General features: G+C 40.4%; 67 protein-coding genes and 4 pseudogenes (1 of these 71 cut by a window edge). 41 read left to right on the forward strand and 30 right to left on the reverse strand.

All coding sequences use genetic code 11. The features are described from left to right. Together I8751_RS24880 and petH are read right to left on the reverse strand one after the other, a co-directional pair. Nucleotides 1-876, reverse strand: partial view of a homoserine dehydrogenase gene (locus tag I8751_RS24880; protein WP_214441867.1) — the 5' portion only. 414 nt of this gene lie to the left of the window's left edge; the window shows 876 of its 1,290 coding nt (coding positions 1-876); the start codon lies at nucleotides 874-876; the stop codon falls past the left edge of the window. 141 nt (nucleotides 877-1,017) lie between these two features. Then, nucleotides 1,018-2,316: a ferredoxin--NADP reductase gene (gene petH / locus I8751_RS24885; protein WP_214441868.1), complete on the reverse strand. Its 1,299-nt coding sequence runs from the start codon at nucleotides 2,314-2,316 to the stop codon at nucleotides 1,018-1,020. Nucleotides 2,317-3,518: 1,202 nt separating this feature from the next. Between petH and I8751_RS24890 the strand changes: the two genes are divergently transcribed. The 7 genes and pseudogenes from I8751_RS24890 to I8751_RS24920 form a co-directional block, all read left to right on the forward strand. Next, nucleotides 3,519-4,523 (forward strand): phosphoribulokinase, encoded by a 1,005-nt coding sequence (locus I8751_RS24890; RefSeq protein WP_214441768.1) that lies wholly within the window; start codon nucleotides 3,519-3,521, stop codon nucleotides 4,521-4,523. Nucleotides 4,524-4,964: 441 nt separating this feature from the next. Then, nucleotides 4,965-6,227: a methionine adenosyltransferase gene (gene metK, locus I8751_RS24895; protein ID WP_214441769.1), complete on the forward strand. Its 1,263-nt coding sequence runs from the start codon at nucleotides 4,965-4,967 to the stop codon at nucleotides 6,225-6,227. A gap of 927 nt (nucleotides 6,228-7,154) precedes the next feature. Continuing rightward, a complete protein-coding gene (locus I8751_RS24900; protein ID WP_214441770.1) occupies nucleotides 7,155-8,882 on the forward strand; it encodes a sensor histidine kinase in 1,728 nt (575 codons plus the stop codon). 111 nt (nucleotides 8,883-8,993) lie between these two features. Continuing rightward, nucleotides 8,994-9,569, forward strand: coding sequence for a Uma2 family endonuclease (locus I8751_RS24905; RefSeq protein ID WP_214441771.1), 576 nt, complete (start codon nucleotides 8,994-8,996; stop codon nucleotides 9,567-9,569). 26 nt (nucleotides 9,570-9,595) lie between these two features. Continuing rightward, nucleotides 9,596-9,808, forward strand: a complete 213-nt coding sequence (locus tag I8751_RS24910) for a DUF433 domain-containing protein (protein WP_214441772.1) — start codon at nucleotides 9,596-9,598, stop codon at nucleotides 9,806-9,808. A gap of 39 nt (nucleotides 9,809-9,847) precedes the next feature. Then, nucleotides 9,848-12,172 (forward strand): DNA helicase PcrA, encoded by a 2,325-nt coding sequence (pcrA, locus tag I8751_RS24915; RefSeq protein ID WP_214441773.1) that lies wholly within the window; start codon nucleotides 9,848-9,850, stop codon nucleotides 12,170-12,172. A 487-nt stretch (nucleotides 12,173-12,659) separates the two neighbouring features. Next, nucleotides 12,660-12,812: pseudogene (locus I8751_RS24920) on the forward strand (ATP-binding protein); the annotation flags it as partial. 59 nt (nucleotides 12,813-12,871) lie between these two features. Here I8751_RS24920 and I8751_RS24925 read toward each other — a convergent pair. The 7 genes and pseudogenes from I8751_RS24925 to I8751_RS24950 all read right to left on the reverse strand — a co-directional run bounded on the left by I8751_RS24925 (nucleotide 12,872) and on the right by I8751_RS24950 (nucleotide 18,000). Continuing rightward, complete coding sequence (locus tag I8751_RS24925; RefSeq protein WP_214441774.1) at nucleotides 12,872-13,255, reverse strand: type II toxin-antitoxin system VapC family toxin; 384 nt, start codon at nucleotides 13,253-13,255, stop codon at nucleotides 12,872-12,874. After that, a complete protein-coding gene (locus tag I8751_RS24930; RefSeq protein ID WP_214441775.1) occupies nucleotides 13,255-13,650 on the reverse strand; it encodes a hypothetical protein in 396 nt (131 codons plus the stop codon). The genes I8751_RS24925 and I8751_RS24930 overlap by 1 nt, the downstream gene beginning before the upstream one ends. Before the next feature lie 139 nt (nucleotides 13,651-13,789). Next, nucleotides 13,790-15,352, reverse strand: coding sequence for an NAD(P)H-quinone oxidoreductase subunit N (locus tag I8751_RS24935; RefSeq protein ID WP_214441776.1), 1,563 nt, complete (start codon nucleotides 15,350-15,352; stop codon nucleotides 13,790-13,792). A 326-nt stretch (nucleotides 15,353-15,678) separates the two neighbouring features. Beyond that, entirely contained in the window at nucleotides 15,679-15,990 is a 312-nt protein-coding gene (locus tag I8751_RS24940) for an RNA recognition motif domain-containing protein (RefSeq protein ID WP_214441777.1), read from the reverse strand. A gap of 223 nt (nucleotides 15,991-16,213) precedes the next feature. After that, nucleotides 16,214-16,504 (reverse strand): annotated as a pseudogene (locus I8751_RS29880) (DUF6745 domain-containing protein); the annotation flags it as partial. Nucleotides 16,505-16,685: 181 nt separating this feature from the next. Further along, nucleotides 16,686-17,741 carry a DUF6745 domain-containing protein gene (locus I8751_RS24945; RefSeq protein WP_225894395.1) on the reverse strand — a complete coding sequence of 352 codons (1,056 nt, stop codon included), beginning with the start codon at nucleotides 17,739-17,741 and terminating at the stop codon, nucleotides 16,686-16,688. Continuing rightward, the gene (locus tag I8751_RS24950; RefSeq protein ID WP_214441778.1) at nucleotides 17,707-18,000 is read right to left on the reverse strand and encodes a hypothetical protein; all 294 of its coding nucleotides are present in this window, start codon (nucleotides 17,998-18,000) and stop codon (nucleotides 17,707-17,709) included. Before I8751_RS24950 ends, I8751_RS24945 begins: the two co-directional genes overlap by 35 nt. A 571-nt stretch (nucleotides 18,001-18,571) precedes the next feature. Here I8751_RS24950 and topA point away from each other — a divergent pair. The 5 genes from topA (at nucleotide 18,572) to I8751_RS24975 (ending at nucleotide 25,943) form a co-directional block, all read left to right on the forward strand. Further along, nucleotides 18,572-21,220 (forward strand): type I DNA topoisomerase, encoded by a 2,649-nt coding sequence (topA, locus tag I8751_RS24955; RefSeq protein ID WP_214441779.1) that lies wholly within the window; start codon nucleotides 18,572-18,574, stop codon nucleotides 21,218-21,220. A gap of 268 nt (nucleotides 21,221-21,488) precedes the next feature. Next, entirely contained in the window at nucleotides 21,489-21,626 is a 138-nt protein-coding gene (locus I8751_RS24960) for a hypothetical protein (RefSeq protein ID WP_193198416.1), read from the forward strand. Continuing rightward, the gene (aroQ, locus tag I8751_RS24965) at nucleotides 21,604-22,104 is read left to right on the forward strand and encodes a type II 3-dehydroquinate dehydratase (RefSeq protein ID WP_214441780.1); all 501 of its coding nucleotides are present in this window, start codon (nucleotides 21,604-21,606) and stop codon (nucleotides 22,102-22,104) included. Before I8751_RS24960 ends, aroQ begins: the two co-directional genes overlap by 23 nt. A gap of 62 nt (nucleotides 22,105-22,166) precedes the next feature. Beyond that, nucleotides 22,167-23,111 carry an ADP-ribosylglycohydrolase family protein gene (locus I8751_RS24970; RefSeq protein ID WP_214441781.1) on the forward strand — a complete coding sequence of 315 codons (945 nt, stop codon included), beginning with the start codon at nucleotides 22,167-22,169 and terminating at the stop codon, nucleotides 23,109-23,111. 207 nt (nucleotides 23,112-23,318) lie between these two features. After that, entirely contained in the window at nucleotides 23,319-25,943 is a 2,625-nt protein-coding gene (locus tag I8751_RS24975) for an HD family phosphohydrolase (protein WP_214441782.1), read from the forward strand. 131 nt (nucleotides 25,944-26,074) lie between these two features. Here I8751_RS24975 and I8751_RS24980 read toward each other — a convergent pair whose 3' ends face one another. After that, nucleotides 26,075-27,643 carry an alpha-amylase family glycosyl hydrolase gene (locus tag I8751_RS24980; RefSeq protein WP_214441783.1) on the reverse strand — a complete coding sequence of 523 codons (1,569 nt, stop codon included), beginning with the start codon at nucleotides 27,641-27,643 and terminating at the stop codon, nucleotides 26,075-26,077. A 174-nt stretch (nucleotides 27,644-27,817) separates the two neighbouring features. Here I8751_RS24980 and I8751_RS24985 point away from each other — a divergent pair, with 174 nt between their 5' ends. Beyond that, a complete protein-coding gene (locus tag I8751_RS24985) occupies nucleotides 27,818-27,940 on the forward strand; it encodes a WecB/TagA/CpsF family glycosyltransferase (RefSeq protein ID WP_318780370.1) in 123 nt (40 codons plus the stop codon). A gap of 68 nt (nucleotides 27,941-28,008) precedes the next feature. On the opposite strand, the gene I8751_RS24990 is transcribed toward I8751_RS24985, so the two are convergent. Next, nucleotides 28,009-28,380: a DUF2237 family protein gene (locus I8751_RS24990; RefSeq protein WP_214441784.1), complete on the reverse strand. Its 372-nt coding sequence runs from the start codon at nucleotides 28,378-28,380 to the stop codon at nucleotides 28,009-28,011. Between the two features lie 169 nt (nucleotides 28,381-28,549). On the opposite strand from I8751_RS24990, the gene I8751_RS24995 reads away from it, so the two are divergent. Next, nucleotides 28,550-29,248 (forward strand): class I SAM-dependent methyltransferase, encoded by a 699-nt coding sequence (locus tag I8751_RS24995; RefSeq protein WP_214441785.1) that lies wholly within the window; start codon nucleotides 28,550-28,552, stop codon nucleotides 29,246-29,248. Nucleotides 29,249-29,500: 252 nt separating this feature from the next. Here I8751_RS24995 and infC (I8751_RS25000) read toward each other — a convergent pair whose 3' ends face one another. After that, nucleotides 29,501-29,989, reverse strand: coding sequence for a translation initiation factor IF-3 (gene infC / locus I8751_RS25000; protein WP_214441872.1), 489 nt, complete (start codon nucleotides 29,987-29,989; stop codon nucleotides 29,501-29,503). Nucleotides 29,990-30,200: 211 nt separating this feature from the next. Here infC (I8751_RS25000) and I8751_RS25005 point away from each other — a divergent pair, with 211 nt between their 5' ends. Further along, the gene (locus I8751_RS25005; RefSeq protein ID WP_214441786.1) at nucleotides 30,201-30,410 is read left to right on the forward strand and encodes a hypothetical protein; all 210 of its coding nucleotides are present in this window, start codon (nucleotides 30,201-30,203) and stop codon (nucleotides 30,408-30,410) included. A 167-nt stretch (nucleotides 30,411-30,577) separates the two neighbouring features. Here I8751_RS25005 and I8751_RS25010 read toward each other — a convergent pair whose 3' ends face one another. The 3 genes from I8751_RS25010 to I8751_RS25020 all read right to left on the reverse strand — a co-directional run bounded on the left by I8751_RS25010 (nucleotide 30,578) and on the right by I8751_RS25020 (nucleotide 34,902). Next, a complete protein-coding gene (locus I8751_RS25010) occupies nucleotides 30,578-30,841 on the reverse strand; it encodes a hypothetical protein (RefSeq protein WP_214441787.1) in 264 nt (87 codons plus the stop codon). Nucleotides 30,842-31,250: 409 nt separating this feature from the next. Then, on the reverse strand, nucleotides 31,251-33,047 hold the full coding sequence (locus I8751_RS25015) for an ABC transporter ATP-binding protein (protein WP_214441788.1): 1,797 nt from the start codon (nucleotides 33,045-33,047) through the stop codon (nucleotides 31,251-31,253). An 82-nt stretch (nucleotides 33,048-33,129) separates the two neighbouring features. Next, nucleotides 33,130-34,902 (reverse strand): ABC transporter ATP-binding protein, encoded by a 1,773-nt coding sequence (locus I8751_RS25020; RefSeq protein WP_225894396.1) that lies wholly within the window; start codon nucleotides 34,900-34,902, stop codon nucleotides 33,130-33,132. Between the two features lie 641 nt (nucleotides 34,903-35,543). Between I8751_RS25020 and I8751_RS25025 the strand changes: the two genes are divergently transcribed. Both I8751_RS25025 and crtO read left to right on the forward strand, forming a co-directional pair. Further along, entirely contained in the window at nucleotides 35,544-36,287 is a 744-nt protein-coding gene (locus tag I8751_RS25025) for an LmeA family phospholipid-binding protein (RefSeq protein ID WP_318780368.1), read from the forward strand. A 77-nt stretch (nucleotides 36,288-36,364) separates the two neighbouring features. Continuing rightward, nucleotides 36,365-38,080: a beta-carotene ketolase CrtO gene (gene crtO / locus I8751_RS25030; protein WP_318780371.1), complete on the forward strand. Its 1,716-nt coding sequence runs from the start codon at nucleotides 36,365-36,367 to the stop codon at nucleotides 38,078-38,080. 1,318 nt (nucleotides 38,081-39,398) lie between these two features. On the opposite strand, the gene I8751_RS25035 is transcribed toward crtO, so the two are convergent. The 8 genes and pseudogenes from I8751_RS25035 to I8751_RS25070 all read right to left on the reverse strand — a co-directional run bounded on the left by I8751_RS25035 (nucleotide 39,399) and on the right by I8751_RS25070 (nucleotide 47,776). Continuing rightward, nucleotides 39,399-40,151, reverse strand: a complete 753-nt coding sequence (locus tag I8751_RS25035; protein WP_225894398.1) for a PEP-CTERM sorting domain-containing protein — start codon at nucleotides 40,149-40,151, stop codon at nucleotides 39,399-39,401. Between the two features lie 293 nt (nucleotides 40,152-40,444). Continuing rightward, complete coding sequence (locus tag I8751_RS25040; RefSeq protein ID WP_214441791.1) at nucleotides 40,445-41,269, reverse strand: M90 family metallopeptidase; 825 nt, start codon at nucleotides 41,267-41,269, stop codon at nucleotides 40,445-40,447. Nucleotides 41,270-41,444: 175 nt separating this feature from the next. Beyond that, a pseudogene (locus tag I8751_RS25045) lies at nucleotides 41,445-41,900 on the reverse strand (M24 family metallopeptidase); the annotation flags it as partial. Then, nucleotides 41,900-43,084 (reverse strand): annotated as a pseudogene (locus tag I8751_RS25050) (aminopeptidase P N-terminal domain-containing protein); the annotation flags it as partial. The pseudogenes I8751_RS25045 and I8751_RS25050, both read right to left, overlap by 1 nt. Nucleotides 43,085-43,566: 482 nt before the next feature. Next, nucleotides 43,567-44,820 (reverse strand): glycosyltransferase family 4 protein, encoded by a 1,254-nt coding sequence (locus tag I8751_RS25055; RefSeq protein ID WP_214441794.1) that lies wholly within the window; start codon nucleotides 44,818-44,820, stop codon nucleotides 43,567-43,569. A gap of 72 nt (nucleotides 44,821-44,892) precedes the next feature. Next, nucleotides 44,893-45,627 (reverse strand): hypothetical protein, encoded by a 735-nt coding sequence (locus tag I8751_RS25060; protein ID WP_214441795.1) that lies wholly within the window; start codon nucleotides 45,625-45,627, stop codon nucleotides 44,893-44,895. Nucleotides 45,628-45,665: 38 nt separating this feature from the next. Beyond that, the gene (locus tag I8751_RS25065) at nucleotides 45,666-46,409 is read right to left on the reverse strand and encodes a ParB N-terminal domain-containing protein (protein ID WP_214441796.1); all 744 of its coding nucleotides are present in this window, start codon (nucleotides 46,407-46,409) and stop codon (nucleotides 45,666-45,668) included. Continuing rightward, nucleotides 46,409-47,776: an AAA family ATPase gene (locus I8751_RS25070; protein ID WP_214441797.1), complete on the reverse strand. Its 1,368-nt coding sequence runs from the start codon at nucleotides 47,774-47,776 to the stop codon at nucleotides 46,409-46,411. The genes I8751_RS25065 and I8751_RS25070 overlap by 1 nt, the downstream gene beginning before the upstream one ends. A 406-nt stretch (nucleotides 47,777-48,182) precedes the next feature. On the opposite strand from I8751_RS25070, the gene I8751_RS25075 reads away from it, so the two are divergent. The 6 genes from I8751_RS25075 to I8751_RS25100 all read left to right on the forward strand — a co-directional run bounded on the left by I8751_RS25075 (nucleotide 48,183) and on the right by I8751_RS25100 (nucleotide 55,750). Then, nucleotides 48,183-49,067, forward strand: coding sequence for a ParA family protein (locus I8751_RS25075; RefSeq protein WP_214441798.1), 885 nt, complete (start codon nucleotides 48,183-48,185; stop codon nucleotides 49,065-49,067). Between the two features lie 711 nt (nucleotides 49,068-49,778). After that, entirely contained in the window at nucleotides 49,779-50,312 is a 534-nt protein-coding gene (infC, locus tag I8751_RS25080; protein ID WP_214441799.1) for a translation initiation factor IF-3, read from the forward strand. A 320-nt stretch (nucleotides 50,313-50,632) separates the two neighbouring features. Then, entirely contained in the window at nucleotides 50,633-53,641 is a 3,009-nt protein-coding gene (locus I8751_RS25085; RefSeq protein WP_214441800.1) for an MFS transporter, read from the forward strand. A gap of 103 nt (nucleotides 53,642-53,744) precedes the next feature. Beyond that, on the forward strand, nucleotides 53,745-54,275 hold the full coding sequence (locus I8751_RS25090; RefSeq protein WP_214441801.1) for a general stress protein: 531 nt from the start codon (nucleotides 53,745-53,747) through the stop codon (nucleotides 54,273-54,275). Nucleotides 54,276-54,451: 176 nt separating this feature from the next. Beyond that, on the forward strand, nucleotides 54,452-55,129 hold the full coding sequence (locus I8751_RS25095) for a potassium channel family protein (RefSeq protein ID WP_214441802.1): 678 nt from the start codon (nucleotides 54,452-54,454) through the stop codon (nucleotides 55,127-55,129). A 75-nt stretch (nucleotides 55,130-55,204) separates the two neighbouring features. Beyond that, nucleotides 55,205-55,750 (forward strand): DUF3124 domain-containing protein, encoded by a 546-nt coding sequence (locus I8751_RS25100; protein WP_214441803.1) that lies wholly within the window; start codon nucleotides 55,205-55,207, stop codon nucleotides 55,748-55,750. A 26-nt stretch (nucleotides 55,751-55,776) separates the two neighbouring features. Here the strand turns inward: I8751_RS25100 and I8751_RS25105 are convergent, their stop codons facing one another. Further along, on the reverse strand, nucleotides 55,777-57,330 hold the full coding sequence (locus tag I8751_RS25105; RefSeq protein ID WP_214441875.1) for a cation:proton antiporter: 1,554 nt from the start codon (nucleotides 57,328-57,330) through the stop codon (nucleotides 55,777-55,779). Between the two features lie 203 nt (nucleotides 57,331-57,533). Between I8751_RS25105 and I8751_RS25110 the strand changes: the two genes are divergently transcribed. Beyond that, complete coding sequence (locus I8751_RS25110) at nucleotides 57,534-59,114, forward strand: cation:proton antiporter (protein WP_214441804.1); 1,581 nt, start codon at nucleotides 57,534-57,536, stop codon at nucleotides 59,112-59,114. Between the two features lie 62 nt (nucleotides 59,115-59,176). On the opposite strand, the gene I8751_RS25115 is transcribed toward I8751_RS25110, so the two are convergent. Next, on the reverse strand, nucleotides 59,177-60,766 hold the full coding sequence (locus I8751_RS25115; RefSeq protein ID WP_214441805.1) for a helix-turn-helix domain-containing protein: 1,590 nt from the start codon (nucleotides 60,764-60,766) through the stop codon (nucleotides 59,177-59,179). A gap of 993 nt (nucleotides 60,767-61,759) precedes the next feature. On the opposite strand from I8751_RS25115, the gene fdxB reads away from it, so the two are divergent. The 8 genes from fdxB to I8751_RS25155 all read left to right on the forward strand — a co-directional run bounded on the left by fdxB (nucleotide 61,760) and on the right by I8751_RS25155 (nucleotide 69,767). Then, on the forward strand, nucleotides 61,760-62,053 hold the full coding sequence (gene fdxB / locus I8751_RS25120; protein ID WP_214441806.1) for a ferredoxin III, nif-specific: 294 nt from the start codon (nucleotides 61,760-61,762) through the stop codon (nucleotides 62,051-62,053). A gap of 702 nt (nucleotides 62,054-62,755) precedes the next feature. Beyond that, on the forward strand, nucleotides 62,756-63,733 hold the full coding sequence (locus I8751_RS25125) for a cytochrome c oxidase subunit II (RefSeq protein ID WP_214441807.1): 978 nt from the start codon (nucleotides 62,756-62,758) through the stop codon (nucleotides 63,731-63,733). A 184-nt stretch (nucleotides 63,734-63,917) separates the two neighbouring features. Then, nucleotides 63,918-65,609 (forward strand): cytochrome c oxidase subunit I, encoded by a 1,692-nt coding sequence (gene ctaD / locus I8751_RS25130; RefSeq protein ID WP_214441808.1) that lies wholly within the window; start codon nucleotides 63,918-63,920, stop codon nucleotides 65,607-65,609. 459 nt (nucleotides 65,610-66,068) lie between these two features. Next, nucleotides 66,069-66,662: a cytochrome c oxidase subunit 3 gene (locus I8751_RS25135; protein ID WP_214441809.1), complete on the forward strand. Its 594-nt coding sequence runs from the start codon at nucleotides 66,069-66,071 to the stop codon at nucleotides 66,660-66,662. A gap of 108 nt (nucleotides 66,663-66,770) precedes the next feature. Next, nucleotides 66,771-67,259 carry a hypothetical protein gene (locus tag I8751_RS25140; RefSeq protein ID WP_214441810.1) on the forward strand — a complete coding sequence of 163 codons (489 nt, stop codon included), beginning with the start codon at nucleotides 66,771-66,773 and terminating at the stop codon, nucleotides 67,257-67,259. 201 nt (nucleotides 67,260-67,460) lie between these two features. Further along, the gene (locus I8751_RS25145; protein ID WP_214441811.1) at nucleotides 67,461-68,072 is read left to right on the forward strand and encodes a cysteine dioxygenase family protein; all 612 of its coding nucleotides are present in this window, start codon (nucleotides 67,461-67,463) and stop codon (nucleotides 68,070-68,072) included. A gap of 87 nt (nucleotides 68,073-68,159) precedes the next feature. Continuing rightward, a complete protein-coding gene (locus I8751_RS25150; RefSeq protein WP_214441812.1) occupies nucleotides 68,160-68,639 on the forward strand; it encodes an ArsC/Spx/MgsR family protein in 480 nt (159 codons plus the stop codon). Between the two features lie 759 nt (nucleotides 68,640-69,398). Continuing rightward, nucleotides 69,399-69,767 (forward strand): four-helix bundle copper-binding protein, encoded by a 369-nt coding sequence (locus I8751_RS25155; protein ID WP_214441813.1) that lies wholly within the window; start codon nucleotides 69,399-69,401, stop codon nucleotides 69,765-69,767. Nucleotides 69,768-69,842: 75 nt separating this feature from the next. On the opposite strand, the gene cysK is transcribed toward I8751_RS25155, so the two are convergent. Further along, complete coding sequence (gene cysK, locus I8751_RS25160) at nucleotides 69,843-70,802, reverse strand: cysteine synthase A (protein ID WP_214441814.1); 960 nt, start codon at nucleotides 70,800-70,802, stop codon at nucleotides 69,843-69,845. A 999-nt stretch (nucleotides 70,803-71,801) separates the two neighbouring features. Here cysK and I8751_RS25165 point away from each other — a divergent pair. The 6 genes from I8751_RS25165 (at nucleotide 71,802) to I8751_RS25190 (ending at nucleotide 74,874) form a co-directional block, all read left to right on the forward strand. Then, on the forward strand, nucleotides 71,802-72,230 hold the full coding sequence (locus I8751_RS25165) for a hypothetical protein (protein WP_214441815.1): 429 nt from the start codon (nucleotides 71,802-71,804) through the stop codon (nucleotides 72,228-72,230). A 40-nt stretch (nucleotides 72,231-72,270) separates the two neighbouring features. After that, on the forward strand, nucleotides 72,271-72,552 hold the full coding sequence (locus tag I8751_RS25170; protein ID WP_214441816.1) for a hypothetical protein: 282 nt from the start codon (nucleotides 72,271-72,273) through the stop codon (nucleotides 72,550-72,552). 2 nt (nucleotides 72,553-72,554) lie between these two features. Beyond that, a complete protein-coding gene (locus I8751_RS25175) occupies nucleotides 72,555-72,866 on the forward strand; it encodes a hypothetical protein (RefSeq protein ID WP_214441817.1) in 312 nt (103 codons plus the stop codon). 228 nt (nucleotides 72,867-73,094) lie between these two features. Further along, entirely contained in the window at nucleotides 73,095-73,457 is a 363-nt protein-coding gene (locus tag I8751_RS25180) for a hypothetical protein (protein ID WP_214441818.1), read from the forward strand. A 48-nt stretch (nucleotides 73,458-73,505) separates the two neighbouring features. Continuing rightward, complete coding sequence (locus tag I8751_RS25185) at nucleotides 73,506-74,534, forward strand: LLM class flavin-dependent oxidoreductase (protein ID WP_214441819.1); 1,029 nt, start codon at nucleotides 73,506-73,508, stop codon at nucleotides 74,532-74,534. Beyond that, the gene (locus I8751_RS25190; RefSeq protein ID WP_214441820.1) at nucleotides 74,503-74,874 is read left to right on the forward strand and encodes a hypothetical protein; all 372 of its coding nucleotides are present in this window, start codon (nucleotides 74,503-74,505) and stop codon (nucleotides 74,872-74,874) included. Before I8751_RS25185 ends, I8751_RS25190 begins: the two co-directional genes overlap by 32 nt. A 106-nt stretch (nucleotides 74,875-74,980) precedes the next feature. Here the strand turns inward: I8751_RS25190 and I8751_RS25195 are convergent, their stop codons facing one another. From I8751_RS25195 to I8751_RS25210, 4 genes are all read right to left on the reverse strand, one after another. Beyond that, complete coding sequence (locus I8751_RS25195) at nucleotides 74,981-77,434, reverse strand: C1 family peptidase (protein WP_214441821.1); 2,454 nt, start codon at nucleotides 77,432-77,434, stop codon at nucleotides 74,981-74,983. 68 nt (nucleotides 77,435-77,502) lie between these two features. Beyond that, on the reverse strand, nucleotides 77,503-81,045 hold the full coding sequence (locus I8751_RS25200) for a WD40 domain-containing protein (RefSeq protein WP_214441822.1): 3,543 nt from the start codon (nucleotides 81,043-81,045) through the stop codon (nucleotides 77,503-77,505). Beyond that, the gene (locus I8751_RS25205) at nucleotides 81,045-82,694 is read right to left on the reverse strand and encodes an AAA-like domain-containing protein (protein ID WP_214441823.1); all 1,650 of its coding nucleotides are present in this window, start codon (nucleotides 82,692-82,694) and stop codon (nucleotides 81,045-81,047) included. The genes I8751_RS25200 and I8751_RS25205 overlap by 1 nt, the downstream gene beginning before the upstream one ends. 348 nt (nucleotides 82,695-83,042) lie before the next feature. Then, the gene (locus tag I8751_RS25210; protein WP_214441824.1) at nucleotides 83,043-83,852 is read right to left on the reverse strand and encodes a protein kinase family protein; all 810 of its coding nucleotides are present in this window, start codon (nucleotides 83,850-83,852) and stop codon (nucleotides 83,043-83,045) included. Nucleotides 83,853-83,937: 85 nt separating this feature from the next. Between I8751_RS25210 and murG the strand changes: the two genes are divergently transcribed. From murG to I8751_RS25225, 3 genes are all read left to right on the forward strand, one after another. Next, nucleotides 83,938-85,011: an undecaprenyldiphospho-muramoylpentapeptide beta-N-acetylglucosaminyltransferase gene (gene murG / locus I8751_RS25215; protein ID WP_214441825.1), complete on the forward strand. Its 1,074-nt coding sequence runs from the start codon at nucleotides 83,938-83,940 to the stop codon at nucleotides 85,009-85,011. A gap of 1 nt (nucleotide 85,012) precedes the next feature. Next, complete coding sequence (locus I8751_RS25220; RefSeq protein WP_214441826.1) at nucleotides 85,013-86,218, forward strand: glycosyltransferase family 4 protein; 1,206 nt, start codon at nucleotides 85,013-85,015, stop codon at nucleotides 86,216-86,218. Nucleotides 86,219-86,290: 72 nt separating this feature from the next. Then, a partial coding sequence (locus tag I8751_RS25225; RefSeq protein ID WP_318780369.1) for a tetratricopeptide repeat protein occupies nucleotides 86,291-87,684 on the forward strand: 1,394 nt, incomplete at its 3' end.

Raw genomic sequence — 87,684 nt, forward strand, 5'->3', positions numbered from 1 at the left:
TCCAATAGGTTCCCCTTCTACAAGAATGGCGTTATAAACACCGTTAATGCTAGCTAATGGGTGCGCTTTGGACACTAAAGTGGGATGGACTCTAACAGAAAGCTGAGAGTTATCACTGGTATGGCGTTTGGCGATCGCTAATAATTTAATTACAAATCCTAATTTTTCAGCGTAGGCAATATCTGTCTTGCTAACTTGCCGAATCCCCTCACAATAAACGTCTTCTAAGTGAATGCGCCCACCAAAACCCAGTGACGCAAGGATGGCAATTTTATCTGCTGCGTCTAAGCCATCTACATCAGCTGTAGGGTCAGCTTCCGCGTAACCTAAGCGTTGGGCATCAGCTAAGACATCGCTGAAGTTGCTACCTTCTGTTTGCATCCGTGTCAGGATGTAATTAGTAGTACCGTTAACAATGCCAGTTACTGTATGAATGCGGTTAACACTTAATGACTGCTTCAGGGGTTGAATTACGGGGATACCACCACCAACAGCAGCTTCTAACATGACGTATACTCCGGCTTGATTGGCAGCGGTGAAAATTTCTGCTCCAAAACGGGCGATCGCAGCTTTATTGGCAGTGACAACGTGTTTCCCATTTTTCAGGGCTTGGAGAATCAGCGATCGCGCTGGTTCTAATCCACCCATTACTTCAACAACGATATCTACTGCCGGATCGTTGACAATTGCTTCTAAATCTGTAGTTAATATTTCTGTTGATAATTCTACTGCACGGGGTTTATCGAGCGATCGTACTCCCACCCGATATATTTCTATTTTCTGTAACAACGGATGACGGCCAACTACATCTTGCAGTAACTGTACTGTCCCCGTTCCTACCGTACCTAATCCCAATATTCCTAGCTTTACACCCACAAACTTTGCACCCAATTTTACCAACAATAATAGTAGGGTAGGCACATAGCCCACCCTACTGATTATCCTTCCTTAGTTGTCAGTTGTCAGTTGTTAGTTGTTAGTTGTTTTTTTACCACTGACTACTAACGACTGACTGACTTAGTAGGTTTCTACGTGCCAGCGTCCAGCTTTTTTGAGTTCTTTCTGGTAATCACTCCAAGTTATGCCTTCTTTAGCAGCAGCATTAGTTAGCGCTTCATCAATGCCACCTTCCATGCCTCGTAAACCGCAGATGTAGGTGTGAGTTTTTTCTTCTTTAATCAACTTCCACAGTTCATCTGCATGTTCTGCTACGCGGTCTTGAATGTACATTCTGCCGCCTTGGGGATTTTTTTGTTCCCGGCTGATGGCACAAGTGAGGCGGAAGTTATCAGGATATTTTTGTTGAATTTCTTCCAATTCTTCCTTGTAAAGGAGGTTTGGAGTTGTAGGAACACCAAATATCAGCCAAGAAAATCCTTTAAATTGGTATTCTGGGTTAGCTGCTCTTTCTGCATCTTTAAACATCCGCCACAGATAAGCCCGCATTGGCGCAATACCTGTTCCTGTCGCCATCATGATGACTTTAGCATCGGGGTCGTCGGGTAACAACATTTCCTTACCCACTGGCCCGGTAATTTTTACTTCATCTCCTGGTTTGAGGAAACACAAGTGAGTCGAGCAAACACCGTAGACTGTTTCATTCGTTTCTGGGTGCTTGTACTCTAACTGACGGACACATAGTGATACTGTTTTATCATCTACATCATCGCCATGACGAGTTGAGGCGATCGAATACAGTCTCAGTTTTTCAGGTTTACCGTTTTTATCCAACCCTGGTGGGATAATACCGATACTTTGACCTTCTATATATTTCAAATCACCACCAGAAAGGTCAAACTTGAGGTGCTGAACAATACCAATCCCACCTTCTTTGACTAGCGGTTCATTAGATATACATTTACCAACAAATGGAGCATTAGGACGGTAAATGTTTACAGGAACATCAGCGTGAGCGCCTTTTTTGGCTTTCGCTTGAGTCATGGTGTTGCCTTTTTTATCCTTATTCTTGAGCTGTTCTTCAGCTGAGGACTCAGCTTTAGTATTCGCAGGTGTGGCTTTACCATTCCCCTCATTATTAGCAATCCCCCCATTGTTATATGAGGCTCTACCATTAAGTTGCTCTAAGGCACTGGCAGGTTGGATGCTAACAATTTTGCCGCCTAGGCGAGTGATACGTCGCATTTCTTGATTCATGCGGTTGTAAGGCACTCTGATGAACACACTGCCACTTTTACGAATTGGGTAGTTCGTTTTATCAGTTTCTTCGTTCTGACGCAAACCCACCACTTCGTAAACGAAGATGCGGCTACCTAATTCTGTGTTGGCAGCACCCTCAACAGCACCTTGATTGTACATTCGTTCTACCACTCCGATATTTACTTAACCGTTTCTCAAAAAAAAAACTATTCTCATCATGCGCCAGCTTTAGTTTATCGGATTTTCGTTTACCAAAACTAGCGCTCTGGGAAAGCGGCATAGTAAACTAATGCCTTGCTAGGTACACTCGCCAAAGACATGCAGGCAGCAAAAAAACACACCTGTTCACCTTCTAACTTAGAGGATAAGTCTTGTGGAGAATGTTAATAATGAGTCAATTTAATCTTTTTTTCGTGAACTACAACCCCCATTTAGGAGTTAGCATTCAACTACCCAAAGGGCAAGATACAATAAATGATGACATCAAAAGGCAAGTTTGATTGGCAGAAACCGCTGCTCATTTTGCCCCCAAAAGTTGCCACTGTGCTTACCTTTTTTGGGATTTACACTAGATAACACCAATCAAGAAAGATCTTTCCAATTGGTTCTACTTCAAAAGTAGAATTATCTCATAGTAATGCTTTTAGCCACTCTTAATTTTCGATGATGGTTGATTCCATAACGAGTATAGGTATAGCTATAAAACATTAATCCATAGAGAAAGATGTAATATAAGCAACTATAATAAGTTTTACTTGATGTGAAACATCTGTCAACCTCTATATCCTGAAACATAAAGCTCACGCAGGATATTTGATGATTCTCAAAAAATTACTGTATAGAGATTTTGTCATACAACTTGATAACTCACTCTTTAGATAGATTCTAGCCTTGAAGGAAGGTCTAGAGTTTTGCGATCGCTCAAATCAAAATTCAGGAATTGAGAGAAATTTACTACAAAAAAAGATACCTTACAGACTTAGATGAATAGAGTCTCAAAGATGACTAAGATATTGCTACACTGACTTTGGGTAGTGATGAGGCTGTATTTAAAATCTCCAACTAAATCATTAGGAGTAAGAGTAAATCACCGGATTCTTCCTGACAGCAAATCTTGTTATAGAATACCGCCTTCTGTTAAAATCAAATATATCACTAGGATTAAATACTCACCAATAGCGAATTAAAGCTAGCTCAGACGAGTAGCAACTATGACTTTGTTGTAAATTCGTCTTAATATGTCTTAGCGCTACTGGGTAGCAAGAACGCAGGATAAAACCGATGGGCTAAACTCCTGGCTTCAAAATCTGCTGTGTGAAAAATTATTGATTGACACATTTTAGTATCGTTAGAGGAAATTTATGACAAATAAGCCGGAACGGGTGGTACTAATTGGAGTAGCCGGAGACTCCGGGTGCGGTAAATCTACGTTTTTGCGTCGTTTAATAGATTTGTTTGGTGAAGAACTAATGACGGTTATCTGCTTGGATGACTATCATTGCCTAGATCGGAAACAACGCAAAGAAACTGGGATAACTGCACTAGACCCCAGGGCTAACAATTTTGACTTGATGTATGAGCAAATTAAAGCGCTCAAAAATGGTCAAGCAATTGATAAACCGATTTATAACCACGAAACCGGCAACATTGACCCACCAGAACGGGTGGAGCCAAATCATATTGTAGTTGTCGAAGGGTTGCATCCTTTATATGATGAGCGAGTGCGATCGCTGATTGACTTTAGCGTTTATTTTGACATCAGCGATGAAGTTAAAATTGCCTGGAAAATTCAGCGCGATATGGCAGAACGAGGCCATCGCTACGAAGATGTAGTAGCTCAAATCAATTCTCGTAAACCTGATTTTGATAAATTTATTGAACCACAAAGAGAATTTGCCGATATAGTTCTCCAGGTCTTACCCACAAACTTGATCAAAAACGATACTGAGCGTAAAGTTTTACGGGTACGTATGCTCCAGCGAGAAGGTAAAGAAGGCTTTGAGCCAACCTACCTCTTTGATGAAGGGTCAACAATTAACTGGACTCCTTGTGGACGTAAGCTTACCTGTTCATATCCTGGAATGCAAATGTACTATGGTTCAGATGTCTACTATGGTCGTTACGTCTCTGTATTAGAAGTAGACGGTCAATTTGACAATCTAGAAGAAATAATTTACATCGAAACCCATCTGAGTAAAACATCCACTAAATATGAAGGTGAGATGACTCACTTGTTACTCCAACACCGTGAGTATCCAGGTTCTAACAATGGTACTGGTTTGTTCCAAGTGCTTACAGGTTTGAAAATGCGTGATGCTTATGAGCGTTTAACAGCAAAGGAAGCAAAGCTAGCGGTTCAAGTTTAAAACAGCAGTGTTTGTGTCAAAGCTTTTGGGATACTTCCGGGTATCCCATTTTTTATTTGCGCTACGCGGGTCAGTTGTCAATTATTTTTGATAAGGAAGCAAGCTACGCCGCAGGTTTTACGCTTTACTATCGCCTAGCATCCTCCTTCTTTGAAAGTAAGAGGCTAGCGCGCATCCTACGGCGGGGTAGAAACGCCAGATCCTCTACTTGGGTAAACCCCAAGACCACACTTTTTGCTTTACTACTGACAACTGACCACTGACCACCGACTCAATACCACATATTTAATCTAATTTAGTATTTTTTAAAAGAAAACTAGGATACTAACTGCCGAATGTGTCAAGATTGTTATGACTTTAGAAATTAGTAACTGGAATAAATACCGACTATTTTAGTCGGGTATTTAAACAGTGAAAATACTATTAAAGGAGGAATCCTCTTTGTCTAGTCGCTATTTATTTACCTCTGAGTCAGTTACCGAAGGTCATCCAGATAAAATCTGCGATCAGATTTCTGATACGATTTTAGATGCCTTATTAACACAAGATTCCAGTAGTCGTGTTGCAGCTGAAGTTGTAGTTAATACTGGTTTAGTGCTAATTACTGGTGAAATTACCAGCAAAGCCAATGTGAATTATGTTAACCTTGCCCGCAAAAAAATAGCAGAAATCGGCTATAACGATGCGGATAATGGTTTTTCAGCCAACAGCGCTAGTATTCTGTTAGCTTTAGACGAACAATCACCTGATATTGCTCAAGGCGTTAATATCGCCCAAGAAACCCGCCAGCAAGATAGTGATGAACTATTTGACAAAATTGGCGCAGGTGATCAAGGTATCATGTTCGGCTTTGCTTGTAACGAAACATCAGAAATGATGCCTTTGCCCATCTGTCTTGCTCATCGCATTGCTCGTCGATTAGCAGCAGTCCGTAAAACAGGGGAACTATCCTACCTGCGCCCTGATGGCAAAACCCAAGTAACTATAGTCTACGAAGATGGTCGTCCCGTAGGCATTGATACTATCCTGATTTCCACTCAACATACAGCTAATATTGGGGAAATCACTGATGAAGCGGCAGTCCAAGCCAAGATTAAAGAAGACCTCTGGTCAGCAGTAGTTGAGCCTGTTTTTGGTGATATTGACATTAAGCCTGATCAACAGACACGTTTTTTAGTCAACCCCACCGGTAAATTTGTTGTTGGTGGCCCCCAAGGAGACTCTGGTCTTACAGGACGGAAAATAATCATTGATACCTACGGTGGTTATTCCCGGCATGGTGGCGGTGCTTTCTCCGGCAAAGACCCCACCAAAGTAGACCGTTCTGCTGCCTATGCTGCTCGTTATGTAGCCAAAAATATTGTTGCCGCAGGATTAGCAGAAAAATGTGAAGTTCAGTTAAGTTATGCCATTGGTGTAGCCCGACCAGTAAGCATTTTTCTGGATACATTCGGTACAGGCACAGTAGACGATGAGATCTTGCTGACATTAGTCAAAAAGAACTTTGAACTACGTCCTGCGGGAATTATCCATGCTTTCAACTTACGTAACCTACCAAGTGAACGAGGCGGACGTTTTTATCAGGACATCGCGGCTTACGGTCATTTTGGACGGAACGATTTAGATTTGCCGTGGGAACGTACCGACAAGGCGGAATTATTGAAACAGGAAGTTAACCTGTTACTTGCAGCAGCGATCGCCTAATAAGTAATTTAACTGTAATACTACTGGAACAACTTAAACTTTATAAATTCCAGTTGGGAAAAGGGCAACTCTTTGAGTTGTCCTTTTTGTTAATCGTAATGCCTACATCAACCAAGAATTGTTAAAGCAGTTTGTCATCAAATATCAGCTTTTTACATTTAGTTTAAGTACATTTGGCTACTTAATAAAGTAAAACTTACAGATCTAATTTTGCATAATTAATTAACACCTTGGTAACACTAAGAACATAGCTTTAGGAAACTACACAGCAATTTTATTGAGAAAATAAATAAATATTAGATACTGTATTCAAGCTTTTAGCTTTAAATTTGTGCAATCATATTTAGGAATGCGGTGTTATATCATACGTTTAACTTGTGAGCGTTTGTTGAAGTTACAAAATTTTTCTATCTACGTATATAGCTGATTTGTAGATACAATATAGTTTTTCAAAAGTTGCAAATTTTGAAAAAGTCTGACAAATTAGTGATAAAATCTGACAAGTTTAGTCTGTCTACCAGGAGTAGCTACTTAAATGTCCTTAGCAGTGGAGAATAGAAACACATTACTATAGATGTTCTATTGGATCCCTCATCGAAGGGTAGATCAAGATTAAAAGAGCAGTTTCACCGATATCTGAAATACTGCCTTGATGAATTCAGTATCAACACAGTAGCAAAAAAAGTATCTTTTTACTGTCCAAACGTATTTGCTGCTAAAAGAAGTAATTAGTGTTTGTCGACTACCTAAGGATTATGTAAACATTCATATCAAAGCTGCTCAAATTTCATGAATTCATGCAAATTATTTGACGAACAATTATTTGACATAAAAGAAAGACAGTTTCGGTGTGATTTATTAGTATAAATGATTCTACAAACGAGACTAGTGTGTTGATTTTTGCGGGAGGGCAAGGAGATTTGAGGGATGCAAACTCAAAAAAAGCCAATCCCTGTTGACAGCAGTTCAAACAGCAAAAAAGTGTCAGCCAAAGAGCCTTTGATAGACGAACTCCCGACCATAGAATTTCCCTCGCGAGGGAAACTCAAAGCTAGTTCCTGGCGCATACATCAAAAAATTGGCTATGGATACTTTGTGGCAATTGGAATTGGCTTTTTTGGCTCACTTACCGGTTTAGTAATCGCCAACTACTACCGGGGGCGAGAAATTAGGCAATTTAATCAAGCCCAAGAGCAAAGACAACTACTGAATAATTATAAAGATGCGGTAGTAGGGGCACAATTGTATAGCTCAAACTTAGTTGCTGTCTTAGGAGATGCACAGCAATTGCCACTTAAAAAAGCTCAATTTCTCAATAGTGTTGAAAAAGCCAAAAATTTAGAGCCAGAAATTGCTAGTTTTGTAAACAGTAAACCGAAAACATTAGCAGCAACAAGTGCTAATTTACAGGCTTTATTACAGGATTATGGAAATAACTTAAAATCTTACGTTGATCAAATAGAAGCTGTATTGCAAAAAATTGATTCTCAGCAATTGCAATCACAGGAAGTTTCATTAGTACGAGAGCAATTATTGCAAACAATGCGTGGTGAAACAGCCAAGCGATTAGATCAACTCTCACAAGATTTGACCAGAGTTTTGCAAACTGCGGAAAATCAAGAACAGAAAAGACAAAAAGATGTAGAGCAAGCCAAGGGAGTTGAGAGATTAATTGTGATGGTGAGTATGCTGGTGTCAGTAGCGATCGCTGCTGTCATAGCGTGGCGTACTAGTCGAGCGATCGCAGAACCAGTAATCACTGTAACTCAAGTAGCTGAACAAGTAGCTAGAAAATCTAATTTCGATTTGCGTGCGCCAGTTACTACTGAAGATGAAATTGGATTATTAGCTAAATCTCTCAATCGTCTGATTGAGCGCGTATCGGAACGCACTAAAGAACTAGAACAAGCTAAAGAATTAGCAGAAGCTGCTAGCAAAGCCAAAAGCGAATTTTTAGCCAACGTTAGCCATGAATTACGCACACCGCTGAACGCCGTAATTGGTTTAAGCCAACTTCTGCAAGACGACGCTACCGATTTAAGTTTATCGGGAGACTTTATTACTGACCTAGAAACAATTAATTCTGCTGGTAGACATTTACTGCAACTGATTAACGACATCCTCGACTTGTCGAAAATCGAAGCCGGAAAAATGACCCTCTATCCAGAGACATTTGAGATTGCGACGTTGATTAATAACCTTGTCCTCACAATTAAGCCAACCATAGAAAAAAATGGCAATGTTTTAGAAATAGATTGTGATGAGCAGTTGGGAACAATGTACGCAGATCAAACTAGAATGCAACAAGTCTTATTAAACCTACTGAGTAATGCCGCCAAATTTACCAACAACGGCAAGGTAACGTTGATAGTCAAGAGCGAAAAAGACAACTTTTTAGAAGATGCTCCTTTTGGTATCATCACTTTCACTGTCGGCGATACAGGTATTGGGATGTCTCCCAACCAACAGCAACAGTTGTTTCAACCCTTCACCCAAGGGGATACCTCGACTACGAAAAAGTATGGTGGTACTGGACTGGGATTAGCAATTAGCCGCCACTTTTGCCAGATGATGGGAGGTGAGATTTTTGTCGAAAGTCAGTTAGGAGTTGGGTCTACTTTTACTGTTCACCTACCACTAACTGTACAAGAATAAGCTGTTTTAAAGTGCGATCGCCGAAGGCTTAAGCTTCGCTTATCGCCAGATATATTCCCCCAGTTATGACACCATAGATTTAAGCTGCCAAACTTTCACAGGCTGTATATTATGGCCAATACTACGCTCACTATTCCCCAAAGCTTCAAAGTTAGTCAAGAGCAGTTTCAAGAACTCGCCCAAGTTAACCGTGATTTGAGGCTAGAAAGAACTGCTTCAGGAGAGTTAATTGTTATGCCTCCTACTGGTAGTGATACAGGTAATCGCAACTTAGATATTGAAGGGCAAATCTGGTTATGGAATCGTCAAACCAAGCTAGGTAAGGCATTTAACTCATCTACAGGGTTTCATTTACCTAATGGAGCCAATCGCTCACCTGATGCTGCTTGGATAAAATTAGAGCGATGGGAAATTTTGACACCCCAAGAGCAAGAAGGCTTTGCTCCTATTTGTCCTGACTTGGTTGTAGAACTGAAATCACCCTCAGACAACATCGAGACATTGCGGGCAAAAATGCGGGAATATATGGAAAATGGGGCTAAGTTGGGATGGTTAATTGACCGAAAAAACCGGAAGGTTGAGGTATACAGACCAGATCAAGATGTAGAAATATTAGATCATCCCACTACTTTGTCAGGAGAAAATGTATTGCCGGGATTTGTTTTAGACTTAACAGAGGTTTGGTGATTTTCGCAACGAATTAGAGCTACCTCATGAAATTAAACCGCATTACCAGCAATCCTCAGCGAATGAATGGACAGCCCTGCATTCGTAATCTTCGCCTTACTGTTCGTCGGGTAATTGAGTTACTAGCCACATATCCTAATCGAGAAGAACTCTATCAAGAGTTCCCAGAACTCGAAGATGAAGATATTCAGCAAGCCTTAATTTTTGAGATGCAAAAAGGTTATAGAAGACACTGCTAAAATACCAATTGACTAGCAGCGATCGCACTCCTCACACCCATGACCACAACCATTGACTTTCTCAGTCACCTTAACCCCAGCCAACGTCAAGCCGTTGAACATTACTGCGGCCCGTTGCTAGTTGTTGCTGGCGCAGGTTCTGGCAAAACACGAGCTTTGACTTATCGCATTGCTAACTTGATTCTCAAACACCGTGTTGACCCTGAAAATATCCTAGCGGTTACATTTACCAATAAAGCCGCACGGGAAATGAAAGAACGGATTCAGAAGCTATTTGCCGAACAATTGGCTATGAAAGAATACGGTCAACGTTTGGATTTGTTGACAGAATACCAACAAATGCAACTGCGATCGCAAGTTTATAAAACTACCATCAAAAACTTGTGGTGTGGAACTTTCCACAGTCTTTTTTCTCGCATCCTTCGTTTTGATATCGAAAAATATGCAGACGAAAAAGGGCGCAAATGGAATCGTAATTTTTCAATCTTTGACGAATCAGATGTCCAAACCGTAATTAAAGATATCGTCAACAAACAATTAAATTTAGACGATAAAAAATTTGATGCCCGTTCTGTACGCTACGCCATCAGCAACGCTAAAAACCAAGGCTTCTCACCCCAAGACTTAGAGCGCGAACAACCTAATTATCGCGGACGAGTGATTTCCCAAGTCTACAGTTGCTATCAGGATAGGTTAGCAGAAAACAATGCTCTAGATTTTGATGATCTCATTCTTATTCCTACTCGACTTTTCCAGCAAAACGAACAGGTACTAGGCTACTGGCATCGTAAATTTTGCCATATTCTTGTAGATGAATACCAAGATACTAACCGCACTCAGTACGACCTAATTCGTTTGTTAGTCACAAATGGCGAAGACAGAAAAAGCGAATGGGAATGGCGCAATCGCTCAGTTTTTGTCGTCGGTGACGCGGATCAATCTATTTACAGCTTTCGGATGGCAGACTTTACCATCTTGCTGGAATTTCAGAATGATTTTGGTGATGGTTTGCCAGATGAAGACACCCGTTCGATGGTGAAGCTAGAAGAAAATTATCGTTCCTGTGAAAACATTCTCCAAGCAGCCAACGAACTCATCGAAAATAACACCCAAAGAATTGATAAAGTCCTGAAACCTACACGAGGAGCAGGTGAACAAATTTATTGTCACAAAGCTGATAATGAACTAGAAGAAGCTGATTTTGTCATCAATCAAATTCAGACTTTAAAACACCAAAATCCAGAGTTAGATTGGGGCAGTTTTGCCATACTTTATCGTACCAACGCCCAATCTCGACCTTTTGAAGAATTGTTAGTGAGGAATCAAATTCCTTACACAGTTGTAGGAGGAATGAAGTTTTACGATCGCAAAGAAATTAAAGATGTTATTGCTTATTTAAGAGCGATCGCTAACCCATCTGATACCGTCAGTTTATTACGAGTGATCAACACTCCCCGGCGCGGTATTGGCAGAACCACCATTGATGCTTTGGTTAATGCTTCTCAACAACTAGGTACAACACTGTGGGAAATACTCAGTGATGAAACCTCAGTTAATACATTAGCTGGACGGGCAACAAAAGGCGTAAATAACTTTGCTGCCATGATTAATCGTTGGCAAGAACAAATCGCCACAATTCCAGTTACTGAGATGCTGCAAGGAATATTAGAAGACTCTGGTTACGTCCAAGATTTGATGAATCAAGGCACAGATGAAGCTACAGATAGGGTACAAAACGTTCAGGAACTTTATAACGCCGCTTTGCAATTTCAAGAAGAAAACGAAGATGTTACCTTGCAAGCCTTTCTACAAAGTACCGCCCTCAGTTCTGATTTAGATAACTTGAAAGAAGGACAAACCGCAGTCTCTTTAATGACTTTGCACTCTTCCAAGGGTTTGGAATTTCCCGTGGTCTTTTTAGTGGGTTTAGAACAAGGGCTATTTCCTGGCTACCGTTCGCTGAGTGATCCTGCATCTTTAGAAGAAGAACGCCGCCTATGTTATGTAGGAATTACTCGCGCCCAAGAACGGTTATATTTGTCCTTTGCTCGCGAACGCCGTTTGTATGGTTCTCGTGAACCCGCCATGCGATCGCAATTTTTAGATGAATTACCCGAAGAATTATTAGCTCAACAACGCAAGAGCTATCAAACTTATACAAAAAGCGCTTCAGCAACTCGTGGACAGCAACAGACAAAACAAAATTGGCATGTGGGCGATCGGGTATTACATAAAACATTTGGTATTGGTGAAATAACCCATGTTTTTGGAGAAGGTAATAAAGTTTCTGTGGCGATTAAGTTCTCTAGCCTGGGGCAGAAAATCGTTGACCCTAGAGTAGCGCAGTTACAAAAAGTGGATTAAGAGACCTAACTCTACACAATGATTGATCTATGATGAAAGTTAGACTGGCTCAATATCAAGTTGGATTGGATATTACGTTTATTCATTAGTATTTTAGTTTTTTATAAGCGGTTCTAAAAACTGCATTCTCGCCATGCAATCCTTGCTATTTAAAAACTTGAAACTCACGATTCCAACAGCTTTAATATTCACAGTTTTTGGATACACTGTTAGTCTACCGATGAGTTTTTATGTCGATGCCTATGCAGTAAAATGAGGTAATTGATTAAAAATAGATTGCCATCACAATTTCTGATAACGGTCTAGGAATGAATGAACAAGTACGCTCAAAATTATTTGATCCCTTGTTCACAACAAAACCAGGGCAAACGCATCTAAAGTATAAGAATCCTTTAATAACAAGGGTTTCGGCGTTTTAAATTTAGCCTAATTTTTAGTCAAGATCCTTATCCAGCAAGGATTTCAGAAATCCCGTGCATTCGCCCTGACAACAAAACCTGTAGGTAAAGGTACTGAATTAGGACTATTTGTCAGCTATCAAATTATAGTTGAAAAACATAAAGGAAAAATTAGCTGTTTTTCTACACCGGGGAAAGGTACAGAATTTATAGTTAAAATGCCTCTGAGTTTAGTTGATTGAAAACATGATCACACTTCCGCGTTAGTGTTGATGGTGGTGCGATAAAATTTTATTATTTATTACTTAGTAATAAATAAAACTGATACTCCATATTTTATAAATGCAGTATCAGAAGTAATTATAACCATCTTTTCTAACATAGCTTGTGCTATTAAAAGTCTATCAAAAGGGTCTTTATGATATTCAGGTAGCGATGCTGCTTTAACAGCATGGTATTCTGTAATTGATAAAAAACTCAACTGAGTATTGATAATAGCCTGTAATAAATTTTCTGGAGTCTTAAGTTGTCCTTTTTTTCTTTTTATTTCTATTTCCCAAACGCTAGCAGCACTAACAAACACATTATTTGAAGAATCAGAAATTTGCTGACGAGCTTCAGGCGAAAGATAAGGGTTATCTTCAAGTGACCATATTAAAGCACAACTATCAAGCAATAATTCCATTACTCTTCTATACCAAACTCAGAATAAATATCGCTTGATGTTTTATAAAAATCTTCTGATATTTCTATTTGTCCTTTCCAAATACCTAAAGGCCTAGAAGGCTTTTTAGCAGGTTCAGTGATTTTCATTTCCTCATCTAGAGTTCCAGTAGTTACAGGTGAACTAAGTGTATGAGCGAACTCTATTCCTCCTAAGGATTGAGCAAAAGTTTTTTTATAAACTTTACTAGAAGTTACTTCCGAAGTCTTCACATCGGTTGTCGGTTCAAGTGCAATCCACTTTATATTTTTTGTTCTAATAATAGATTCAATTTCTGCTTTTAATAATTGTAAATCCGCAAGGTTTAAAGAAGGTAGTGTAGACGATATTGAACGTACTTTTTCGCTAGTATACATAATGTTATTAGTTATAAATATGAACTATTGAGGTGAAGAAGCAAAATTTTTGATTTAGAGGATTATTTGGTGCTAGTTGTATAAGTACTGTGGCTAATAGCTATTCAAAATAGCTATTAGCCATTAGTCAAAGTCTAGTCTATAATCCCTCTGATTGCTCAGGAGCGATCGCACTGACTTGAGTGGTCTTAACCAATGTTGCTTCCAACATTGGAGTATGAGAAATAGAGTTATTCGCCAGTGTAAACAGTGGATTTGACAAAACCCCTGCTATGGTAGTGGCAATCAAAGTCATTACTAGCCCCACTTGCAAAGGTCTCAGTCCAGGTAAATCCCAACGCACTTCGGGGTAGTTCTTCACCACATCGGACATTTCTTGGGGTTCTTTGACTACCATCATCTTGACTACGCGGATGTAGTAGTAAATGGAGACGACGCTGGTAACTAAGCCCAACAAAACTAACCAGTAAAGACCAGCTTGCCAACCAGCCCAAAACAAGTAAATCTTCCCGAAAAATCCAGCCAATGGTGGAATACCGCCTAAAGAAAGTAGGGAGATACTCAAACCCAATGTCAATAATGGGTCTTTTTGGTACAAACCAGAATATTCAGCTATCTGGTCGGTTCCTGTCCGCAGAGAGAACAGAATTATGCAGGTAAAGCCGCATAGGTTCATGAACAGGTAAACCAGTAAGTAAAAGATCATGCTGGCATAACCCGCCTGAGTCCCAGCAATCATGCCAATCATCACAAATCCAGCTTGAGCAATGGATGAATAAGCTAACATCCGTTTCATGCTGGTTTGGGCGAGGGCCACTACGTTACCCAAAATCATGCTGAGAACAGCTAGGGCGGTGAAGACAAATTTCCACTCTTCAGCCACCAGAGGAAAGGCTGTTGTCAGTAAACGGATAGCTAAGGCAAACCCAGCTGCTTTGGAACCAACAGATAAAAAGGCAATCACTGGGGTGGGAGCGCCTTCGTAAACGTCTGGTGTCCATTGGTGGAAAGGTGCAGCAGAAATTTTAAAGCCAATACCTGCAATTACAAACACTAGAGCAATCACTAAACCCAAGGATTGACCAGCGTTAGCATTGGCAATGCCATTGGCTATAGCACCTAGTTCTGTCTGTCCACCCGATAGACCATACAGTAGTGATACGCCGTACAAAAATACTGCTGTACTGGAAGCTCCAATTAACAGGTATTTGAGCGCCGCTTCATTAGAACGGGGGTCACGCTTGGTATAACCTGTTAGCAAATAAGAGGAGATACTCAGGGTTTCTAGGGAGATGAAAATCATCACCAACTCACTAGCCCCGGATAAAAACATTCCTCCTAAGGTTGCACTCAACAAAATAGCGATGAATTCGGCTAAAGCAGTACCACTCTGCTCAATGTAGCGAATTGACATCAATATAGTGACAGCGGCAGACAAAGCTATAATACCGCGAAAAACGATACTGAGGTCATCACCATTAAAACTACCGGTAAAGGAAATGGGATTAGTTGTATCCCATTGAAAATATAGGGCGACAGTCGCAGCCAGTAAACCTGCGATCGCTAGATATGCAATCCAGCGTGAAGACGTGCGCCCCAAAATCAAATCAACAATCAAAACCCCCAAGAGGGTGATAATTACAATCCCCTCTGGCAAAATCGTTCCAGTATTTAACTGGGATGCAAGATTAGCAAAATCCATGAGATATATAGGTTTTGGCGATTAGACATTAAGGCTAGCTGAGTTTATTCTATCTATTGTTATTGTCCAAAGTTGCATTAACCTTTTTATCTTATGATATGGACGAGTCCATAGCTGAAAGCTTTTTATAAGAAGCGTAGTAGCTTTTTTTTCACATCGGCTTACTATCCAAACCATCAGATTAAATTATGTTGAAGTATCGCATTTGTGTTTTGGCTCAAAGAAATTTTTCAACACAAATTTAATAATTTAACAAATAAGCAGCCCAGTTATCTACTGAACTGCTGGTTTTGGGATTATTTTTAATTGGTAAATGATCTTAAGGCTTAATAGTCTCGTGAGTATCCACCACTATTTTTTCCCCAGTTGCCACCGCCAGAGCGAGTACTTTTCTCCTCCCGTGGTCTAGCTTTATTAACTTTCATTACACGCCCCATCCATTCGGCACCATCTAGAGCCTCAATGGCAGCATCTTCTGCGGCTGATGATTCCATTTCTACGAAACCAAAGCCTCGTGCGCGTCCCGTTTCCCTATCTGTGGGTAGTTGAACGCGCTTTACAGTCCCGTAATCAGAAAATACTTTCGTGAGGTCGTCTTGTGTGACGGTGTAGGATAGGTTCCCTACGTAGATTGACATGAAACTCTCCAGAATCCATTTATGCAGAGATGCTCATCGGTCGAGCCGTTTGCAATTATTACTAACAACAAGATTCGTACCGCCGAAGTCACTTCTCCAGGATTATGCTAGCACAACTTCTATCTAGTAAAAACTGAATATCTACCTTTATCTAGATGTGTGATTAGATGCATTGTATTCAACTATGGTTACTATTTTGTTTGTTGATTACTCTATCAAAAAATCAGGTTTGCACAGCAAATTCCTCTGGATCAATTCCCCAATTTACCCAGCGAATTGCTTCACGCGCTGACTTAATTTCAGGCGGAACTCGTAGGAAATGAATAAAATTTGTGCTGGGACAAGTCATCTTTAATAAATAAATTGGCTCCTCATCAATCTCTACATCTATTTTTAATAATGTGTATTCATGCCAATTATTTAATTCAATTGCTTTTAATTCTTGGCAAATTCGAGCATAACCAATACCCTGAATTAATACTCGTCGTAGTTCAGTATTTTTTTCTGTGAGTAATCAACTAGCTGAACATTGCAAAGGAAGAAAGTAAAACAAACTCTAACAACAGCTTGGAAACTGTTCACTAAAATTATTTAGCTTCTTTGTCTATCTTGGCTCGGATTGCAGCAGCTTTAAATCAAAAGATAGAAATTAAAATGTCACCCCTTCAGTGAAGTTGCTGTGCAAACCCAACAAATCAGGTTTGCACAGCAAAATCTTCTGGATCAATTCCCCAATTTACCCAGCGAATCGCTTCACGCGCTGACTTAATTTCAGGTGGAACTCGTAGTGTATGAATAAAATTTGTGCTGGGACAAGTCATTTTTAATAAATAAATTGGCTCCTCATCAACCTCTGCATCTATTTTTAATAATGTGTATTCATGCCAATTATTTAATTCCATTGCTTTTAATTCTTGGCAAATTCGAGCATAACCAATACCCTGAATTAATATTCGCCGCAGTTCAGCATTTTTTTCTGTGAGTAACCAAGTAGCTGACCATTGCTGTGGTTGGATTTTACCGTACTTTTCAGGTAAGGTTACACCATGATAAGAGTACAGGCTATAACCATCAGTAAATTCAATGGCGGGTTCACCTTCAGCATGGAGGCGATTTTGATGATCGAAGCGTAAGTGAAGCGGGCGATCGCAGACAATACAAATTTTTTCGTAAGGCAGAATCCAGCTACAATATTCTAATAACGATTTTAATGCTTGCCATTTAATTGGGTTGTAATAGCAGTTTAAAGCCGAAATATAGAAGTCTAAAAAACTGCACGCACCTGAATATAACTGGGCTTTAAACCAAGGATTACGAAGATTAGTTTTAACTTGAAGCTGAAGTTTTAATTCACTTCTTAATACATCTTCTAGCGTAGTTAAATCTGGTGATATGAAAGTAAGTATTTGGTTGCTAATCTGGCTATCTAGTTGATATGCTAGTTGGCTACGTAATTCATTTGTAAATTGGTACAACAACTGGTTGTGAAATTCGGTGTTCAATCGGTACTTGAGTTGCCTCTGAATTACAATTTTTAAACCAGCATAAGGACTATCACAAAAAATAATTTCAGGTGATTGTTTATGAATTGCGTTATACCCAGCCTTCACCGCTTCTGCTGCTTTCTCCCTATCAATTCGCTCAGTAGAAAGCGCGATCGCTCTCCACTTCTCCCGATAAACTGGAATCAAAGCTTCTTGCTCAGGCGTAAGCTTATCAATCAGCGACATACCGCCAACCTTCCGGCTCATATTCCCGCTGAATTTTCACCATCCAATGACCTTGGGGAATAGAAATAGCTTGATGTTCTTCATGAGCAAGCAACGCACTTGCTGAAAACACACGTAGATAAAAAGTGCCATCTTGCTCAGATAATTCGGCTTTTCCCTCAGAAATACGATGTTTATGCCCTGTAACTTCGCTTTCTGCCAAAATTAAATGATGTATCTTTTGTCCCGTAACTTCTTGTACAGGCAGTAATATAACATCACCTTGACGAATTGCTTGCATAGTTTAGCCTCCCAAAAATAGGTATAAACCTCACTTCGCTTTTGCTCTTAAGTCTGATTTAATTTTGGCACAACCTCTTTGGGAAATGGAAAGATGAAAAGATGCGGGAGAGAGGAATTTAGAATTGTTTATGTCCTTCACTTCTCAAGCAGAGACCGTATCCCTCCATTACACTTCAGGGGGTATTTTGAAAACTTTAGTCGCCAATTTGCCTGAGATAAGTTAAAGATTGAAATAGCTGGAAATTCACAACCCAGCATTCCTCTGCTCTATCCTCTGGGAAGAACTGCGCCTAAAGTAAGGGCGGATTTTCTACTCTAACAGGCAGTTTGTGTGAGGATGAAATCACAACCTAAGCGTGACTAAAAAAAGATGAAGAATGAAAAAAGAAAGCAAAGCTTCAAGACAGGGTGAATAATTTTTTAATTGATCCCAGCCTGTGGCCAGCCCCCAAAGGGGATCTACGTACTTCTGACTTCACTTTTTAGTTGACGTTTTATCTTGACATTTCGCCGAAATTACCTCAACTTGACTGTTTAGCTGAGCAGCTACTCTTTTTCTTGAAATTTCCATGTCAACTCTCGTCATCGTCGAATCTCCGACTAAAGCTCGTACCATTCGTAACTACCTGCCAAAAGGCTATCGGGTGGAAGCATCTATGGGTCATGTGCGTGACCTACCCCAGTCGGCTAGTGAAATTCCCGCTGCTGTCAAAGCAGAAAAATGGGCGCAACTGGGGGTAAATGTGGATGCCGACTTTGAACCGGTGTATGTTGTCCCCAAAGACAAAAAGAAAATTGTCACCCAGCTCAAAGATGCGCTCAAAGATGTAGATGAATTGATTTTAGCAACGGACGAAGACCGGGAAGGTGAAAGCATTAGTTGGCATTTATACCAATTGCTGAAGCCAAAAGTCCCAACAAAGCGGATGGTGTTTCATGAAATTACCCAAGAAGCCATCAAAAAAGCTTTGAAAAATTGCCGTGATATCGATGAGCAACTAGTTCGTGCCCAAGAAACACGACGAATTTTAGATCGATTAGTTGGCTATACTTTGTCTCCTTTGTTATGGAAAAAAATCGCCTGGGGATTATCTGCTGGAAGGGTGCAATCTGTAGCTGTACGACTTTTAGTTAATCGGGAACGTCAGCGCCGCGCCTTCCGTGAAGGTACATACTGGGATTTAAAAGCTTATTTAGAGCAAGAAAAAAGTCCCTTTACTTCCCAATTAGTGACCCTAGCAGGCACAAAAGTCGCAACTGGTAGCGATTTCGATGCCGCAACTGGTCAAATAGTGGCTGGTCGCAATGTCGTGTTGCTTTCAGAAGAAGATGCAGTCACTCTCAAGGAACGCCTGACGGGTAAACCCTGGAGTGTCAAAGATGTAGAAGAACGTCCAGTGACGCGCAAACCTGCGCCACCGTTTACGACTTCGACCTTGCAACAAGAATCTAACCGGAAACTGCGCCTCTCAGCTAGAGACACAATGCGGATTGCTCAAAATTTGTACGAGCAAGGGTACATAACCTATATGCGTACAGATTCTGTACATTTATCAGATCAGGCGATCGCAGCTGCTCGTAGCTGTGTAGAACAACTGTATGGCCAAAACTATCTCAGCCCCCAACCTAGGCAATACACCACCAAATCTAAAGGCGCACAAGAGGCACACGAAGCCATTCGTCCAGCAGGTAGTACCTTCCGCACCCCCCAAGAAACTGGCTTGGGCGGTCGAGAATTTGCTGTTTATGACTTGATTTGGAAGCGTACTGTCGCCTGCCAAATGGCCGACTCTCGGCAAACCCAAATTAGCGTACAGCTGCAAGTTGAAGATGCAGGTTTTCGTTCTTCTGGTAAGCGCATTGACTTTCCGGGATACTTACGCGCTTACGTCGAAGGTTCAGATGACCCAGAAGCGGCATTAGAAGACCAAGAAGTCATATTGCCGAGCATGAAAGTAGGCGATCGCCCCAATTGTACAAACTTAGAAGCTGTTGGTCACGAAACCCAACCACCAGCCCGGTACACCGAAGCTACTTTGGTCAAAACTTTAGAAAGTGAAGGCATTGGTCGTCCTAGCACCTACGCCAGTATCATCGGCACAATTATCGACAAGGGTTATGCCCATTTGGTGAGTAATGCTCTCATTCCCACCTTCACCGCCTTTGCTGTCACTGATCTACTAGAAAAACATTTTCCTGATGTTGTAGACCCTAGTTTCACCTCCAAAATGGAGCAAACCCTGGATGATATTGCCGATGGTGAAGCTGAATGGCTACCATACTTACGGAAATTTTATCTGGGAGACAAAGGTTTAGAAACTCTGGTTAGAGAACAAGAAAGTCAAATTGATGCCACTAAAGCCAGAACCGTAGAACTAGAAAATTTAGAAGCTAAAGTCCGAATTGGTAAATATGGCCCTTATATTGAAGTTACAAATGGTGAAGGGGTAATCACCGCTTCTATTCCCAAAGATCTCACACCAGCTGACCTTGATCCCAAACAGGTAGAAGTATTACTAAGGCAAAAAACTACAGGGCCTGACCAAGTAGGTCGCCATCCGGAAACTGGTGAACCAATTTATGTGAAAATTGGCGCTTATGGGCCTTATGTTCAATTGGGTGATAAATCCGACGAAAACCCTAAACCCAAACAAGCTTCCCTGCCTAAAGGTGTCACCCCAGAAAACATCACATTGGATATGGCTGTTGGACTGTTGGCACTACCCCGGACATTGGGAGTCCACCCAGTCACTGGCAACAAAATCCAAGCCAGTTTAGGACGCTTTGGCCCTTATGTTGTTCATGACCAAGGAAAGGAAGGAAAAGATTACCGTTCCTTGAAAGCTAGTGATAACGTCCTTACTGTTTCTCTAGAACGGGCTTTGGAATTATTATCCGAACCCAAAAAGGGGCGTAATACTAATAGCAAGTCAAAAGCTGCCCTAAAAGAATTAGGCGCACATCCTGAAGACGGTACACCAATAAACATTTATGATGGCCCCTATGGCCCTTACATCAAACATGAAAAAACAAATGTCAGTATTCCAGAAGGTCAATCGGTAGAAGACGTAACCCTATCTACTGCACTGGAGTTGCTGGCGACCAAAGCATCAACAACAAAATCCAGTCGCAAAACAAGTAAATCCACAAGTTCTAGATCCAAGTCAACTGCTAAGTCATCAACAACTGCTGCCAGAAAAAAAGATGCACAAGGTTAACTAGAGTCAAGAGTCAAGAGGAAGAGTATTTTGACTCTTGACTGTTGATTCAAAATGCCCTTCCTTTTGAAGATGCGGTCTTATAGGCTGCTCATGTGATACTCTAAAAAGTAAGGGAGATCACAACACCAAATTTTTAGAAATAGCTCATGTCTAAAAAAGGATAGTGTGTATCATCCCAATTGCAAGCTAGAGGTGCAAAAGCACGCCAGTTGTTGCGTAGCTGTGAATCGAGATTTGAGTTAGTATCTCAGGAGCGCTCAGTTCAATGGATTATATAGAAAAGGTACTGGAAAAGCTGAAGGAATTGGCACGTAAGCTGATTGAGTCCCTGTTAGGGCCAGAAGCTGAGCCGGAACCGGAACTAATTCCGATTCCTGTGAATGAGCGTTCGCGTCGTCGCTAATAGCTTAAAGGTACTAAACTTGACGTTGCAACCTTTAAGCCTTTTGGTGCTGCATGGGCCAAACTTAAATTTGCTAGGACAACGAGAGCCAGGAATCTATGGTTCTCTGACTCTAGCTGAAATTGATCGCCTGTTAGAAGCCGCAGCACTAAAATTACAGGCGAAAACTTTTCCCTTGCAGTCAAACCATGAAGGGGTTTTAGTAGATACTATTCATGGAGCAATAGGGAAATATCAAGGAATTTTGATTAACGCTGGGGCTTACACTCATACTAGTGTGGCATTGCGGGATGCGATCGCCGCTGTTAATCTGCCCACAGTAGAAGTTCATCTCAGCAATATCTACCGCCGGGAGGAATTCCGCCATCATTCTTACATAGCTCCAGTAGCAATTGGGCAAATTAGTGGCTTTGGTTCTCAGAGTTACCTATTAGGCTTACAAGCATTGGTACATCATTTAAGAAAGGATGAATTATAAAGGCTGGAGAGTTAATCTTGTGTTATGGAAGACGCTAGGTAAGCACACTTTATCCTTGATGTATGCGCTACTCACTTGTAAGTCGGTTTAGAGGTACTTTACTCGGAGTATTACTGGGGCAAACTTTAACACAGCGTTATCAACAACAGTCTCAAATTTTTACTGATGTAGGTAAAATCGCCGTCCTCGGTGCTGAAAGTTTGGTTGCACTGGGTAAATTAGATTTAGATGATTGGCTAAAACGGCAGTTACAAAAATCTCCTCATTTAGATACAACTGTTGGTATTTCAACACAAGTAATACTTGCCACAATACCAGTGGCACTTTTTTTTCACGAAAATAAAATTAAACTACGACAAAATTTGTTACATGTGTTGGAGATTTGGGAGGATGATCCCATCGTTCGGGATGTAACCTTAGCATTAGGGTATGCGATCGCTCAATCCCTCTTGGAACAAATCGAACCCCGAACCCTCATCCCCCAAACAATTTCTTTTATCGGAGAAACAGAGACCTCGATACCACAACAATTATTAAAAGTTAATGAATTGTTAAAACAAGGAGCTGCATTAGAAAAGGTACAAGCTGAATTAAGTAGAGAAGAAGAATGGAGTCATATTATTGGTATGGCATTTTACTGCTTTCTCAGTACTTTGGAAGACTTTGGGCTGACAGTTTTAAGGGCTATTGGCAATGGCGATATTTGGAAACAAGATTCTTGGTATTTACGCTCACAAACTATAGGTGCAATTACTGGAGCTTTATCAGGAGCTTATAACAGTACTGTGGGTATTCCTGTTAAGTGGCAGATTTGGCTTTCACCATGCGGGGAAATGACCAACTTTTCTCAAATGCTAGAATTGGCTGATGCACTTGTAGCTGTGTGGTCAGGAGTGTATGGTCTAGACCCAAATGCTCATAAAATTCAGGAGGAAGGAAGTATCATGTCTGACGAAGAGGCTAATCTTTGTGTCTATGCGGCTCCTCGCGTCATCCGGTCGCGTTAATGTTTTCAACAGTGCAGGTATTTTGCGTCCGATAACACAAATCCAATCACTTATCATTAAAAATCATAATTTTTTCTACTACAATTTAATTTCACTATCACTCCTCAACCACTTCCCACCGCTGAGGTTCCTAATCATGTCCACTACTATTGGAACTTTTCTTAAGATTGTCTTGTTTTGAGCCGTCAAAGTAAGCAGCCAGAAGTAATGAAAACGCAGCGATTTCTTCGGTCTTTGAACCAGCGATGGACTCACTGGCGGCGACGGTACAAAGCGCTACGCCGAAAAAGTCGCTTGCTTGTCAAGGTGAGAAGTCAAAGTAGTAAAAATCGCCGCCAGAGATTTTTGAGAAATTTCATCAGCGATACACTTCTGTTTTTAATCAAAATTACTGCCAATAACGAACACCGAAAACGAAAAATAGTAGTCTGTTCAATGGCAAAATCGGTCAACCAACGGCGTGGAATTAATACATTAATTTTAGATTGGGTTCATAAAAAGCGTTTCTCCGTTGTTTTAGCGATCGCAATATTATCTTTAACAGGTGTAGTAGGTCATAAATTATACAATCGTCCCCAACTGCAAGTAGGTAACATAGCACCACAGACGATTAGAGCGCCTTACACTGCAACTATTGAAGATCGCCGAGAAACTGAGGCCCAACGCAAAGCCGTCAGTAGAAGTTCTATCCCTGTGTTGATAGTAGATGCCCGAATCACTGAAAAAATCGACCAAAATTTGCAACAACTTCTAAATGAGGGTGATGAAATCCGTGCTGCTGCTGGGCCTTTTCCTTTTTTTGACACTTCAGTTTTATCCATATCTAGCCAGCATTATCTACGCTCTTGTTCGGTTTCGGAATGGCAAGCGCTGGTGTTAGCTCTAGAAAACACCAGTAAACATAAGTATAGTAGAGGATCACAGGCAACTTCTCCTAAATCAGACCTCAGCACTCCCTATTCTCCATTACCCACTCAAAAAACTGATTTTACTCAAGCAGTAGCAGAATTAGAAACTTACCGTCTCACGACCTCAGAGCAAAATTTATTCTCCCTCATTGCTCAAATTTCACAATCACGCCAAGCTTATACCCAAGCTAGTGTCCAACTTCTACAGCTTGAGACTAACGACTCCGATACAATATACAACGGCACTGTTGTTTTGAACTTGTCAGATGATGAGTGGACAAGAACACAAATAGGAATTCGTCAGAGTGCAGAGCGGATTCTCGCTCAAGGCATTCCATCTGGATTACTGCCCAGTATTTTACAAAACGCGGTCAGCCTACAAGTACAAACGTTTGTACCAAAAAATGCCGAATCTTTGGCAACCAAACTATTGTTGGCTGTATTGCAACCGAATTTGACAAAAGATGAAGAACAAACCAAACAACAAGCACAACAGGCTGCTGCTGGGGTGACACCCGTGATGATAGAAGTACACCAAGGTCAAGTGATTGTTGCTAAGGGAAAGAATATTAGCGCATGGCACTTTGAGGTATTAGAGCATTATCAACTGATTCGTCGGGAGAATAACTGGCTGGGTCTAGGGAAATTAGCAGCAGTGGTAACAGGCGCAATTGGCATTTTTGTCTGGGTAGAAAAGCGGATTAAGTGTGAATTGCGGCAACGCGATCGCCTGCTAGTATTGTTGCTGACTTTAAGTACCCCTGGGGTATTAGCATTAGGAATCCCGTATACAAGTTGGAGTGCTGTTGGTTTGTTATTGGGGAGTTTCTACGGGCCGAGTTTAGGTGTAACAGTTATGGGACTGTTGTTACTAATACTACGTATGAACTCGGAAATTAGCATGATTGCGCTTTTGGCTGGTGCGGCTGGGGGAATATTAGGTAGTTGCATTGCTCAAAAATTGCGATCGCGTGAGGAACTGGCATTATTAGGTCTTGCCATAGCCTTAACTCAGGGCATTATTTACCTGATTGCAAAAATTTTAATTGGTGCAGTATTTAGCGCAGGCTGGTATATTGTCCTTCAAGAGGCAGGGTTCTTTGCTTTATCTGGCTTAGTCTGGAGTGTTGTCGCACTAGGCTTGAGTCCTTATTTAGAAAAACTGTTTGATTTAGTAACGCCTATTCGGTTAGCCGAACTGGCCAATCCTAATCGCCCTTTATTAAAAAGACTTGCGACTGAAACGCCTGGAACCTTTCAACATACCTTATTTGTGTCTACCCTTGCCGAAGCTGCGGCGAAAAAATTAGGGTGTAATGTGGAACTAGTCAGGGCTGGAACCCTCTATCACGATATTGGTAAAATGCATGACCCCCTTGGCTTTATTGAAAATCAAATGGGGGGGCCAAATAAACACGAAACAGAAATTAACGACCCTTGGAAGAGTGCAGCAATTATTAAAAAGCACGTTAGTGAAGGGTTAGTGATGGCGCGAAAACACCTTGTGCCCACAGCTATTCAAGCTTTTATTCCTGAACATCAAGGAACAATGCTGATTGCTTATTTTTATCACCAAGCACAGCAAATGGCTGAAGAAAATCCCAGCCTTGTAGTAGATGAAGTTGAGTTTCGTTATGATGGCCCAATTCCCCAATCACGGGAGACCGGAATTGTTATGTTAGCAGATTCTTGTGAAGCGGCGCTGCGATCGCTCAAAGACGCTACTCCAGAACAAGCATTATCAATGCTTAATAATATTCTCCGTGCCAGATGGCAAGACGATCAAATGATCGATTCAGGATTGACACGAGAAGAAATGTCACAAATCGCCCAAATCTTTGTAGATGTTTGGCAGCAATTCCATCACAAACGCATTGCTTATCCGAAGTTAAAAGCAAGCAATGAAAAATTGGCTCAGAGTTAATACTGAGTGAAAAATCCGGGTACAAGGCAAATCTGGTGGGAACTGCACTACTTGATGAGCATAAACTCGTAGTGTAGTTCCGTTAGGGTGATTGAGTCACTTATCGAAGAGTTGTAGTTTTATTTGCCTAACTACACTAGAATTGCCATACAGGAGGGAGGCAAATCAATCCGTACAGAAGCCCTACCATCATCGTGATAATGTTGCACAGTGATAGTTTGTCTATCTGGCGGATAGCGTAATTGTTTATCGCTCCAATCGCTCTTGTATAAATAAGTCATGGTTGAATCGTGAGGATGCATAGCAGCATCGACTGTCACTTCAGCACCGCGATTTTCTAAGGCGTGGGTGTTCAGTACCATCAACACCTCTGTATCAAACAGAATTTGTGACCAAGCAACTAATTCTCCTTGTTGAGGAATCGAGAACGGGTAATTACAAAACGATGTTTCCCGTAGGACGTGATGTCCTCGACGTAAAGCTTTGCCAATTTTATCGTGTTGGTTGCGGAGGCGAGCGATCGCTGCAATTCTTAAATAAGTGGGATGATCTGGATTGAAGAAATGACAGCCTGCTGTTTGAAACGCGCCAAAATCACCACCAAACATGGCTTCACGGCTACATTTATATGCTGCAAACTGCGTGTCTTCAAGATTATCTACATTGCCATCAAAAGCCTGTTCTGTTCCGTAATAAATAGCAGGAATTCCTGGCATGGTTAGTTGCACCCCAACAACGTTAGCAATCTGCTCATAAAGGTTGGGAACATCACTATGGACAGCAAATCGCTGCTTACAATTAGGGGATGATATATCATCATCCAAAATAGAAACATGATACAAACCATCTTGACGGCATTGCCCTGCAAGATGACTTTCGCTGTACAAATCGAAAAATACACAAGGGTCTGCTAAACCCTTAGCCATTGAAGTTAAAGTATCAGGAGCGCTGGCGATGTCGAGTACAGCACTGAGATTACAACCGAAAATATCTAAGTAAGCATCTGTCATGTTATCGGAATTTATCTTTCCAGTCAGCAAAAAGTTGTCCTTGCCGATAGATTGAGCATATTCACGAATAGCAGTACAGAATTTGCGGGCATTTTGAGGAGGAATGCGCTCGGTTGTCTTGATGCAAAACCCATCGCAGTCAACAAGAGCAATCCAGTACTGATAAACTCTTGCCAGATTTGCAATCATTTCATCTCTATAGAACCAGTCATTACCACTGTGGTTAGAGATGACATCTAGGATGACATACATCCGGCGATCGTGGGCGGCATCTATTAAATCTCTTAAATCTTGACAAGTTCCTAAGTTGGGGTCAATATCTAAAAAGTTTTGAATGCTGTCATTGTTGTCTGTTTCTAGGTCAAGTTGTCGCCAAGGAGAGTTAATCCATAATGTTGTCACTCCTAATCCTTGTAAGTAATCCAACTTACTTCTAATTCCCCTGAAAGTTCCACCTAAAAACTTTGTACTTGCTGCTATCCAGTCAGCTTTGTTTTTTACCTGGAATCTTAAAGGATTGGTACGGTCAAAAAGTTCCCTATGACTTTCGTTATCGTCACTGAATCTATCAGGTAGTAGATGGTACAAAAACTGGTCTCGCCAACTGACAGGACTTAATTGAACCCTTCCGCGTGGTTTTAGATCTGTGTCAGAGAGCTCTTGGGGTGCAAATTCTTCAACTTTAGCCATGAGGACTTACGCATTGATTCCGAAATATGCACCTCAATGTTTAAAACAATTACCTCAAATTTTCATGAATCCACAGAGGTATTTAATATTATTTCGTAAATTCTAATTTAAGATACACAGAAAAAAGCTTCATAACAGCGCTTTCAATGTCGTTACTGTGTCCAAAATATCAGTATTCTTTTTGTAAGATTGGGATGTCCTAAACAAGAGTGTTGGATGGCTAAACACACAACCCATATCCCCGCAGTTATGTTGGGGGTAGGAGCGGCATTTGATGTTCTGGTTGGATGGGGTTGAATCCCTCCCTATATTTACTATACCCCTTGCTCCCTGCTCCCTTGCCTCTTCGTTGAATAATGCAATGCCTATGAGGAAGTTAGGGCGTGTTGCTGTAAATCTTCCAGGTTACAGACTTCCAAGGCTCTAGCATGGGTGGCTGATAGAACCACAGGTGGAGCTACCCCAGCATCAAGGGCTTCTTGCCAACGAGCCGCACACAAACACCAGCGATCGCCTGGGCGCAATCCTGGAAAATTAAATTGGGGCACTGGTGTGGTGAGGTCATTTCCCTGCAATTTGGTAAACTCCAAAAATTCTGCTGTCACTTGGGCACAAACAACGTGCATCCCAAAATCTTGACCGCCTGTGTTACAAAATCCATCACGGTAATACCCAGTTGTGGGAGAAGTGCAGCAAATTTCTAGATTTGTGCCTAGCACGTTTTTAGCATCTGCCATTTTCAATTCCTTGTTGTTTTAGTGGTTTGAACTGCTGTACTGCTACCATCATCTATTTTGCTTCTACGCTCTGTTAAAGGAAAACTTTATTTAACTACTTAACGATTAAGTAAAACTAAGATTTACTTTATAAATAGTCTCTAAAACAGAAAGCTTCGTCTTTAATTTTATGTTTGAACAACAACCTGAAGATTTACGGCTTTATGTTCAACAGTTAGCTACAGAAGCTATACAAAAATCAGAACCATCGTCATGGTTTGAAGTTTTATATGCCTCAGCTAAAGGTGATACAACACAAATACCTTGGGCTAAGTTAGCTCCTCACCCCTATTTGCAAGATTGGTTGAGTACTCATGAACCATTTGCTTCAGGCCAAAAGGCACTCATAATTGGTTGTGGTTTGGGAGATGATGCAGAAGCTTTAGCAAAGCTAGGATTTCAAGTGACTGCTTTTGATATATCTCCCACAGCAGTCGCTTGGTGTCAAGAGCGATTTCCCGATTCGACTGTGAATTATGTAATTGCAGATTTGTTGGCAATTCCCTCACAATGGCATCTTGCCTTTGACTTTGTTTTTGAATGTCGCAATATTCAAGCTTTACCATTGAGTGTGCGTTCTTCAGTTATTTCTTCTATTGCCTCTGTCGTTGCTCTTAGTGGGATACTACTAATTATTACTCGTATTCGCGAGACAGAAAATGAACCCTCCGGGCCTCCGTGGCCGTTGTCAAATTCCGAACTAGCGCAGTTTGAAAAATTAGGATTACACCAAGTAGAGCATATTCTGCTTTTAGAGTCTGAACAAACTGATGTGAAGCAAGTGCGGATTGAATATCAAAGACGTAATCTTGCTAAATACTCAACTTAGTGTGATGTGTCTTAAGTTCAATTTAGCAAAAACTAATGCGCCAAGTACTACAACGGCTACGATGTATGTACAAATAATTTCAGGCTAAAATGTTACATTAATAAAATTTCTATCATCGGCATTTATTTAATCTAGCCATGCCTTGTCAGTAGGGGAGCCAGTATAATTCCCTGGCTCGTCTCCTTACTATTTTGCAGCCGTGTTAGTTTTGATGAGTTACCCCGCACTATATTTAAGAATTAATTAATGAATCTAGGCAGGAATGACTTGAGCAATTAATGAACGTTTATCAAGCGACTGGACTTTACCTACCTGACTAAGATCATTTACAACTCGCTCTAGTAGTTCTCCAGCTTGGTCGCGATACTGATGTTCTCGACCTCTTAAACGAATAGCAAATTTCACTGAATCGCCTTTACTCAACCATTGAACTGCTTGCTCGATACGTAAGTTGTAATCAGCCACACCTACATTTGGACGAAGCCGAACTTCTTTGACTACAGGTCTAGCACTCTGTCCTTGACGCTTTTTCTTTTGATACTGAAGCTTGCCGTAGTTGAGGATCTTTGCTACTGGAGTGTCTTTGCCTTGGGAGACTACGACTAAGTCAAGCTCTACGCTTTGTGCTATCTGTAGAGCTTCTTGTGTATCGATCAAACCACGATTGTTATTCTCATGGTCAATCAAGAAGACTTGAGGTGACTTGATTTGTGAGTTAATCAGTTGCTTTTGGACTACGATAACGGTTTCCTCTCAATTTTTCAAGACTTTACTTGGCAAATCATGCCAACGTAACACAATGCTACCTATGAGTGATATTTTTAGGACACGGTAACGAATGTCTAATTTCTATGTTACTCTAAACTAAGCATCGTAAACTATTTAGCAAGTGAGACGCAGTAACAAAGTTTTCCTCTGCTGAAGCCAATTTCTTGATAAGGTTGAGTGTTAATTGAAAATTAAAGCATTAGATGTCAAGGCTGGCGATCGCATCATTGCCTACTGCAATAACAAGATGCAAGTCTGCAAGGTAAAAAGTATCTCAAGTACTGAGCAGCCAAATATTACACTTTCAGTATTTACATCTGAGCATTATCGCGGCTGTTTAGTCTCAAGCGTAGTTCGCTTCCGGAGTGATGCATTAGTTGATTTAGCAAGTTAAACAATCCCTAATTCTGGATTTTCTCTAGCAAGAATGCCCCATGCTTTATATTAGTGCATGATTTTGGGCATTTTTTAGTTAGTTGGATTATTCAAGTATGGCGGTGTCTACGACAAGCCTATTTGGGGCTGCGCTTCTCAACAAGTACAAATTTTTTGAACTTGAGTTTATCTTAATTCAATATTTTGTTCAAAAACTAAGATTGAATCATCTATAGTTTTTTTGTACTGAAAACCATAATCTAACAAAGCCTCTTTTAAAGTTTCTAGCTCAGATTCTTGGAGTATTTTGTTTTTGGGTATTACTTCAATAGCTTCGTTATTGACTGTAAAACTGAGATATTCTTTTAATTGGTCATAATGCCAGTTTAATTTTCTACCTGCATTTAACTCAATCGCAGATAATGTATTACTAAATTTGCTTGTAACCATAACTTTGGATTTTATGTTAACCTACATCATATTTTAACAATCCTAATAAAGAAAAATTTCTAAAAAAACTCTTAATGAACAGCTAACAAGTAAGATAAGTTTTTTAACTTACCAAAAAAATCATTCTATTGGTGAGTGTTTAAAATATAGATTTGGAGTAATAAATTTATAAATAGTACTTCCGATACCTACAAATTTTAAACAAAATCAAAGTAAAATCAGGCAATAGCTTTAGTAATTTTAGAAAAATCGAATTATTCAACTACTAAAGATCGTCTTATTTCATGAATACAGCAGATATCACATTTCTGGTTGCATTCATTAGCTTGTGTAGCTAGGAGCGTAACTTCAAGTTGCTGATTAAGAAAGTCAATAGGAATATTTTATTTCACCATATTTTGGATCATTTTTAACTAATAGCTTCCATTGCTGACGCTGCGCCTAACTGTAAAGCATAGAGGTTTGCGTAAACACCTTGCTGATTAATCAGCTGCTCATGAGTACCCCGTTCGACAATTTCTCCTTGCTGAATCACCAATACTTGATCGGCTTGGGTAACTGTGCTAAGACGATGAGCAATCACAAAACTAGTACGATTTTTGAGTAAACGGGCGATCGCACTTTGTACTAGTGCTTCTGTACGGGTATCTATGCTGCTGGTTGCTTCATCAAGAATCAAAATTTGGGGATTAATTAATACCGCGCGAGCAATACTAACCAGTTGTCGCTGTCCCTGACTCAAGGGGGCACCCCTTTCACCTAATTGAGTTGCGTAACCCTCTGGTAGTGAGGTGACAAACTCATGTACATTTGCCAGTTGCGCCGCCGCTTCGATTTCAGCTTGGGTAGCGTGGGGACAGCCAAAAGCAATATTTTCGGCGACAGTACCGCTAAATAAAATATTGTCTTGTAAGACAATGCCAATCTGACGGCGCAAACTAGCTTGAGTCACACTACGCACATCAATATCATCAATTTTGACTGCACCACCAGAGACATCGTAGAAACGCAAAATCAAGTTAATAATCGTACTTTTACCCGATCCGGTCGCTCCGACTAAAGCAATCATCTGTCCTGGATAGGCGTGTAAATTCACTCCTTTAAGAACCAGTTGATTTGGGTTATAGCCAAAGGTAACGTTATCGAATATCACCTCACCTTGAATAGGAGGCATTTCAGTCGCATCGGGTGCATCTTGAAGTTGTGACGGTTCATCCAAGAGTAGGAAAATGCGTTCTAATCCGGCAAAGGCAGACTGAGCTTGGGTGTAAAACTGGCTGAGAATTTGGATAGGGCGGAAGAACTGCTGAACGTAAAGTAAAAAGGATGTTACTACACCAACTGTTGCTGCTCCTGTGACAGCGAGATAGCCACCATAAGCTAGTACAGCTGCAGTTGCTAGGGTGTTAAGAAAATCAATTGACGGCAAAAAAGCGGCGGTAATTGCCACTGCTTCGACGTTGGCATCACGGTTGGCAGCGTTGAGAACGTCGAACTCTGCGATGTTAATATTTACACGATTAAATGCTTGTGCTTCTCGCACACTACCAATGTCTTCTTCTAATTTGGCGGAAAGTTCCCCAATTGTTTGGCGGGTGACACGAAATCTAGCTCTTGCCCAACGTGCGAATAAGCTGGTGGTTACAATCATCAGTGGTACAACTAAGTTGCTCAATAAACCAAGTTGCAAGTTAATTGAGAGCATCGCAATCACAATACCAACCAAACTCAAAGTATTACCCAACATTTGGGCGATCGTTTGTCCAAAGGCCTGATTAACGGTATTCACATCATTCAGCAAGCGGCTCATTAAATCGCCGGCTTCACTGCGGTCAAAAAAGCTCAGTGGTAGACTTTGGATTTTAATAAAAATATCTTGCCGTAATTGAGCTAGCAACCGCTGCATAATCCAACCAACTCGCAAGATTTGACCCCGGATTGCCAAAATACCAAGTCCGTAGATTAGTCCTAGTAGTCCTAATAGTAGTAATAAGCTTTGCAAATTGCCTTTTGCAATCAAGTTATCAATTGACCACCCAAGTAAGAATGGCCCAATTGCCTGAGTTGACGCACCGATCGCTACTAATGTCAGGGCAATAGGAATTTCTTTGCGGTAAGGTCGCAGGTATTGTAAAAAGCGTCGCAGAGTGGAGAGTTGGTGATTCGCATTTTGATCGGATGCAACAACTGGGCCTGTACCTCTCATAGCAATTTTCTTTTTTAGATTTTGGATTAAAAGTTTTTGTCAAAAAGCCGTTACAGAAATTTATTTAAATTTGGTATTATACTTATTGTTTTTGCTTGACTTGAGATTCCAAAATTACACCATATAGTGGGCTTGTTTGCATCAATTCTTCATGAGTACCTTGGGCAATTAATCGTCCTTGATCGATGAGCAAAATACGATCAGCGTTTTTAACTGTGCTAATGCGTTGAGCTACAACAAAAGTTACACAGGCTTTTTGGCGCATGAGGTCATCTAGTTCAGCTTGAATCTGAGCAGCAGTTTTGGCATCTACCGCAGAAGTACTGTCATCTAAAATCAGAATACTGTAATCGGTCAGTAAGGTGCGGGCGATCGCAATTCGTTGTTTTTGTCCGCCAGATAAACCCACGCCACGTTCACCCACAATCGTTTCGTAGGCATCGGGCAAACTAATAATAAAATCATGAATTTGAGCAGTTTTTGCTACCTCAACCACTTGCTCTAAGGTAGCGTTGGGTTTGGCATAAGTGATATTCTCGCGGATAGTACCAGAGAATAACGTAGTTTCTTGGAAGACAATTCCAATATGCGTTCTCAGACTATGGAGTGTAAAATCTCGCACATCTCGCCCGTCAATGCGAATTGCTCCCTGTGTGACATCATAAAATCGGGAAATCAAGTTCATAATCGTACTTTTCCCAGAACCTGTCATCCCCAAAACGGCGATCAATTCCTTGGGTTTTGTTTCAAAGGAAACATTTTTGAGAGCTGCTGTTGCAGCTCCAGGATAGCGAAAGCAGACGTTCTCAAAGGTAATTCTGCCACTGCAGGTTTCAAAAGGAATCGCATCTGGGCGATCGCGAATTTCTACTTCTGCATCTACCACTTCATAAATCCGTTCAGCAGAAGCTGCAGCTTGGGCGATCGTTGGTGCAGCAAAGCCAATCAATAAAATTGGTTGAAGAATCAATGCCAAGTAGGAGTTAAACGCTACTAGTTCACCAATGGAAAAGCTATCCTCAATTACCTGCGCCCCACCGTAGGCGAAAACTGCCAATGTTACTAAATTACTCAACAAAAAGATAAACGGGAAGGTATTGCGAATGGCGCGAATGGTCTTCATATTTGCGTTGACCAAAGCATCATTCATGGTGGTGTAACGCTTGGTTTCAGCTGACTCTCGCACAAAGGCTTTCACTACCCTGACCCCTAACAAGTTTTCTTGCAAAACGGCGTTGAGATCACTTAGTTGCTCTTGTACCTGCCGGAATAGTTTGTTATTGCGAGTGATAAATTGTGCCATTAACCATGCTGACATCGGTACAACCGTTAGTGTAATCAGCGCTAGCTGCCAGTTCATCACCAGCAAAACCACCGCAATTGCCACCAATGTCACAATTCCACCAATCACTTGAATAAGACTAGTACCCACAAATGTGCGAATCTGTTCAATATCGCTAGTGACGCGGGTTAGCAGTTGAGAGGTCTGTGATTGGTCATGATAGCTGAAACTGAGATTTTGAATTTTACTAAAAATCTGGTTACGCAATTCGTAGGCAACCCCTTGAGATGCGGCCTCTGCCAAATAGCTCTGTCCAAAGTTAAATAAACCGCGAGCGATCGCTGCAACAACCATCCAAGCAGCGCTATAAAGTACAATTTGTAAATTTTGTGGGATAATGCCTTGATCGATGCCCCAACGAAACAACTGGGGAGTCAGTGCATTGGCAACTGTCAACAGCAACAAACTGACTAAGGCTCCCAGTGAAATCCATCGGTAAGCACGCAAACTCCCCAGGACACGCTGAATTGCCTGCATTGAAGACTTTTCCTGAAGTTCTGGTTGTTGAACCAATGAATTTACTCCTGTGTTTCTGAAAAATTATCTCTTATTTTTTGCTCCTTAGTACATCCTCTGCTAGTAGGATTGGCACTACATTATCGGTATACTCAGGCGATCGCTACCCTTATTTTTATCCTGCTAACGATGCCCATTTTCAGGCTGGTAGATTGCTATATCTAGTCCTAAAGTAGGATACTGGCAGATTTCATTAAACAACTTTCTAAAAAAGGTTATTTTAAATCCTTCTAAAGATTAATGAAAAAGATGATGCTTTTTAGTTAAGAGTAATTATCCCAATTGTTGGTTATAGCTATTCTCAGAAATGTTGAAAGCTATCGAACCGCTTTTTGAACAACGTTCTCTACGAGACGCTGCGCGTTAGCGGAGCTTTCGCTTTAGCGATACGTAAGCTTGCTATCGCTACGCTAGCAGTATTGCCTCATAGAAGAAAGTGTCCGTTGCCAAGAAAAAAAAGCAAAGAATTTCATCAATCATTTAAAACTGTTATAGATAGAAGGTAGAAGCTTATTGATTTATTTCTATATTTCTACTTGTATATATCGCGCTATAGATACGCTTTTGCATATTTAACGTTTACAGTAACCAGTAACAGGAAATAAAGAGAGCAAAATTTCATGCCAGACAAGCAACGTTTGGAAGAGCAGTTAATATCACAAGAAGCTGAAAGGAGGCTATCTAACCAGTTAGATGAAGCAGAACAAATCGACGTAGATGTGCAAACCGATTTATTGCAATTAGTTCAGGGACATGCAGATGGCGTTTCCTTTGCAGCAAAAGGATTAGTGCTGAAAGAAAATATACATGTTCAAGAAATAAAACTGCAAACAGATAGTATTTCTGTTAATCCTTTAAGTGCTATTTTTGGCCAAATAGAATTAAATGAGCCAGTTAATGCTGTTGCTCGTGTCGTAATGACAGAAGCAGATATTAACTGTGCTTTGGATTCCGAATTTGTTCGCAGTTTGGTACAAAAATTTCAGTTGGATTTAGATGGTCAAAGCGTCAGTTTTGAGCTACAAAATATCCAGTTATTTTTACCTAGTGATGGCAAAATAGGATTTAAAGGGACAATACTAATCAAGGAGAATAGCAGTACTCAGTTATTAGGCGTTGTGGGAATAGTTATTCCACGTACTGATTCACAACCCATCAGAATAGAAAGTATCAAATGTACCGAAAAAGAGGGTCTTTCTATAGAACTGATTGCGGCATTTATGCAGAAGATCAAAGAATTAGCAAAGCTTCCATATTTTACATGGGAAGATATAGCATTCCGTGTCCAAAATATGGAAGTTTCAAAGGAAAGTTTAACAATAATTTTAGAAGCTAATGTGCAGCAACTATCATCCTCAGAAATAGATTTTCTACTTAAATGAAAGGGAATTTATTAATTTTCAAACTTGTAAGTTTCCTTAACACTTTGTAATATTAACAAGCTACTCTATTGACCTCTATCTATTCCAAAATTAAAAATATGCAAGAGTATGATGTCGTAATTATCGGTGCGGGACACAATGGACTAGTTTGTGCTGCTTATTTGCTCAAAGCTGGCTATAGCGTCCTGTTGCTCGAAAAGCGTTCTGTTCCAGGAGGGGCAGCAACAACAGAAGAATGTTTACCGGAAACAGCGCCTGGATTTAAATTTAATTTGTGTGCCATTGACCATGAATTTATCCATTTGGGGCCAGTTGTTGAAGAATTAGAACTAGGAAAATACGGTTTGGAATATCTGGAATGCGATCCAGTTGTTTTTTGCCCCCATCCTGATGGCAAGTATTTTTTAGGTCATAAATCGCTAGACAAGACTTGTGCAGAAATTGCTCGATATAGTGATCGCGATGCCCAAAAATACGCAGAATTTACCCAATATTGGCAGCGGGCATTAGGCGCAATGATTCCCATGTTTAATGCTCCGCCCAAATCAATTATCGATATCGCTGGCAATTACGATATTACAAAAATAAAAGATTTATTTTCAGTCATCGGTTCGCCAAACAAAACCCTAGACTTTATTCGCAATATGTTGACTAGCTCTGAAGATCTACTCAACGAGTGGTTTGATTCGGAGTTTCTCAAAGCACCACTAGCAAGACTAGCCTCAGAACTTGGTGCGCCACCATCACAAAAAACCATTGCTATTGGTGCAATCATGATGGCAATGCGTCATAACCCAGGCATGGCAAGACCACGAGGCGGTACGGGTGCCCTTGTACAAGCATTGGTGAATTTAGTTAAAAGTAAAGGCGGTGTGATTCTCACAGATCAGCATGTTGAAAAAGTTTTGATTGATGATGGCAAAGCCGTTGGTGTGCGGGTTAGCGGGGGTACAGAATATCGTGCTAAATACGGGGTGATTTCTAATATCGATGCTAAGCGGTTATTTTTGCAAATGACTGATAAAAGTGATATCGATGCAGCAGAACCAGAATTGTGGGAAAGATTAGAACGCCGCATTGTTAACAACAACGAAACTATCCTCAAGATAGATTTAGCTTTAGATGAACCCCTGCGTTTTCCCTACCACGCACATAAAGATGAATATTTAATCGGATCTATCTTGATTGCAGATTCTGTGGCTCATGTAGAACAGGCTCATAGTAAATGTACCTTAGGAGAGATACCCGATTCTGATCCATCAATGTATGTGGTGATGCCTAGCGCCCTTGATCCAACCTTAGCACCACCAGGCAAACACACTTTATGGATTGAGTTTTTTGCTCCCTATCAAATTGCAGGTGCAGAAGGTACTGGTTTAAAAGGTACTGGTTGGACAGATGAATTAAAAAATAAGGTTGCAGACAGAGTAATTGACAAGCTGGCAAACTATGCGCCGAATGTAAAAACAGCCACTATCGCCCGTCGTGTAGAAAGTCCAGCTGAATTAGGAGAAAGATTAGGTGCGTACAAGGGCAATTATTACCACGTTGATATGACCTTAGATCAAATGGTGTTTTTCCGTCCCTTGCCAGAATTAGCTAACTACAAAACGCCAATTGAAAATTTATTTTTGACTGGTGCAGGAACTCATCCAGGTGGTTCTATTTCCGGAATGCCAGGACGCAATTGCGCTCGTGTGTTTTTGCAAGCGAAACATCCTTTTGCTCAAACTTTGAAGGATGCACGAGATTCGATTAAATCAACTGTCGAGTCGGTGTTTAAAATTAATTGATTTTGGTGCAAAGATGTTGCTAGTACCGCTATGTGGAAGTAAAACATTTTAACAGTTTGAAATGAATGTTTTATTTTTGCTGTGTTGTACTAGTATTCCTCCTTGTGTATAATATAGAACTTAGATTCTGGCATGTGTCGTACCCAGACAATTTGAGAACCATCGAACAAAGGAACCTCAACTTGCCACCATGAACCGCCCAATAGACGACGATACCAACGAAAGTTTGAAAAAAAACAATCTAATAGTTGCATAAGACCAAAACTTTTAAAAGTAAAGGTGGATGCTAGCTTTGTATTTACAGCAAGGCTTGTAAGAAAACTGTTTTCCTCCTATTACTGAATTTAAAATAACTATGTAAGTAAAAACGTCTTTTGGTTGCCAACGTATGTCGGCATCTTAAAAAATATATTGATGTAAAACTGAAATTTGAAAAACATTTGCTGCAAGCATTATGAAAGCTCTAGCAGGAGACAATAAGCAGTTTGCGTAAGCGTTGCCGTAGGCTAGGCAAAAGGTAAAAACATTACTGTTCTTGACATTCACGCTTTCCAAATGCCTAGTCTGTATGCTATTTGTCATACTTTAAAAGATACGGCTATCTGCTTGATTCTATTTGACTATTTTTTAGATGTATACGTAATATTTTTTGCTAGTTATACAAATTCCATGAAAGATACAGCAGTAGCTAATAGCACCCATATCATTATTTGTTTAATAAATCCATCCTTATAATGTTATATTTTTATGTTTCTAAGAGTTTTATAAACTCAACGTTTTATTTAGGATAGGCGGCTCTATGATCAAAAAATATACCCCCTAGGGGCATAGTTTTCGGGCATGGAGAAGAGTTATAAATGCTCTATGTCTCAAGCTGCTTTTGAAGTTATTTATAAAGTAAAAATAAAATTGCTGTAGAGTGTGTTGTGGCGCATATTTCGATATGATTGGTCATGAAAAGGGGAATTTAATCACCTAACACATCCTACTTAAGATTTACTTTATAAATCGTCTTTTATATAAAAATAGATTTTATAGCGTTTCCTAGCCTGCTGAAGTACAAAATTATCTGCGTTTATCCGCGTTCATCCTCTTTTATCGGCGGTTAATTATTTATTGCTGTACCTCACGAATGTGGGAATTGATATATTATAATTACTAGTCCGGACACGCTAGAAAATAAGAAATGTAAATTTACCAAACGAAAACCACAACAGGATTCTGATGTGGTTAAATATCTTGTCAGTGGCAGAAACATCACAACTTAAAAGTTTTAATTAAAACTAATTGCGGTCACTTTCACAATGTAAATTGGTAGTTATATTTCAGATATATCTATGGAACTGTCTTGAGATTGACGACGGCTAAACATCATCATTGCTGCACCAATTATTCCTAAACCTAGTAATGTAGCTGGCTCAGGGACAGAAGTAGTAGTGAATAAAGCACCAGAAAAAGCCAAGTTATTAACTGAGCCGCCACTGCTAAGAATTGACTCAACATTGGCAACTTTTACATTGTTGACTTGGAAAGATAAGTTTCCTGCTCCCTTAGATTTGGAACCATCTTCACTGCTAAATAGTCCATAAAGTGCAACGTCTATAGCGACGTTTTCACCACTTTGTTTGAGTTCATAATTAGCAGAACTCAAGCTAAATGTATTGATTTTATCTGTGATTGAGGCAGATTCAGCAGCAGACTGAACTACACCAGGTAGAAGAGTTTTACCAAAATCCATAAAAGGATTATTTACAGACAAAGGGGAAAACTGAATAATATTACTTATTTTGGCTGTATTGAATGATGTAAAACTTCCTGTTTGAGCTGAAAGAGCAACTGGTGTTATGGGTTGGGGAGAAAATATTAGAGATTTGGCTGATAACTCTACTAAACTACTTGCTGATGTGGAAGGCAAAGAAGTGTATCCACTACTTAGCTGAAAGTCACCATTAAATGAGGCTGCGATCGCAGAATTAGCAAAAGTAAATATCCCTACAAAAGATAATGGTATTACAACAGTGGCAGCAAAAAATGCATCTAATAATTTAGATGTAAAAGCAACTATTTTCATTTTCTTCTCCTATAAGAATGTGACAGAACTAGGGGCGTTCTGTATGGAATCTGCAAGATTCACTGCATAGTTTATTTGTTACTTCGATAGGTTCCCATGAATACTTAAAACAAACAACAAGTCGCATTCCACACTTGCAACTGTCACACTCAGTATTATTTGCTAAGCACCCAGCAAATACTGTATAAAATAAATACTTAGTAGCTTTTTTAAGGGATTCGCTACAGGCAAAGTTATCTGATCCAAATCGAATTATTTCAGCCCAAAACAAGTCTTTAAGGCAAATTAACTATCTAAATCCATTGCCTAGGATCTAGTTGATAGTAACCTTGTAGTAGCTCATAAAGTGACGGATGCTGCTTTAACAGTTGGTGCGGTTTTTCAAAAAATGTCTCAGTTGCTACGGCAAAAAATTCTGCGGGATTAGTCGCGCCATAGCTATTCATCACGGTTTTTATACCTTTTTGAACATCATTGCAGAGTTGTTGATATTCTTCTGTCATGACCCTAGCCCACATTGCATAGTCTGAGTTGCGTTGCAAAATAGGAACACCCTCAGCTTTACCATCCTCTTGATCTAATTGGTGAGCAAATTCGTGAAGAATTACGTTATGTCCATCTTTCCAGTTACCAGTGTCTTGTTGTACCTGTTCCCAAGACAATATTACTTGGTCATTAATCCATGATTCCCCTAATCTGGCTACACGCCTTTCTTCGATAATATAATTTCCAGTGGCTACGGTTTCATTCACAAAATAAGTACTGGGATAAATCAAAACCGAACGAAGTTTAGGAAAATATTCTCCTCGCTCATTTAATAAAAGCAAACAGGCGATCGCCGCAACAGTTAACCTCATTTCTTCTGTTACTTGCAATCCCCCACAGCCAATGAATTGTTTTTCTGCTACAAATACTTGAATATGTCCTTGGAGCCGTCTACGTTCTATAGGGGAAAGTCGCAGAGAAAGAGGAAAGTTATTTTCAATAATGGCACTCCAAAGCGGTGGAAAAGGACGATTTTTTACACGACTTCTTCGTTGTTTAATCAGGAAGGGGCTGATTAAAATTCCTATGATAATCAGCCCCATAATCAGAAAAATAATAATTGTTGCAACCATTGATTGCTATCTAATTTAGTGAATAATTAGAGTTTTTTATGATTTCAGATTTTTCAAGGAATACAAAAAAATAATTATTCAATATTCGGTTGAATTTCAGATGGTGCGTTACGAGATTCTAACGCACCTTATTACAAAAGCAGATTTTAATCTGACAGAATCTTATATGGATTAATTAACCCATTCGTGAAACTTCATCCACTGCTTTTGGAACTCCCGCAGTTAAAACTTCATGCCCATCAGGCGTTACTAATACATCATCCTCAATACGAATGCCAATGCCAACCCACCTTTGGTCAGTTTCTGGCTGGTCTTCTGCTAATTTAGTGTCAGGCACAATATATAGTCCTGGTTCTACAGTTAGTATTTGACCTGGTTGTAAAATTTGTGGTTTATCTTCACCGTGCTGATAAACACCTACATCATGGACATCCAAGCCTAACCAATGACTGGTGCGATGCATATAATATGGCTTGTATTTCTCTTCTTCAATTAACTTGTCAATTTCACCTTTGAGGATGCCTACTTCAACTAAACCTTCAGTAAGTACGCGTACTGCTGTATCATGAACCAAGTTAAATGAGTTACCTGGTTGCACTTTGGCGATCGCCTGTTTCTGTGCTTCTAGTACTGGTCTTCTGCTAATTTAGTGTCAGGCACAATATATAGTCCTGGTTCTACAGTTAGTATTTGACCTGGTTGTAAAATTTGTGGTTTATCTTCACCGTGCTGATAAACACCTACATCATGGACATCCAAGCCTAACCAATGACTGGTGCGATGCATATAATATGGCTTGTATTTCTCTTCTTCAATTAACTTGTCAATTTCACCTTTGAGGATGCCTACTTCAACTAAACCTTCAGTAAGTACGCGTACTGCTGTATCATGAACCAAGTTAAATGAGTTACCTGGTTGCACTTTGGCGATCGCCTGTTTCTGTGCTTCTAGTACAATCTCATATAATATCTTTTGTTCTGGGGTAAATTTACCTCCTACAGGAAATGTCCTGGTAATATCGGAGTTGTAGTAACCGTATGCACAACCAGCATCAATTAACAGCAATTCCCCATCTTGAATTTGCCGATTATTTTCGATGTAGTGAAGTACACAAGCATTGGCACCGGAAGCCACAATTGAAGGATAAGCTGGCCCCATTCCCCCCCGCAACCGAAAGATGTGTTCTATTCCCGCCTGGATTTCGTATTCATAACGTCCAGGTGTACTAGTTTCCATTGCATAATTATGTGCTTCAACTGCGATCGCCACAGCTTGACGCATCAATTTTAACTCGGCTTGACTTTTGATCAGTCTCATGACGTGGAGGACAGGGCCAGTATCTGCAATGGCAATTGGCCCTGTACCGCGCTTGGGATAAGTCCGTAATAAACTTTGGTAATGTTTGAGGATTTTATCGTTAAAATTGCGATCGCGTCCTAAATGATAGTAAATGCGATCGGCTTTTTCTAAATACTGCGGCAACTTTTCATCTAGTTCGGCGATGGGGTAAGCTTCATCTGCACCATAAATTTCTTTTGCTGCATCTACCCCGCAGCGATAGCCAGTCCAAACCTCTTTTTCTCGCTCCTTAGGTTGGACAAACAGCACAAACTGATGTTCTGGATGATGTGGTGCTAATACTGCCACTGCTTGAGATTCGTTAAAGCCAGTCAGATAGAAAAAATCGCTATCTTGGCGATAAGCGTATTCGACATCGTTGTGCATCACTGCCATTGGCGCACTGCGAAAAATGGCTGTACTATTACCAATTTTTGCCATTAACTGCTCGCGACGCTGCCGATATTCTGCTTCCATAGCTGATTAATCTGTGAATTTATGGTGTTATTTTAGACTTTCGACAACAATGAGGTTGTACAGTCGATACCTCTTAGTTGCGACTAATTGAAGTTATTCTAGCCAATTCTCGTTAGAGACTAAAAAAACTAAACCTACTAGTACGTCAAGTTTAAATTGATGGATAAACTGATGCGCGCCTAAATTGTGTAAACACTCTTTACGGTCGTTAACTGTTAACTGTTAACTGTTGACGGTTGACGGTTAACGGTTATCAATCATAGGTCATCAGCCTTCATGTAAATGTTCAAGTTAAATGCGTAACAGCTTAAGCAATTTCGTAGTAAGGGCTTGAGTCATTCTTTATCTAAGCACTAAAGTGCTTACTACAAACTCTCAAAACTAGCTTGACAAAGTACTACAAGGGGCATGGTTTTTGAGTATGGGGAATGGAGAAGAGTTGCCAAAAAACTGGGTCTCTTGAGAGCGCGCAGTGTCAAAAATCACTCTGAAAGGGCTAATTCGGGAATTAACTGATGAACAGCTAGCTCGATTTTGCGATTAACTGCTTCCCAAGAATATTCCGCCTGAACGAGTTCATAAGCAGAATTAGCTAGTTTATTTCCTAACGAAGAATCTAGCCAAAGTTGATTGACACCTTCAACTAACTCTTCAACTTCATTTCTAATTAATAGATGTTCCCCATCTCTAGCTTTGATACCCTCTACACCTTTGGTAGTACTAACCACAGGACAGCCAGCCGCAAACGCTTCTAAAATTTTCAAGCGTGTACCTCCGCCTTGAAGTAAAGGTACAACCATTACACTAGCAGCAGCTAAATAAGGTCGCACATCGGGTATGCTGCCAGTAACAATAATTCCAGATTCTCTCTGGGCAGCTACTTGCATAGATGAAGTGGGATTACGCCCTACCAACAGCAGACGGCTATCTGGGTAAAGTTTGCGTAGTCGGGGGTAAATTTGATAAATCAGTAACTCAGCTGCTACTGTGTTGGGTGAGTATGAAAGTTGACCGAGAAATAGTATATTGTGGCGTGTATTTTCTAACCCAGTCGCTGGGAGACATTCACGGGAGTACACACTATTATAGTGGGCGACATTAATTCCGTTGGGTATGACTTGAGTTGGTGCTACTTGCTTGTAATACTGCTTTATTAAGCTTGAATCATCTTCGCTACATACCCATACTTGGCTAGCTTGGCTGGCGAAATCGCTTTCGATGGAAAAAAGATGGTTTAGTTGAATTTTGGCTTGTAATTGTGACTTAAAATCTGGAATTGAATTGTGTCTTTGCTGCCAAACAGATGCTTCTACATTATGGTTATCGAAGATAATTTGACATTGATGGCGTTTGACTACATTTAAGTATGGGTACAACCAGACTTCTTCAAAAATTACCAAATTGGGTTGAAACTTTGTGAGGATTGCGTCTAATTCTTCAGCCGCAGTTTTTGCATAAGCCCAATTAGCATCTGGATGTCTGCGTGATTGCAACCACCACAAACGATTTTCTAATTTTTCCCAGTTTGAGCGCTGGCTGGCGACGTTGGTATGTTTCCATAGTGCGACTCCGGGTAAAGATGTATTTTGAGGACTCCAGTTAGAAACTGAAAAAACACCAATGGGGCCAAACTTCATCATGATGTTGATGTTTTGCCAGGTACGTAAGCTTACTCCGCCAATGGGTGGGTACGGTACTTCTTTGGTGATGAATAAAGTGCGAATCAAGAAAGTCACTCAAGTATGGTTTTGAAGAAAGGGGAATGTCTCACGCAGAGGCGCAGAGGGAGAGTTTAGGAGTTTGCAAAGCTATCGATTTTGTGGAATATTTGGGGTAGGTTGGTAAGTTGAGTTAAATCTCAGTTGATTAATCACGAAGAATGTACCAAGAGCTAAGGCAATAGACACAAATGCGATCGCTACAGTATTATTCTTCCAAAAGCTGAGTTTTCCTTGTGTATAAGCAGTATTAGTTATATTTACTTCACGTCTCGCTTCTTCCAAAATTGATTGGAGAGCATTTATTTGCTCATCTTCTAATTGTACAAATTTGTCTTGCCTAAAAGCGTTTTCTATAATTTTTATTTTTTCTTCGGAAGATACTTGAGCAAGTTCTGTTCTCACAATTTCATAGGGATTGTTTTGCTTTACTGGTTGTGAAGGTGGAATTGGAGAGTTTTGCTGAAAGTGTTTTTGATAAAAGTTCTCCAAGTTCTCAGACTTGATGGGTTGTGAAGATGGAGTTGGGACATCTTGTTGAATATCTTTTTTGGTAAACCTATAAGAAGTATCTCGTTGTGTAGGTCTTGATGGTTGATTTTGTGGCTTTTGGGGTTGAGTTGGGATGCGCTGATTACTACCTATTTCATGTGTCTTCAATGACCATTTATATTCACTATCTTGAACAACTCTATTTTTTAATGAAGAATATAAGTAGTGATTGACTTCCCGTCTTTCAATTCCTAGCATTTCAGCTATTTTGACTGCTCTTAGAGGAGTTCCACGGTTCAATATTTCAATGATTTTGGATTCTAAGTTATCCATAATTAGTAATAAATTTTAACTGAATAGAATATTTTAAATTAACTAATACCATCAGAAAAACTATCAATAATTTTTAGCATTGTTTTGTCGCCTAGGCCTTTAATACGATCAACTACATTACTAAAGGACTCAAATTTACCATTTTCACGCTCATTAACTATATTTGCAATTATTGGAGTTTTCACATTAATCCGTTTCAATTTAGAAGTCAGTTCAGGTAAAGACCAGCTATTAAGTGCTTCTAGTGGTTCAATAGGCTTTGGAAGCCTATTTTCAATTGCATTTAGTTTGTTGGTAAAACTTTTAATTTCACGCCTCAGTTCTTCCTGTAATTCATTAGTACGGCTTTCAATACGTGATTCAAGATTTGTTACACGAGATTCTGTATTTGTAGTACGTGATTCCATATTTATAAAGCGCAATTCAATGGCATCTGAACTAGTAGCTATATTGCTGTAAATATTACTATTTTTTGGCTTTCTGAATACTTCAATTTGTTTTGTTAAAGCTTCCTCATTCTCATCTTCAATAATAAATACTCCAATCATTTCGCCTTTGCGAGGATCTATTTCTCTAGCTCTAGCAGCAGCATAATATTCAAAGTCTCCATCTACTACTTCAAAAGATTGTAGGCTTGTTCTGCGAACAACTATAGGGTTAATAACTCCTTCAGATTCTAAAATTAACTTAGCAGCTTGTTCTAATTCCTCTTCTGCAAAAAGTGAACGAGGCTTGCTAGAGATAATTTTTTTGATAGCAACAAGTGATGTAGATAATTTCATTATATTAATCCTGTCTTTTGTAAAACTTCCATTGCTAATAGTTCAAACTCTTGTGCGGCAGTTGAGTCTGGTTTAAAATCAAGTACAGAAACAGGATCAGCTACTTCAATATCTCCAATCATCAGAGTTTTTTCTGCACATTTTGCTAGATCATCTCTTTCATAAATCACCGTATCCATAATTTCAAAACCATAGCGTTTTGGGATAGTATCTAGTCGCTTAGGTAAAGTATGTTTTACAAATTGATTATTTGTAGATATCTTACAGGCAAGTATACCTAAAATCTCAACTGGAGGTTTTCTTAGAGGATATTTTCTATAAGCATTAATTTTTTTGAGAAAGTCTTTGACATTTAATAGGCCTTGATTAGCAAAAGGTTTTAGGTCAGAGGGAATGATAAGGTAATCCGCAGTAATTAAAGCAATCCTCGCGTACAAGTTTAAAGAAGGCGGCGTATCAATTAGAACTACATCATATTGTTCTACTATTGTGTCTAGCTTTTGAGCCAGCATCGTTTTACTATCTTCGTTTTGAATTAGTTCATTTTCAACATTCATCAAACTGATGTGAGATGGTACAACACTAATTTCTGGGTTAGTAAATTGAGATTTTCTGGCAACTTCTTCTATAGGATAAAAATCTCCTGATTCTAAAATATGTCGAATATTAGAGTCTTTGATATCATCAAACTCTTCATCATCAAATTTAACTAAGCCTGTAGCAAATGTAGTATTTGCTTGACTATCAAGGTCAATAACTAAAACTCTTTTACCCTTTTTTCTGAGAGCAGCGGCTAGATTTACTACAGTAGTTGTTTTACCTACTCCACCTTTATTGTGATAAACTGCGATTATTTTCATTGAATGTTGCCTCTTTACTTCCAAATTTAAATTATCATTAGATACTTGAATATCTAAGTCGTCTATCACTTGCCATTCTTTCAGATTCTCTCTTCCAATTAAACCTGTAATTTGATCTATCTTTTCTTCAACATCTTTCCCATTACACTGAAACACTAGTTGAACGTCATTTTGAAATTTCTCATAAATTCTAATTTCCTTGCCATTAGTGAGCAACCCATACCTGACATTCAAGCTTGTTAAATAATGCCTGAGTTTGGGAATATGATTATTTAAGTTTTGCTTTGGGCTTTTTGCCTCCATAACCACACTCAGCGGTGAGTTGGCATCTAATACCAAGGGAATTACTTGTGCAGCAAATGCTAAAAAGTCCAAGCGGATGTTACCAAAGGCAACTTCCTGATGCCACGTTTCGGGAGTATACCCTAACTGCGGTAGCAAATATTGCACTATGAGTTTACTTTCGACTTCGCTTTCGTTGCGACACAGTTCCGGGTTAAAAGGCAATATTTTTTACCTCTAAAAACTGATAAGCACAGTAAATAACTTGATAGTTATTCGATTATGCCATAGTGTTAGTTATTTATGGCACAATAAATACTTAATAGTATGTATAGATTTTAAATTATATTTAGTATTATTACTGTGAATCAAAAGCTATAGCAAATAGAATTTATTGCTAAATAAGCTATGCATTAGTTATACAAACTTTTAAAGAGTGATACATTACTCCTCCTCCTTACTAGCCAAGGATTGGGGGGTTAGATCTGTAGTGCGATCGCAATTAAAACCGCTATAATCTGACAGTCTCAACTTTTGAGTCCCGGAAAATATTAAATTTAGCAGAAGTTTTAATTATTGAAGAGGGTTGTACGCTACCTAAATGGGAATGCGTCATCAGAGGAAATAACCAATGGGATATGTAATTGCTACTGCAAATATGAAAGGCGGCGTAGGCAAAACTACCCTCACCGTCAACTTAGCTACTTGTTTGGCGAAAAATCATGGTAAACGGGTACTTGTACTTGACTTAGATAGCCAAATCAGCGCTACACTCAGTCTGATGTCGCCTGTAGACTTTGCCAAGCGTCGTAAACAAAGTAAGACTTTTAGATATTTAATAGACGAAGTTGTGAATCCAGGGTCACAATCCGATCTGACTATTCAAGATATCATTCAATCCGAAGTTTGTAATCTACCTGGGCTGAATTTATTACCAGGAGATATCGATTTGTATGATGAATTTGTTGTGTCAGAAATGTTGCATCAACAAGCAACAGCTTTGGGTGAACAAGACTTTGAAACAGTTTGGAATCGCTTTGAAAGAGTCTTAGTAAATAATATTTTAAAACCAGTACGTCAAGAGTATGATTTCATCCTCTTAGATTGTGCGCCCGGCTATAATTTATTGACTCGTAGTGCTTTAGCTGCCAGTGATTTCTACATCCTCCCAGCTAAACCCGAACCTCTATCTGTAGTGGGTATTCAATTGTTAGAAAGACGCATTTCTCAACTAAAAGATAGCCATGAACAGGAAGCTAAAATAAATATCCAAATGCTAGGAATTGTATTTAGTATGGCTACTGTCAACTTACTAACTGGCAGATACTATAAGCAAGTCATGCACCGCGTTGTTGAAGATTTTGGCGTAGAAAAAATTTGTAAGGCACAAATACCAGTTGATGTCAATGTTGCTAAGGCTGTTGATAGCTTTATGCCAGCAGTTTTGACTGCTCCTCAATCGGCAGGTTCCAAAGCATTTTCTCAGTTAACTCAGGAACTATTGCAAAAGCTATGAAATAAAAAGTGCCTAAGAGACTATTTATAAAATAAATCTTAAGTAGTGGACTGGCAAGCCTTAAATGTTGCAATAGAAAATAGCGAAAAAATTGTAGGTTGGGGAGCCACTGCGTTGGGCGGCTCTGCCGACTTGAAGTAAGTGGCGTTTGACGTAAGGAAACCCAACACCAATATCCATGTTGAGTTGACGAAATTTATGTTGGGTTGTGCTGCGCTTAAACGCCACTTTCTTCAATGGGGGGAACCCCCCGAAGTTGCTCCTCTTGGGGAGACCCCAAGACCGCACTTCTCTCCGCACAGAAGTGGCTCCCCAACCTACATCTAATGCACTATTTTAGTCTTGACACGCCACTACCAGATTAAAACAAATGTAGGTAATATTTTCGGACTTGTGTGTACACCTTAGCCAACACACTGCCTCGTTACAAACTTCTTAAGTATTTAAACCGTCCTATTTACCTTTATGAAAGACTGTAATAAAATTTAATATTTATCTAGGTTATGTAATTTACGTTAACTATTGCAGAGAAATTTGCTCAGAGTGAGTAGAATAACAAATACAGCGAAACAAACTACTTTATGAATTAGCTATCCTAGAGCTACAGACTCTTTTTTAAATCCTCAGTTATTTTCAGTATTGTACTTCTGAGGAACACCAATCAAGACCAAGCAAACCACATTATTAACTAAAGAGCTTCCACAAATCATAATGGCTGTGATTGAAAAGAAAAGAACTCGCGATCTGCCCCAAATTAACGAACGCATCCGCTTCCCAAAAATCCGAGTCATTGACACCGATGGCGCGCAGCTGGGAATCATGGTTCCACAAGAAGCACTACAACTAGCAGAAGAGAAAGATCTGGATTTAGTGCTACTCAGTGACAAGGCTGACCCGCCGGTTTGTCGGATTATGGACTATGGGAAATATAAGTTTGAGCAGGAAAAGAAAGCGCGGGAAGCCCGGAAGAAGCAGCACACGGCCGATGTTAAGGAAGTGAAGATGCGCTACAAGATTGAGGAACACGACTACAACGTGCGTGTTAAGCAAGCAGAGCGTTTCCTCAAAGATGGTGATAAGGTCAAAGCTACCGTGATGTTCCGGGGTCGAGAAATTCAACACAGCGACTTGGCAGAACATCTGCTCAAGCGCATGGCTACTGATTTGGAGCCATTTGGTGAAGTGCAGCAAGCACCCAAAAAAGAAGGGAGAAACATGATGATGCTGATATCCCCCAAAAAATAATTCTCCGAATTTCATAGCTAACAAGTAGAATCTCCGACTGACAATATCAAAACGACTCTGAGGTCGTTGCAATTTACTTAAAACTGATAGTCCTGAGCGCTGAGTGGGAAACATAATACTCAGTTGCTTGGGACTTTTGTCATTTTAGGGAATTGGGCATGGGGCATGGGGCATGGGGATAGGCAATAGGCAATAGGCAATAGGGCATTGGTGATTATTTTATTCTTTTCTCCTCTGCTCCGGTTGTTGAGCGTAGTCGAAACACTGCTCCTCTACTTCCCCACCTCCCCTACGGTGATTGCATCAAAAAGTAAAACTGGATGAAATTAAAAAATCACTTGTTGGCTGCAAATAAAGGCACTCTGGCACGGTTGCTACAGTGGGTAAATCTTCGACCAGAAGAAGGCGATCGCACTTTATTGATGCTCGCTTTTTATACTACTGTATCTGTAGGATTACGATGGGCTGAGGACAGTACAGTAGCCCTGTTTTTGGATGAATATGGAGCCGGCCCTCTGCCTTGGATGTATATTGCCAGTGCTGTAACAGGCGCAGTAATGGTGTTTGTCTATTCTTGGCTACAAAAAATTTTTCCATTGCGGTGGGTAATTGTGGCGATCGCACCCTGCATGGTTACACCACTAATGTTATTAGTGTTACTGCGTTGGGGACTACATGCTTCATACTTGTCTATAATCATTGTATTTCTGATGCGGCTATGGGTAGATGCACTTTATGTGGTCAATGACCTCAATACTTCCATTGTCGCTAATCAATTATTCAACATTCGAGAAATTAAACGCACCTACCCTCTAGTAAGTAGTGGTCTATTGATAGCAGATGTAATCAGTGGTTTTAGTTTGCCTTGGTTGTTGCAATTCGCCAAGCTAAATAAAGTCATTCTGATCGCCTGTACAGTGATTATCTTGGGAGCAGTAATTCTGTGCTATTTAAGTAATAAATATCAAGCAGCTTTTCCTGATGCACCACAACGATTAATTACCCAAGAACAAGCCTCACGACATCGACGTATCCAAGCTCCACTTGAGCGCTATATGTTGCAGTTGTTTGCCTTTGTCGGGCTTTTACAAGTGATTGGGTTGTTGGTAGATTTTCAATATCTGCGAGAATTGAAGTCTAATTTAGGCGATCGCGATCTTGCTAGTTTTTTGGGTCTATTTGGTGGGATTGTAGGACTGTGTGAATTGGCAACTCAGTGGTTTGTCTCCAGCCGACTCATCGAACGCATCGGAGTATTTTTCACTGCTGCCCTATTACCAATATCTGTAGGCTTTATTGTACCAGGGGCGATCGCATTACTAAATCTCTTACCAGGAATCCAAGCGCAAGGCATTTTCTGGGGATTAGTGAGTTTGAAATTCTGCGATGAATTGCTGCGCTACACCTTTGTAGTTAGTAGTGGCCCAGTATTGTACCAACCCATACCCGAACGCATTCGCAGCCGGATGCAAGCATTATCTGGTGGAACAGCAGAAGCTATAGCCACAGGTTTGGCAGGAACAATAATTTTAGTGACCTTGTTATTTTGCAACCACTTTGTTCCTGAATCATTAGAAAAATGGGTATTTGTTGGCGAAACAGTCATAGCAGCGGCCACTTGTTTAAAAGTAGTTTTAGTACTGCGATCGCGCTATGTTGATTTATTAGTGTTGAGTGCAGAACGAGGAGAATTGAGTGCCTCAACTGTCGGTTTGCGTGTTTTTAAACAAGGTGTAGTTAAAGCTTTAGGAGAAAAAGGCAGCGCCGCAGATAAACATTCTTGTATTGAACTTTTAGCCCAAATTGATCCCCAAGGAGCAACCCAAGTTTTAGCACCTCTGCTGATCAAATTACCGCCAGATTTGCAACGTCAAAGCTTGGAAGTGATGCTGATGGGAGGTGCAAATCCTGCTTACGTGCTGGAAGTTCGGGCTTTATTAGAACAACCTCAAAATAGCGTTGATCCTGAAGTTTTTGCCCTAGCTTTGCGTTACGTTTGGTTAGCTGAAACAAATCCCAATTTGAGCCAACTAGAAGACTACCTACAACAGCCACATCATTCCTTAATTCGTGCCACAGCTGCTGCTTTGATCTTGCGTCAGGGAACGCCAATGCAAAAAGTTGCAGCTACCAAAACTATGCGCCGGATGCTGACTCATAAACAAGAGCGAGAAAGAATAAATGGAGTTAAAGCTTTAAGAGAAGCTATATATTTACAGGCTTTGCGGATTCACATCCCCAATTTGCTGCAAGATGAATCTTTACGGGTGCGCTGTGCTGTTTTAGAAATGATTGCAGCAACTCATTTAGAAGAATATTATTCGGCGCTGTTAGGGGCACTTTATTATAAATCAACTCGCGCTACCGCGATGCGCGCTCTGATTAAGCTAGAAAATGAAGCCTTAGAAATGCTGTTACACCTAGCTACTAATAGTTATAAACCAGAAGTAGTACGAATGTATGCTTGGCGTACCATTGCTCAAATTTCTACTTTGGAAGCAATGGAGACTTTATGGCTGCACTTAGAGAAATCTTGGGGTGCTACTAGATATCATATTCTTCGCAGCTTACTCAAAATTCAAAAACAACCAGAAATTACTAATGCCATAGATCGGTTTCAACACAGTCGGGTAGAACTGTTAATTGAACAAGAATTAAAATTTTTAAGTGAGATTTACGCTACTTATATAGACTTTCAAACACCGCAAATTCTAGAAAATTATCAACTCAATGAAAGGGTAATGATTGTTTGTGAGTTACTGCAACGCTCCCTTCAAGAATTGGAATTGGATGTTAAAGAGCGATTACTGCTACTACTAAAGTTGCTTTATTCTCCAGAAAAAATGCAGGCAGCGGCATTCAATTTGCGATCGCGTTCAGCTGTAAATGTAGCGCGGGGATTAGAGATTTTAGAGCATACTGTGAATTTGCCGACAAAATCTCTACTGTTGAATATTTTAGACCAGCGATCGCCCCAAGAAAAACTGCATTATTTGGTAGAAGCAGGATTCGCTGAATATCAACAGCTGCTAGTGAGCGATCGCTTGCGTCAGATGCTGACACTGAGTAATTTGCTCTCTGATTGGTGTTTAGCTTGCTGCTTTCATTTAGCTCAAGTTAGCCGGATTCGATTAACAAGCCACGAAATTTTGATAGCTTTGCGTCATCCTACTGGCTTTGTCAGAGAAGCTGCGATCGCTTATCTAAGCGTAGTTTCACAGCGTGTGCTTTTAGAACTTCTACCCCAACTGCAACAAGATTCACATCCCCTCGTTGCCGCACAAGTTAAGGAATTGATGAAAAAATACTCAGTCAAAATTTACAATTAAATCGAACTGCTCACAAGTGCTATCACTTTTTGGTCATATTTGTTATTCACACTAAAAACAAATCAAATAATGCTAACAAATCTTTAGCACTTTGTGAGGTAGCATGACTTCTGGTCAACTCCAACACGCTATTGGTATATTTAATAGCCGCCAAATTGCGCTTCAAGCAATCGACGAGCTAAAAAGTATTGGCTTTCCAATCAATAAGATTTCTGTAATCACCAATAAATCCAAATATGATGACCAATTTGATGATGCTAATACAAGTGAAACGACTCCTACTGTAGGTGCGGCAGCTGGTGCATTAGTAGGTGCAAGAGTAGGAGGTTTACTTACCTTAATTGGGGGTTTGGGAGTTTTGTTAATTCCTGGCTTTGGCCCAGCGCTAGCAGCAGAATCTATTTTAGCCACCCTCTTAGGAAGTGGAGCTAGCGCCGCGGCTGGTGGTCTGATTGGCGCATTGCGAGGTTGGTTTCTTCCTGAAGAAGCCGTTCAACTTTATCACGACCGAGTATTTCAAGGAAATTACTTAGTTACAATAGAAGGCAAAGAAGACGAAATCCGTCGCGCCGAACCTATTCTTAGCCGTTGGGGTATTCAAGAATGGCGCGTTTTTGACGTTCCCAATAGTTGAAATATTGCAACTAATACCATTTTTATCGACTGCGCGTCAAACCACAATCAGTTCTTCGTAGAGACTGCGATTTATCGCGTCTGGTGCCTTAACCGAACAGTATTGAGCGCAGCCCTACATAGAATTGGTATAACTTGTAAAGTGAAGTGAAAACTTGAAAAGCATCAGGAATAACCATGTACGTACTAATTGGTGGAGCAGGCTTAGTGGGCTTAAGTTTGGCACAGAAATTGGTGGAACTGGGGCATACTGTTGCTGTAATTGACATTGACCCTATCGCTTGCCGCTACGCCCGTGAACAAGTAGGGGCAATGGCTTTTGAAGGCAGTGCTGTAAGTACAGAAGTATTGCTAGAAGCTGGAATTCGTAAAGCCGGCTCCTTGGCGGCTGTTCTCAGAAGTGATGCCTTAAACTTGGCAATGGTAACTCTTGCTAAACATTACGGTGTTCCCCATATTTTGAGTCGAATGCGCCACCGCGATTTTGCTGAACCGCTGCGGATAGGTGGAGCCAACCACATTATTAGTACTGTTGAATTATCAGTTTCCACAATGGTAAATGCCATTGAGTATCCGCAAGTAGAATCAATGATGCATTTTGAGCAGGGACAGATTGAGGTTCTGAAACTTTCCATCCCAAACAATTGCTATGTTGCTGGTCGTAGCGTTGCCGAAATTGCTCAAGATTCCCAATTTCCTACCGGTTCGCTAATTATTGGCTATCAACCCCATCCTCATGATGATTTGATGATTCCTAACGGCAGTACAATACTGGAACCTCATTCAACTGTACTGATTGTGACTAAACCAGGATGTTTACATCAAGTTATTGATTTTATTGAACAAAGATGTTAAGTACAGTCCCTACCTAAACTCTTTATTAGGTGAGGTTAGCTATAAATGTATCAAAAATTATTGTAAACAGTTTTGATGAAGCCGTATCCACATATTTATTTAGCGATCGCTGTTATTTTTCTTGCATCTTGTCAATCAACAAAAATTCCACCCAAGTCCCAACCCGATGCCATTCAAGCAACTCCATCTCAAAAAATAGTAACACTTGATCAGAATTTTAAGATAGCAAGCGGTCAAACTATCTATGTTCCTGTTTATTCTCATATTTATCACCATAATCGCCAAGAGATTTTCAATTTAGCCGTTACGCTCAGTATTCGTAATACAGACCTGACCGACCCTATAATTATTACTTCTGTGCGTTACTATGACTCAGATGGAAAATTGGTCAAGCAATATTTGGAGCGCCCTATTCAACTTGATGCCCTAGCTTCTACAGATTTTTTTATCAATAGAAATGACACCAGTGGAGGTTTAGGCGCAAACTTTATTGTAGAGTGGGTAGCGCAAACAGAAATATCTGAGCCTTTAGTAGAGGCAGTGATGATTGGTACTGACTTTCAACAGGGAATTTCTTTTATCAGTCCTGGTAAAGTAATTAAAAAAATTCGTAATCTGTAATTACGAATTACGAATTACGAATTATTTTAATCATCTTCTAGTTTCAACAATTGTTCATCAAGAGTTTGTATCCGCCCGCGTACAATTTCTTCTGAGAGAATTCGCTTCCGCATTGCCTCATTGAGCGCTCCTTTTTCTGCCAAAAGTAAACGTCGGCGAATAGCTTCAAGTTTACTGCTCTTGCCACTTCTACCTTCCACCTCATCAGGACGACGATTATAAATTTCACGCAGTGTCTTTTCTGCGCTGGCAATTCGTACCTGATAAGCTGAACGCATTTCTTCATAAACAGCCTTTGGTAATACGCCTGATTTCAATAGGCTATCTAATTCATCTTGTGCAGCCTTACCAGTCATCAGCTGGGCTTGCAATTGTTCAACCTGTTGTTGAGCTTCTGAAAAATTAGATAATTTTAAGCGTTTTACCACCCAAGGCAAACTTAAACCCTGTCCCACTAACGACACCAACACACTGCCAAAAATTAAAGCGATGAGGATATCTCGCCCTGGTAATGTAGTGGGTAAGCTCAACGCCAGGGCCATCGAAAGTGAACCTTTGATGTTGCCTAAAAAGAGTAAATGTTGCCAGCGCAGCGGAATTGAGCGGTCAATCCAACGAATCCCTGCTAGCAACGGATAGACCGTAAGAACTCGCCCGATTTGATAAGCCAAAACTGCAAATAGAATTGCAGGTAAAGTTCTCCAGAGCGTTATTAGGTCTATTTCTACACCAATCAGCAGAAAAATAAAGGTATTAACAGTAAAGCTGGCATATTCCCAGAAACTCAACAAGGTGATGCGGCTAGAAGCAGAAGTATTGCGATAAAGTCCAAAATTACCGAAAATTAATCCCGCTACAACTACAGCCACAGCACCCGATACACCGAGAGATTGGCCAACCTGAAAAGTTCCTAATGCAACTGCGACTGTTAGTAAGAGACTGCTCAGAGGATCATCTAAACGGGCGAATACAGGTATGCTCAAGTAGCCTAAGATTAACCCCACCACGCAGCCTCCTAGAGAGATAAACAGCAGTTGTTGGATTCCCTCTGTAAATGTGAGTGAGCCTGTTGAATATACTTGTAAAATCAAGTTGAATGAAACTAGCGCAGCGGCATCATTGAATAGAGTTTCTCCTTCAACGATGGTTGAAAGGCGCGAGGGCACTGGTATTTCCTTAAATACGGCAATCATGGAAACAGTATCAGTGTTTGCCAAAATTACTCCGACAAATAAAGCAGGTATCCAACTCAGCCCCAGGCCAAATTTCAACAGGACGGCAATAATAGCACCAGAAAGCACAGCCCCCGGCCCAGCTAGTAGGGCAATTGGTTTAAAGGTGCTGCGTAGACGGCTGACATCTGTATTAATACCAGCTTCAAAGATGAGAATTGGCAAGAAAAGATTTAAAACAAGGGAAGGATTTAAACCAATCGGACGAGATAATAGCTCAGTGATGGGCAGACCTGCTAATACTAAACCCGTAACATAAGGGATTTTCAACCGCCGAGACAGCAGAGCTACACCTGTAGCAAGCAGCAAGAGAATAATTGAAACTTTGACTAATTCTGTAACATCCACTATTACGATCTGAAAGTTAGTTTGGCTTGATTGATAGATTTTCTCCTCATTCATGCCAAATTAGCAACTTCAGCGTGTGAGTTCAAAGCGTAGAATTGTCTCTAGCTGAATCAAATCTGCCAATTTAAAGTCTTACATTGAACTGGTGTGATCTGAAAATAGTTAGATGAAGACGATCGCAAAATTTTACTAGGAATTTGTCTATGGTGCTTGAAGCGGTAATTAATTCAGCTACTAATGAGGAAATCATCACCACCAATCTCAAGCAGTTTCTTTTGGTACTGTCGGTATCCTTAGGTGTAGCAACCCTACCACAGGTCTTTAGTTGGTTTCGCCAGATACCTTATACGTTACTACTGGTAATTGTCGGCTTAGGGTTAGCGGTTGTTGATGTCCGTCTTGTTACCCTTTCCCCAGAATTAATTTTGTTCATTTTTTTACCACCACTGTTGTTTGAAGCTGCATGGAATTTGAAATGGTCAGGCTTAAAACAGGACTTTCTGCCAATTTGTTTATATGCTGTTTTGGGGGTGGTAATTGCGATCGCAGGGGTAGCAATCGGTCTTAATCAATTGGCTGGACTATCCTTAACTACGGCTTTGTTAATCGGAGCAAGCCTGTCTGCTACTGATCCAGTTTCTGTTACTGCTGTGTTTCGTGAATTAGGTGTAGGAAGCCGTCTGATCACCTTGATGGAAGGTGAAAGCTTATTTAATGATGGCATGGCTGTAGTCGCCTTTAGTTTTTTGGTGGCGCTATCTTTGGGAACTGTAGAATTAGAATTTCAGCCAATTTTAGTGCAATTGTTTACAGTTACTGGCATCGGTGTAGGGGTGGGAGGGTTGATTGGCTTTGGCATTTCTTACCTCACTCAGCGCTTCGATTTGCCCTTGGTAGAACAATCTTTAACCTTGGTTTCTGCTTATAGTACCTACTTGATTATTGAAGACTTAGGTGGTTCTGGGGTAATTGGGGTTGTAACTACAGGCTTGATTTTGGGCAACTTTGGCTCTCGTATTGGCATGAACCCCCGCACCCGAATTATTGTCTCGGAGTTTTGGGACTTTTTAGCATTCTTTGTCAACTCAATTGTATTTTTGCTAATTGGCGACCAAATTCGCTTTGCGAGTTTAGGTGAGAATTTACAAATCATTGCTGTAACAATAGGAGCAATGATTGTGATGCGGGCAGTTGCTATTTTGATTCTCAGCAACTTGAGTGCTAGCATTACCAAATCTGAAATTTCTTTACCCGATCAAACTATACTTTGGTGGGGTGGATTGCGCGGTTCTGTCTCTATTGCCCTAGCATTGAGTGTGCCAATAGGCTTACCAGAGCGAGAAAAAATTATTGCTACGGTGTTTGGAGTAGTTTTATTTACTCTGCTTGTCCAAGGGTTAACGATTAAGCCTTTGTTGCAAAAGCTAGAATTGATGGGTGATGCACCTCTACGCGAACAGTACCTAGAATTGGCTGCTCGTAATGTCGCTTTAAAACGCGTTCTGCAATATCTGCAAATAGATCAACGTCCGGGTATAGACCCAGAATTTTACCGTTATCAAGAAACCCTAATTAAGGGCGAAATAGAAGATCTACAAATAAAAATTGACAAATTGCAGAATGAGTACCCCAATCTTCAGAGTTTTTCTACTGAACAGTTTCGAGGAGAACTGCTGGCAATTGAGGCAGATACCTATGCAGAATTTGTCCGAGCTGGTCGGTTAAATAAAGAATTGGCTCCCATGCTTCAGGATGTTTTGCAAAATCGCGATGAGTTGATTTAGTGGTTTATAGATCCCCGACTTCATGAAGAAGTCAGGGATCTTAATCTTGCAACCCTGCAAAATTAAGCGATATTTAGCACTTTCCGTAACAGTACTTGGTCTTCTAATTTGGCTTTTAAACGACCATTTTCTACGTCTCGAATCCAACTTTGGCTTTTACCTGTGAGCTTTGCTAATTCTCGTTGAGAGATTTGCAAATTTTTTCGCGCTTGCAAAATCTGTTCACCCAGCAAATCACCTGTGATTTTAGGCTTTCTTCTGGTTCTAGTAGTTCGCCGTTGCTTTTTTTCTGATTCCGAAATTTGCTGTTCCCATTCTGGTGGCAATTCAAAGGATAAAATCCGCGCATTCATCAGTAGATTCCACTTACCACGAGGGCCTGTATCTGTGAGGCGGGTTTCACCACCTCCATCATTAATCCAAAATTCCAATGCTTCGTCTGGATCTTCTGGAATACCCATTAGCTTCGCCCACAAAGGTTGAATTTCTGGAGGATAAGTCACGGGGTCAAAAATTGGTTTGATGCCGTGATGATTGAGAACTTCCAAATCATTTTCAAATGTTCGCAGCAAGCGTTTGCGTTCTTCTCGTTGTCGAGATGCGAGGGTAACTTTTTCTTCGCCGTAAGCAATACGTAGCAAAGTCGGAATTGTGATGCGTTGTTCTTTGCCCATTTTGGTTTTAAACAGCAACCACAGCATTAGTCTGACTGCGCCTTCATGTTGCTGCCAAATGCTCATCACAGTAGTTAAGAGTATTTTGGGTAGGCTACCGTATTGATAAAATGCGGTTCTTGCTTTACATGCTTGTTTGTTTAAGAAATACTGTGCCCAGATTCCTGCTTTGACTTTAAAAGTTAATCCAATGAGATATTTGCATCCGCGATCATCTTCTTGAAAGTGATGCTCAATCTCTAGCAAGTGCCACAAACGGCTTTTTGTCACTGAAAATCCGTTAACTCGACCTTGTTGAGGCCAGTCAATAGAAACGATCAGTGAGCAAGCTTGCTGCACGATGTTTTTCATTAAAGCTAGCTTGGCATTTTTGCTGAGGTCTTTGCGTTTCTCTAGCCCCAAATATTTTTCAATTTGCCGTTCATCGATCGCAAACTCCATCTCCCAAGGTTTATCTAGGGTTGTAGCATACGCTGCAAACATCAGATGAATGCAAGTAGCTCTAATATCCAGTTCTTCAATTGCTGATAATGCGGTGACGCGATCGCAAACTTTAAATGGATCTTGGATATGAAAGGCGATCGCTCCCCGGCCTTGCTTGACTTGTCGGCCATAGCACAAGTAACCTTCTGCATCAGTTTCCCAATTCAAAGATGTCCGTTGCGCCAAAACATTACAAGCTTCCCAAATCACGATCGCCGAAGCAAATGGATTATTCTTACCGTTATAAAATAAATCTGGACTGGTAGCATCTCTCGGTTCAACTTTGCATCTCCCTTTTTTCGCCTGCCAAGGTATGGGAGATTTTGTAGGACAAGCTATTACACATTGAGGCTCAGGGTAATAGCCTTCACAATTGTTACAAAGAAGAGGATCGATCCAGTATTCATCGTTCTCTAGTTGGATTGCACCCGTAGGACATTGAGGACGGCAGTTGTCACATCCAACGCAACTGTTGTTAGGAATTGTATAAGGCATATAACTCTCTTCCCACTCTAATCGTTGAGATGTCTGGCTTAGGTCTCCCCTGGATGTGTCCTCTTTATTCATCACTCGTCACTAAATTATTTACCCAGCAAGAATAATATTTTCTTGCTGCAAAAACTCCCCACATTCATGTTCAGATTTCGCATCCAATCGGAAGTTTTTTCAGGCTTTTAAACTGAGCCTAATATTACTTCTTTATTAACTATACTTTTCATAAATATTGTAAAAAGTTTGTTCACAATGAGCCTGGGAGGATTTCTTAATGATTGAATTAATACTTAGCCTGCGAAGCTTTTTACCTAACCTTAAAATTTTAACCAAAGGATTTTTGTCTAATATTTATGCCTACTGTGATTTGCTTTCAATCTATTTATTAATAATTTTAATATTTGAGACTAACTCATATTCTGCTATAAGCGTTACAGTTCTTTTATAAGTTGACAAAGTTTGACAAGTCAAGTTTAAACAAATAGATTTTCATCGCTTTGATAAATGTTAGACAGATATTCGTATAGAAACATAAATATATATAATTACGTCATAATGTTTACTTTCAAAATATGTCATATTAATCAATAAAATATTTTTTGTATATCTAACTACTGTTCTAAGTATCTTTTTAATTTTAGAAAAAATTGCCAAAAAATCCCATCATTTATGTATTTGCTGCCACTAGTAATTTGTATTCAAAATAACACTATTCAAGCGATATCAAAAGTAAGGGCACGGCAGTGCCGTGCCCCTACAGGTGTACCTCATGTAATTGGGAATTACTAACTATATTAATTACTGGCTAAATAATTATTGGTAAAAACTTTCATTTAAAGCCAAAACACCTAAAATAACCAAATTTGTGGCTAAAGTCATCAAAATTTGATGATAAGAAAAATAAGTGTTTAACACTAAAATAAGAGCTTAATATTAAGTTAGGATGACAATTAAATAACTAACAATATCGCAGGCATAATTGCCGAGGAGCTAGTCATGGCAACACTAACAGGAGTTACCTTTGGTGGTAAAACTTGGACACCAAAATTTGCTCAAGAAATTGACAAAGACAAATGTATCGGCTGTGGTAGATGTGTTAAAGTTTGTGGTTACAATGTGTTGGGTTTAAAAGCTCTCAACGAAGAGGGCGAATTTGTTGAAGATGAAGACGATGAAGAAATCGAACGCAAAGTAATGGCAGTTGCTTATCCAGAAAACTGTATTGGTTGTGAAGCTTGTTCACGGATTTGTCCTAAAAATTGCTACACCCATGTTGCATTGAACAATTAAAACAGTGAACAGTAAACAGTAAAAAGTTATCAAGGCGTATGTCCGGGGTTTATAAACCTTACTGATAACTGATAACTGATAACTGTTAAAGGGCTTTTGTCATAAATTAAGGTTGTTGTTTTCACAAGAGGACATTGTTAGAAGCAGGGACATATATACCAAGCAAGGTAACTAGAGGGGAATACTAGTAACGCTGCGCGTAATTCGTAATTACAATTACCTATTTTTAATGGTTTCAGACATTTCAAATAGGTGGTTTTGTTTACGCCGTGTTGTACTAAATACTTACTGTAACTGAAACAAAGTTCACAGTAAACAAATTCGTAAATCGCAAATTGTCTGTTATTAACAAATTTATACTTGCTGCTAATCTAGTCTGAACAATATTAGAACTAACAGTGTCCTTTTGGAGCGATGAGATTTTTTCAAAGCAGAAGTATCCTTTGGCGTAAGAGTTCAAATATATTGTTAATTTTTGGGGGAAAGATGTGAAAACATCTGGAATATTCCCCCAATTTTTGTAAGTGTGAGATAGAAAGTTAATAAGTGAAATAAAGGAACTGGAGACTGGGAACTGGCGATTGGAAATCAGCATTGGGAAATTTAACTAATACTTGATACCCAATCACCAATCATCAATACCTAATACCTAATACCAGAAAATCACACCTTTAACGATGTTTTACAAAGCAGGTAGCATGTATGCAACAAATTCCTGTTTCACTATGGACTCTGGTTGCTGGGATAGTAGTCACAGCAGTCAGTATTTGGCTTGGTCAAAACCACACTCTCATGCCGGTGCAAGCATCGCAACAAGCGCCTTTGGTAGATGGATTTTTTAACATCATGTTTACCATAGCGATCGCTCTGTTTTTAGTGGTAGAAGGAACTATTGTGCTTTTTTTGATTCAGTTTCGTCGCCGTCGGGGTGACGATACCGATGGCGTGCCAGTAGAAGGCAATGTTCCACTAGAAATCTTTTGGACAGCAATTCCAACAGCGATTGTGCTTTGCTTAGGCATTTACAGTGTAGATGTTTTTAACCAAATGGGAGGCTTTGAACCTGCGGGTCATCCCCATTCTTCATCTCATGTAGCCCATATCCGTGGGAGTGCGATCGCTGCTACTCTCAATGACACTGCCGAATCTACAACTGCGCCAACAATTGGCATTGGCGCATCTCCCCAAAACCTAGACAAACCAGCCGATTTGGTTGTTGATGTCAAAGGAATACAGTACGCGTGGATATTTAACTATCCCGATAGTGGTATTACTGCTGGAGAATTACATATCCCTATAGGCGCTGATGTGCAACTCAATCTTTCAGCGCAGGATGTAATTCACTCATTTTGGGTACCTAACTTCCGCCTGAAGCAAGATGCGCTTCCTGGTATTGCGACCGAACTGCGATTTGTCGCTACTAAACCAGGTACATATCCGGTTGTTTGTGCTGAACTTTGCGGCGGTTATCACGGTTCGATGCGGACAACGGTAGTTGTTCACACACCAGAAGAATTTGATAGTTGGTTGGCAGAAAGCCAGATTGCTCAAAAGCAAGATCTCAATCAAGCCATTGCTGTTAATCCAGCTGAATTATCCACATCAGAGTTTCTCGCTCCCCACGTCCACAATATGGGGATTAGTGCAGCAACTTTAGAGTCAGTAGTCAGTGGTCAGTAGTCAGTGGTCAGTGGTCAGTGGTCAGTGGCAAAAAAACTAACAACTGACAACTAAGCTGTCGTGTCTTTAATTTTCTAGAGTGTTCTTGTTGCAACAAGGGTTCCAAACCATAAAAAGTGCAGGTTATACGCGCAACAACTAACAACTGACAACTGACAACTAACAACTAACAAAGGACAAAAATATGACACAAGTAGAATTTCCACGGAATACGCCACCCGAAGGAAACAAACCTCAAAATCCGGCGATCGCCCATAGCTCCCATCCCAAGGCGTGGAAATGGTACGACTACTTTACATTTAATATTGACCACAAAGTCATTGGTATCCAATATCTGGTGACGGCATTTGTGTTCTATCTCATCGGCGGACTAATGGCTGTTGCTATCCGCGCCGAGTTAGCCACACCAGAATCTGACTTGCTAGACCCCAATTTGTATAACGCTTTTATGACCAATCACGGGACGATCATGATCTTCCTGTGGATTGTCCCTAGCGCCATTGGGGGATTTGGTAACTTCCTAGTACCGTTGATGGTCGGCGCTAGAGATATGGCTTTCCCAAAACTGAATGCGATCGCTTTTTGGTTAAACCCACCAGCCGGCGCATTAGTATTGGGTAGTTTCTTCTTCGGTGGTTCCCAATCTGGTTGGACAGCTTACCCACCTTTGAGTTTGGTGACAGCGCCCATTGCTCAGACAATGTGGATATTGGCGATCGTTTTGGTGGGAACTTCCTCAATTTTGGGTTCGCTGAACTTCGTAATCACCATCTTGATGATGAAGGTTCCCAGCATGAAATGGGATCAAGTGCCCTTGTTCTGTTGGGCAATCTTGGCAACTTCAGTTTTAGCGCTACTCTCGACACCTGTTTTAGCAGCAGGTTTAGTTCTGCTGTTATTTGACCTTAACTTTGGGACTTCCTTCTTTAAACCAGATGCAGGCGGTAACGTTGTTATTTACCAACACTTATTCTGGTTCTATTCCCACCCGGCAGTATATTTAATGATTCTGCCCATCTTCGGCATTATGTCAGAGGTGATTCCCGTTCACGCCCGCAAGCCAATTTTTGGTTATAAAGCGATCGCCTATTCTAGTGTCGCTATCTGCGTCGTCGGTCTGTTCGTCTGGGTACACCACATGTTTACCAGCGGTACACCCGGTTGGATGCGGATGTTCTTCACCATCTCGACTCTAATTGTCGCCGTGCCTACTGGCGTGAAGATTTTTGCCTGGGTTGCTACCCTTTGGGGTGGTAAAATCCGCTTCACCAGCGCTATGCTTTTCGCCATTGGCTTGTTGTCCATGTTTGTGATGGGCGGCTTAAGCGGTGTAACGATGGGAACAGCCCCCTTTGATGTTCACGTCCACGATACATATTATGTAGTAGGACATTTCCACTACGTTCTGTTTGGCGGTTCCGTGTTTGGCATCTACGCCGGTATTTATCACTGGTTCCCCAAAATGACAGGACGAATGCTGAATGAAACCTGGGGACGTATTCACTTTGCCCTCACCTTCATCGGCACTAACTTGACCTTTTTACCCATGCACGAGTTGGGTTTGAAAGGAATGCCTCGACGCGTTGCTATGTATGACCCCCAATTTGTTGATCTCAATCAACTTTGTACCATTGGTGCATTTGTTTTGGGGATATCGGTAATTCCTTTTGCGATCAACATCATCTACAGTTGGAGCAAAGGTAAGCTAGCGGGTGATAATCCTTGGCAAGCTTTGACTTTGGAATGGACAACCAGTTCGCCACCCATCATCGAAAACTGGGAAGTGTTACCCGTTGTCACTCATGGCCCTTATGACTACGGTCATGGTCATAGTACCGAAGTACAGCCATCTGCAACGCCAGAAGCTAGTGCTTAATTAGTAAAGTGAGTACTGCTATTTCTGTCAAGTTGACTGCAATTTATAGTCATTTGATTTGAGAACTCGAAACTCCGAGAACAGAACTTGAAACTCCAAGCTTGGAACTCAAAACTCCGAGAACAGAACTCGAAACTCCAAGCTTGGAACTCAAAACTCCGAGAACAGAACTTGAAACTCCAAGCTTGAAACTCAAAACTCCGAGTTCAGAACTCAAAACTCCGAGTTCAGAACTCGAAACTCCAAGCTTGAAACTCAAAACTCCGAGATCAGAACTCAAAACTCCAAGTCTGTGGGGCAACTCTAGAAGACTTGTGTGTACACCGTAGCCTTTTGAAGGGGGACTAGGGAGAATCTAGATTTCAGGCTTCAATGCGTAAGTCCTAAGTAATAGTTTTACCTTCTGCCTCCTGCCTCCTCATCCACAACAAACACAGCGCCTATATTGTTGATAAATTTATGACTATAGCTACAACAACGAGTGCAGAACATCACGAAGAACATCATCCAGATTTAAGAATTTGGGGATTGTTAACTTTCCTCGCTTCTGAATCTTTAATGTTTGGCGGATTTTTTGCCACTTTCTTATTCTTTCGCGGAATTACAGAGGTTTGGCCTCCAGAAGCAACCGAGGTAGAACTATTCTTGCCGACAATTAACACCATCATTCTGGTGTCTAGTAGTTTCGTCATGCACTTCGGTGTTGTGGCGATTAAAAAGAATAACCTCAAGGGAATGCAGATATGGTACGGAATTACCGCAATCATGGGTGCAGCTTTCTTGCTTGGTCAGGCTTATGAGTACGCAACTTTAGGATACGGTCTGACTACCAACGTCTTCGCCAACTGCTTTTATATCATGACTGGGTTCCACGGTTTACACGTTTTTGTGGGGCTGTTATGGATGTTGAGTGTATTGTGGCGATCGCGTCATCCTGGTAGCTATTCTGCAAGCAATCATACTGTCGTTGAAATGGCAGAAATTTATTGGCACTTTGTAGACATTATCTGGATTGTTTTATTCACTCTAGTGTATGTTCTGACATTGTTTTAAGTTGGCATGGATAAGAAGGGCAAAGGGGAAAGGGTTTATTTCTTCATCCTTTACCCTTTAACCTTTTCCCCTCTTGTTGCCCCCCCCTGCCTCCCATAGGAGATGATTATGCAAGAAGTTGATGCCAATCGATTCTCATGGTTTCAGGTTCCAGAAGATATCAAAAAGTTACTGATATTAGCAGCACAAACCTGGGAAAACACATCAGAATCTGAAAAATATATTCAAGAAGCTCTTGCAAAAACGGGAGAAAATACCGATGTTTTGGTAGCAGCATATAGGTTTTTCTACTATAAAAATAATTATGTTTTAGCATTGCAAACAGCAAGCAAAGTTATAGATAAAATTAAAGAAGCAGAGCAATTTCCTGATGATTGGGATCACCTTAAACCAATACTAGTGAATCGGCAAGAAGAACCCCAAATCAGGCTGTATTTAAATGCTTATGCTGCTTCGGGATTGGTATTAGCAAAGTTAGGAGCAATCGACCAAGCGAAGCAAGTAAGTACCAGAGTCAAAGAAATTAGCGACAAGCATGATTTCGGAGCCGGAATCCTCCTAGATATTTTGACTCGTCCAGCCGAAGATGATGATTAATTAGTCCACAATCAACACCTCAACAGCCATGAATAATTTTTCTTTCTATCAACCTCTTTCCACATCTAACCTTCCCAGTAATCCTCTTCCTAACACTTTTCCCTCATCTCCCATAGTTATTCCTAACAATAATCTGGGAAATCTCTATCCTGCGCCAGTGTTCCTCTTGCCCGAATCTTCAGGGCTAAGAGCTTAAGAGCTATGAAAGGTAGGGATTGGCTGATAACTGGAGATGGTCAGCATCAAGTCTGTAAATCTGTCAGAGCATGGGATTTATTGAGAGAGAATTATCGCCTTTATCGGTTTTTAACTGAGATAGAAGATGTTCTCAACGATGTGGCAAATGAATCTATTCGTTTGCCAGAAATCCGTATGTTAGTAAGACGCTTAATTGTAAATTCCTACTGGGTGAAAAGTCAATATTTAGAACCTTCTCCGACAACGGGAACCTCTGTTTTACTGCTGTATGATGAGTTGGGTTTTCCGCTAACGGTGCAAACAGTAACATTTGCCCCAGGAACTCGATCAAACATTCATAATCATGGGACATGGGGAGTAGTAGCGGTGTTAAAAGGTCAAGAAAAAAACACTTTTTGGCAGCGTATCCCCAGCCCAGAATCTCCAGACAAAATTGAAACTACGGGAGAAATTATTCTATCTCCGGGTGATATTATCAGCTTCACTCCCGATGCAATTCACAGTGTGCAAGCAGTAAGTGATGAACCAACTGTGACTTTTAATGTTTATGGAGAAACTGAGCCGAAAGCAAGATTTGAGTTTGACACGATTAAGCATAGTGCTAAAAATTTTTAGTCCTATAGCAGTACTTCGTGAACAACAAGATCCCCGATTTCTTTAAGAAGTCGGGGATCTAAGCCTCTAGAATTAGGAGTTAGTTAAATGGCAAGAGTAATTTTCTACGAAAAACCAGGTTGTAAAGGTGGTACAAAGCAAAAAGTTTTGCTGACCGCTGCTGGCCATGAAGTAGTACCATACAGCCTGCTCACAGAACCTTGGACAGCCGATCGCTTGCGCTCATTTTTTGGCGATCGCCCCGTAGCCGAATGGTTTAATCGTTCTGCCCCAAAGGTAAAATCTGGTGAGGTTGTTCCCGAAAACACCGATGAACAAACCGCCTTAATGTTGATGCTCAAAGATCCGATGTTAATTCGCCGTCCTTTGCTGCAAGTAGGCGATCGCCGTGAGGTCGGTTTCGATGTTGAAAAGATTGATGCTTGGATTGGCTTAAATCCTGTAGACGAATCCTTCAAGGAAATGAGTGAAAACCTCATGAGCCAAGATTTACAAAATTGTTCCCACGGCCATGGCCATCATCATGAACATGGACATGGACATGGACAGGGAGGTTGCAAGCACTAGGGCGACCTTGTAAGCTGTCACGCATCTAAGTTGCACATCTTTTCGTATGGACTGTTAACTGTTGACCCTTCGACTGCGCTCAGGGTCAAGGCTGAGCGAAGCCGAAGCCTTGACTGTTAAAGGTCAGCAATCAACAAACTTAGGAAGTAATTGTGTAATTTAAAGGCGTAATAGCTTATTAATCAAAGTTGCTATTGTGTGCGTTATGGATTAATACCAATTCACAAAAATCTTGATACATATAGATTTCTCGTAGGGAACATTGCCGTGCCCCTACCAACGTATTTGTATCATTTTTAAAGTTAGATGGTATAACGCCCATAGCGCACAAAACATTAAGAATGGTGCGTTAGCAAAAATTAATATCATGGGCGTTTATATCTTTTCTAAATAAGTCGGTGGGAAAAAACACAATTATCTTTAAGAAAGACAGGACTTACGCAAAAATCACCAAAAACCTTAATTTATCGTAGACGCAAAGCGGCTTGCCGCAGGCTACCGCCAAGACGCCAAGAACGCCAAGAATTCGTAGAGTGTGCGTAAGTCCTAAAAGATAAACAAGGCTAAAACCCTCTTTCCTCCTGCCTCCTGCCTCCTGCCTCATCCCAACTACAAATATTTATGCCGTTCTACTTATACAAATAGTTAGAAATACTCTTTCTGCCATTAGTCAGACGTAATGATAGATCTAAGCTTTTAAGGTGAGTCCAGAGGTTATTACACCTCTAGGTAAACTCAAAAAATTAAAGAGGGTGCGAAATGGCTATCGAACAACTCACCTTAAACAAACTTAACCGTGACATGCAGCAGTGCATTCAAAACTGCTTGGATTGTCATAGCATTTGCTTAAATTCAGTGGCATACTGCCTACAAAAAGGTGGTCGTCACGCAGAACCTGCTCACATTCGACTAATGCTTGATTGCGCTGAAATTTGTAATACCTGCGCTAATTTTATGCTTCGAGGTTCTGATTTACACGCTCGTACCTGCGGCGTTTGTGCTGAAATATGTCAACGATGTGCAGATAACTGCGATCGCATGGGTGATGATGCTCAAATGAAAGCCTGCGCTGATATGTGTCGTCGTTGTGCCGATTCCTGTCGACAAATGGCAATGGCAACTGCCTAAGCAAATAGAGCCAGGACGTAAGCTAGACAGGGGAGTAACGATAGTAGTTTCTCCCTTGTCCCGTCTCTAGTCTCTTTAGCGGATACCAGCAGTTTCTAAAGACAAGTCTTGAAACATGGGGGTGCTAAGGTAACGTTCGCCAAAGGAGGGTTGAATCATCACAATTAAACGTCCCGCATTTTCTGGACGCTTACCTACTTGAATGGCAGCACACAAAGCAGCACCAGAAGATATTCCAGATAATAATCCTTCTTCTTTGGCTAAGCGCCGCCCATAAGCCATTGCTTGCTCATCGCTAACTCGAATCACTTCGTCGATTAATTCTAGGCGCAGAACATCTGGGACAAATCCAGCGCCAATGCCTTGAATTTTATGGGGGCCAGCTTCACCACCAGAGAGAACTGGACTGTTGCTGGGTTCAACTGCGATCGCTTGAACACTCTGCTTACGTTCTTTAAGTACTTCCGCAATCCCAGTAATTGTCCCACCAGTACCTACCCCAGCAATGACGATATCCACTTCGCCCTCTGTATCTGCCCAAATTTCTTCTGCGGTTGTTTCTCGGTGAATTTTGGGATTAGCCGGGTTGCGGAACTGTTGCAGCATTAAGGCATTGGGAGTTTTAGCTACAATTTCTTCTGCTTTACGAATTGCCCCTCGCATTCCCTCAGTTCCAGGTGTCAGTTCTAAAGTAGCACCATAGGCTCTCAGCATCGCCCTGCGTTCTTGGCTCATGGTTTCCGGCATAGTCAAAATCAAACTATAACCACGCGCCGCTGCTACCATCGCTAAGGCAATACCCGTATTACCAGAAGTTGGCTCGACTAAAATTGTTTTACCTGGCTCAATCAAACCTTCTGCTTCTGCCGAAAGCACCATACTGATACCGATACGGTCTTTCACTGAAGCAGCTGGATTCATACCTTCGAGTTTGACAACTATCCTGGCTCCTACTCCCTCAGCTTGGGGAATCTTGTTTAGCTGAACTAAAGGAGTTCTTCCAATAAGTTCTGTTACGTCTTTAGCAATTCTCATTAATTAACTCCTAAAATCCAAATCTATAAAAGATTATTTACCTATAACAATCAACTTGTATATATTTTATTTGCAATCTAGTCTCAGCGAGTGTGTATACGATGTAACTCAATAAACCAAAAAGTCGTTAGACACAAGCAAGAATTTGATCAAATTTTCTCACTAATTAGCATTCCAGACTGTCTTGTATTTACCCATAATAGAATTTAAAAATTCTGAATTGCCAAAATTTACTTTTTAGTGGAATTCGGTTGTTAAAACTGTTAATTACTTACTAAGCATCTGAAAAATTAACTGGCTACAAACGCAAAAGCTTTAATATTTGATTATTTAGTATAAAATACGTCACTTTTGGGAAATATCTTAATGGTTTTTGCTAAATTATTATTGTATACTCATCGCCATATAATATATTAACTTGAGTACAAGTTTTGATGCCAATTATCTAGAGCTAAAACAGCCTTTTATCCGCAACCTATATAGCTTTGACATTGAGTGCAAAAATACTAGAACCCCTCCTCATAAATTCTAGTACCCTACCTCAAAAATACTAGCACCTATATCCCTAATAGTTTTTGTAATACCTGTCAGTTAAGGCTTGTAGGCTTTGAGTACAAATTTAATAAATCTAATAATTCTGATCCATCAAGCTAAACTTTGATTCAAAGGAGCAACTGTTATAAATTGTGTAGGATTTACGCAGAGATTCCCCTCTACCCCCCGAAATTCCTGGGCTTTTGTCCAGTGAACCAGGGGGGACTTCTTAACCCTCCTTTTTTCATCCTGTTAGCAGCAGAAAAAAGCTTTTAGGGTTTGAGTACGTTAATTCTGAGTTGATAATTATAGCGTTTGTGGAAAATTTGGTAATTTGTCAGGGGTCAGTAGTCAGTAGTCAGTAGTCAGTAGTCAGTAGTCAGTGGTTAGTAGTAATCAACAAGAAACTAACAACCATAGATATTTCCTTTCTGGGTGCATACTACCTAGTAAAGGAGAGCAAATATGAAAGTAAAATTTCTAAATGTTCTCACAGTTTGTCTGGTTACTTTAGCAGTGCTTTCTCCAGGACTAGTAGTATTGAGTGTGGTTTGGGGACGGCATATAGAGCTAGTTAAAACACAGAACTTAGCCTGTGAATTTAAAAAAAATAGTGCAGATGATACTACTTTTTCTCCCCAAATAGCTAGTACAAACTCATCTCAATCTCAGTCTAGTATCCAACTTTTTGAACGCAATACTGTAAACCAAGTGCTGACTGCTGTTGAACAATATAAGCTTGCTGCTATCCTGCAATGGTTTGTCTTGTTAACTCCTATTTTTGTTGGGTTAGGAATCATTGTTTACGATAGGTATCTTGTTTATCGTGCTGCCCTTTTACAAGAACAAATTGAAATGTTAGAAAGGGTTTGGCAGCAAGGTATCGAACAATAATCAACTCAAACTTCACTCATTCAAAATAAGCAAAATCACCATGACAGAAGAACGCCAAGTCCAGTATTTCGAGTTGATTGACCAATTACTTAAATGTCCCAACGGTCAAGAACCAGAAGTTTTAGAATCCCAACCAGAATTAATTGATGCTGACTTTGTGCAGACAGTCTTACAAGTAGCAACTGCATTTGCACATCAAGGTAATCAAGATGGTGCCCAGTTTTTATTCTTTGTAGGACGTGAACTAGCTAAACAGTTGGGATTATATCCTGAAGTTCCAAATCCTGAAGATGTAAATCCTGAAGTTGCCAATAAGGAGTAAAGATGCTGCTGAGCGAAACCGACGCTGGACAAATAGCATTAGAGTTTCTCATGGCAGACTGGAACATCTCAGAAGATCATAGAGAGTGGTTCACAGTCTTTAACTCTCGTCTGGTTGGCGAGAGTTGGTACATTGTAGAACTAGGTGTAGAAGGGTTTCCAGATAAGTGGTTTATTCAAGTCTACGATACGGGAATGTGTGACCCAAACTATACATTTATTTCACCTATTCGTGGTTCAGAGGGATTTTTAGACTTTGTAGAAGTGCCAGAGATGGTAGCTGAAGTCTTGGTTGCAGAACGCAAATCCCGATAATAATAATTAAAATTCAAAATTTAGAATCTTAGATTGAGATGTGAAGCTAAATCCATGTTAATCAAAGCATCATATTTTGAATTTGATCTTGAAGATGTTTAGCTTATATGAGGTGGTGCTAAATAAAAGTACGCCTCGTTTTTGATGTTATGTTTAATATTTTATTTAGAATAAATAAGGCAATTTGTCATCTAAAGATGACAAATATATGTTATATTAAATAGCGTGATGAACGCTACAGAAACATCAGTTGAAATGATTGCTGAAGATATCCTAGCTAAAGAATTCACACGAGTCGTCAATCACTATTACCCAAAAGTTGGGGAACTGCTAGACGGGTGTTATGTGAAAGTCATCACCTGTTTCTGGGGACGGCCTGCTAGACGCTTGCAATATATAGGGATTTATTGCTCCGAAGAAATGCTTCCTTTTGTGCAAGCCCAAAAAGAAATACTCCGAGAACTGGCGGATAATATGGGGCTAGTTCAAGTAGTTTGTATGAACGCGAGGCGATTGCTACGAGATCCGATGTCAAAACTCAAGCACAACAACCCACGCTTATGGTTAGAGTTGCAGTGGGTGGCAATCTAGAATAGCGAAAACCTACGGTGGGCACAAAATGCCAATGCAAAGCAAACAATGAAAACCGGACTTTTCTGCAATTACGACAATCATCACCAGGATGCCCGCCGCGCCATCTTTGAACAAGTTGCACTGGTAAAGCAGGCGGAAAGCTTAGGCTTTGCGGAAGCTTGGGTAAGTGAGCATCATTTTAGTGAATCCAATCTCAGTCCATCCATGTTGGTGCTGATGGCACACCTAGCAGGAATGACCTCAACTATCCAATTAGGCACAGCGGCGGTTTTATTGCCGTTTTATAACCCAATTCGGGTAGCAGAGGATATTGCTACCTTAGATAACCTGTGTAATGGCAGATTATTATTTGGAGTTGCGAAAGGAGGGCCTTTCCCGCAACAGAACAAGCATTTTGCTACACCAATGGGTGAATCTCGTGCCAAGATGCTAGAAGCGATCGCACTGATTCAAAAGCTTTTATATGAAACTGATGTATCATTTAACGGGCAATATTATCAATGCGATCGCCTGACAATTTACCCCAAACCATTACAGCCACAAATACCAGTGTATATTGCCACTGGCGGTGATGAAGGCATAGAATTTGCTGCCCAAAACTCCTTCGCTTTAATGGGAGGGCCACCGTTTTCTTTAGAAAGATTAAAGAGTACTGTGGCCAAATATCGCGCCTTTAATTCTAGCGGTTCCGAAAATCTGGTATTGGCACGCTTTTTTTATGTTGGCAGAACATACGATGAGGCAGTGAGTGAGGCAATGCCTTTCATTCGTAAATTTAGCCAAAAAATGAAAGCCAACTCTACTCAAGTCATACAGAATAGCTTGAATCCTAACCAGAAACCTTTTGATCGCACCAACATCTGCTTTGATGAAGACTATTTGATTGAAAATTCAATCATTGGTGATGTAGTCACTTGTCGCGACAAAATCAAGCGATTTCAAGATGAATTAAATATAGGTACACTAGCGCTCAAACCCTCAGCTTTGACTCTGCAAAAAAACCTAGAAAGTTTGCAGCGCTACAACCAAGAGGTACGGAATTATGTCCAAACTACCCATGCTTCCTCCCGATGATTTACCACCAAATGAGGTAACGAAACAGGATGGAATGCTGCATCTGGAACTAGAACAATCTACAGGCAGATGCTTTTATCAAGCTTGCGATCGCATTACGCAAGTACTATTGTCTAATTGTCAGTGGTATATCACCACAAATAACGCTACTCTCATGCTAGTAATTGACTGTCCCGATCTTGTCTCTTACTGGCATATAGTCAGCAATATTCCCCAATTAGGCAACAGGCTACAAAGATTTTCAAGCAGTGCCAAAATCCGCGTTTATCCACCATTTGGTAAGGGCGGGCCTTTTGAAATTAGTGTGAATGAAATCTCTGCTTATAAAGATTGGCTGTAGAGTATTGAGGTGATTCAGACTTGATACCCAGTTTTTTTATTAATAAACTGGGTTTTTCTAGCTCAAATTGAGTCAGAAGCCCAGAAAATACAGAGTTAGAGTTATACTATTTTGGATTTGAGCTTTTGCGGGAAGTTGGTGGTGATCCTGATCCTTGTGTATCACGGTCTGCACCGTCGCCACCCTTTCTAGCCGACCCGAAGTTACTTTCATCAAACCACTCTGCTTTGAGTAATGACCACCAAGCAGCTGTGAGTCCAGCTAAAACGTAGTCATAGGGAAGCCATCCATAACCGTTTACTCCCCATTCACTACCCCAAGAGTTTCTGATTAAGAATGCACCTCTTGAATAATACTTGCGACTAGCACACCGGATGAATTTGTAATCATCATATCCAACTACAACGGCAGTATGTCCGCCAACTACCTTATCCTTATCAGGATCTGGATATGGAATGTGACCTTTTTTTGAATTACTTTCTTCGTATGCAGAAGTATAAAGCGTTAAACCAAAAATACAAGGAAAGCCCGCAGCTAGAACTGCTTTAATCTGAAACAAAAGACTCTCTGTAGTAATGCCAGCATAATCGAGAAGAAAGTATTTGAGTGTTTTGTAATTTTGAGCATAAGCATAACAATAAGAAGGCGGTTCTTCGTCTACTTTATCTTCTTTATAAGGCCAAGATTCTTCAGGGGGAACACCAAATAATGCAAGTACTTTTATTGTTTCTCGTATAGATACTCCCAAATCTCCTTCTACATTCATTTTCTGGCGTGCAGCTTTATATAGGAATAGAGGAGAAGCATCTGTTGACTTACCAAAATTTCTATTTTCAAAATACTCTAATAGTGCGATCGCAGCAAATGCTGTACAAGAGTTTAGTGAACCTTGGTCTCTAACTGGAGAACACCAAAAGCTCAAATCAATTACAGCAGGAAGAAGAAAAAATAGTTTTTTCTGTGAATTATTTTTTTGTTGGGATATTGTTAATTTCTTTAGATAACTGTTACTAATTACTACAGGAATATGTAAATTGAGATTTGGAAATAACTCTTTGGATTTTTTTTGTTTACTATTTTCTAGATTAGAAGAACTATTACCATAATTAAATAGTAGTTCGACTTCAAACACTTCTTGTTTATCAAAAATATTACTTTTAAGCTCCTCGCCTTTAATCTGTGACTCTTGTATCTCATTTTCAATATCTGATGTATACTTTTCAAATTGATTTAAGTATTTTTTCAGCAGAAAATATACAAATAGCTCACTTGTATCTTTTTCGTCGTCTGGTTCTTCTATAAAAGATAAAATTTCTAATTTGAGAAGAGATATGACTTGAAAAATCGCGCTTTTTACTAATTCTTCTTTAGAATATCCTGGCTCTGTATTTGAAGTATTAGTGGCAATGTTTTCAAAATCTTCAAAGCCTTTTCTGATCATTTCTTCCCAAGTCAAATCGCTCCATTGGGATAAAGGAGACATAACTCGCGTTATAACTGAAAATATTGGTTCGCTTATAGATGAGTTCTGTAAAATTGTGACAATATTACTGAATTTAATACTTTTATTTTTATTCTCTAGACTACAAATTTCATTAATGAAATTTTCTATTTGATCTTGATATTTAGTATGTTTTAAATTTTTTTCTTCCTTGTTTAACTCTAAGTTAAACATTTCTTCAAATAATAATTTATTTGGCGCTCCAATTTTTGTTAAAAACTCATACTCAAAAATTTTTCCGTAAGGGTTATTAAAAATATATAATGCATATTCTTTTTTTATCTGGTCGATGATTTTACATTTCAAAATATCTAATATTATTCCAAATTCTGACCTTGATATTAACGAAGTTACTGCAAAAAACTTAATTTTTGATAAACTTTCTCTTTTGGGAAGTTTTTCACACTCTTTATCTTTAAGTTTTGACAATTTTTCAGGATCAGAAAAATATTCATTAAAAGTCGTGTAAGTTTCAAGTCCTACTATTCCATCAACCAAAATATTGGAACAAGACTGAAAAACTTTTACAAGTGATTTAGTGGTTGGATCATACTCTGAATTTCTCATCCACTCCACTATTTTTCCTGGATCCTTAAAAATTTCAGAATCTATCTCGTTGGGTCGCAAATATTCTTTCATGAATAAGACACCGAGATACTTCTTTAAATCTACTATCTGATTTGAAAGTATGCTTTCATATTCAACTGGATTAATGGGATATAGATTATTTATTGGGTCTGAGTCTTTAGGTATTTCTCTTAAAAGCTTATGAACTTTTACCTTGGCAAATAAGACGTTACCAAATATTTGATTTTTAAATTGCTCTATTCTATCTTCTTTTGAACAGTTTTGGGAAGTTAAATCTGAAACTAAATTAATTAGATCTTCTACAAGTTTTTCAAAGTTACGAGTTCCTTCTTCTATTTTAAACCTGAGCTTATTCTTGATACCTTCTTCATTATCTAAATTGTAATCACGTAGATCTGGATAGTCTGGTATCCAGCCTAATCCTTTTTTTTTCCAATTACTTTGTTGCTGTTGATTGCCGCTATTTCCCATGATTCCCTTCTAATATTTATTTTTAATTATTATTTTTTTGAAACTAACTACCTAAATCAAATAATCATCTATTTCTGAATATTTGTATCGCAAATATCAGTTGGAATGTTGCGATTATTCTTCAAATAGTCGTTTAACCAGTTGCATCCACGAACCATAAATTTATCTAATCTCAAATTATCTATATTCCATAGCTTTGCTGTTTGGTCTGAATTGGCAGTAGCAAGCATTTTGCTATCAGGACTAAATCTGAGTGAATTAACGCTGTCAAGATGACCAATGGTAGTCATAATTAATACACCTTTATCCGACCATATTTTAACTGTACTATCATCACTGGCTGTAGCAATCATTCGACCATCAAGACTAAAATCCAAGCCCCAAATTGCGGCAGTATGTCCTTTCAAAGAATTTAAGTAGATACCATTTAGATTCCACAACTTCACGGTATTATCTTCACTGGAAGTTGCGATAACTTGACTATTAGGGCTGAAACGAATATTGTAAATCGAGGCATTGTGAGCCTGCCAACTACGCAAGGATTTTCCATCACTGTTCCAGAGTTGTACTATTCCAGTATCCCGACTGGCTGCGGCGATTATCTTACCATCCGGGCTAAAACTGACACTGGAAGTTTTCGTAATATTACCTTTTAAAGTCTTTAAAAGCTCTCCTGCGCGACTCCAAAGTTTCACAGTACCGTCAAGACTGGCAGAGGCAATCGTATTATTATTTGGACTAAAAACGACACTAGTGATAGATCTATTATGTCCTGTGAATATTGTTTTAAGTTCCTGTCCTTGTAAATTCCATAACCTCACAGTTGCGTCATTACCACCACTTACAATAAACTTGCCATCTGGGCTGAAATTAACACTAGCAATGGGTTGAGTATGCCCCTTCAACGTGTGAAGTTGTTGTCCCTGCAAGTTCCACAATTTCACAGTATTGTCACCACTAGCAGTTGCAATCATGTTGCCTTTGGGGCTAATATCAACACTATAAATTGCTCCATCATGTCCATTCAAAGTAGTAAGCCAGTCATTTAGTCGCCAAAATTTTACCGTTTTGTCATAACTACCAGATGCAAGGACATTACCCTGGGGGTTAAAACTTAAACTAGTGACTGCACCTTGATGCCCGTTTAAAGTTTCTAGCAGCCTGTAATCTCGACTACGCCACAACTTCACAATTTTATCCTCACCGGCAGTAGCAATTATTTGACCATCGGGACTGAAAATAACATCTCTAACTTTATCAGTATGTATTAAAGGTGATGTTACTTGCTTACTTTTTTTAACATCCCAAAGGATAACTGTTTTATCGTTACTAGCAGAGGCAAGAGTCTGACCATCAGGGCTAAACCTTACACTCAACACAGCATCTTTATGCCCCTTCAAGGTATTAATCAAATTACCCTGAGCATCCCAGAGTTTTACTGTGCTGTCGTCACTAGCTGTAGCAATCTTCCCATCAGGACTAAAAGTAACTTTGTTGACTGCTCCAGTGTGACCGTTTAAAGTCTTGATTAGATGACCATCTAATGACCAATATTTTACTGTATTGTCTGCACTTGCCGTAGCAATTTTCTGGCCATTGGGGCTAAAACTCACACTCCAAACATCACTTTTGTGTCCTTTTAGATTTGCAAGAAACTTACCTTGTCGATTCCAAAGTTTTGTGGTTCCATCTCGACTGGCAGTAGCAATTATCTGACCATCAGGGCTAAAGCTTACATCCGCAACTAGCGAAGTGAGCTGCAAAGTTAAGATTTCTTTGCCATCTGAGTTCCAGAGTTTAGCAGTATTGTCGTAGCTAGCAGTCGCAATTGTCTGACCATCAGGACTAAACCTAGCCTGCATAACAAAGCCTTCATGTCCTTCTAGCCGAGTACTCTCTCTAACACTGTAAACTGCACTACTAAGTACTTCTATGACTTGAGTTCGCAGTTTAGGGTCATTTTTATACCAAATAGATTGCTTTAGCTGTCTTCCTGCTCTCAGAGCATCTATTAAGGCATCAAAAGTATTTCGATTAAAGTTGAAGTTTGTTTTTGAGGATGTACTCAAGATTTTGATCTTAGTTATGTCCAATTCTTTTGTTGTATTGAATGCAATTAGCCCTGCTGTTGTTCCCCCAACAAGAGAAATTGCCAGTACACTAGCCCCAATACTTATCTGTTTTTTGGCTTTTCGTTGCGCTATAACTAATCTTTGATTCGCCTTTCTCTCTTCTTCTAAAGCAAATTCTACTTTTCGTTGTGCCTCAATCAATATGTGTTTTGCTTGTCTCTCAGCTTGCAGCGCAATTTGCATTTCTCGCTGAGAGAACTCTTGACTTGCAGCTAAAAATTGATAATCCAAATCGCTTAAACTTTTATCTGTTGCCCAAGCTTGAGCATCCTGTAGTGCTTGTCCTCGCAACAAACGCGACTCATCCTTACGCTCACTAGCTACCCAGGTATTTAATCCTTCTGCATAGGGACGCAGTTTTGCTAGTTCTCCCTCGCACCATTTCTGGTTAAATACCTCTGCATACAAGCGGTTATAAATTCGCAATTTACCATCGCGCCTCACCACCAATCCTGTCAGCCGCAGTTCAATCTGTTCAGGACTATCATCAGCTACAACTTCTTTGCGCTGCAAAATTTGTTGACATAACCCTAACAATCTTCCACTACCCTGTTTTCCACTGCGTAAAATGCGATCGCGGATAGTTTTTAAATGCTCCGGTTCATCGTGTGCTTCCCAGTTTGTGATGATGTGCGATCGCACCAAATGTTCTACCCAGTCTGCAATATTGGAATCTTCCTCCTTGCCCATCTCTTTGCCATATTGCAGTATCAATTTACATACTTTTTGGGTGAGAAATGGTTGTCCTCCTGTCCAGTCTAAAACTGCTTTGATTAATTCTTCGCGATCGCCAATACCTATTAGTCCCTGTGCTAGCGGTTGCGCCTCATCAAGTTGGAAGCCCGTTAAATCAACTGCATGACCAATATTAAAAGGTGTCCGTCTTTTGTCTTTAATTAGGTTTGAGGGCGTAGATACCCCAATTAAGGCAAAGGTGAGGCGGTTATAGTCTCCTTGGTCAGCGCGTCGGTTATAGCAGTCACGGATGACTGCAAAAAAGTCATCTAGGTTGAATTTCAAACTGAGGATACTATCAATTTCATCGATAAATATGACAATATTTCCAGTATTTTTTCTTAATAGTACTGTCTCAATAAACTTGCTTAAATGTTGTACTGGTGACAGTAAGCCGTTATCAGACCACCAGGTTTCTAAATCAAAGTCAGTATCAAGATTAAAACTTCCTACCAGACTGTCAATCACCCCAGCGTACCACTGCTCTGTGGTGATGTCTGCGGTTCCAATCGCAGTAATGTCAATGGCTGCACAGGCAAATCCCTCAACCTGTAACCGTTGCATTATTTGCACCCGCAAGCTAGATTTACCCATCTGTCGGGAATTGAGGACATAACAGAACTCTCCCCGTTTTAAGCTTTCATAAAATTCTTGGTCAGCTTGTCGCTGCACATAAGTTGGAGCATCAACTGGTAAACTGCCTCCTACTTGATATTCGTAGCCTGGGCGAGGTGCTACACTCATCAGTTAACTCCCAAGCGCTCTAGAAAATACTGTCGATATAAGTTACATAAAGGCATTACCTCATTGCCCTGAAACTTCACTAACCCCATACTCCGAAGTTTAAACGCCTCAGTTGTTCCTACATCCACAGAAGCATCTGATATTACTACTCGTTTGACGGCAGTCAGTAATTGTTCGTCTTCTTGCAGATTCAATAAATGACGACGTAAGTGGTCGCTGTAGGGGCCTTCTTCCATTGAAGCGACTTGTTTTAGCTTTGCCAAGGTCATCCGACCACGAGCAATTTGATACAGCGCCACTCGCACCAAGTAAGGATGACCACCCACCAGCAACATCAACTGCTCAACCTCTGAGTCAATCCAATTAAGTCCATGACGCAGTACCAATTCTTGCACTTGGGCGAGATTGAGTTCTGGTAACTCAATTGGCAATCCCACATTAAAGGGCGACTGATTAATGTTTAACGGGATGTACACTTCCTTAGAATGTACAATCACCAATCTCAGCTTTTTCCAGGCTGTCTCATTCTTTGCCCGTTCATGCCAAGAGCGCAACAACCCAAAAAAGTCATTAGCAATTTCGGGATGCTTGAAAACCTCATCAACTTCATCCAATGCCAAGGTGATGGGGCTGTTAATCTCAGATAACAAATACCTTTGGAAGTAATTAGTACACTTATTCTTGCTACCGAGAATACCTTTCCAATAGTCCTCTAGCTTATCTGGTAAATTTAGTTCGTAGGTAATGCTGGCACAGAACCACTGTAAGAACTTATCCAAGCTACTAAGAAATTCTGCATCCGCTGACTGAAAGTTCAAAGCAGCTATCTGATGATCCTGTTGGTTTGCATGGTCGAGAATCCGTGTCATTAAGGAGGTTTTTCCCATCTGTCTAGGAGCTTTGACACGAATCAGGGCACCTGGTTTAAGAATTGTTTCGTAAGAGTCTACTTCAATCGGGGGACGTTCTACATAAAAATCAGATTCCAGAGGTACTTGCCCTTCTGGGTCTTCTAAAGTGATTATTGGCATTTTCTGAGTATTTTTAACCAGGTTTTGCTTGAGTTGCTCCTGAGTAAAAACTTTGCTGCTATTATTCCTACTTTTTAGCACTGGGGTTAAAAACTCTGGAATACTCTCTAGCTCAATAGCACTACAGCCAAATTCATAAGCGTCCTCATAGGATCTGTTGGCACCAAGTGCATCATAAAAGCCAACTGCAAACTCAATTGCTGCTCTATCCCCAATTTCCTGATTCATGCCCACTACGCAGTCAATGTGTTGGTAAATCGCTTCAGCTTGCGCCTTACTATAACAGGCATTCAATAAAACACACTCAATTTTGTCTTTAAATAACTTAAACAGCCTTGCTAGCGACTCTGTACTTACTAGCTGCATTTGTCCTGCATTATTTTCCAAGACTAAGCCTTGATTTCCTGCTCCATGCCCAGAAAAGTGGACTATCTCTGGCTCGTGATCTAATAGTCCACGACGCAAATCGTCAGGACGCACGGCCCATTTAGTAATGATTTCAAATTGCTCTCGGCTTCTGGCTCGTTCCAACCCTGCCTGAATTTCCCGCACTTCTTCATCCAGGCGTAGCTTGTTTGTATTGGTGGGATTGGCTGACAAAATCAGGATTTTTTTCACACTGCTTTCAACTATATAAATGCGGGATTCTGAGTTATATGCAGTGTACTACAGCCTAGTTCAGGTTAATTACTGATGACGCGTTCACATATTTTTGCTAAAGCTTTAGAGATTGTTGAGACCGCAGCAAAACTTCGCTAATTGTGTGGCTTGGATTAGGAGCGATCGCTAGCTCAAGAATCATAGCATTGCTTTAGATTAAGTATTTAAAATGGTGAATTTAAGGAAGCAGGGAGCAGGGGATGAACAATCTTGGAAAAAGGTTAAAGGGTAAAGGTAAAGGATGAAGAAATAAACCCTTTCCCCCTTATCCATTCCCCTTTACCCTTCTTTCCCATGCCCCATGCCCTACTTCATCACTTGCAAGCGCTGAGTTACCATAGTCATGCCATCACCCCGGAGGATTACCGCAGAAATCCATTGGCTACCGGGGGTAGAGGGTGCGCGTCCTGTTTTAAACAGTCCGCCAGATGTCAGTAATTGCAAATCAACAGATGTGGGGTTGAGATATTTGCTGGCTTGGACGGGTTCTTCTAATGCTGTTCCTAGTAGAAAATCTTCACCTAGAGGTTCTTTAACGATCGCATCAAAGCTATACTGCTGTCCTACTTTTACCTGCTGTGGCAAATTAATCTCGATTTGGGGTGGTTTTTTACCAGACGTAATTTGGGTGCGTTCGGATAAAATATCTTGGCGGACAATTTTTGTACCTGTGATGCGCTGACGAGATTTAATTGTGGCATTGAGAGCCATATTATTGTTACTAGCAGAAGGTAAGCCAGTAATGTTAGTTACTGTTTCGGCAATAATGGCATTGCCTTCCGATTTCCAAGATTGTAGCTGTGTACTGTATTTTAACTGTGGATATCGCTGCCACAATGTCACCAAGGATTTTTCTAAAGTCTGACGGTTTAATCCATCCCCACTAGCGAAAGTGGGGGCATAGAATTGCATTACCTCCTTGACATTGCTTTGGCTAGCTGCTGTATCGATTCGCGTCAACAAGTTTTTCAGTTCAGCTGGGGCATTATTGGCGGTAGGAGCTTGAGCGTGTGCCAAACTACTGGTTACACCAAGTGTCAGTAAGGACAAAATTAGCCCGATGCCATGAGAAAATCTTCGTTGGCGTTTGGGTAATAAAGCAATAATGTTAGTCATTTGGTAAGAGTTTACTGATTTGAGTACAGAAGGTAAGGAAATTGTTTTATCTTAGTTAAGCTAGGCGCTAAACGGTAGAGGTTTGATGGCAAACGCACCGATAAAATTACTCATAGCTGCCAGTGGTACTGGTGGACACTTGTTTCCAGCGATCGCACTGGCGCAAAAACTGCCAGACTATGAAATTGAATGGCTAGGTGTACCCAATCGCCTAGAAACTCAACTCGTGCCCAAACAATATCCCTTGAATACTATTGCAGTTGAAGGGTTTCAGCAAGGGTTCGGATTTGCGTCTCTACGGGTCTTGGGTAAACTCACTGGTTCGATTATAGAAGTCAGACGAATCCTACGACAGGGAAATTTTCAAGGAGTAGTTACCACGGGTGGCTATATTGCCGGGCCAGCTGTAATTGCGGCACGTTCCCTTGGTTTACCTGTAGTTTTTCACGAATCTAATGCATTGCCTGGAAAAGTAACTCGCTTTTTTGGCCCTTGGTGTACAGCGATGGCGCTAGGATTTGCAGAAGCTGCTAAATATTTGCCCCGTGCCAAAAATGTCTGTGTGGGTACTCCCGTGAGGTCACAATTTTTGGATCAAGCCAGCGATGCATCGTTGGATTTAGCTATTCCTGATGGTGTTCCTTTAATTGTCGTTTTTGGTGGTAGTCAGGGTGCTGTAGCTGTCAACAAGTTGGTGCGACAATCAGCTCAAGCTTGGTTTGATGCGGGTGCTTATGTAGTGCATTTAACAGGCGATCGCGATCCTGATGCAGGTAGCCTTAAACACCCACAATATCTAGAGTTGCCTTTTTACGATAATATGGCGGCGCTGTTGCGACGATCTGCTATAGCGATTAGTCGTTCTGGTGCTGGTAGTTTAACAGAATTAGCAGTTTGTGGCGTGCCAGCAATTTTGATTCCTTATCCCTTTGCTGCCGAAGATCATCAATCTTACAACGCGGATGTATTTACAAAAGCTGGTGCAGCATTGATGTTTAAACAATCGGAGTTAACGGCTCAGAAGTTGCAAAGCCAAGTGTTGAGTTTATTGCAATCACCCGCAGAGTTAACCAAGATGGGGGAAAGAGCTAAAGCGATCGCAGTTCCTGATAGTGCTGAAAAGTTAGCCTCTTTGGTGCGTGAGGTAGTAGAAAGCTAAAATGCGCGTTCTCTTCCTTCATTCTAATTTTCCGGCTCAGTATCGCCATGTTGCTCTAGCTTTAGCTCAAAATCCCAACAATCAGGTAGTTTTTGGCACTAAAAATCGAGATGTGAATTTACCCGGCGTATATAAAATCGTTTTTGAGCCTAGCCGGAATCCCCATCCTACAACTCATCATTATGTTCGACCATTAGAGAACGCAGTTTTGCATGGACAAGCTGCATTTAAATTAACTGAACAACTTAAAACAAAAGGCTTTATCCCTGATGTAATTTGTGGTCATTCTGGTTGGGGGCCAACTTTGTTTGTTAAGGATGTATTCCCAGATACACCGCTGATTTGTTATTTTGAATGGTTCTATCATGCTCTCGGTTCAGACGCAGATTTTGACCCCACAGACCCTCTAAGTGTTGATGACATAGCACGTATCAGGACAAAAAATGCGCCTATATTAATTGATTTATATACCTGCGATCGCGGTTTATCACCGACTGGTTGGCAAAAAGCACAATTTCCCTCAGAATTTCATCAAAAAATTTCTGTGTTACATGATGGAGTGGATACAGAATACTTTAAACCGCATCCAGGAGCTAAATTAGTATTGCCCAATCTGGATTTGTCTGGTGTCGATGAAATTGTCACTTATGTAGCACGGGGAATGGAGCCTTACCGTGGTTTTCCCCAGTTTATGCAAACTCTTGCTTATGTGCAGGAGCGTAGACCAAATTGCCATGTAGTGATTGTAGGGTCAGATAGAGTTTGTTATGGTAAATCTTTACCAAACAATCTTACCTACAAAGACTTGATGTTGAAAAAAGTCCCGCTAGATTTATCGCGGGTTCATTTCACTGGCTCTTTGCCTTATGGACAGTATTTGCAAGTAATTCAAGCATCATCGGTACATGTTTATTTAACCAGACCGTTTGTACTTTCTTGGTCGATGATTGAGGCTATGTCTACAGGATGCTTGGTGCTTGGCTCTGATACTGCACCTGTGACTGAAGTCATTGAAGATGGGAAAAATGGTTTATTGGTTGATTTTTTCTCGCCGCGAAAAATAGCTGACCGCATTGATGAAGTACTAAATCATCCGACACGCATGGCAAAAATTCGCACCAATGCTCGGAAAACTGTACTAGAGCGTTATGCTTTAGCTAATTTACTACCCCAGCACCTCCAACTCATCAAAGATATTACCTCTTAGCCTTACTCTGCGCCTCCGCGCACGCCAGTCGCTTCAACGGGGGAAACCCCCGCACAGCGCTGGCTCCTCTGCGTGAGATTTTTCCGTGAAATTGCTAAAATACACCGTAAAAGCAATACATGGTTGCAGCAGATGCTCAAGCAGCTTTGGCAGTGGCTCAAGAGGTCTTTTCAGCGCTTTTTTGGCAGAAAGCAGAATCCTTTGGGGAAAAAAAGGAAAGTAAAACCACCGAAACGGCTAACAAATGCGGAGTATGAATCGTTGTTTCTCCAGTTGTTGGCAGAAGTCAATGATGGCTTGACTAGGGGAGGGGTAAAAGATTTTTTTGCTGCAAAGCGCATCAATGAGTCTCATTTAATGGAGTGGTTACGGGGCTTTGGTGAAAGATTGTTAGCCTCAACTATACCGAATGATGAGTTAGCAACGCGAATGGTGCGCCTGGGTGAGTTGAGTGTTGGGGAAGTGGGTGATGTTGCTGATGATATTGGCAGGCGGTTAGGGGGAAGAGAAACGAACCGCCAAGGCGCAGAGGACGCGGAGGAGGAAAAAACAAGTAATCAATTCGATGATACTGGTGAATTGACAAACAATGAAGCAGAGGCTTTGTTTAATCAAGGCGTAGCGCTGGCTAATTTAGGATTACATGAAGGAGCGATCGCATTCTTTGACAAAGCTATTGAAATTAAAGCCGATTTCTATGATGCTTGGCAAAATTGCGGTGTGGCATTGCGTCACTTAGGACGATATGAAGAAGCAAACGCATCCTTTAACACAGCTTTTAATCTAGCTTCAAAATACCAAATTAAACCTGATGATCATATAGCTTGGTTCAACAGGGGTGTGGAACTGGTAAATTTAGGGCGATATGAAGAAGCGATCGCATCTTGGGATAATGCCCTCAAATTCAAACCCGACTTACACGAAGCTTGGTACAACCGGGGTGTTGCGCTGGGTAATTTAGGGCAACATAAAGAAGCGATTATATCCTACAATAACGCCCTCAAATTCAAACCCGACGACCACGAAGTTTGGATTAGCCGGGGTAATGCACTGGGTAATTTAGGGCAACATAAACAGGCAATCGCATCCTACGATAACGCTCTCAAAATTAAATCTGACTTTTATGAAGCTTGGAACAATCGAGGTTTAGCGCTGGATCACTTAAAGCAATGGGAAGAGTCAATCGCATCCTACGATAACGCCCTCAAAATTAAATCTGACGACGACTCAGTTTGGTACAACCAGGGTGTGGTACTGGGTAATTTAGGGCAACATAAACAGGCAATCGCATCCTACGATAACGCTCTCAAAATTAAACCCGACGACGACTCAGTTTGGTGCAGTCGAGGTTATGCACTGAGTAATCTAGGACAACATAAAGAGGCAATTGCATCCTACGATAACGCTCTCAAAATTAAACCCGACGACCACGACGCATGGTTCAAACGGGGTATGGCGCTGGGGGA

Origin of the sequence: Atlanticothrix silvestris CENA357 (genome assembly GCF_016056295.1) — a bacterium.
Classification (GTDB): domain Bacteria; phylum Cyanobacteriota; class Cyanobacteriia; order Cyanobacteriales; family Nostocaceae; genus Atlanticothrix; species Atlanticothrix silvestris.

Bases quoted from the DNA above. Each gene is read 5' to 3' on its own strand.
- aroQ (WP_214441780.1), top strand. From the start codon at position 21,604: ATGAGCGTTCGCGTCGTCGCTAATAGCTTAAAGGTACTAAACTTGACG.
- I8751_RS25060 (WP_214441795.1), bottom strand. From the start codon at position 45,627: ATGGATAACTTAGAATCCAAAATCATTGAAATATTGAACCGTGGAACT.
- petH (WP_214441868.1), bottom strand. From the start codon at position 2,316: ATGTACAATCAAGGTGCTGTTGAGGGTGCTGCCAACACAGAATTAGGT.
- I8751_RS24940 (WP_214441777.1), bottom strand. From the start codon at position 15,990: ATGTCAATCTACGTAGGGAACCTATCCTACACCGTCACACAAGACGAC.
- I8751_RS24910 (WP_214441772.1), top strand. From the start codon at position 9,596: ATGAAATTAAACCGCATTACCAGCAATCCTCAGCGAATGAATGGACAG.
- infC (WP_214441799.1), top strand. From the start codon at position 49,779: ATGGCTGTGATTGAAAAGAAAAGAACTCGCGATCTGCCCCAAATTAAC.
- I8751_RS25170 (WP_214441816.1), top strand. From the start codon at position 72,271: ATGACAGAAGAACGCCAAGTCCAGTATTTCGAGTTGATTGACCAATTA.
- I8751_RS25100 (WP_214441803.1), top strand. From the start codon at position 55,205: ATGAAGCCGTATCCACATATTTATTTAGCGATCGCTGTTATTTTTCTT.
- I8751_RS25125 (WP_214441807.1), top strand. From the start codon at position 62,756: ATGCAACAAATTCCTGTTTCACTATGGACTCTGGTTGCTGGGATAGTA.
- topA (WP_214441779.1), top strand. From the start codon at position 18,572: ATGTCAACTCTCGTCATCGTCGAATCTCCGACTAAAGCTCGTACCATT.
- I8751_RS24990 (WP_214441784.1), bottom strand. From the start codon at position 28,380: ATGGCAGATGCTAAAAACGTGCTAGGCACAAATCTAGAAATTTGCTGC.
- I8751_RS25010 (WP_214441787.1), bottom strand. From the start codon at position 30,841: ATGGTTACAAGCAAATTTAGTAATACATTATCTGCGATTGAGTTAAAT.
- I8751_RS25200 (WP_214441822.1), bottom strand. From the start codon at position 81,045: ATGAGTGTAGCACCTCGCCCAGGCTACGAATATCAAGTAGGAGGCAGT.
- I8751_RS25015 (WP_214441788.1), bottom strand. From the start codon at position 33,047: ATGAGAGGTACAGGCCCAGTTGTTGCATCCGATCAAAATGCGAATCAC.
- I8751_RS24930 (WP_214441775.1), bottom strand. From the start codon at position 13,650: ATGTATACTAGCGAAAAAGTACGTTCAATATCGTCTACACTACCTTCT.
- I8751_RS25220 (WP_214441826.1), top strand. From the start codon at position 85,013: ATGCGCGTTCTCTTCCTTCATTCTAATTTTCCGGCTCAGTATCGCCAT.
- I8751_RS25065 (WP_214441796.1), bottom strand. From the start codon at position 46,409: ATGAAATTATCTACATCACTTGTTGCTATCAAAAAAATTATCTCTAGC.
- I8751_RS25085 (WP_214441800.1), top strand. From the start codon at position 50,633: ATGAAATTAAAAAATCACTTGTTGGCTGCAAATAAAGGCACTCTGGCA.
- I8751_RS25095 (WP_214441802.1), top strand. From the start codon at position 54,452: ATGTACGTACTAATTGGTGGAGCAGGCTTAGTGGGCTTAAGTTTGGCA.
- I8751_RS24935 (WP_214441776.1), bottom strand. From the start codon at position 15,352: ATGGATTTTGCTAATCTTGCATCCCAGTTAAATACTGGAACGATTTTG.
- I8751_RS25195 (WP_214441821.1), bottom strand. From the start codon at position 77,434: ATGGGAAATAGCGGCAATCAACAGCAACAAAGTAATTGGAAAAAAAAA.
- ctaD (WP_214441808.1), top strand. From the start codon at position 63,918: ATGACACAAGTAGAATTTCCACGGAATACGCCACCCGAAGGAAACAAA.
- I8751_RS25180 (WP_214441818.1), top strand. From the start codon at position 73,095: ATGAACGCTACAGAAACATCAGTTGAAATGATTGCTGAAGATATCCTA.
- I8751_RS25090 (WP_214441801.1), top strand. From the start codon at position 53,745: ATGACTTCTGGTCAACTCCAACACGCTATTGGTATATTTAATAGCCGC.
- I8751_RS25165 (WP_214441815.1), top strand. From the start codon at position 71,802: ATGAAAGTAAAATTTCTAAATGTTCTCACAGTTTGTCTGGTTACTTTA.
- cysK (WP_214441814.1), bottom strand. From the start codon at position 70,802: ATGAGAATTGCTAAAGACGTAACAGAACTTATTGGAAGAACTCCTTTA.
- I8751_RS24970 (WP_214441781.1), top strand. From the start codon at position 22,167: ATGCGCTACTCACTTGTAAGTCGGTTTAGAGGTACTTTACTCGGAGTA.
- I8751_RS25185 (WP_214441819.1), top strand. From the start codon at position 73,506: ATGAAAACCGGACTTTTCTGCAATTACGACAATCATCACCAGGATGCC.
- I8751_RS25115 (WP_214441805.1), bottom strand. From the start codon at position 60,766: ATGCCTTATACAATTCCTAACAACAGTTGCGTTGGATGTGACAACTGC.
- I8751_RS24900 (WP_214441770.1), top strand. From the start codon at position 7,155: ATGCAAACTCAAAAAAAGCCAATCCCTGTTGACAGCAGTTCAAACAGC.
- I8751_RS25150 (WP_214441812.1), top strand. From the start codon at position 68,160: ATGGCAAGAGTAATTTTCTACGAAAAACCAGGTTGTAAAGGTGGTACA.
- I8751_RS24980 (WP_214441783.1), bottom strand. From the start codon at position 27,643: ATGGCTAAAGTTGAAGAATTTGCACCCCAAGAGCTCTCTGACACAGAT.
- fdxB (WP_214441806.1), top strand. From the start codon at position 61,760: ATGGCAACACTAACAGGAGTTACCTTTGGTGGTAAAACTTGGACACCA.
- I8751_RS24945 (WP_225894395.1), bottom strand. From the start codon at position 17,741: ATGAGCCGGAAGGTTGGCGGTATGTCGCTGATTGATAAGCTTACGCCT.
- I8751_RS25110 (WP_214441804.1), top strand. From the start codon at position 57,534: ATGGTGCTTGAAGCGGTAATTAATTCAGCTACTAATGAGGAAATCATC.
- pcrA (WP_214441773.1), top strand. From the start codon at position 9,848: ATGACCACAACCATTGACTTTCTCAGTCACCTTAACCCCAGCCAACGT.
- I8751_RS25035 (WP_225894398.1), bottom strand. From the start codon at position 40,151: ATGAAAATAGTTGCTTTTACATCTAAATTATTAGATGCATTTTTTGCT.
- I8751_RS24890 (WP_214441768.1), top strand. From the start codon at position 3,519: ATGACAAATAAGCCGGAACGGGTGGTACTAATTGGAGTAGCCGGAGAC.
- I8751_RS24960 (WP_193198416.1), top strand. From the start codon at position 21,489: ATGGATTATATAGAAAAGGTACTGGAAAAGCTGAAGGAATTGGCACGT.
- I8751_RS25140 (WP_214441810.1), top strand. From the start codon at position 66,771: ATGCAAGAAGTTGATGCCAATCGATTCTCATGGTTTCAGGTTCCAGAA.
- murG (WP_214441825.1), top strand. From the start codon at position 83,938: ATGGCAAACGCACCGATAAAATTACTCATAGCTGCCAGTGGTACTGGT.
- I8751_RS24975 (WP_214441782.1), top strand. From the start codon at position 23,319: ATGAAAACGCAGCGATTTCTTCGGTCTTTGAACCAGCGATGGACTCAC.
- I8751_RS25145 (WP_214441811.1), top strand. From the start codon at position 67,461: ATGAAAGGTAGGGATTGGCTGATAACTGGAGATGGTCAGCATCAAGTC.
- I8751_RS25075 (WP_214441798.1), top strand. From the start codon at position 48,183: ATGGGATATGTAATTGCTACTGCAAATATGAAAGGCGGCGTAGGCAAA.
- I8751_RS25155 (WP_214441813.1), top strand. From the start codon at position 69,399: ATGGCTATCGAACAACTCACCTTAAACAAACTTAACCGTGACATGCAG.
- I8751_RS25190 (WP_214441820.1), top strand. From the start codon at position 74,503: ATGTCCAAACTACCCATGCTTCCTCCCGATGATTTACCACCAAATGAG.
- I8751_RS24925 (WP_214441774.1), bottom strand. From the start codon at position 13,255: ATGGAATTATTGCTTGATAGTTGTGCTTTAATATGGTCACTTGAAGAT.
- I8751_RS25210 (WP_214441824.1), bottom strand. From the start codon at position 83,852: ATGACTAACATTATTGCTTTATTACCCAAACGCCAACGAAGATTTTCT.
- I8751_RS24950 (WP_214441778.1), bottom strand. From the start codon at position 18,000: ATGCAAGCAATTCGTCAAGGTGATGTTATATTACTGCCTGTACAAGAA.
- I8751_RS24905 (WP_214441771.1), top strand. From the start codon at position 8,994: ATGGCCAATACTACGCTCACTATTCCCCAAAGCTTCAAAGTTAGTCAA.
- I8751_RS25040 (WP_214441791.1), bottom strand. From the start codon at position 41,269: ATGGTTGCAACAATTATTATTTTTCTGATTATGGGGCTGATTATCATA.
- I8751_RS24995 (WP_214441785.1), top strand. From the start codon at position 28,550: ATGTTTGAACAACAACCTGAAGATTTACGGCTTTATGTTCAACAGTTA.
- I8751_RS25135 (WP_214441809.1), top strand. From the start codon at position 66,069: ATGACTATAGCTACAACAACGAGTGCAGAACATCACGAAGAACATCAT.
- I8751_RS25175 (WP_214441817.1), top strand. From the start codon at position 72,555: ATGCTGCTGAGCGAAACCGACGCTGGACAAATAGCATTAGAGTTTCTC.